Here is a 104,634-nt window from a genome sequence, read left to right as displayed (position 1 = left end):
GGAAGTTGGCGTCGTAGTAGGCCGACGACTCCACCTGCGCCGCAGTGACGCCGATCCGCTCCCACGTCACGCCGTGGGTAGGGTTTTGCGTCGACACGGGGGCAGTAGGCCACCAGTCGAAGAAATGCACGGCGCTGACCGGGCGCGGCGGCCGCAGGTCGGCCCGATGCGGCACCGCGGCGTGGGCTGGGATCAGCCCCGTGGCTTCCAGCAACTCAAGGATCGAAATCCGCCGCGGCGCGGCATCCGTTTCGGGGTCGTAGACCCACGCCGCCCGCTGCGTCCGCAGGGCGTAGCCCGCGTCCGTGCGCGCCACGGCCATCGGCAGTCCATACAGCGCCAGCGCCGCGCCGTCGCTTCCCAGAGGTTTCGCCGCGGTGCGATACGCCGTCCGCAGCGCCACTCGCCACGGCTCCGCCCCCTCCAGCAGCGCCAAATGCCGATTGCGAATCTCATGCCAGCTCTGCCCCGCGTCGGCCGACCAATCGGCCGACGCCGGAATCCCAAAGTCCTCCAGCAATCGGGCGTCATGTCCCTGCGCGGACAGGAAGTCCAACACGTTCACGATGGACGCGCCACGCGTGGGGTCCGAGCGCAACAGCCCCCGTTCGAACACCTGGCGTACCCAGCCGTCGAGCAGGAAGCGACGGGAAACCGGCGCCCCAAGGGTGTCCTCGCCGCCCAGGTTCAGCCAACCCGACCAGAGGCGTACGCCCCGGTCGTCAGTGACCGAAAACCCAAGCTCGGACCCGGTCGACGCAAAAAAAGCGCCTTCGCCCGCCGACGCTGTCGGATCGTGCGCTCGAGCGTCCCCGGACCCCATCAGCACCGCGGCCGTGACTGCCGCGACGCACGCGAGACGCGCAGCGCCGCGGGCAGTCCTCGCCAGCTGCGGCCGTTGCCGCCGCGGCCTCATGCCCCTGGCGACGCTGGCAGTCGCAGCGTCCCGCCGCGTCGGCACCGACGCGGCCACGGAATCTTCAAGCCGCGGCCGCCGCGTCGGCTGGCACGTCCCGCGGCGGAACCGGTTCGAAATCCGGGATGGCCAGCGGTTCATGCAGAAACACCGCCGGGGCGCTGAAGGTGTTCCGCACCACTCGACCGTCAGGATAGATTTCAAGTCGCTGTGTGCGTCCGCCGAGCGCGAAGGTGATGGCGGGCTCAAGCTCGCGGCCATACACCGTCTCGAAGATCGCGGCCAGAGCGGCGTCGGTGGGGTTGTAGACATTGATCCAGTGGTCGTTGTCGGCCCGCACGACCAGCGCGTAGGGCTGGCCGTCCTCGTCGAAGGTCAGGTCCACGCTGGCGCCGGCCGCCGGCGTGATGCGCCAGATGTCGCCCTTGGCCAAGACCGAGTCGCTAATCGGCTGGCCGTCGCGGTCCAGAATTTCGTACCGCCCCTGCGGCCGGTCCGCTTCCACCGACTGCACAAACCGTTGCCCGAATTCGGTCGTGAAATCCGTGGCGTTCCAATAGACGATCTGGACCGATTCGGGAAGATCGGCCAGCAGCGTATCGACGTCCCGATCTGTGGTGATGCTCACCACCAGGTCGTAGCCGGCCAGGGTGACGTCAGTGGCCTGTTCGGGGGTGATGAAGTCCGCCTGAGGCACGTAGCGCCGGAGGAAGTGCCGCAGCAGCAGGCGCTGGCTCTCGAACAGGTCGTTCGTGCCCGCCGGGTACGCGTCGGCCGGGTCCCCGATGATGACCGCGCTCGGCAGATCGTCGACTCGCGTCTCGGCGAGCTTGGCGAGCTGCGCCTGCGCCAGCTCGTAACGGCGCCATTCATAGGTGTCGTCCGGGAATAGGTGTGATCCCTCCCAGAACTCGTTCCAGCTATAGATGAACACGAGGCTCGGGTTGGTGTGCGCGGCCAGCCAGGCGGTTTCCTGCAGATAGCGGTTGTCGTCGCGGACCAGGCGTGGGGTCCCATCGCGCGCGGCGACGCCGCGGTTGTCAAAGATATAGTTCCAGGTCACCACGTGATGCCCGAATTGCCACTGGGGCACGTCCACCACGAAGTTGAACGGCGCGTAGTCGTCCGGCCAGCGCTCGAACGCCAGGGCATGGACCCGGGACGAGGCTGACCAATCGAAGATCACGTCGACATCCAGGGCCTCCTCGACGCGCCGGGCGATCTCGGTGAAGAACCAGGTCCACCCGTCCACGTCATCGAGAATGTCGGGAAAGCCGTAGGCGTAAACGACCACGGGAAGCCGTCCGTGCGCGTCGTAGAGCCACAGGTCCGTCGGAATTCCCTGGTAGAAGGCGACGACTTCGTCCGCCATCTTGCTAACGCTGGCCTCGTCGGCCGCGATGTAGGCGCGATCACTCAGCACAGCCCGAGCGCCGCTGTGCAGCACCTCCCAGTCATAGAACAGCCCGATCTTGAGGTCGTGCCGTCGCAGGGAGTCGAGCACAACGGAGGACGGTTCCAGGAGGTTAGCGCCCGTCAGATACCACTCCCAGACGATGCCATCGACGCCCAGATCGCGGATCAGCTCAAAGTTCACGTCGTAGTACGCCGCCGATCCCACCTCCTCCCGTGTGAGACCGACCCGCTCCCAACTCAGCCCGTGGGTGAAGTACTCCGTCGGCAGGAAGTCAGGGCTCCACCAGTCGAAGAAATGCACGGCGCTCACCGGGCGCGGCGGCTGCAGGTGCGGCCGCTGGTCGGCGCGATGCGGCACCGTGGCATGGGCTGGGATCAGCCTCGTGGCCTGTAGCAGGTCAAGCACCGCCACCTGCCGTGGCGCGGCATCCGTTGCGGGGTCGTAGACCCACGCCGCCCGCTGGGTCCGCAACGCATAGCCCGCGTCCGTCCGCGCCACCGCCATCGGCAACCCGTACAGCGCCAGCGCCGCGTCGTTGTTCGCCAGCGGTCCGTCGGCCGTGCGATAGGCCCTCCGCAGCGCCACGCGCCACGGCTCCGCCCCCTCCAGCAGCGCCAGATGCCGGTTGAGAATCTCATCCCAGCTCTGCCCCTCGTCGGCCGACCAATCGGCCGACGCCGGGATCCCGAAGTCCTCCAGCAATTGGGCGTCGTGTCCCAATGCGGACAGGAAGTCCAGCACGTTCACGATGGACGCGCCCTGTGCAGGGTCCGAGCGCAACAGACCCCGCTCGAACACCTGCCGCACCCAGCCGCCAAGCAAGAAGCGGCGCGAGACGGGCGCCCCGAGCGTGTCTTCGCCGCCCAGGTTCATCCAGCCCGACCAGAGGCGCATACCCCGGTCGTCGGTGACCGAGAATCCGAGCGCCGATTCGTCCACCGTGTCCGACGCGAAGAAGGCGCCGAAACCCCCTGGCACTGCAGTGTCCTGCGCCTGCGCGGCGCGAGGAACGGCGACAAGAACGGCCAGGAGCACCACCAGGCACACGAAACGCGTGCGGGCGTGTCCGCCACTCGCCCAGCGGGTCCTCCGAGCCAGCATTTTCCTAGGCAACGCTCGGCCGAGCGTTGCTCGGTGTCCCGCGCGGCGGCGCGGACGATCGGCACGGCTTCCTCACGCTGGAACCGCCACGTCAGCCGGGACATCCCGCGGCGGAACCGGCTCGAAGTCCGGGATGGCGAGGGGTTCGTGCAGGAACACGGCGGGCGCGCTGAAGGTGTTCTGCACGACGCGGCCATCGGGATAGACCTCCAGCCGCTGGATGCGGTGGCCGAGCGCGAAGGTGATGGCGAGCTCAAGCTCCCGCCCGTAGACCGTCTCGAAGGCTGCGACCATGGCGGCCTCGGTAGGCCCGTAGACGTTGATCCAATGGTCGTTGTCCGCCCGCACCACGAGCGGATACGACTTACCCTCGAACTCAAAGGCCAAGGCGATCTCGGTCCCAACCGCAGGTGTGGCCAGCCAGACGTCGCCACCCAGATTGATCGTGTCGTCGGTCGTTGCGCCGTCATCGTCCAGGAGATGGAACTCTCCGGCGGGGCGCTCCGTCGCGGCCGCCTGCGCGAAGCGTTGGGCCAGGTCCGTGCTCAGGTCGGTGGCGTTCCAGTAGACAATCTGGACCGATTCGGGAAGCTCGACCAGCACTGAATCGACTGTCCGGTCAGTGGTCAGGCTCACGATCAAGTCATAGCCGGCCAATGCGTCCTGGGATACCTGCGCCGGCGTCATGAAGTCGGCCTGGGGCACGTAGCGCCGCAGCAAGTGACGCAGCAGCAGGCGCTGGCTCTCGAACAGGCCGTTGGTCCCCTGTGGGTACGCATCCGCCGCGTCGCCAATGATGACCGCGCGGGGCAGGTCGTCGGCCCGCGTCTCGGCCAGCTTTGCCAGCTGCGCCCGCGCCAGCTCGTAGCGCCGCCACTCATAGGTATCGTCCGGGAAGAGATGCGAGCCTTCCCAGAACTCGTTCCAACTGTAGATGAAGATCAGGCTGGGATTCGTGTGCGCGGCCAGCCAGGCGGTCTCCTGGAGGTAGCGGTTGTCGTCGCGGATCACGCGCAGCCGCGTGCCGCGCGCGCCGCCGCGATTGTCGAAGATGTAATTCCAGGTCACGACGTGATGCCCGAATTGCCACTGCGGCGCGTCAACCACGAAATTGAACGACGCGTAGTCGTCCGGCCAGCGCTCGAACGCCAGGGCCTGGACCCGCGTCTCGGCCGTCCAATCGAAGATCACATCGACCTCCAGCGCCGTCTCGACCCTGCCCGCAAGCTCGGTGAAGAACCAGGTCCACCCGTCCACGTCTTCGAGCACTTCGGGAAAGCCGAAGGCGTAGACGATCACCGGGAGCCGTCCGTCCGCGTCGTACAGCCACAGGTCCCGCGGGATTTCCTGATAAAAGGCGATCACTTCGTCCGCGATCTTGCTGACGCTGGCCTCGTCGGCGGCGATGTAGTCCTGCTCGCTGAGCGCCGGCTGGCTGCCGGCGTGCAGCAACTCCCAGTCGTAGAACAGACCGATCTTCAAGCCGTGGCGTCGCAAGGAGTCGAGCACGACAGGCGTGGGCGTGAGATCCACACCCTCGTACCACTCCCACACGACACCGTCGACACCCAGATCGCGGATCAGCCTGAAGTTCACGTCGTAGTAGGCCGACGACCCGATCTCCTCACGCGTCAGGCCAATCCGCTCCCAACTCAGCCCGTGGGTGAAGTAGTCCGTCGGCAGGTAGTCGGGCCTCCACCAGTCGAAGAAGTGCACGGCGCTCACCGGGCGCGGCGGCTGCAGGTGGGGCCGCTGGTCGGCCCGATGCGGCACGGTGGCGTGGGCCGGGATCAGCTCCGCGGCCCGCAGCATCTCGAGCACTGAGATCCGACGCGGCGCCGCGTCAGTATCCGGGTCGTAGACCCACGCCGCCCGTTGGGTCCGCAACGCGTAGCCCATGTCGGTCTGCGCCAGGGCCATCGGCAACCCATACAGCGCAAGCGCCGCATCGTTGTTCGCCAGCGGCTCACGCGCCGTACGAAACGCCGCCCGCAGCGCCACGCGCCACGGCTCCGCCCCCTCCAGCAGCGCCAGGTGGCGCTGCCGTATGTCAGTCCAGCTCTGCCCCTCGTCCGCCGACCAATCGGCTGACGCCGGGATGCCAAAGTCCTTCAGCAATTGGGCGTCGTGCCCGCGCGCGGATAGGAAGTCCAGCACGTTCACAATCGACGCGCCCCGCGCGGGATCCGCGCGCAAGAGGCCCCGCTCGAACACCTGCCGCACCCAGCCGTCGAGCAGGAAGCGGCGCGAGACCGGCGCCCCAAGGGCGTTCTCTCCGCCGAGGTCCCGCCACCCGGACCAGAGGCGCATGCCCCGGTCGTCGGTGACCGAAAACCCGAGCGCGGATTCGTCTGCCGTGACCGACGCGAAGAAGGCGCCGGCATTGATCGACGTGCCCGGCTCGACGGCGCGAGCTGCGGGCGCGCCGACGCCCAATGCCGCCGCGAGCATCGCCACGCCCGCCAGCCACCCGGCGGCGCGCCCGCAGTCCGCACCGCGCCGGGTCCTGATCACCAGTCTGGGTCGCAAGGCGTTGACCATCGTCCCCGCGTTGATAACGCTCCCCTGCTCTGTTCACGCAGCGTCGGCCGAGCATGGGTACTATCGCACCCTATCCGCGCAAGCGAACGCTGTCATCCGGTCGCCGTGGGGAACGGGCGGCGCAACAACGCCCCGGATCGCGAATGCCTGGAATCTGCCCCAGCCCCACTAGAAAATCGTGCGTCGCGCCGGATATCATCTGTAGAGGGTTGTCGACGCGCCGGAATCCGAGGCTTATCCAGCCAAGGCGCGGAGTCGGCCCGCCAATTGAGATTCGGAACTCGCTCGGGAGGCACTAGTTCCACCAGACCCGGCGGCGGCCGGCGAGCGTGCCGATCGTCACTGAGGTCTAGCGCCGGCGCGCGTCATGCCGCGCCGGCAAGGAGTGCCTCGTGGCCAAAACGCGCCGGGCAGCGGCTCCCGCGCCCCGTGCAGTCCGAATGGAACGCTGGGACGTGCTCGGGCTTGTCGGAATCGTTCTCAGCGCGCTTGGCCTGACCGCATTCATCGGTCTCTTCAGCCGTGATGGATTTGTCGTCGCCGCAAGCGGCGCGGCCTACATCGAGGGCTTCGGCCGCGCGGCGCCGATCGCCGCGATTGCGTGCATCCTGGTGGGCCCCGCGCTGCTGCTGAGCGGAGTGCGGAAGCGACCGATCATCGGACCGGGGCACGTCGCCGCGGCGGTGGTGTTCGTGCTAGGGCTTGCCGCGCTGGTCGGTCTGGCGGCCCCGGAAGACGCGCTGGCGGCCGACAGCGGCGGCTGGGTTGGCCGGTTTATCGGCCACGGGCTCGCGGCGAGCGTGGGCGGGGCTCCGGCTTATGCGCTGCTGGCCATTGCAACGGTGGCCGCCGTCGGCTACGCCCTGCTGGCATCGGCGCGCGGCGCGGCGACGACGCGGTTCACGGGGCGGCTGCTCATCGATGGCGCCGTGCACCTGGCGCGGATCGCCGCCGCGACGGCCTCCGCCGCCAAACGTCGCCTTGTTCCGATCTTCCGGCCGCAATCCGGGGATCGATCGCGCAAGGCGTCGGAATCGCCCGCGCCGGCGGATGCCGCCCCCGAAGAGGTCAATGGCTCGTCGACACCCGAAGACTGGCAGCAGGGGCCGCTGATCCGCACCGCGCCCACCGTGGCGACGGCGCCCGCCGCCGAGGACGATGACGAAGGGCCGTGGACGCTGCCGCCGATGGAACTGATGCAACCGACGCCTCCCGCGACGGACGTACCCGACGCCGAGATTCGGGCCAAGGCCCAGGTAATCGTGGATACGCTGGGCTCATTCAACATCGAGGCCAGCGTGCCGGAGGCGATTCCGGGGCCGGTGGTCACCCAGTACCTGGTGCGGCCGGGCACCGGAGTCAAGGTGGCGCGGATTACGGCGCTGGCCAACGACCTGGCCCTGAAGCTGGCCGCGCGCAGTCTGCGCATCGAGGCGCCGGTGCCGGGGCGTCCTTATCTGGGTATCGAGCTCCCCAATGACGAGCCGCTGGTCGTCAGCGTGCGCGAGGTCATGGAGGCCGAGGCGTGGGTGACGTCACGCGCCAACCTCAAGCTGGCGCTGGGCAAGGACGTGGCCGGCATGGTGCGGGTGGTCGATTTGACCGCGATGCCGCACCTGCTGATTGCAGGGTCCACCGGCGCCGGGAAGTCCGTATGCCTCACGTCGTTGATCACAGGCTTGCTCTGCCAGACCACGCCGGACGAGCTGCACTTGGTGCTGATCGACCCCAAGATGGTTGAGCTGGTGACCTTCGACGGCGTGCCCCACCTGCGCATGCCCGTCGTGACGGACATCGACGACGCGGTGCCGGTGCTCACGTGGGTCAGCCGCGAGATGGCCCGGCGCTACCGCATCTTCAACAAGGCCGGCGTGCGCAACATCACCTCCTACAACGCGAACCCGACCGAGGCCACCGACGGCAAGCCCTTGCCCTACCTGGTCACGGTGATCGATGAGCTGGCGGACCTGATGATGACGGCGCCGGGCGACGTCGAACGCCTGCTGGCTCGACTGGCCCAGCTGGCGCGCGCCACGGGCATCCACCTGGTGGTCTCGACGCAGCGGCCCTCGGTGGACGTTGTGACGGGCCTGATCAAGGCGAATTTCCCGACGCGCATCTCCTTCATGGTCAGCAGCCAGGCCGACTCGCGCACGATCCTGGACGGGGCTGGGGCCGAGCGGCTGATCGGCCGGGGCGACATGCTGTTCGCGCCACCGGAGGGCGGTAAGCCGATCCGCGTGCAGGGCGTGTACACCGACGACGCGGAGATCAACGGGGTGGTCGATCACTGGCGCGAGCAGGGCGAGCCGCAGACGCTGACGACCGAAGATCTGCACGACGCCATCGAGCAGGGCGACTCCGAGGAAGACGAGCTGTACGTGTCCGCGACGGAGCTGGTGATGCGGCACGAGAGCATCACGCCCGACCTGCTGAGCCGCGAGCTCCAGGTCGGCCGATCCAAGGCGCAAAAGCTGGCCATGCAGCTGGAGGCCGAGGGATTCGTCGGGCCGCCGGAGCCGCAGTCGGCGCGGCGCCAGGTGTTGCAGCGCAGCGAGACGGGCTAACGCCCGTCCAGGGCTACCGCCGGCCAGCCACGAGGGCTACCCCGACACCGACATGTTCCCTGTAGGGGCGCCCCTCGTGGGCGCCCTCCTTCGATCTCCGCTTCGGGCGGCCACAAGAGCTGCCCCTACACGATCGTCCCGCCTTCTCGGAGGATGGCTGATGCGCCCGGCGCATTGACGCTGACGCCCGGCCCGGCTATAAGCGACGAAAGCGCCGGGCGTGCGCGACATACCGCGTCGCCGCAAGCGGGTGGAGGCTCTGCCGATGACGCGTGACGAAATCCGGGATCTGATTCAAGGGCCGATTGCGACGGTCCCCACGCCGTTCGACGACGACTTCGAGGTCGATCACGGCTGCATGCACGCGATCACCCAATGGTGGGTGGAGCAGGGCCTGGTGAAAGGCGCCGCCGTCATCAAGGTGGCGGCGGCCATGGGCGAGGGCCCGATGCTGAGCGACGAGGAGTGGCCCGCGCTCCTGCGCACGGTGGTGCAGGCGGCCGACGACCGCGCGGCAATCGTCTGCGGGCTCCACTACAAGGACACCAAGCGCACGATCGAGGACGCCAAGCGCGCCCAGGACCTGGGCGCCATGGCGTTGCAGGTGTGTCCGCCGGTCTTCAACCTGCCGAGCCAAGGCGACGCGATTGACTATTTCAGCGACCTGTCCGACGCCATCGACATCGGCGTGATGGTCTATCACACCCACTGGCTGCCGGGTGGTCGGATGGAGGTGGAGACCCTGGACACCATCGCGGACATCGACCAGGTGGTGAGCATCAAGTGGGCGGCGCCGGCGGACGTCGACTACGACGAGATGGCCCGCTTTACGGACCGGGTGAGCGTGATTGACAACGGCGGCGGGCCGATCCGCTGTCACCAACTCGGCGGGCGCGGCTACATCAACCTCACCTCGGATATCCATCCGGCGCATGACCTGCGCGTGTGGGAGCTGATGGAGTCGAAGCAGTACGACGAGGCGGAGACGTTGTTCGAGTCCGTGAACGAGCCGCTGCGTCTGTTCGCCGAGCGCATGGACCAGCGATCCGGCGGGCAAGGACGGGTGAAGAAGGGGTTGACGGCGGTGATGGGCCGCCCGATGGGGGCCTCGCGGCCGCCGTCGAAGCCCCTCAACGACCAGGAGCTCGATGAGCTCCGCGAGATCGTGCGCGGATTCGGATGGCCGGTGGCCGATCGCTAGTGGCGCGTGGTGTCCGGTCCCTTCTCCCCTCGTGGGAGAAGGCTAGGATGAGGGGGTGCCCGCGATCGCGTCGCGAGGGGGACATGCGACATTGCCCGCACCCTCACCCCCGTATCAAGTACGGGGCAGGCTCTAACCCTCTCCCGTCAAGGGAGAGGGAATCGGATGGCGGCCGAAGCGCGGTAGACCCGTGATTGCTGCGCACCGGGCCCCACGGCTCCACCGCCATTGGCAACGGGAGGTAGGCCCATGCTGACCATCGACGAGGCGAAGGCACGGCTGCAAGGCGTGGTCGTGCCGATCGCGACGATCTTCACCGACGACGGCGCGGTCGATCTCAACGGCCTGGCGTCAAACGTGCAGTGGCTGATCGACCAGGGCGCACGGCAAGGGAACACGGTGCTGCTGGCCGCGGGGTCGGGCGGCGATTTCACGGTGTTGAGCACGGCAGAGCGGCGCCAGGTGATCCGGACCATCGTGGAGGTGAGCGGCGGACAGGTTCCGGTGATGGCCGGGGTGCAGAGCACTGACATCCGCGTCGTGATCGAGCTGTGCCAATTTTGCGAGGACCTGGGCGTGGATGCGGCGCAGATCAGCGCGGCGTACTACTACACGGTGACGCCCGAGGACGCCGTGGCCTGGCACGAGGAAGTGGCGCGGCACACCAACGTGGGCTTCGCGGCCTACAGCCATTGGTACAGCGGGTCGAAATACGACGTGCCGGTGGACCTGATGGCGCGACTGGTCGAGTTGCCCAACACGATCGCCGTGAAGTGGGGCTCGCCGGACATGGGCAGCCACCTCGACGGGCTGCGGCGGTTCCTACCGCTGGCGGCGGTGGTGGACAACTCGCCGCTGGTGGTCTTGGGACACATCCTCGGCTGCCGCGCCTGGATCAGCCACGTGCCCAACTTCCTGCCGCAGCACTCCTGGCGCGTGTGCGACCTGATGCAGGCCCGCCGCTACGAGGAGGCGCAGCGCGTCTTCGACGACTTCATGGTTCCATACGGCGAGATCATCGGCCGCATCGGCGCGCAGACGGCGGGCGAGGGCGTGTTCGTGAAGCCGTGGATGGAGGCGATGGGCCTGCAGGCCGGAGGGTCGCGGCTGCCGTCGCGGGATGCCGCGGCAACGCCCGAAACGCACGCGGAGATTCGCGAAATCCTGGCGCGGCAGCGCGAGGCGGTGCCGGCGTAGGGTTGTCCGGTGGCCCGCGCTGCCTGCAGCGTGATCCAGCGGGTGCGGCGTCCGCCTATCATCAGTCCCATAGCGGCCCTGCACGGAAAGCCACCGCCATGCGCATCACGGACATCCGCACGATTCCGGTCTTCGCCGAGCACCGGAACATCAACTACCTGATCACCAAGGTTGAGACCGACCGCGGGATCTATGGCCTCGGCGAGTCCGCGATCGCCGGCAAGGAACGCGCGGTTGCGGGAGTCATCGAGCACTTCCGCCCGCTGCTGATCGGCGAGGACCCGCGGCGCATCGACCATCTGTGGCAGCGCATGTTTCGCGGCAGCTTCTTCAAGGCCGGGCCCATCCTGGGCGCGGCGATCTCGGCCATCGACATCGCCCTCTGGGACATCAAGGGCAAGGCGCTGGGCGTTCCGGTGTGGGAGCTGCTCGGCGGCAAGTGCCGCGACGGCGTGGTCGCCTACCCGCACGTCACCGGCAAGACCCTGGACGCGTTGCTGGCCGACGCCGACCGCGCGCTGGCGCAGAGCTACCGCTTCGTGCGCTACGGCTTTCCGGGCGTCGAGCCGCAGGGCGGGGTGCTGGAGCCCCGGCGCGCCGTGCCGGTCGCCATCGAGACCGCCGAGGCCATGCGCCGGCACGTGGGGCCGGACATCGAGATTTGCATCGACTTTCACACCCGCCTCGACCCGAACGAGGCCGTGCGGCTGTGCAAGGGCCTCGAGCCGCTGGACATATTCTTCGCCGAAGACCCCGTGCGCTCCGAGCGGCCCGAGGCCTACGCCTACGTGCGCCGTCACACCCACGTCCCCATTGCCGGCGGCGAGGAGCTGGCCTCCAAATGGGAGTTTCAGCCGCTCATCGAGGGCGACCTGATCGACTACGTGCGGACCGACCTGTGCATCGTCGGTGGATTCACCGAGGCGCGGAAGATCGCCGGCTGGGCCGAGTCGCACCACCAATACCTCGCGCCGCACAGCCCCATGGGACCGATCTCGCTGGCCGCGTGCGTGCACCTGGACATCGCCAGCCCCCTTGTCGGGGTGCAGGAGCTGCCGGAGGTGCCCGGCGCGCTGGCGGATGTGTTCCCGCAGCAGATGACCTTCGAGGACGGCCACCTGATCGCGCCGACCGCGCCCGGCATCGGCGTGGACATCGACGAAGAGGCCGCGGCCAACCATCCGTTCCAGATGCGACCGGTCCACGAGCTCCGCCGCCACGACGGCTCGGTCACGAACTGGTAGCCCAATAGTAGGAACACGGGATCTGTAGGGGCGCCCCTAGTGGGCGCCCGTGACTGCTTGCCAGTCGACGCCTGGCGATCAGGGCAGCCACAAGGGCTGCCCCTACGCGGACTCGGATCCAGGGCGCCGCGAATCCGCTGCTCGATCAGGGCAGCCACGAGGGCTGCCCCTACGCGGACTCGGATTCAGGGCGCCGCGAGTCCGCCGCTCAGGCCGTGTCGCCGTCGCCCTCGTTTGCCTTGAGCTTCTTCGCGCGCTCGATCTGGCTGTGCACGTGCAGCACGCGCTGGGCGGCGGTGAGCTGGGTGGCGATGGCGAGAAACCACATGGCCCCGCTCAGCACCCCGAACGGCGTCAGCAGCGCGATGCCCAGCACGATCAGCCGCTCCGGTCGTTGGAAGAAGCCGACCTTGCACTCCACGCCCAGGCCCTCGGCGCGGGCGCGGGTGTAGCTGATCAGCATGGACCCGATCAGCGTCAGCAGAGCGAGCACCGTCTCCGCCCGCGCGCCGACGTCGACGAAATACCAGGTGAGCCCGGCGAATATGACGCCCTCGCCCCAGCGGTCCAGGGTGGAGTCCAGGAACGCGCCGAAGTCCGACCGCCGGTTGCTGACGCGGGCCACGGCGCCGTCGAACATGTCGAATCCGGCGCTGAAGAGCAGCATCACGCCGCCGGCGACCTGCCAGCCCAGCGCGATGACCACGGCCGTCGGAAACGACAGCACGAGCCCGGTGATCGTCAGCACATTGGGGTCGATGCCGGTGCGCGCCAACGGCGCCACCACGCGCTCGGCCAGGCGGCGCGATCGGGCCTGCATCCGTTGGTTGATCATCAGCGCGTCCCCGCCTCGGCGGCCTTGGGCGAGAAGGCCCAATAGCGACCGCCGATCTCGCGTTCGTTGAGCAACTCTTCGTAGTAGTCCGCCACCCGGGCCGCGATCTTCGGCCAGGCAAACGCCTGGGCGCGCTGCTCGCCGAACGCGGACATTTGCGCGCGCTTGGTCTCGTTGCGCATCAGGCGGAGCAGCGTGCGCGCCAGCGCCGCGTCATCCTTGGGCGGCACCAGCAGGGCGCCCTCGCCGTCCAGCAGCAGCGCGCGGTAGCCGGGAATGTCGCTGGCCACCACCGGCAGGCCGGCGGCCATGGCCTCAAGCAGCACCACCCCCTGGCTCTCCCCACCCAGCGCCGGCGAGCAGAAGACGTGCGAACTCTTGAGGTAGCGCTGCTTGTCCTCCTGGCTCACGTAGCCCGCGAAGACCACGTTGCGCAGGCCAAGCTGGTCGACCTGTCGCTGGTAGATGCGGCGTTGGCGGGGACGGTAGGCCCCCACGAGCACCAGCCGGGTGCGGGGTTGCATCTGCTGGACCAACTGCATCGCCCGCAGCAGCACCGAGAGGCCCTTGCGCTTGTCGAAGCGTCCCACGAACAGGATGTTGAAGAACCCGTCGTTCAACTGCGGCAAGGGCTCGGCTTTTCGACCGTAGAAGTCGACGTCGATGCCGTTGGGAATGATGCGGTACTCGCCGCGGTAGGAGCGGTACACCAGGTCCCGCGCCGCCTGTGACACGGCGATCTTGCCGTCGAGCTTGCGTTGCAGCCGGCGAATGAGCGGCCGCGTGGTGTGATAGACGAACGCCGACTTGCGCGCCGCGTGGAACGTTCCGACATTCAGCGCCTTGGAGTGGCGCAGCACGGTGAGCGGCAAGGCCGGCACGAGCGGTTCCTGCAGATGGACCACGTCGAACTGGCGCTCGTCCAGGAAGCGGCGCACCCGCGGCAGCAGCGCGGGCGACAGCGTGAGCCGGGCCGTCGACTGATTCACCGGCAGCGGCACGATGCGGCGCCCGACCCGGTAAAAGTTGGGATTCTCCACCTCGGGCGTCTCGGCCGACGACGGCGCCATGATTGCGACCTCATGCCCCAGTGCCCGGAACTCGCGGTCCAGGGCCAGCACGTGCTCCGTCACCCCGCCCGGGTACGGGAAGTCGTAGGGCGAAACCTGAAGAATGCGCACTAGCCGGCGGCCTCCCACATGGACCGGAACATATACCACTGCTCCGGCGCCTTGCGGATGAGCGCTTCGAGATCCCACATCACCTGCTGCATGCCCTGCTGCACGGCCTCGTCGCGCGGCATGTTCCGGTCCCAGAAGATGGGCGGCATCGCGTGTGCGGTGTAGGTGCCGTCGCCGTTGCGCGTCATGCCGCCCACCAGCAGCGGACTGCCGGCGCGCTGCGCCAGGGCGGCGGACCCCGGCGGTACCCACGCCTCGCGCCCGAAGAATTCCACCTTAACGCCTCGTCCCGGGGTGGGCCGGTCGGCCAGCAGAGCGACATATTCACCCCGGCGCAGCGCCCGCAAGATCTCCCGCGCGGCGTTCCCGAGTTGAATGCTCTGGAGGTCGAGCTTGGCCCGCACGTGGTCCAGCATGCCGGTCACCGCACGGCTGCGCATGGTCTCCGCCACCACGTGCGTCGGATGGTCCAGCGAGACCAGCCCGCCGCACCACTCCCAGTTCCCGAAATGGGCCGTGATCATGATGCCGCCCTTGCGCTGCTCGTGGAGCGCCTTGAAGTGCTCAAAGCCCTCGATGCGCACCGTTCGCCGGATCAAGTCCGCCTGCGACAGCCGGAAGCTGCGCAGGAAGTCGATCACGTGGTCGACGAACGCCACAACCGACCGCCGGGCGAGGTCTTGCGCGCGCGGGTCGGACGGCGGCAGGTCCAGCACCACCGACATATTGGCGATCGTGTTGCGGCGCACCCGCGGCACGAGCAGGAAGATCAACGTGCCCAGCACGCGCGCGACCGCCGTCGAGATCGGTCGCGGTATCCAGCCGACCAGATGCGAGCCGAGCTCGAACAGCGCGATCATCTACGCGGGATCGGCCGCCGATCCGGCCGCCGCCACCGTGGCCGACGCAATGAACTCCTCCATCATGTCGTGGGCTTCGGCATCGGTGTATTGAATGGGCGGGGACTTCATGAGGTAGGCCGACGGGCCTTCCAGCGCCCCGGACACCCCACGCGTCATCGCGATCTTGCAGCAGCGCACGGCGTCGATCACGATGCCCGCCGAGTTGGGCGAGTCCCAGACCTCGAGCTTCAGCTCCAGGTTAAGCGGCTGCCCGCCGAAGGACTGACCCTCCAGGCGGATGAACGCCCACTTGCGGTCGCCGAGCCACTCGACATAGTCGCTGGGCCCGATGTGGACGTTGCCCGGCCCGATGTCGTACTCCAGCTGGCTCGTCACGGCGTTGGTCTTGGAGACCTTCTTGGACTCCAGCCGCTCGCGCTCCAGCATGTTCTTGAAGTCGGAGTTGCCGCCCACGTTCAGCTGATAGGTGCGCTCAAGGTTCACGCCGCGATCCCGAAACAGCCGGGTCAGGACCCGGTGCACGATCGTGGCCCCGACCTGTGACTTGATGTCGTCGCCGATGATGGGCACCTGCGCTCGTTCGAACCGCTGCTGCCAGTAGTCCTCGCGCGCGATGAACACCGGCATGCAGTTCACCATGGCGCAGCCGGCCTGCAGCACCTGCTCCACGTACCACTTGGTGGCTTCCTCGCTGCCCACCGGCAGGTAGTTGATCACCACGTCGGTGTGGGTGTCCTGCAGCAGCTCGACGATGTCGTCGGTGGAGCCGTCGGCCTTGACGACCGTGTCCGCCATGTAGCGGCCAATGCCGTCGTGGGTCATGCCGCGCGCCACCGCGACGTCCTGGTGCGGGACATCGGAGAACTTCACCGTGTTGTTCGGCTCAGCGTAGATCGCCTCGCTCAGGTCGGTCCCGACCTTGTTGCGGTCGACGTCGATGGCCGCCGAGAACTCGATGTCGCCAACGTGATAGGGGCCCAGCACGGTGTGCATGAGCCCGGGGATGAACTCATCGGCAGGGGCGTTGCGATAGTGCGCAACCCCTTGCACCAACGACGAGGCGCAGTTGCCGACGCCAATGATCCCAACGCGAACCGTGGACATGGTGACTCCCTTACGAACGTGCGGCGCCCGAATCCGGGCGATCCGCGGTGTGTGCCTTTTGCACGGTGACCAAGTGCTCCAAATAGGTCGTCAGTTCTTGATGCAGGGCCTCCAGGTGATCCGCGACCAGCGAGTACTTCACCAGGCGCCCCTCACGACGTGCCCGCACCAGGCCGACCTGGCGCAGCCGTCGCACGTGCCACGACACGAGCGGTGGGCTGTGGCCGACGACCTCGGACAGCTCGGCCACCCCCTGGTCGGGGTTCTCGGACAGCCGCTGCAGGATCCGCAGGCGGGTGCCCGACCCGAGCGCCCGGGCATACGAGCGCATGCCCAGGATGTCCCAGTCGTCCGGCGGAGTTGTTGTTGGAGGCACAATACATAAAGAAAAGTTTTTCTTTCGTTAGACTCTAGCGCGGCGGCGGATGCGCTGTCAACGCGTGTCGGAAGGCAGGTGCGAGTCCCTTCGCCCGGTCATTCCCGCGAAGGCAAACCTTTGCAAAGTCCAGTAGGGGCAGGTCTCAGACCCGCCCGACGCCAGGAATCCGGCCCGCCTCCACATTTGACCGGACTGGATTCCGGCCTCCGCCGGAATGACGGAGGGTTACGCAAGGGTCTCCGAAGGCGGGAATCCAGCCCCAATGCGCCTGCGGGCCAATCGCCCGTCGCTACGCGCCGCGCCGCACTCTCAGGTCCGTTCCGACACCTTCCCCCTGCAAGGGGGAAGGTTGGGATGGGGGTCAAGCTCCTGCCTCGCCACGCCACCGAGTCGCCGCAATCGCGCGGGTCGCGAACGCCCCACGAGCGCGCGTTCCCAGGCTGCCCGCAGCCTGGGCCACCGGGCCGCGCCCATCCGTCGCTCCCGCTGAGGCGGGAATCCAGCGCCGCTACTTGGCGTACTCGACCGAGCGCGTTTCCCGAATTGCCGTGATCTTGATTTGCCCGGGGTACTCCAGGTCCTCCTGCACGCGGTCGGCGATCTCCCGCGTCAGGCGGTGGACGCCCAACTCGTCGATCGAGCTGGGCTGCACCATGACTCGCAACTCGCGCCCGGCCTGGATGGCATAGCAGGACTTCACGCCGTCGAAGGAGCTGGCGATCTCCTCCAGCTTCTCCAGGCGTTGCAGATAGCGCGTCACCGTCTCGCGGCGCGCCCCCGGACGCGAGCCCGAGATTGCGTCAGCCGCCGCCACGGCGAAGGCCTCGAAGCTGCGTAGCTCCACCTCGAAGTGGTGGGCCTCCGCGGCGTGCGCCACGTCCTCACTCACCCCGTGGCGGCGCAGCAGCTCGCCGCCGATCAGCGCGTGGGGGCCGTCCACCTCGTGGTCGATGCCCTTGCCGATGTCGTGCACGAATCCGGCCGTGCGCGCCAGCTCGACGTCGCCGCCAACCTCGCTCGTCATGGTCGCCGCCAGCAGCGCGACCTCCACCGAGTGGCTGAGCACGTTCTGTCCGTAGCTGTGGCGGAAGCGCAGGCGCCCCATGTAGCGCAGGATCTCGGGCGGCAGCCCAGTGATCTTGGCGTCGAATGCGGCCCGTTCGCCTTCCTGGGCGATGATTTCCGTGACCTCGGATTGAGCCTTGGCCACGGCCTCCTCGATGCGCGCCGGATGGATGCGGCCGTCCTCGGTCAGGCGCCGCAAGGCCACCCGCGCCACCTCGCGCCGCACCGGATCGAAGGCGGAGAGCACCACGGTTTCGGGCGTGTCGTCGATGATGACGTCGACCCCGGTGGCCGCTTCCAGGGCGCGAATGTTGCGGCCCTCGCGTCCGATGATCCGGCCCTTCATGTCGTCGTTCTTGAGGTCCACGACCGAGGTCGTCACCTCGGTGGTGTGGGACGCGGCGACGCGCTGCAGGGCCAGGCCCACGAGCCACCGCGCGCGGGCTTCCGCCCGCTCCTTGGCGTCGGCCTCGACCTGGCGCACCATCTGCTCGGCGTCGGCGGACACCTCTTGCTCGATGCTGCGCACCAGCTCCGTGCGCGCCTCATCGCGCGTCAGGCTGGCCGCGCGCTCCAACGCCGCCAGATGCTCCTGGCGCGCTGCTTCCTGCGCCTGCGCGTCGGCCTCGAGCTGGCGGCGCGCGGCGTCATGCTCGGCCTCGCGGGCCAACGACGCGCGCTCGCGCTCCTCAAGCGCCCCGGCGCGCGCCTCCAGTCGCTCGTCCCGCTGCTGCGCGCGCTGCTCTTGGCGCTGCATCTCGCGGCGACGTTCGGCCAGTTCGCGCTCGCCCGCTTCCCAGGCTTGGCGCGCATTTCGCGTGGTCGTCTCGATCAGGGCTCGTTGCTGGGCTTCGGCGGCCTTCAGCTCCTCCTCGACCCGCTGCGCGAGGCTGCGCATGCGCGATCCGGATAGCCAAACTTGATAGAAGTAGCCCGCCACGAGCCCCAGGGCGAGCATCGCCACGCCGGCGATGATCGCTATCAGCGGGGCAGCCATGGCTAGCCTCCGATAGGTTGATGGTGGGGTATGGCGTCAAAGGGTTCGTGCCTGCAAGCGCCCCGCGGCATTGCGCGGAGCTACCCGATGCTAACGGGCATTTGACTTACGCGCCACCGTGCGCCGGAGCGCCGCGGCCTCCCACCTATACTGGCCACGGCAAGGCGTGGGCGGGCGGCAGACCGGGAGTGCCAAATGACTGCGACCGACAGCGCAGCGACGATGACGGGCCGCGAACGCTATGTGAACGCGCTGCTCGGCAAGCCCACCGACGCCATCGCCGTGGGAAGCCCGACGTCCCTGGCCACCTACGAGCAGATGCGGCTGCTCGGCATCGAGTGGCCCGACGCCCACTATTCCGCCGAAGCCGTGGCGATGCTCGCCGAACGCAGCTACACCGATCTCGGCTTCGACACCATCGCTCCCTATTTCTGCATCATCATGGGCGCGGCCGCCCTCGGCGCGACGATCGACTGGGGCTCGGACCCCTGGGAGTTCGACAAGTCCAGCGGCAAAATCATCACCGGCCCCCGCATGCCGGCGGTGAAACCGCCCCCGCCGTGGGTCACCCCCGACGACATCGAGATTCCCGATGACTTTCTGGAGCGCCGCGAGTCGCGCGCCATCATCGACGCGATCAAGATTCTGCGCGCCGACCACCCCGACGCCGGCATCGTGGGCAAGGTCATGGGCCCGTGGACGCTGGCCTATCACATGTTCGGGCCGCAGGAATTCCTCATCAACGTGATCCTCGACCCCGACTACGTGCACCAGGTGCTCGACCGGCTGCGGCATGTGTCGGTGATGTTCGCCAACGCCCAGCTCGAAGCCGGCGCCGACGTGATCACGCTCGCCGACCACTCCACCGGCGACCTGGTGCGCGCCGAGACCTACCGCGACTACCTGCTGCCGGTGCACCAGAAGATCACGCCCTTGATCGAGGGGCCGGTGATTCTCCACTGCTGCGGCAAGACGATTGACCGCATGCCCTACATCACCGAGGCTGGGTTCGAGGCCTTCCACTTCGCCACCGAGAACAATCCCCACGAAGCCAAGAAGACCGTCGGCGAATACAAGCTGGTGGGCAATGCCAGCAACTTCATCACCCTGCTGACGGGCCGTCCCGAAGATGTGGCGGTGGAGATCGAAGACCTGCTGGCCGCCGGGGTTGACATCATCGCGCCCGAGTGCGCCGTGCCGCCCCAGGTGCCCGACGCCAACTTGCGCGCGGTCGTCGCGGCCGCGCGCGGCCAATTCGAGCCCGACCCCGCGGTGACCGACGCCACGAACATGGCTGACGACTACCGCGCGCAGGTCGCCGCGCAGAGTGGCGCGCTGCCGAGCTAGGCGCACGCCCAGCGGCGCTGCCGCCGTGCTCGCTCGCGGCCTCGCAGGCTGACTCGTGACCGACGATCGCGACGACGCCCAAGCCCACGTCGAGCGCTGGCGCGGACTGAGCGGCATTCCCGTCGAGGCGGCCTTCTTGCACGCCTATCGGAGCGCCGGCGCCGCCCGCGAGCTCGGCTATCCCCTGACGCCGGGTGTGTTTCTCGACGACAGTCTTCTCCAATATTTCACCCACGGCCGCCTGGAATCGCCTGGGCGGTCGAGGCCATGGCCCGTGGGCGTGCCGCGGCGCACGAACCTCGGCGAACACATGGCCCGCGCGCTGGCCGGCGCGGAGGCCGCGCCCGAGTCATTGGGAGTCTTCGAGGCCGCGCTGGAGACGCCTGAACTCCGCGCCGGCGCCGGCGCCAGCGTGGGCGCGCCGATCACCTGGCGCGGCGCGCCGACCCGGCTGTTTCAGCGCGAGATCGTGCGCCTCATGCCGGTGTCGCCCGGAACCCGGCGACCGGTGCGCGGCAATCTTGGCGAGCTATTCGTTGGACTCACCGTCGACGAGCGCGCCCGTGGCGAAGGCGGACCGTCGCCCATTGACCGACCGGTCATTCCAGCGCCCGAGCCGGTGGTCGCGCCCGTGCTCACCTATCACCACACGCGCGGCGCGGACGCCTTCCGAGAGCACCTCACCGCCCTGCTCAATGAGGGACTGGAGCCGATCTCCTTCGACCACCTGGTAGCGGCCATCGAGGGTTGGGCCTCGCTGCCGCCGCGCGCGTTCGCCCTGACCTTCGACGACGGGTGGGTGGGTCAATACCACGACGCGCTGCCCGTCCTGATCGAGCTGCGCGTTCCCGCCACGTTCTTCGTCCTGCCGGGATTCGACCGCCATGGGCAAGGCCACATGACCATCGACCAGATGCGCGAGGTGCGCGCCGCCGGCATGACCGTGGGCTCGCACACGCTCAACCACGCCCGGTTGCCGTCTCTCATCAGGCAAAACCTGGGCGCGGCGCAGGCGGAGGTGGTGCTGTCGCGGGCCGATCTCGAGCGGGACGTCGACGGCGTCGACTACTTCGCCTATCCGAATGGACTCTACGACGACGACGTGATCCAGCTCGTGCGCGATTCCGGCTATCGCGCGGCGGTCACGACCGTGGCCGGCATGGTGCATTCGCTGGACCGCCGATTCGAGCTGCGCCGCGTGGCCGCGGATGCGTGGGGGTCGCTGGCGGTGACGCGCCGCGCCATCCGCCAGGCGGCCGCCATCGAGGGGGTCGAGTCCCCGATCTGATTTGCGTCAAGGGTGGACAATCGCCCATCCGATGCTCCACGGCGTAGGTTGCCGCTCCCCCGTCTCATGCATGTCGTCACGCTGAATCTGCTCAACTTTCGCAACTACGCGCGGCTTGATCTCGAGTTGCCGGTCGGCCCGCTCGTGGTTCAAGGGGGCAATGCCCAGGGCAAGAGCAATCTGCTGGACGCGGTGCACATCCTGGCGACCGGCCGCAGCATGCGCGGTGGGCCCGAGGCCGCCTGGATCAACGTCGATGCGCCGGACGAGGCGCATTTCGCGCGCATCCGGGCGCAGGTCCAGGGGGCGTCCGGGGAGGAGCGCTTGGAGCTCGTGGTCGCTCGAACGAGCGCCGGCGGCGGCGTGCGACGCCGGGTGCGCATCGGCGGGGCCGCTCGACGCCTGGCCGATCTGCCGGGCCGCCTGCAGGCCGTCAGCTTTGCGCCGGCGGACTTGACGCTGCTCACCGGACCGCCGCGGGAGCGGCGGCGGTGGCTGGACATGGCGCTGGCGCAACTCGATCGCGACTACGTATCGACGCTCGCCGACTACGAAGTGGTGCTCACGCGGCGAAACGCGTTGCTCCGCCGTATCCGCGCCGGGCACGGACGGCCGCCGGAGCTGGACTTCTGGGACGCGCGCCTCGCCCCGCTCGCGGTACAGGTCGTTCGGCGGCGGGAGGACTTCGTGAAGGCCATGCAACCGCTGCTCGCGGCGGAGTATGCGCAGATCACCGACGATCCATCCCTTGCCGTCAGCTACGCCGCCACGGCGACGGCCGCGGATCCCTCGGAGCACGTGGAGGCCCTGCGTCAGGCGCGAACCGGCGACGTCGAGCGCGGGGTGACCAGCCTGGGGCCGCATCGCGACGACCTCGCGCTCCACCTCGGCACGCACCTGCTGGCCAGTTTCGGCTCGCGCGGCCAGCTACGCTTGGCGGGGGTGGCACTCAAGTTGGCCCAATTCGAGCTTGCCCAGCGACGAACCGGTGAACGCCCGGTGCTGCTGCTCGACGACGTGGCCGCTGAGCTGGACCCGCACCACCGGCGTCTGCTGCTGGAACGCCTGACACCGTCGGCGCAGACCATCGTCACCACTGCCGATCCGGCCGGGCTGGACGCGGCGCTGCTCGACCGCGCGGCACATCTGGTGGTCGAACGCGGCTGCATTCGGGCCACGCATGGCCCGGCGTAGATCGGGCCAGGCCCGGCCGCTCGCCGATCTGCTGGCCGAGCTCGGCGAGCGCTCCGACATGCGCTACGGCCGCCGTCGGCTCGACACCACCGAAGCGATCGAAGGCGCCCTGCAGGCGGTCTTGGGCGACGACGCGGCCGCTCGCTGCCAGCCGGCCGGCTACGTGGGGACGACCGCGATTCTGGCCTGCCGATCGAACGCGTCCGCCCAGATCGTGGCCATGTACCTGCCCCAGATCATGGACGACGTACGCCGCCGCGTGGCCCACGCCGACGTGCAAGAGCTGCGTTTGACCGTGGCGCCCGAGTACTGGGCAGCGGTCTAGGCGACCGACCGGCGCCGAGTATCCTAGGCGCGCGCCCGTCCGTGCGGGCGAACGGGGACTGGCTTGCATGCACAACATCGCACTGATTCCGGGTGACGGCACTGGACCGGAGGTCACCGCCGAGGCGCTGAAGGTGCTCGAGGCCGCCGCCCAGGTTGGCGGCTTCACCTACGACACCACCACCCTCGATTTCGGCGGCGAGCGCTATCTGCGCACCGGCGAAACCTTGCCGGACGGCGCCATCGACGACCTGCGCCAATTCGACGCCATCTTCCTCGGGGCCATCGGCCATCCGGACGTGCTGCCCGGCATTCTCGAGAAGAACATCCTGCTGCGGATTCGGTTCGAGCTCGACCAATACATCAACCTGCGCCCGGTGAAGCTCTACCCCAACGTGGAAACGCCGCTGGCGGGCAAGGGCCCCGAGGACATCGACTTCATCATCGTGCGTGAGAACACCGAGGGCATTTACACCGGCATGGGCGGCGTGCAGTACGCCGGCACGCCCAACGAGGTTTCCACGCAGATTCATTGCACCACCTATCACGGCGCGTCGCGCTGCGTCCGCTACGCCTTCGAACTCACCCGCGCCCGCGCGCGAACCAACCAGCTGCACCTGGTGGCGAAGACCAACGTGCTGACCTACGTGCACGGCACGTGGTGGCGCGCCTTCAACGAGATCGGCGACGCCGACTTCCCGGACATCACCCGCGACTACGCGCACGTCGACGCCGCCACCATGTGGATGGTCAAGAACCCCGAGTGGTTCGACGTCGTGGTCACCGAGAATCTGTTCGGCGACATCATCACGGACCTCGGCGCAATGATTCAGGGCGGCATGGGCATCGCCGCCGGCGGCAACGTCAACCCCGAAGGCGTCTCCATGTTCGAGCCAATCGGCGGCTCCGCGCCCAAGTACACAGGGCAGGGCGTCATCAACCCGCTGGCGGCGATCAACGCGATGCAGATGCTGCTCGACGACATCGGCGAGCATGCGGCCGCCCAGCGCGTCGAGTCCGCCGTCGTCGAGGCGCTGGAGAGCGGGCGCTTCGAGTCCATGAGCGCCGGCCGGATGGGTATGTCGACGTCCGAAGCGGGCGACTACGTCGCGAGCCTCGTCTAGCCGATTCAACGTCCGCCGCACGGCAACACCTCGCGGCGATTTAGGGCGCCGCCGCGGACCGAGCAGGGTCCGGGGCGTCAATCTTTCCGGGATGCAACGGCGGGCCGCCGCGCGGATGGCCGGTGATATACTGCGGCGCCTTCGGCAGCGGGCGCATTCACCCGCTCAATCATCCGAGGACGCCCTCATCGCTTCGTCCAACGGTTCGCTAGCCGGCCTCAGTCAAGAGCGCCTGTTGTGGATGTATCGCACCATGCGCCGCATCCGTCGCTTCGAGGAAGCCGCCGAGGTCGCCTACCGCGCGGCCAAGATGCGCGGCGCGCTGCACTTCTACATCGGTGAGGAAGCCACGGCCACCGGCGTCTGCGCCGCGCTGAACGAGGGCGACTTCATCACCAGCACCCACCGCGGCCACGGCCACTGCATCGCCAAGGGCGCGCGCCTGGACAAGATGATGGCCGAGCTTTACGGCCGCACCACCGGCTACTGCGGCGGCAAGGGCGGCTCGATGCACATCGCCGACGTCGCCAGCGGCAATCTGGGCGCCAACGGCATCGTCGGCGCGGGAGTGCCCATCGCCGTGGGCGCCGCGCTGGGATCCAAGCTGCGCAACGACGGCAAGGTCACCGTCTGCTTCTTCGGCGACGCCGCCGGACCCACCGGCGCCTTCCATGAGGGCGTGAACATGGGCTCGGTGCTCAACGTGCCGGTGGTGTTTGTCTGCGAGAACAACCAATACGGCATGGCGACCCACACCGAGTACGCCAACGCCGCGCCCGTGGGCGACCGCGGCCCGGCCTACGGCATGCCCAGCGAGCGCATCGACGGCAACGACGTGTTTCAGGTCTACGAGCGGGCCAAGGTCGCCATCGACCGCGCCCGCGACGGCGAGGGCCCGACGCTGATCGAGGCCGTCACCTACCGCCAGAAAGGCCACACGATCCACGACTCGAAGGGCTACCGCGACGAGGAAGAAATCGCCAAGTGGATCGCGCAGGATCCCATCGAGCGCTTCAAGCGGGCGGTCCTCGAGGCCAAGGCCCTGACCGAGGACGAGATGCAAGCGATCGACGGCGAGGTCGAGGAAGCGATCACGCAGGCCGAGGAGTTCGCCGAGGCCAGCCCCTGGCCCACGCTGGACGCCATCGAGCAGGACGTGTACGTCTAGCCATGGCTGTCACAAGCGCACCCGACGCCCCGGCCGGAGCCGCCACCCGCCAGATTTTCATGAGCCAGGCGCTGCACGAGGCCCTGGACGAAGAGATGGCCCGCGACCCCAACGTCTTCGTCATGGGCGAGGAAGTGGGTATCTGGGGCGGGGCCTACAACGTGACCGCCGGCCTGCTCGAGAAGTGGGGCGAGGCGCGAATCATCGACACGCCCATTTCCGAGGCGGCCATCGGCGGGGCGGCGGTCGGCGCCGCCGTGACCGGCTGCCGGCCCGTGGCCGAGTTTATGTACTCGGACTTCATGGGCATCGCCATGGACCAGATCGTCAACCAGGCCGCCAAGAACCGCTATATGTTCGGCGGCGCCGCCAAGCTGCCCATCACCTACCGCGCGCCCTTCGGCGCCGGCACCGGCAACGCGGCGCAGCACACCCAGAGCCTCGAAGCCTGGTTCGCGCACGTGCCCGGGCTCAAGGTGGTCACCTGCTCGTCGCCCCACGACGCCAAGGGCCTGCTGAAGTCGTCCATCCGCGAGGACAACGTGGTCATATTCTTCGAGCACAAGGCCATCTACTCCATGCGCGGCCCCGTGCCCGAGGATGAATACACCATTCCGCTGGGTATGGCCGACGTGAAACGCGAGGGCAGCGACGTCAGCGTCGTGACCTACGCCCGCCAGGTGCACTACGCGCTGGAGGCCGCCGAGCAGCTGGCCGGCGAAGGCATCGATGTCGAAGTCGTCGACGTCCGCACGCTCTATCCCCTCGACGTGGACACCATCCTGGCCTCCGTCCACAAGACGAATCACGCCGTCGTGGTCTACGAGGCGGCGCGCTTCGGCGGCTTTGGCGCCGAGATCGCTTCCCAGATCCAGGAGCACGGGTTCGACGACCTGGACGCGCCCGTGCTGCGCGTGGCCGGGTCGCACTCGCCCATTCCGTTCTCGGAGCCGCTCGAAAAGGGCGCCATCCCCGACCCGGAGCGGATCGCCGCGGCCGTTCGAGAGTCGCTGCAAGGCTCCCGCTAGCCCCAGCCTCAACGAAAGGACCCAGCCGTGGCCACCCCGGTCCTCATGCCCCTGATGGGCATGACGATGGAAGAAGGCATCGTCAGCAGTTGGCTCGTGGAGGACGGGGCCACGGTGACCAAGGGTCAGCCGATCCTCGAGTTCGAGACCGACAAGATCAACGCCACCGTCGAGGCGCCGGAGGACGGCGTGCTCGGCGGGATTGCCGCGCAGCCCGGCGACGCCGTGCCGGTGCAGGGAACCCTGGCCTACATCCTGGAGCCCGGCGAGGAGCCGCCCGCGGCCGAGGCGGCACCGCCGGCCGCCGCGACTGAGCCCGCGCCGGCGCCCGTTCCAGCCCCAGCGCCCGCCGCGCCGCCTCCCGCTCCCGCGGCTCCACCGCCCGCCCCGGCCCCCGCGCCGGCGCCCGTGGTGGCGGCAGCGCCCGCCCCGGCGGCTGCCGACGGACGCGTGAAGTCCTCACCCCTGGCCCGGCGCATTGCTCGTGAACTAGGCGTGGCCCTGGCCGGTCTCGTCGGCAGCGGACCCGGCGGACGCGTCATCGAACGCGACGTGCGCGAGGCCGCGGCCGCCGCGCCGGTGGCGGCTCCCGCCGTCGCGGTGGCGCCCGCCATTGCCCCGGCGGCGCCGATGCCCGCCGTGGCCGCCGCGACCGGAGAGCCCGCCGCCGGCTCGACCATCCCGGTCACCGGCGTGCGCAAGGTCATCGCCGAGCGCATGCTGCAGAGCCTCCAGCAGACCGCGCAGGTCACGCTGGTCACCGAGGCCGACGGACGCCGCTTCCACGAGCTGCGCACCGAGCTGGCCGCCCGCCACGAGCCGACCCTGGGCTTCAAGATCAGCTACAACGACCTGCTCATCCGCGTCTGCGCCCACGCTTTACGCGAGCACACCCGCGCCAACGCCAGCCTCGAGGGCGACGCCATCCGGCTGCACGACTCGGTGAACGTGGGTCTCGCCATCGAGGCCGGCGGCGACCTGGTGGTGGCCAACGTCAAGCAGGCCGACCGCAAGTCGCTGGTCGAGATCGCCTCCGACGTGCGCGGCGTGGTCGACCGCGCCCGCGCCAACCAGCTCGCGCTGGACGACATCACCGGCGGCACCTTCACGATCAGCAACCTGGGGCTCTACGGCATCGACGCCTTCACGCCGGTGCTCAATCCGCCGGAGTCCGCCATCCTGGGCGTCGGCGCGCTGCGCGAAAAGGCCGTGGCCCGCGACGGCGAGGTCGTCGCGCAGCTGTCGGTCACCCTCAGCCTCACCTTCGACCACCGCGTCATCGACGGCGCCCCCGCCGCCCGCTTCCTCGCCCGCATCCGGGAGCTCATCGAGCAGCCGTACCTGCTGTTGTAGCCACGGGCAGAGCCGCAAGGCAGGGGTCTCGAGATTCCCCCGAAGGGGGATCATTGCAGACTCCGGTAGGGGCGGGTCTCGGACCCGCCCGACGCCGAGCATTCGACGCGCCGCCAAATTAGACCGGACTGGATTCCGGCCTCCGCCGGAATGACGGAGGGATTTCCCGGAAGTTTCCGAAGGCGCGAACCTAGGCCCATCAAGCTTGCTTCGGTGGCTCACACTCCGTGCAGTGTGGGAAGCGCACGGATCCTCAGTGCGAGCGGACTAGCCCCGTCGTTCCCGGCCCTCGCGAACTAGGTCGACGATCTCGCCGATTGTCAGGTCTATGTCAGTGCTTTCAACATCGAGCGGGGAGCGTGTGGCGGGGTCGGGATCGGTTCGGTGGCCCACGCTGCGTGCAGCGTGGGATTGGCGTGCCCCGGGCTGCGCGGGACTTTGGGGCGGTTGTTTGGGTTGATTCGGAAGTTCGGTCATGGCTTTCCCAGGCTGCGCGCAGCCTGGGCCACCGGCTATGGGATCTGTCTCCATCGTATACGGCTCGTGCCGGTTCATCGGCTCTCGCCTGGCATTATGCGGCGATGGCGCTAAGGAGCCTGGCTATGGACCTCGTTGAGTCACACGTCCACGTCTGGACCGTTCGCGATCCGCGCTTTCCGAAGCACCCGGACTCCAACTTCGACACGGAGCAGGAGGCGTCGCCGGCGGACCTATTCGCGGCGCAGGACGAGGTGGGCGGCGTGGCCTGGACGGTGCTCATTCAGCCGCGCCTCTACCTGTGGGACAACGCTTACCTGGCGCAGGCCGCCGAGACGCATCCGGATCGCTTCGTCGTCGCCGGGCGCGTGAATCCGATGGACGGCGAAGCGCCCCGGCAGCTGCGGGAGCTCATGCAGCGGCCCGGCTATCGGGGCATTCGCCTGGCGGCGACCGAGGATCCCACGACACGCTGGCTCGACGACCGCTCGCAGGACCCGCTGTGGGAAGCCGCCGCGGATACCAGTGCCACCATCGGGCTGCTGATCCAGTGGCGTCAGCTTCCCCAGGCCGCGGTCATGGCGACCCGGCATCCCGACGTCACCGTCGTCATCGATCACCTGGGCTTTCCGGACTACGACGATCCCGACTCGCTGGGGAACCTGCTGGACCTCGCCCGTTTGCCCAACGTCTACGTCAAGCTTTCGGGCTATCCCCACAACACCGGCGACGCCTATCCCTACCTGCGCGCCCGGCCGTTCATTGAGCGCATGCTCGACGCCTTCGGGTCCTCGCGCGTCATGTGGGGCAGCGACTGGCCGGTCTGTCTGGCCCACGCGACCTACAGCCAGGCCTTCACGTCGGCCTGGGAGCTGCCGTGGCTGACCGACGGCGACCGTGGGTGGATCTTCAGCCGCACCGCTCGCGCCGCGTGGCGCATCCCGGACCGCCGGGCCTGAGTTAAAGAAATCCGGGTGCAAGGCCGGGCGGAGGCCTTGCACCCGGATGAAGTCCGGGAAGGCGCCTAGGCGGGCTGGAGGTGACCCTCCAGCTGCGCCCGCAGGCGACTTTCCGGCAGAACGCCTACGACTCGATCAACTTCCTGGCCGTTTCGGAAGACGATCAGCGTCGGAATGCCGCGAACGCCGTGCTTGTTCGGCGCGTCGGGGCTTGCGTCTACGTCCACCTTCACGAACTTCAAGCGCCCGGCGAACTCGCCGGCCAGCTTCTCGAATATCGGCGCGAGCATACGACACGGCGCGCACCACTCGGCCCAGAAGTCGACGATCACGAGGCCGTCCGCCTCGAGGACTTCCTGCTGGAAGTCGGCGTCGGTTGCGTGCGTCAGGGTGTCGGCCGTGTCGGCCACCATTGCTCGCCCCTGAGGGGAGGTGAGATATCCAAGCACCCCAACCTTAGGCCGGGCCGGCGGCCGCGTCGGTTGGAATCGTCACAAAAGCCGACGGCATTCAGGCGATTTCACAGCAGGCAGCGGTCCCGGCCCGCCGGCCGGCGTTCGGCGGGACGGCGCCGAGCTACTCGATCTTGATCTGCTCGGCGGAAGAGGCCTGACGCTCTGACGGATCGAGCGTGTGGATGCCGGCGTCCAGCACTTCACGCAGGCTCAGCAGCACCTCGCGGACGGCGCCGCGCATGTGGCCGCTCGCCTTGCCCAGCCCCACCTGCGGCCGGTCGATTTCGATCGTGATGCGAAGGGGCGCAGTGTGCCGCTCGGCCCCGTTCGTCGCACCTTCGGTCATGGTCGCGTGCCCCCTCGTTCGCGTGCGTCCCGTTTCGCAGTATATGACTCGCCCGCGGTCCGGCGGCCATGGTTGGACGACTGGGACTACGCCTGTGTCGCCGGCACGGCGCTGGCCACCGGCTCGCCGCAGTAGGCGCAAAAGCGCGAGTCGGCGCGAATGATGCGGCCGCAAGTCTCGCAGACCGCCTCCAGCGGCAGGCGCTCGCCGCAGTTCACGCAAAACCGGGCGTCCCAGGGATTGGACGCGCCGCACATGCCGCAGCCGCGGTCGACGGTCCCACTGGCCGCCGGCGAGGCGCCCGCCCCGCGCGGGGCGGACTGGGCACGGGCCCGGCGGAGCATCGCCACTTCCAGGCCAAGAATCTCCGCCACCGCGTCCAGATCGTTGTCGGGCACGTGCAAGATCTTGCCCGTCTCCACGTCGCTCACCCACGGGCGGTCGCGGTCGATGCGGCTGGCCAGCTCAGCCTGCGTCAGGTGCTTGCGCTTGCGGGCGCTGAACAGCATCGCGCCCAGGGCGCCACGGTCGATATCGCGAAACGCCCGCTTTTGCAGCTTGCGCCGCACCACGCACCTCGCTGACGTCCCGCCGTTCGCGGGGGCGGAATGCTAGCACGCCCCAGATTCACCGTCTATGGGATTTGGGAACAAAATCGCCGCGGTCCTTCTGCGGCGTCCCACATTGCCCGATATTGTTCCTACAACCGGTCGTCCCCATGGGAAACGTATCGGGCCGCCGCCAGCGCCCCAAGGACCATCAGCGCACCGATCAGCAGGAAGACGCGATCCAGCCCCAGCCACTCGCCCAGCACGCCCGCGCTCACGGGGCCGAGAAACATGCCCAGCGCGTAGACGCCCTGAAACACGCCCATCGCCGTGGCGCGTTCGGCGGGAGCCGCGCGCTCGATGCTGTGCGCCATCAGCGCCGGGAACACGAGCCCGCGACCGAACCCCCCGATTCCCTGCACCAGGGTGAGCACCGCCAGGTTCGGCAGAATCGGAATCAGAAGGCTCGAAATCGCCGTCAGGACAAACCCGAACACGGCGGCCAGGCGGCCGTTCAGCCGCGCCCCGGCCACCACCAGGACCAGCGCGCCGAGGCCGTTGGCGGTGACGGCGACGGTCCCGAGCAGCCCCAGGTCGAAGTTGCTCGCGCCGAGCGAATCCGCCCAAAGCGGCACGAAGGCAAACGTGAGGCCAAACTGCGCGTATTGCAGCAGGGCGGCGAGCGTCGCGGCCACCAGGGTGCTGCGCTGCGTGCCCGCGCGCGCCAGCGCCTGGACCCGCGGCGGCCGTTCCTGCGGAGCGCGGGCGTGATCCGGCAGGGGCAGCAGCACGACTACCCCGGCCAAGCCGAGCCCGACGGCGACCCAAAACGTCGTGGCAACCGTGCCGGCCTCGGCCACCGCGCCGCCGATCAGCATGATCACCACCTGGCTGGCCGCACTCAGCCCGACCGCGATGCCGGTCGCCCGGGCCACCGTCCGGCTGGGAAAAAACTCGGCCAGGTGCACCGAGGCGATCACGAACGTCGATGCGCCCACGCCGGTCACCGCCCGCCCGACGACCAGCAGCCAGGCCACGGGCGACAGCGCCAGCGCCGCCGCCCCCGCCGCGTTGGCCAGCATGCCGCCAATCAGAAACGGCTTGCGACGCGCGACGCGGTCCGACCACACGCCGATCGGAATGCGCAAGAGCAGTTGTGTCAGGCCGTAGGCGCCCACGATCAGCCCGACCATCCCCAGCGAAGCCCCCAGGTCGCGGGCATACGTCGGTAGCACGGGCACGTAGACGTAGAGCGACATCCAGAACAGCACGTGGGCGGCGATGGCGAGGGCGCGGTGCGTGTGAGCCGGTGCGCGCATCACTCGGTGGGCGCGGTGCGCGGGCTATTCCGACGGAATGGTGAGCTGCTGACCGATCTGCAGGCTGTCCGGGTCTACCAGGCGGTTGGCTTCCACGAGTTCATCCACCGTCAATCCGAATCGCCCGGCGATGCCGGACAGCGTGTCGCCGGCCTGCACCGTGTAGACGAATGGCGTGGGGGTCGGCGTGGGGCGCGCCACCGGCGTCGCCGTCGGGGTGGGGTTGGGCGTCGGCGTCGCGATGACCTCTTCGTACGCCCGGTTGACATCGTCGATGATCGCCGTCGGGCTCACCACCGGCGACTGCGTCGGCACGGGCTCGGCCGTGCTGGGATCTTCCGGACGCAGCAGCAGGAACCACAGCAGGAACACCAGAAACGCCACCACCAGCATGCCGACGAAGAGTTCGCTGCCGCGTCCTACCGTTCGGTCCGAGTCCTGCATGCGCCGCCCCGCCTAGTGGGCCGCCGCGAGGGGCGGAGTTGGGCGCGTGGCTGGCAGCCGCGGCCGTCGCCGCATCGCCGCCTACGCGCCGGTGGCCACGGAGGCCATCGTCTCTTGGGTCGACGCACGCGGCGAGCGGCCCATGGCGTAGTAGGCGAACCCAAGCTGGGCCATGCGTGCGGGGTCGTGCATGTTGCGTCCGTCAACCAGCACATTGCCCCGCATCGCGGCCCGCATCGCGGCCCAGTCGAGCTCCCGGAACTCGTTCCACTCCGTGGTAATCAGCACTGCGTCGGCGCCCTGCGCCGCCTCGAGCGGTGACGTCGTCAGCGTCATCCGGTCGCCCAGCTCCTCCTGCGCGCGCGGTCCGGCCACCGGGTCGTAGGCGCGCACTTCGGCCCCTTCGCCCGTGAGCAGGTGGATGATGTCCACCGCCGGGGCGTCGCGCACGTCGTCGGTGTTCGGCTTGAACGAAAGGCCGAGCACGGCGACCGTGCGGCCGCGCAGATCGCCCAGCCCATCTCGAATTTTGCGCACCGCCGAATGCCGCGCGTCCCGGTTGATCTCCATCACCGCGCGCAGGAGCTGCGGGTGGCAGCCGTGCACCAGGGCCATGTGTTCGAGCGCGCGCACGTCCTTCGGGAAGCAGCTTCCGCCCCAGCCGATGCCGGCGTTCAGATAGCCCCGCCCCACCCGACGATCGAGCTCCATGCCGTGCCCGACGACCTCGACGTCGGCGCCCAGGGCCTCGCAGATGGCGCCCATTTCATTGATGAAGGAGATGCGCGTGGCCAGGAATGCGTTCGAGGCGTATTTGATCATCTCGGCGGTGCGCAGGTCCGTGATGATGATGGGGCAGTCGAACGTCCGGTACAGCTCGGCCACGCGCCGCGCGGCGGCTTCGTCGCCCGAGCCGATCACGACCCGGTCCGGCTTGAGAAAGTCCTGAATTGCCGACCCCTCGCGCTGAAACTCCGGGTTCGACACCACCGGAAAGTCGTCGGCTCCGTGCTCGCGCAGGATGCGCGAGATCAGGTCGCCCGTGCCGAGGGGCACGGTGCTCTTGGTGACGACCGTCGCGCCCTCCGTCATGCGGGGCGCGAGAGACGAAACAGCGGCGTCGACGCCCACCAGGCTGGCCTCGCCCGCCGCGCCGGTCGGCGTATCGACGGCGATGAAGATGAACTCGCGACCGGGGATCGCCTCGTCGTAGTCGGTGGAGAATCGCAGCCGGCCCGCGCGCACGGCGCGATCGATCAGCGTCTCCAGGCCCGGCTCGTAGATCGGCACGTGTCCCGCGCGCAGCGACTCGATCTTCGCCTCGTCGATGTCCAGGCAGGTCACCTCGTGGCCGAGGTCCGCGAAACACGCGCCAACGGTCAGCCCCACGTAGCCTGTGCCCACGACCGATAGCGTGCTCAGGGGTAATGCTCCTCACGCCGGCCAGCGCCGGCACGTCGCGTCGCGCACCCCAAGTTTAGTAGGCCCGCGGCGACGTGAACCGAAGTCGCTCCCGATCGGGGTCATGGTGGTGCGATACGCTCGCGGCCTGCTGGGAGCAACTCACCTCGAAACCGGTGTCGAGCAGTCCGCACATGCATGACTACCTGGAGATGCTGGCGTGCAGCGCCTGCGACCGCGAGCACGACGCGCAGCAGATTCAAACGGTCTGCCGGGAATGCGGACACTCGCTCCTCGCGCGCTACGACCTGCGCCGGGTCGCGCGCGCCGTTACGCCGGACGAGGCGGCCCCGCGTCCGCGCGGCATCTGGCGCTTTCGTGAGCTCCTGCCGCCCGTGGCCGGGGGCGATGCCACGGACCTCGGCGCGGGTGACACGCCCCTGCTGCCGTTGCGGCGGCTTGGCGAGCGGCTCGGCATGCCCCACCTCTGGCTGAAAGACGAGGGCGCGAATCCGACGGGAACCTTCAAAGCCCGCGGGGCCGCCGTCGGGGTCGCCGCCGCCGCGGCCCTGGGTGTGCGCGAGCTGGCCATTCCCACGGCGGGCAACGCGGGCAGCGCTTGGGCGTCCTATAGCGCCGCCGTCGGCCTGCCGATCCACGTGGTGATGCCGGTTGACACGCCAACGCCCATCAAGGCGGAGTGCATCGCCTACGGCGCCGACGTCACCGAGGTCGATGGTCTTATCAGCGACGCGGCGCGGATCGTGGGCGAGCGCGCCGCGCGCTCCGGCTGGTTCGACGCCTCCACCATGCGCGAGCCCTACCGCGTGGAGGGCAAGAAAACCATGGGGCTCGAGATCGCCGAAGCGTTCGGCTGGAGGCCGCCGGACGCCGTGCTCTACCCCACCGGCGGCGGCGTGGGGCTCATCGGCATCTGGAAGGCCATGCGCGAGCTTGACGAGATGGGCTGGCTCAAGGGTCCGCCGCCGCGGCTGATCGCCGTCCAGGCCGCCGGCTGCGCCTCCATCGTGAACGCATGGGAAGCGGGCGCCGCGACGGCCGAGCGGGTGGCCGATGCGCACACGGTCGCGCCGGGGCTCCGGGTGCCGCTGCCCTACGCGCACGCCCTGGTGCTGCGGGCGATCCGCGAGACCGGCGGAACGGCGGTGGCGGTCGGCGACGACGAGCTCGTCGCGGCCATGTCGGAGCTGGCCGAGAGCGAGGGCGTCTTCGCCTGTCCCGAGGGCGCCGCGCTGCTGCCGGCGCTGCGGCGGCTGCTCGAGCGCGGCGACCTGACGCGAGATGCGACCGTCGTGCTGCTCAACACCGGCAACGCCTTGAAGTACACGGACTTCATGCATGCACCCGGCGGGTCGCCCGCATGACCGGCGCCGGCCGCCCGACGGTGATGGTGACCGAGTCCATCGACCCTGCCGGAATCGACTACTTGCGAAAGTTCGCCCAGGTCGTCACCCCCGCCGCCCCCGACGAGGCCGCCATCATGGACGACGCGGGGTGCGTTGACGCGATGTTGGTGCGGGTGGCGCCGATCACGGCGCGGGTCATCGACGCCGCGCCGCGACTGCGCCATATCCAGAAACACGGAGTGGGCGTGGACGCGATCGACGTGGACCACGCGACGGCGCGCGGCATTCCGGTCAGCTTCACGCCGGAGGCCAACGCCACGGCGGTGGCGGAGCACGCGGTGACGGCGGCGCTGGCGGCGTTCAAGCGGCTGGCGGTCCAGGACGCCATCGTGAGCGCGGGCAAGTGGCGGCCGGCGATGATCCTCCCGGTGCACGAGCTGGACGGACGCACGGCGGGCGTCGTGGGCGGTGGGCGAATCGGGCGCAAGGTGATTCACGCGCTGGTGCACGGGTTCGGCATGCGGGGGCTGATCTTCGATCCCTACCTCACGCCGGCGGACGTAGCCGACGAGGGGATCGAGCTGACGGCCACGCTGCCCGAGCTGCTGCGTCAGTCCGACCTGGTGTCGCTGCACGTGCCGCTGACGCCGGCCACGCGGCACCTCATCGATGCCGACGCGCTGTCCGAGATGCGACCGACCGCCGTGCTGGTCAACACCTGCCGCGGACCGGTGGTCGACGAGGCCGCGCTGGCAGAGGCGCTCTGGGACGAAGGCATCGCTGGGGCGGCCATCGACGTCTTCGCCGACGAGCCGCCGGTTTCGAGTCCACTGCTCGAAGCGCCCAACGTTTTGCTGACGCCCCACTTTGCCGGGCTCACCGTGGAGTCCAACCGGCGCATGGCCGTGCACGCGGCGTCGGAGATTCAGCGCGTCCTGGCGGGCGAGCCGCCGCGCTGGTGCATCAACCCCACGGTGCCGGGGGCGTCGGCCTAGGAAAGAATCGACCGGGCAGTCGGAGGAGACACGCCATGGCGACCGCACGCCGCATCGACCGTTTGCGGTCCGTGGCGGCTTCCCGGCAGGACGGTCTGACGGTCGTGCTGGAAGACATCCACGATCCGCACAATGCGGAGGCCGTGTTTCGCAGCTGCGACGCATTCGGCGTGCAGCAAGTCCACCTCGTGTTCGAGCACGAGGCGCCCTTCAAGCCGCGCCGGGTCGGCAAGGCCTCGTCCGCCTCGGCCAACAAGTGGCTGAGCTTCACGGTGCACCGCTCGACCGCCGAGTGCCTGAGCGCGCTGCGCGCGTCGGGTCACGTGCTGGCCGCCGCCGCCCCGCCGCCGCAGGGGGGCGACCTCGCCGCAGCCGATCTCACGGCGCCGCGGCTGGCGCTGCTGTTTGGCAATGAGCATCGCGGGCTCTCGAAAGAGGCGCTGGCCGCCGCCGACTTGGTCATGAGCATCGCGATTGTCGGCATGGTGCGCAGCCTCAACCTCTCCGTGGCTGCGGCCATTTGTCTTCATGAGGCCACGCGGCAGCGCGCCGCGACGGGCCGCGATTACCGGCTGTCCGCCGACGAGCAGTCCCTGCTTGTGGACGAATGGCTCGACCGTAGCTAGCACCTTGAGTGGAGCGCGACGCACGCCCGGTCTATGCTCAATGCGCGCCACGAGCAGGAGTCAACGCTCATGACCGGGGATGTCTTCTACCGCGAGGTCAAGCCGGCGCGCTCTCCCCGGGGCTCCATTGTCCCGCCGGGGTGCCACGTCGAGACGGTGGATGGTCGCCAGGAGCTCCGCATTCCGGCGGACGTCACGCACGTCGAGACGCCAATCGTTTTTCCCGGATTCACCGTCGTCATCGAGGGCGACGAGCTGACCGTCGATGGGCCGACTATCGTGGATGCGGCGCTCGCCGCCGAGGGTCTTGAAGCCCCCAATACGACGCTGACCACGCCCAAGGAGGTCGAGGTCATCGGTCTCCTGCGCGTCAAGTCGGTGCAGGCGCGCATCGTTCGCGGCGCCCGCATCGAATCCGAGGCGATCGACGCCGGCGTGTCCACGCGGGCCGAGGAGGCCATCGTCGCCCGCAGCGTGACCGTGCGCGACGGCGCCATTCGTGCGCCGCAGCTCGTCGCCGCGAACGTCAGCGGCGAGAACGCCGCCGAGTCGCATGTCGCCTGGGACGACGCCCTGGCGCAGGACCTCGTGCCGGAGTGGCTGCGCGACAGCTGACCCCGGCGATGGAGACGGATGCCGCGTCCGATACCGACGGATACTCCCTGTTTGCGTCCGTCTACGACCAGTGGCAGCGGACCTACGGGGCCGAGTACGCGCATCTCGTCGCGCCGCGGGTGGACCAGCGACTGGCGGATCTGCTGGGTGGGCCGCCCCGGACCCTGATTGACCTGGCCTGCGGCACGGGCACGCACGCGTTGCTGCAGGCGTCGCGCGGCGTCGCCGTCACCGGCCTCGACCTGTCGGAAGCCATGCTCGCCGCCGCGCGGGCCAAGGCCGAGGCTTCCGGGTATCCCGTGGCCTTCGTCCATGACGACATGCGCTCGTTCGACCTGCCCAAGCCCGTCGATGCCGTGACCTGCCTCTACGCCTCCCTCAACCACCTGGCAGGTCCCGCAGATCTCACGCGCACGTTCCAGCGCGTCGCCGCGCACCTGCGTCCCGGCGGAGCATTCGTCTTTGACCTCAACACGCGCGCTGGATTCGAGGCGCTGTGGCGCCAGCCGGGCACGGACCGTGGCCCTGGGCTAGCGATCGAACGGCGCTACGTCTGGGACGACGACGAACCTTGGGTCGCCATGCATCTGACCATCGAGCGCCGATCCGGTGAAATCGTCGAGCGAGGCCGTTCGGTTCTGCGGGCGCGGTGGTTCGAGGATGCGGAGGTGCGGACGGCGCTGACGCAGGCGGGCCTGGTGCTCGCCGACTGCACGCCGTTCAACCCCTTCCCGGAGGTCGACCGTCCCGGCATCAAGCAGCTCTGGTCGGCCACCTGCCCCGGCGGCGACGGCTAAAGCGGACCGAGCCGCGCGTAGCTGGTCGGGTCGTCCACACCGGCGTCGATGAACCCGCGGCGGCGTTCGCCGCATTTGCCGCACACGCCGCAGTGGCCGCCGTCCACCGGATCGGCGCATGACAGCGCGTGCTGGACCGGCAGGTGGGCGCCGGCGCGAATCACGTCCGCTTTGTGCATGCCGGCCAGCGGCGTGAGGATGTACACCGGCGCGTCCAGCGCCAGGCCCGCCGACTGCTCCAGGCTGCGAAAGAACTCGGGTCGGGCGTCCGGAAACGGATTGCTGGCGAGACTGCCGATGGCGACGTGTTCGATTCCGTGGATCGCGCCGTAGGTCGCCGCCGTGCTCAGCAGGAGCAAGTTTCGGCCCGGCAGATACCACTCCTCATCCGGTCGGCTGGCGTCGGGCACGTTCTCGCCGCCGGTGCTCCAGTGCCGGCCGTAGAGCGAGCGCGCGCCAAGATCGAGCTCCACGATCGGCTGCACTGAGGGGTTGCCCAGGGCCTCGAAGTACCGCTCCAGGGCGTTCCGCTCGGCGTCTTCCCACTTGAGCCCGGCCCGCACGAAAATCGGCGCCACCCGGTCGAACTCCCGCGCCAGCAAGCCCGCCATGATCGCGCTGTCGAGTCCGCTCACCAGCGCGGCGACGGTGCGCGGCTGCGGCATTCGGTGTGCTCCCGGCGTGTGCGGGAACGACCACCGCCCCGCGCGGAACCCATGCTAGGTTAGAGACGACCGCACTGCCTCTTTGCGCGACCACGGCGGTTGCGCACCAACGAGTCGTCCATGGATCTTCAAGGCGCCACAGTCGTCGTCACCGGCGGCGCGATCCGCGTGGGCCGTCACGTCGCCGGGCGCCTGGCCGAGCGCGGCGCAAACATCGTGGTGAACTACCGCACGTCGGCGCGCGAAGCCGAGGCGGCAGTCGCGGAGTTTCAGGGGCGGGGCGTGGGCAGCCTGGCCGTCCAGGCGGACGTTTCGACCCGCGACGGCGTGCAGGCCATCCTCGACGCGGCGGTTGACCAGTTCGGTTCGGTCGAGGTGCTCCTCAACAACGCATCCATCTACGACCCGACGCCATTCGCCGACCTGGACGAGGCGGACTTCGACCGAAACATCGCCGTCAATCTCAAGGGGCCCTACCTCGGGTGCTGGCTGTTCGGGCGGCACATGCAGGCGCAGGGGCGGGGAAAGATCGTCAACGTCGCCGACTGGGCGGTCGAGCGTCCCTACGTCAACTACGCGCCCTATTTCGTTGCTAAGGGCGGCGTCGTGGCGCTCACCCGCGTCATGGCCAAGGAGCTTGCGCCCGCCGTCCAGGTGAACGCCGTGGCCCCGGGGCCTATCCTGATGCCGGCAGACTTCGACGAGGAGACGATTCGCGCGGTGGAGCAAGCCACGCCCCTGGGACGCATCGGCCACCCGGAAGACATCGCCCAGACGATCCTTTATCTCGTCGAGGGCACCGACTTCGTGACGGGCGCCGTGGTACCGGTCGATGGCGGCCGCACCGTCTCGTGAGCTAACGGAGGCCGGTTATGTATGAGATCGTCAAGCACATTGATTTCTGCTTCGGCCACCGCTTGCTGGACTATGACGGCAAGTGCAACCAACCCCACGGCCACAACGGTCGCGCGGAGATACGTCTCCAGGCCGAATCGTTGGACGACCTGGGGATGGTCGCCGACTTCCGTGATGTGCGGCGCACCGTTGAGTCGTGGATCAGCGCCAATCTCGACCATCGCATGATCCTGCGGAGTGGCGATCCGTTGATCGATGCCATCGAGGGTCTTGGTCAACGCGCCTACGTGATGGACGACAATCCGACCACTGAGAATATGGCCCGCATGCTGTTCCAGCAGGTGCGGGAGCTCGGCTTGCCAGTAGTGGCGGTGACGCTCTGGGAGACGCCGGATTCCTACGCCACGTATGCGCCCGAGCCGGCGCGCGCGGCGCGACCCAACGGCGCGGCACGCGCCGCGGTGACGTCCACCTAGCTCGCCGGGGGCGCATGGCCGTGCGGGCGCGCAACGGAGCCCATCGGCCGGTCCCGCGGCGGTCGGGTGGCACGCGTCCGGGCATGACCGGCTGGCGCGCGGCCCTGTGCGCGTCGGGTCTGCTTGCCCTCCTTGCGCTGGGCGGCTGCGAGCCGACGCCCGATGACGCGGCTCCAACCGCCGCGCCATCGCCCGCCGCGATCGCGTCAACACCCGCGGCGACACCGACCCCACCCCCAGCGCCCGAGCCGACGCCGCCGGCCGCCGCTACCCCGACTCCACGACCCCTGGCTGACTTTGGCGACGCGCCCGACGGCGTTTCCGCCGGCTATCCGAATCCGCGGGTGATCGGGCGATTTCCCACCCGGCTGTCGTCGCTCACGGCCGAAGGCCCGGGCGCCCACGTCCGCCGACCTGGGCTCGACCGGCTCGGTTCCAGCGTGACGGCCGAGTCGGACGCCGACGATCCGGCCGATGCCGACGGCGTGCCCAACCTGGTCAACCAGGACGCGGGGGACGACGGCGTACTTGGCCTCTCGGTGAGCCTCGCGCCGCCGCGGGCGCTGGCTCAACTCACCGTCGCGGTCACCCTGGGCCCTGCCGCGCCCGCCGGTCCGCGCCGCATCAATGTCTTGATCGATATCGATCGCGACGGCCGCTGGACGAGCCCGGCGGAATGGGTGCTGCAGGACTGGGAAGTGGACCTCGAGCCGGGGGCGTCCGAAACCTTCGTCAGCCCGGGCTTCTCCATGCTGGACGGACAGGTGTTGCCCGAAGGGGCGTGGATGCGCGTGGTGCTCACTCGTGAAAGCCTCGCCGGTGAGCCGTGGGACGGCAGCGGGAGCTGGGAGTTCGGCGAGGTTGAGGACTACCAGCTGGCGCTGCCGGAGATTTCGCGCCCGGACGGCACCCGTCCGGCACTCGCGGTCGTGGAGTGTCCCAGCCAACTCGAGTGGGTCGAGGCGGTGGTCGTGCTGGAGGCCGCCTGCGCGGTCACCAATGTCGGCGAGGAGGGCGACTTCACGGCACGCGTCGTGCGCAGTTCGGGCTCGGTCACGCTCATTCCCGACACGGTGACCGGCGAGACCCTGCACGCCGGCGCCACGCGGACCGCCACGTTCGTGCTTGTGCGTACTGATACGGAAACCCTCTGGCGAGTGCGCCCAATCACGGTATCGCTGGCCGGGCAGGTCGATGCGGGCGTCGTGGTGCTGGGCATTACCCCTCACCGAACCGCCCTCAGCACCCGCCCGGCCGATCCAGCGGTGCGCACGTTTGACCGCGACGCGCAGGAGGACTACTTCGACATCACCAACCTATCCCCGACGGAAGGATTCGGATTTGCCGACATCCAGCGTGTGGCCCTGGGCGCGGCCGCCATCGACAGCGTCGGGCTCGACATTCTGCGCCGGGCATATTTCACCGTGGGTGGATTGGGCGGAGCGGTGGCCGGCGACTATGTGGCCGCCATCATCGACATGGTCGACCCGATCCCGCTGACCGATTCCGCGATGGGCTGGCGCGTGTCGCTGGCGCTTGAAGCCAATGACGACCCGGCGGACAACTGGCGGCCCCGCGTGCGGGACTTCGACATCTATCAAGGCACCGATCACTGGTATGAGCTCATCTATCTGCCGACCCTCGATCCCGTGTGGCGCATCCAGCGCCGCGTCGCGCTGGCGCCCTCGCAGGCGCTCCCCTCGAACGCCATCGCCTTCATCGACGGACGGCGCGTGCTGCTGCTGATCCCGGAGTCCGAGCTGGAGCGCGCGAACGCCGACGTGCGCTTCCGCGTGATGACTTTCGTGCACGAGCCCGACGATCCGAACGGCACGCTCAAGCCCTCGATGGCCGATGTCTTCCCGCCGCTCGATCAGCCGCTGCAAACATTCGGCCCTCGAACCGACCCGCTCGGGTAGACCGCTCCCGATCCCGACTGCCGGCCTCGTGCTGCCTGACGAGATGCCAAGGTGCCGGCGCGCCGCGCGTGGCGTAAGGTTCGCTGGCAGCGCTCCGGGGGAGGCACGCCGCTGATCCGTCGCCCTATCGGCCGGCGTCGCGTTCTGGCGCTGGGCGCCGCCTCCGCGCTGCTCCCCGTGCTCGCGGGGGCTGCAACAACCGTGCCGGCGGCCGCGGACACCACGGCCACCGCGCCGGACCACGACTTTCCCATCGAAAACGGCCGCCACTACCCCCAAGCCAGCGACGAGTCGGGCCGCGGGTACGAAGTTCGCAATGTCGGCGACGCCACCTGGTGGGATAGCTCCCGGGGCCTCGGCGGTCTGCCGGTGCTGGGTCCGCCGCGCAGCGCGACGTTCGCGGCCGGCGCGTTTGAGTATCAGGCCCTGCGCTATGGCCTGCTGCAGTGGAAAGCGGGCGAACGTCGCGTCGTGCTGGCGAACGCGCTGGAGATCATGGACCGCGCGGGACACACCGATTGGCTCTACGCCGCGCGTCAGGTGCCCCGCCCCATCGAGGATGACGGCTCGACGTCATTCCAGCACGCCGTTGAGATTCGCACCGGCTGGCTCACCGACGACGCGATCCGCGGGGTGTTTGAGTCCAACCCCGACCCCATCGGTCGCCTCGTCTGGACCGCCGACCACTCCCGCGATCGGTGGGGGTTGCCGATGTCCCGCCCCGAGCGCCTCGGCCCGTTCGTGGCGCAGCGATTCCAGCGCGGCGTCTTGCAGCACTGGATCGACGAGGTGGAAGGACTCCCGGCGCCCGGCAGCGTGACGGCGGTGCTGCTAGATGAGGTGCTGCGAGAGGTTGGCGTGATGCCGGAGGCGGCGCTCGCGTCGGTCGACTCGGCGGCGGCGGCGACCCAGGCGGCTGGGAATACCGTCGGCGACCAATTGGAAACCGCCATCAACGCCCGCCTGGCCGGCGAGCCGGGCAACTGGTCGGTCTACGCGGCCCCCTCCGGCTCGGACGCCGAGGTTGCCATCAACGCCGACGACATTGTCCGGGCGGCGAGCTTGTGGAAGCTGCCCGTGCTCGTCGAGGCCTATCGGCAGCGCGCGGTCATCGGTCTTGACTTCAGCTCCATGCTCGAGATGAACCAGAGCGTGCTCGAACGGGTCGCCCCCCCGGCGACGCTCGCGCCCGGCCAGCGCCTCACGATCGAACGCGCGTTGGAGCGGACCATGACTTTCAGCGACAACTCGGCGGCCGTATTGCTCGCCGATCACATCGGCTACCCCAACATGCAGTGGACGCTGGGTCAGCTGGGCCTCGCCGCCACCGACGTGTTCACCACGCAGCCGGTGACGACCGCGCGCGAGGCCGCCAAGCTCCTGGAGGTCGCGCTGGGCATGCGGCCGGCGCACTGGTCGCGGACGCTGGCCGACGTGCAGGGCATGCGCACCCTGCTGCTCGGCGAGACGCGCAACAACCGCATCCCCGCCCAGCTGCCCGCGGGCACCGCCGTGGCCCACAAGACCGGCGACCTCGCCGGCATCTCCAACGACGCCGGGGTCGTCTACCTCTCGACCGGCCCCGTAACCATCGTGATCCTGGCGCACGACGTTCCCGGGCACGGGCGCGCCGAGGCGACGGCGGCCGAAATCGCTGCCATGGTCGTTGCCGCGTATGACCCTCAGACCGTGGCAAGTTCTTCGCCGGCCGGCTGAAAGCACAGGCGAACGTTCAGTTCGGTCGCATTTTCGTGGCAGCGCAGAGTGAACCACTCCCCGGTTTACGGTCGGCGGGTCGATCCGCGAAAAAAGAGCAATCACCCCGGTTGTCTTCGACGGCCGGGAGGGGCCGCCTCCGGTCGGCCCCTTATTTTTGGGGCTTATATGCGTGGTTACCCCGACTCGCCGTCGCCGTTGTTGAGCAATTCGGTATAGCCGCTGTCGGCGAGGTCGCGCGCAATCGCCTCTTTCTCCGCCAGCGCCTCGCGCAGCGACTGGAGGTCGGCTAGGACTGGCTCGATTTCGATGGTGGCGACGCGGTCACGGAACGTGTCAGACGCGATGTCATAGAGCGGGTTGGTATAGCGTTTGGGCTCGCGCCCTTCGAGAACCGTCGCCACCACGTCAATCGTGCTGCCGACGCGTCGCAGGCGTGAGCGGAGACAGGCGACCCGCCGCTTCGCATCGAGATATGCCTTAATCGTGAGGGCAATCTCGGTCTGGACTTCGTCGCCGTTCACCCCGCCATTTTGCTCCGTTGCCCTTGACACCTTGCCGCGCTTGGGGTAAGCTTGTCCCATAAATCGAAGGGGGCAAGCGATGGCACGACGGGCACCGGGCAAGCACTACCGAAAAGGTCTCACCATTATAGACGCCGTTGGCCTCTTTGCCGACGACGCAGCCGCCGAGGCCTGGTTTGTCGAGCAGCGCTGGCCGGACGGCGTCCACTGCCCCGCCTGCAACGCCACGGACATTCAGACGCGCCGCACCCGCAAGCCGCAGCCCTACCGCTGCAACGCCTGCCGCAAGGACTTCTCCGTCAAGACCGGCTCGATCATGCACGGCTCCAAGCTCCCGCTCAAGACGTGGGGCATGGCCATGTACCTGCTGGCGACGGGCCTCAAGGGCACGTCCAGCCTCAAGCTCCACCGCGACCTCGGGATTACCCAGAAGTCCGCGTGGCACCTGGCGCACCGCATCCGCAAGACGTGGGAAGCCGACGCCAGCCCGTTTGAGGGGCCGGTCGAGGCCGACGAAAGTCACTTCGGCGGCCTGGAGCAGAACAAGCCGGAGCACCGCAAGTTGCACGCCGGACGGGGCACCGTCGGCAAAACCGCCGTGGCTGGCGTCAAGGACCGGACCACGAACCGCATCAGCGCGGCCGTGGTGCCGGACACGACGGGCGCCACGCTCAAGGGCTTTGTCCGCGAGCGCACGCAGCCCGACGCGATGGTGTACACCGACGACGCCACGGCCTATCAGGGCCTCCCCCACCACGCCAGCGTGACGCACCGTGTGGGCCAGTGGGTCGATGGCCTCGCGCACACCAACGGCCTCGAATCCTTCTGGTCAATGATGAAGCGCGGCTACCACGGCACCTACCACAAGATGAGCCCCAAGCACCTCGACCGCTACGTCGGCGAGTTCGAGGGCCGCCACAATCAGCGGCCCGCCGACACGCTGGACCAAATGCGGCGAATGGTGCGGGGCATGGACGGCAAGCGGCTCACCTACGGAGCGCTCACGCAGGCCAACGGGCTGCCCAGTGGCGCACGGCGCGTATGAGCGCCAATTGGGCGAACCAAACCATGTGGACGGGCGACAATCTGCCGATCCTCCGGGGCATGAACTCGGACTCGGTGGATCTGATCTACGCCGATCCCCCCTTCAACTCCAAGGCCAACTACGCGGCGCCCATCGGTTCGAAAGCGGCGGGCGCGGCGTTCAAGGACACGTGGGGCCTCTCCGACGTGGACGCCGAATGGATCAACCTGATCGAGGCGAAGCATCCGCGCGTCTACCGCGTGCTGCTGGCGGCCATGACGGACGGCGATAAGTCGTATCTGGCCTACATGGCCGCGCGGCTGCTGGAATGCCAGCGCGTGCTGAAGCCGACCGGCTCGATCTATCTGCATTGCGACCCCACCATGAGCCACTACCTGAAGCTGCTCATGGACGCCGTGTTTGGCAAGGGGAATTTTCGAAACGAGATTACGTGGAAGCGGCGGCACGGATTTTCGAGCGCTGTCCACAAGTCGAATCGGTTCGGCGTCTGCACCGACACTGTGCTGTTTTTCGCGGCAAGCAGTGCCGCGCCGTTTCGTCCGCAGTACAACCGGGATCATCCGGCATATCAGGCCTACGTCGAAAAGAGCTTCCGGCTCGTGGACAACGATGGACGCCGCTATCAAGCGACAAGCCTGACGAATCCCGCCTATCGGCCCAATCTGATCTACGACTACAAGGGGTATCCGGCTCCCCGTAATGGCTGGATGATCACCCGCGAAAAAATGGAGCAATGGGACCGTGAGGGCCGCATCCACTTTCCGGCGAACCCCACCGGCCGGTTGCGCCGAAAAAGCTTTGCGGACGAACTCAAGGGGCTGCCCATTCAGAATATTTGGGACGACATTCAGCAAATCGGCTCCCACAGCAGCGAGCGCATCGGCTACCCGACACAGAAGCCGCTCGCGCTCTTGGAACGCGTCATCCAGGCATCCTCAACCGAGGGTGACGTGGTGCTCGATCCCTTCTGCGGCTGTGCGACCGCTTGCGTCGCGGCCGAGAAACTCGGCCGCCAGTGGGCGGGCATCGACATATCGCCCAAAGCCGCCGAACTGGTCGAGCGCCGCATGCGCGACGAGCTGGGCCTGTTCTATCAAGGGGCGCACCGCACCGACATTCCCAAGCGCACCGACTTGGGGAAGCTGCCCGCCCCCCACACGCACCGGAACGCGCTGTACGGCGAGCAGGGGGGCGATTGCGCAGGCTGCGGCGAGCACTTCCGCATCCAGAATCTCGAAGTGGACCACATCATCGCCCGCGCGAATGGCGGGACGGATCACGTGGGCAACCTGCAACTGCTGTGTGGCAACTGCAACCGCGTCAAAGGCGACCGCGGCATGGCCTATTCTGCGCGTCAAGCTGGCGCTCTAGAGGAGGGACGGCATGAGCACCGACACACCGGCCAAGCGCAAGCGGGGCCGCCCCACCACGCGGATTATCGAGCCGATTCCCGACACGCTGGAAAACCTCGCGCAAGCGATGGTGCGCCCCCGCTCCAAAGCCGAACGGGCGCGGATCATCGAGGCCGCCCGCCAGGCGGCGGGGTAACCACGTATATAATCCCCTTATTTTTTGTGGCATGCGCGCCAACTTCTACATCGACGGCGTCAACTTGTACTACGGCGCCTTGAAGAGCACGCCGTACCGCTGGCTCGACCTGCGTGAGATTTGCAGACGCAGCATTCGTACGGGTGAAGATCTGTATCGCATTCGCTACTTCACGGCAGATATCCGAGGCGATCAGTCGAAGGTGATTCGACAGCAGCTGTACCAACGAGCCCTTGGCACTATCGACAATCTCACAATCCATAAGGGTCGATTCTCGCGGCATCCGCGTTGGATGCCACTGGTCAACCCACCGGCTAGAGGCTCACGGCACGCCTACGTGTCTCGGACTGAAGAGAAGGGCTCCGATGTCAATCTGGCGGTCCATCTGGTCCTCGACGCCGCCCGCCGCGACTTTCAGAGCGCCTACGTTCTATCCGGTGACACCGACTTGGTCGAGGCCATCCGTGTTGTTACCCAGGAATTTAGACGCCCGGTTCACGTGATCAACCCGCACGGCGGCAAGGGGCGCCGGTTGCAGCAGGCCGCGACTTCGTACGCCCCCCTTGATCACGAGCTTTAGCCGGAGTGTCAGTTCCCGCAAGAGCTTTCAGACCATCGCGGCACATTTCACAGGCCTCCGGATTGGGGATGAGGGTCTGTTGCGGGTCATGAACCATTGCCAGCGGATGGCGCGCGAGCATGAGATGACTGCGACGCTAGGGTTGGGCGCCAGTTCGATTGGACTTCGGGGTGCGTTCCATGCTCCCAACTCCAGAAGGGGCGCCGGCCATCAAGGCGGACCGCTAGCCGAACCCCGGCCGGCTGAGACCTCGCACGCCTCCGGCAGGCTTGTGTGCGTGATACCACGCACCACCGGACGACTTGAACAGTACCATCGGGTAACAGATACGCGTTGCTCATGGAGCGGACCATGTTCGACCGGCTCTTTGGCTCCCGCGCCGCCGTGGCGCCGGACACGCCCGACGTCAGCCCGCGCCCGCCCGAGTTGCGCGAGCCGCGCCTTCCACCCGGCCAGACGCTCACCTCCAAATGGCCCGTGCTGCACTACCAGGAGCCTGCCGCCTACGACATGAACCTGTGGGACTTCCGCGTGACCGGTCTGGTGGAGGAAGAGGCGCGTTGGAGCTGGGACGAGTTCACCTCGCTGCCGCGCACCGAGATCACCTCGGATATCCACTGCGTCACTCACTGGAGCCGCTACGACAACCTGTGGGAAGGCGTGCACGTGCGCGAGGTGCTCAAGCGCATCAAGCCGCTTCCCGGCGCGGACTACGTGATGATCCACGCCGATCCCGGCTACACCACCAACGTCACCCTGGCCGAGTTGGACCAGGACGACGTGCTGTTTGCCATCAACCACGACGGCGGCCCGCTGCCGCAACAGCACGGCGGACCCCTGCGACTGGTGCTGCCGAGCCTGTACTTCTGGAAGAGCGCCAAGTGGGTGCGCGGCCTGGAGTTCATGGACCACGAGGAGGCCGGCTTCTGGGAGAAGGGCGGCTATCACGTCCGCGGCGATCCCTGGCTCAATGAGCGTTTCGGCGGCCGCGTGCGCATGACCATGCAGGAGGCTCGGTCCAAAGCCCTCCGCGAAGGCCGCCGGGTCGTCGAATAGCCGGCGGCGTTCGTCGCGCTCGCTAAGCCGCCGTACGCTTATGCCGCTGATCTCAAGGATTCCCTGATGTCCCTCGACCGGACCTACGCCGACCTTGCGCTCGACCGCTCCGTGGCCGACGTCGACCCGCTGGTGGGCGACCTCATCGAGCGGGAGCATGCGCGCCAGCGCGACAAGCTCATCCTGATCCCGTCCGAAAGCCTCACGCCCAAGCCGGTGCGGGACGCGCTGGCGTCGCCCTTCACCAGCATCTACGCCGAGGGCTATGCGGCGGCCGCAATGATCCGCGACCAGGAGGAAGCGCTGGCGGACCTCGACCGGCAGCTCGCCCGCACCCGGCGCTACGGCGATCGCCGCTACTACCAAGGCAATGAGTTCAGCAACCTGGTGGAGGCGCTGGCGCAGCGCCGCTGTGCCGACCGCTTTGCCAACGACCGTGTGTCCGCGGACCGGCTGTGGGTCAACGTGCAGCCGCTCTCGGGCGCGGCGGCCAACAACGCCGTCGAGGAAGCCCTGCTCGACCCCGAAGACACCATCATGGGTCTGGCCCTGGCCCACGGCGGGCACCTGAGCCACGGAGCGTCCGTCAACCGCTCGGGACGGCGGTTCAAGTCGACCAGCTATCGCATTTCGGGGCCCGACGCGCAGCTCGACTACGACGACATCGCCGCGCGGGCAAAGGCCGCCCGCCCCCGGCTGATCATCGCCGGATATACCTCGTACCCATGGGCGCCCGACTGGGAGCGCTTCCGCGCCATCGCCGACGACGTGGGCGCGCTGCTGATGGCGGACATCTCGCATCCGGCCGGGCTCGTCGTCGCGGGCGCCTATCCCTCGCCGGTGGGCATTGCCGACGTCGTGACCTTCACGACGCACAAGACGCTGTTCGGCCCCCGCGGCGCGGTGATCCTGTCGCATCGACGCGACCTGATGCGCGCCATCGATCGCTCGGTGTTTCCCGGCGAGCAGGGCGGCCCGCACCTCAACAAGATCGCGGCCATGGCGGTGATGTTCAAAATGGCGGCCACCGAGGCCTTCCACCGCACCCAGCACAAGATCATCGCCAACGCCAGGGCGCTCGTCGACGCCCTGGAAGCCGAGGGCGTCGGCGTGGCCTACGGCGGCACCGACACGCACCTGTTCGTGGTGAATCTGCGCCGGGTCGGGGCCCAAGGCGATCTGCGCGGCGAGCCGGCCGTGCGCATGCTGGAAGCCCTCGGCATAGTGGCCAATCGCAACTCGGTGCCCGGCGACCGGGGCTTCGCCGCGCCCACCGGCATTCGCATGGGCACGCCCTGGCTGACCCAGCGCGGCTACGGCCCCGACGACATGAAGACGCTGGCCGGCATCCTGGCGCGCGCATTTCGCGCCATGCACGGCGTGACCTACACGGGCCGCAGGACCCCGCGCTTCCGCGGGCGCATGGCCTACGACGCCATGCGGTCGTTGCGCGCCGAGGTGCTCGACTTTGCCCGCCGTGGGCACGCCGAGGGTGCGCCGCCCAGCGATCCGCCGGCCAGCAGGTCAGGTCTGCTGCTCGTTCGCGGCGCCCGCGCGCTGTCGTTTCTGGACGAGATCGCCAACCGGCGCCTGCGCGATCTCGAGCCGGGGCAGACGCGTCATGTGGCCCTCGCGGGTCCGCCCGGCAGCGATGCAGTCAACGCGATCGTGGCCCGACCCGCGGAGGCTGCCGAAACTTCCGCCCTGATCGCCGTCGATCCCGACCACGCCGATGCGCTCGCCGACTGGCTCCAGGCGGCGTCCGACGGCTACGTGATCGTCGATCCCAATGAGCCGAGCCGGAAGCTCAGCGGCCCGGTCACGGTGACCGTGGCCGACGGTGATGCACCGGCGCTGACCGACGCTGTGGCGAACCCTGGCGTGACTGGCCCGCCGCCGGACGCGCCTCCCGACGACGCGTCCCGCCCCTGGTTCGTGGGCCGGCGCCCGGTCGCCGCCGGCAGCGACGGGCCGCAGCCGTTCGACTGGCGCGAGCCCGAGTCCGAGGAGCTGCACCACACGCCCCTGCACCCGTTCCACGCCGAGCAGGCGAAGAAGCTAATCCCCTTCGCCGGCTGGGACATGCCCGTCTGGTACACGAGCATCGCGGCGGAGCACGAGGCCGTGCGCAAGTCGGGCGGGCTGTTCGACGTGGGGCACATGGGCGTCTTCGCCGTCTCAGGGCCGAATGCCGCGGAGTTTCTGGACCTCGTCGTCACCGGCAGCGCCAGCCGCCTTCGCGTGGGCCGCGCGGCCTACACCTACCTGCTCGACGCCAACGGAGATTGCCTGGACGACCTCATCATCTACCGTCTGGCCCGCGACCGCTTCATGGCGGTGGTCAACGCGGCCAACGCGCCGAAGGCTTGGGCCTGGCTGACGGGTGTGAACGACGGCGCCTACCAGGTCGTCGCGGGCGACGGCGCGGCGCGATTGCCGGTGCGCGCCGAGCTCTTGGACCTCAAGAGCCCGGCCGCGGGAGACGCGGCGCGGCTGGACCTGGCGTTCCAGGGACCGAAATCGCGTCAAGTCCTCCAGCGAATCGTCGCCACGGACGAGGAGCGGCGCGCGCTGGACGCCATGCGCATGAACCACGTCCGCGCCTTTACGCTCGCTGGCGCCGATGTCGAGATCTCCCACACCGGCTACACGGGCGAGGCGACCGGCTTCGAAATCTTCGTGCACCCGGACGCGGCGCGGAGCGTGTGGGACGCGATCCTCGAGGCAGGGGCGGACGACGGCGTCGTGCCGGTTGGCCTCGGAGCGCGCGACTCCACGCGCACCGAGGCCGGATTCCCGCTCTACGGACACGAGCTTGCCGGGCCGCTGGACCTCACGCCGGGCGACGCGGGGTTCGGCCGCTTCGTCAAGGCCTACAAGCCGTTTTTCGTCGGGCGCGATCCCTACGTGCGGCGCGAGGCCGAGCGCAAGTCGTCCATCGTGCGCTTCTCGATCGCCGACGAGCGCACCCCCATGGCGCGGCAGGGCGATCCCGTCACCGATCCACGCGGCGCCTGGATCGGCACCGTCACCAGCGCCACGCGCGCGTCCAGCGGTCGCCAGATCGGCATGGCCCACGTCGCTTCCAGGCACACGCGACGGCGCACCGAGCTGCGCATCTTCGCCGGCGTATCGGCCCGCCGCGCCGGCCGCCCTCAATCGCCCGCTGACCTGGGCCCCGGCGGCCGCTACGCCCTCCCCGCCGCCGCCACCGTCATCACGCGGTTCCGCGGCTAGGAGAACCAGGCCTACCCCGTCATTCCGGCGAAAGCCGGAATCCAGTCCGGTCGACCCTGGCGGCGCGCTGAATGCCTGGCGTAGGGGCGGGTCTCAGACCCGCCCGTCCCCAAGCATCCAGGGGTGGGCCGTGGGGCCAATCGCGTATGGGACGCCTTCTATCCAGGTCCCGGGCCGATCAACAGCGCATACACCCTCGGCAGCGCACTGAGCGTCTGTTGCCAGCTGCGCCCGCCGTCTTCCGAGCCATAGAGCGCCCCGTCGGGACCGGCGAAGGCCGCGTAGGGGCCGTCGGCCACCAGGTTATGGGTGTCGATGTTGCCGTCGAATTGGTCAGGCAACCCGTCCTGGCAGCGCACGAAGGGCTCGCCGCCGTCGAGCGATCGCCGATACACGGCCGCATTCTGGCCGCCGGGTCCACGCGCGACCGAGAGCAGGATGGTGGACTCGCTGAGGGCCACGGCCCGGGCGTAGGTCGCGTGCAGACCGCCGACGTCTAGCTCCCACGAGTCGCCCCGGTCGCGCGAAACGGCCAGCCCGCGCGCGGTGGCGGCCAGCAGCAGGCCGTCGTGGCCCGCGGGCGCGATGATCTGGTGCGCGTCGGCGCGGATATCCAGAGCCGTCGCCTGCCAGGACTCGCCGTCGTCGATCGACCGCAGCACCCCGCCCACGTGCACGTTGGCGTAGAGCGCGTCCTGTTCGTCGATGGCCAATGAGCGAGTCGCCGGCGGACCGCCCCACGGCGTGAACCAGTGTTCGCGGCCCTCGGCCTGGTCGAAGCCTGCTACCGGCGCGAGCGCCTCGTTGCCAAGCCGCGTCGAGCCATCAAACCGTCGGAGAAACGCGCCTTCCGTTCCAACGAGAACACTTGTGGACGTGGGTAAAACACACGTCAGCGCGGGATCGCCCAGCGCCCCCGCGGATGCCGCAACTGACATCCGACCGCCCTTGAGTCGCCAGACCTCGCGCCCGTCGACGACCAGCCACGCGTCGTCGGGGCGTCCGGCCAGCGCGCGGATGGCACGTCCGCCAAGACCCAGCGGCGCACCGTCGGCGTCTCGCAGGCCCTCGCGGGTCCCAATGAGCAGCCTCATGGCCAGCGCCTCCGGATCAGCTGCCACCGGACGCCTTGTAGCAGTAGGGGTGGTGCGGCACGGGAATCAGGCCGGTGGCTTCCAGGAAGCCGCGCGCCACGCCCGGCCCCATGAAGGCGAAGGTCTTTCGCAGCACCTTGATCTTGTCCTCGGCGTCGTCGGGCAGCTGCCGCAGAAACGACGCCAGGTCGCCGTGCTCGGCCTGGAGCTCGAGCACCGTGCGCGCGTTGGCGATGGCCGCGTCGATCTTCTTCGCGCTGCGGACCACGGTGGGGTCGTTCATCAGGCGCGTCACCTCGGCGGGTCCGTAGGAAGCGACCGCGTCGATCTCGAAGGCGTCATACGCCCGGTGCAGGCTCTCGCGCTTGTTCCAGATCAGCGTCCAGCTCAATCCGGCGTGGAAGACTTCCAGCATCATGCGCTCGAAGTATTCGCGGTCGTCAGCCGGCGGCTCGCCCCAGAAGTCGTCGTGGTAGATCGTCAAGTCCGGGTTGCGCTGGGCCCACTCGCAGCGCATCGTCTGCCCGGCCGCGCGGCGCAGTCCCGCGTCGGCCATGTCCTCCGGGGTGGCGGACTTGCGCAGCTTCACGCGGCGCGGCGGCACTACCTCGTCCGGCTGGCGTCGGGATGCCATACAGCCTCCTCAGCGGTCGTTTGCTTCAGCTTCGAGGGTAGCGGCCTGCGGCGATTCCCGGCCACCTACGGTTCCACGGCGACGCGGTGATACCGCTTCCGTCCGGCGCGCAGCAGCAGGCCGTCGTCGGGCACCTGCGAGCGGTCCACGACGGCCTCCGGGTCCGAGGCGCGCGATTCCCCGATGTACGCCCCGCCCTGCGCGATCAACCGGCGTGCGGCGCCCCGCGACGGCGCCAGGCCGGTGCGCACCAGCAGGTCGACGATCGGAATGCCCGCCTCCAGTTCGGCCGCGGTCACCAGGGTCGTGGGCACGGCCTCGGCGTCGCCCGCCGCGTCGGCAAACAGCGACCGGGCCGTTTCGCGCGCGGCGTCCGCCGCCTCGCGACCGTGCACGGTGGCCGTCACGTTGTGAGCCAGCGCCTGCTTGGCCCGCCGGATATCCGGTCCGCGCAGGTCGCGCAGCGCGGCAACCTCCGACATGGGCAATGTTGTCAGCATGCCCAGCGCCTGCGGCACCAGGGCGTCGGCCAGGTTGATCCAGTGTTGGTAGAACTCGAACGGCGGCGTGCGGTCGGGGTCCAGCCACACCGCGCCCGCCGCGGTCTTCCCCATCTTCTCGCCTTCCGCCGTCGTCAGCAGCGGGGCCACCAGCCCGAAGGCCTGCGTGCGCTCCACGCGGCGAATAAGGTCGACGCCGGCCAGGATGTTGGACCATTGATCGCTGCCGGCGATTTGCAGCGTGCAGCCGTATTCGCGGTAGAGATGCAGGAAGTCGTAGGCCTGCAGCAGGCGGTAGTTCAGCTCGATGAAGTTCAGGTTTTCGCCGGCCTCCAGGCGGTTGCGATAGGTGTCGGTGGCCAGCATTTCGTTCACGCTGAAGTGGCGCCCGATGTCCCGCAGGAACTCCAGGTAGCCCAGCCCGGCCAGCCAATCGGCGTTGTTGAGCACCAGGGCGTCGCCCTCACTGAGATCGACGAACCGCTCCAATTGACCGCGGATCGCCGCCACGTTCGCCGCCACGTCCTCTTGCGTGAGCAGCGCCCGTGTGTCCAGCCGGTCCGAAGGGTCGCCGATCATTCCCGTGCCGCCGCCCGCAATCAGGATGGGACGGTGGCCTGCCTGTTCCAGGTGGTGCGCCATCATCAGCGTCACCAGGTGGCCGGCCGTCAGGCTTGTCGCGGTGGGATCGAACCCCACGTAGAAGGTCAGGGGCCCGTCGAGGGCGCGGCGCAGCGCGGCGGCGTCGCTGGCGGCCGAGATCAGGCCGCGCGCGTCAAGAACGTCAAAGGCATTGGCAGGCATGGATGAAACTCGTTGAGGAAGGCGCCTGGCGTTGGCGCCGGCATGCGTCGGATGGCGTGCCACCGACGTGGTCACGCGAAGCCGGCGGCGTTTCGCTAGGCGTCCACCGCCGGCCGCCTATACGCCCAACGCATGCGGGGCTCCGGGGCGTTCCTAGCAGCCATGGACGATGCTAGGCGGCGGCGGCCCGCACCGTCAATGCTCAGTGGTGCTGGGAGCACTGCTCGGACCACTCATCCTCAACCAACGCGCGCACGGTCTCGCTGCCCGCCTGCACGGCCTGCAGCCGGGAATTCTCCATCCGTTCCAGGGGCGATTGCGGGTCTTCCGCCCCGGCGGCGCCCATCAGTGAGCTCCAGGCGCTCGCTTCCGCAATCACGGCGCGGATTTCCGCCTCGAGACATGCAGCGTCCGACGGGACGTACCGCTCATCGTGGAAATCCGCCAGATGCTGCAACTCGTGCGCCAGCACCGCCGCCACGGCCTCGAGTCGCTCGTGCTGGAGGTCGCGGTTGACGGCAATTCGCGACGGTGGATTGAACGTCGCGTAGACGTCGATTGGGAGTGACCGATAGCGGATCGGGGCGGAGACCTCTGCGGCGGCCACGAGGCCCGGCGTAGCCGACGGCACCCCCTCCAACAGGCGCAGCGCCTCGGCGAGCGCGTCGTCGATGACGTTGTAGTTCCGCTGCGTCGTCCAGGCGAGAATCGCGTCCACGTAGACCTCCGCCCCGTCGCGCAGATCCAGCATGCGCGTGTCGTCATGCGCATGGGGCGTCGTGACCGCCGAATCCCCGAGCACCAGGTCCTTGTAGTGGTCGCCGCTATTGACCAGCACCACCGTGCCAACCGGCTGGCCCCCATCGACCGCTTCCACCCAGTGCTGCAGCGCCGTCCGCTGGAAGCGCTGTACCACGAATGGCCCGAACGTCTCCGGACGTGACATGGGCAAACCGTGGAGCTCGATGGCGGCATCCACGCTGTCGGCCTCGATGGGATTGGCCAGGAACGCCTGCGTGATCGCTGAGTCGGTCATCCAGCCCATCCGCACGGCCCGCGCGTCGGCCAGCGTCGTGGACTCGTCGGGCTCGGTGCGGGGGATCGAGCGCGCAAAGAGCGCCTCGTCGTGTCCGGCCTCGCGCAGGATCTCGTAGACGTTTGCCAGCTGGACCTTGCCATCGTCCGGCGACCATTGCATCAGGGCGCGCTGGGTGAGCTGGTAGATGAACCCGCCCGGACCGATCCACGGGCGCGACGTCGGATATCCCATCACGTCGAGCCCGCCATAGCGCGTGAAGGCGTCGAAGAACCGCGGCCCATCGGCAAAGTTGCGCACGCCGAATCCGGTGCCGTCCTCACCGAGTCCCGGATAGAACCATCCCGAGGACACGGCGATCGCCACCGGCGAGTCGCGCTTGGCCGCGTCGACATCGGGCTCTCGGGCGGCGGCGCCCGATGCCGACACCGCGGCGATCAGCCCCATGCCGAGCGCGACCGCCCGCACCCGCCGCAGGCAGCGGCGACCCGCCGATGTCCTAAGTGTCTGCGGCACGGCCTGCTTCATCTGGAGCCCTGCGGCGCCTCCCGCGTACTGTAGATTGCCAGAGTGACTCTGAATGTGACGCGACCGAAGCTCACGCGGTATTCGCCCGGCGCCGGCTGAGCCTGCAAGCTCAGCCCGACCGAGCTGGCGCACGTGATGCGCCACATGCCGCAAATGGCGCACGTCGACCTGCTGGTGGACGCCGCCACGATGGACGACGCCGCCGTCTATCGGGTGCGCGACGACCTTGCCATCGTGGCGACCATCGACGTGTTCACACCCATCGTCGACGACCCGTACGACTTCGGCGCCATCGCGGCGGCCAACGCGCTCAGCGATGTCTACGCCATGGCCGCCACGCCGCTGCTTGCGCTCAACCTCGCCGGGTTTCCGCGCGACACGCTGTCACTCGACGTGCTCGCGGAGATCCAGCGCGGCGGCGCCGACACGGTGCTCGAGGCCGGCGCGGTGGTCGCGGGTGGGCACTCCGTGGACGATCCGGTGCCCAAGTTCGGCATGGCGGTGATCGGCACGGCGCATCCGAATGCGCTCATCACCAACGCGGGGGCGCGTCCCGACGATCTGCTGGTGCTCACCAAACCCATCGGGACGGGCGTCATCAGCACAGCGCTCAAGCACGACGCCGCGCCTCCCGAGGCTTTGGACGCCGCCGTCGCCAGCATGCGGACGCTGAATCGAGCGGCGGCGGAGGTGGCCAGCACGTTCGGCGCCCACGCCATGACGGATGTCACGGGCTACGGGCTCTTGGGGCATCTGCGCGAAATGATGCAGGCCAGCGGCTGCTCGGCCACGGTGTTCGCCGACCACGTGCCCGTATTCCCCGGGGTGCGCGAGCTCATCGCCGCGGACGAGGTGCCGGGCGGCACCGAGCGCAACCTGGCCGCGCTCGATGGCCAGGTGGAGTGGCTAGCTGAGCTTCCCGCCGCTGAGCGGCTGCTCCTCGCCGACGCCCAAACGAGCGGCGGGTTGCTCATCGCCATTCCGCCGGAGGATGAGCACGCATTTCGGGAAGCGCTCGCGGCGGCGGGCGTCTTGACCGCGGCCACCGTCGGGCGGGTGGTCGCCGCGCGCGGAGCGCCGCTGCACGTCAGTCTCTCGCACCTGGAGCCCGACCTTGCCACCCGCTAGCGACGCCCGCGTCATCCTCTACACCGGCAAGGGCGGGGTCGGGAAGACCAGCGTCGCCGCCGCGACCGCCTTGCGCTGTGCGGAGCGCGGGGCGCGAACCATTGTCCTCAGCACCGACGCCGCACATAGCCTCGGCGACTCCCTGGACCAGCCGCTCGGCCCCGAGCCCATAAAGGTGGCCGATCGACTGTGGGCGCAGGAGTGCGACATCTACTACAACCTCGAAACCTATTGGGGCACGGTCCAGTCCTGGTTCGAGGCGCTGCTGACCTGGCGGGGCGTCAACGACCTCCTGGCCGAAGAGATCGCCGTGCTGCCGGGCATGGAAGAGCTCGCCAACTTGCTTTGGATCACCCGTCACGTCGAGTCGGGTGACTTCGACGTGGTGATCGTGGACTGCGCCCCCACCGGTGAGACGCTGCGCCTGCTGGCGTTTCCCGAGGTCGGGCGCTGGTGGATGGACAAGCTGCTGCCGATCAATCGCCAGCTCGCGCGCATGGTTCGCCCGATGGCGCGGCGGGTCACCGATTTGCCGCTGCCCGAGGATTCCGTCTTCGTCGCCATGGGCGAGCTGGTCGAAGAGCTGGAGAAACTGCGGGAGTTGCTCACCCGTCCGGGCCAATCGACCGTCCGAATCGTGGTGAATCCGGAAAAGATGGTCATTCGCGAGGCCCAGCGCAGCTTCACCTACCTGACGCTGTACGACCACATCACCGACGCGCTGGTGGTGAACCGTCTGGTCCCCGCGGAGGCCACGGGAGACTTTGCCGCCAGCTGGCGCCGCATGCAGCAGCGCTATATGCGTGAAATCCACTCCATGTTCGATCCCGTGCCCGTCCTGCAGATCCCACAGTTTCCGGAGGAAGTCGTCGGGCTCGACCGGCTGCGGGCCATGGGGGAGTTGATGCACGGCGATGATGACCCGGCCGCCGTCCTGGTGCGCGAGCGCCCGTATCACATTGCCCAAATCGACGGCGAGTTTGAGTTTCAGATCCCGGCCCCCTTCATCGACCGCCGCAACGCGGCGCTGATCCGCCGCGGGGACGAGCTGGTCGTGCGCATGGGCGCGGCGCGGCGCAACATCGTCCTGCCGCGCGCCCTGGCCCGCATGGAGCATCAGCGGGCGCGGCTCGAGGAGGGCCAGCTGCGGATCAGGTTCGTGCCGCGCTCCTCGGCGGAGTCGCCGCCGGACGCCGCGTCGCCGCCGACGACGAGCTAGGCGCCCAGGCGGGTGACCGCCTGGACGCCTGGGGTTGCCCGTCTGGCAGCCTGCCGGACGGGCGTGGGCTACGTGCCCGAGGGGTAGTAGCCCAGAAGCTGCTGGAGCTTCGAGAGGCTCAAAATTGAGATCAGCCGCTTGCGCCCTTGCGCGGGCGCCAGGGCGCCCGCCCGCCGCAGCGTGCTGATGGCGAGACTCACGCTCTCCCGCACCGTGCCGAGACGCTGCGCCAGCTCCTCGTGCGTCACTTCCAGGTCCGTGGTGCCCTCGCGTTCGGCCATTTGCAGCAGGGCCAGCGCCACCGAGTCGGCCACGCTGGCCAAGGCGGTGTGGCTCGCCCGCGTCTCGACCGCGGCCAGGCGCCGAATCTGCGATCGGACGAGCTCGACGCTGAAGCTTGGGTACTTACGCAGCAGACGCTGAAACGCGGCCCCTTCGAGCCAGGCCACGTGCGCCGGCGCATCGGCCTCGATGAAGGTGCGCTCGTAGGTCTCGCTGGGGAAGAGGTTCTCGAACCAATCCCCCTGCCGCAGCGAGGCCGTCGCGAGCTGTTTGCCCTTCGGGCTCAGCCGCCAGACGGTGATTGCCCCGTCGCACACGATGCCGACCCGCGGACGGTCCACTGCCGGGTCCATCACGAGGTCGCCGGCGCGATATGTCGCCGGGTGCGCGCCTTCCGCGCGCAGATTAGCCATGAGCTTGGCGCCCACGGTCCGGTCTCCGTCAGTGTTCGACGTCATTGTCGACCACTCCTCCGTTTAGCACGGGCGACGTCCGCCGCGTCACTCGGAGCATAGGCCGACAGCCGGACCGAATCATGAAAATCAGGTGAAAACATTTCGCCGGCCCAAGCGGGCCGGTGGATCAGATGTGATACCTCAGGTTCGCGCGGTCTTCCGCCGGGACGGCGTGACCGTTCGCGGGGAGACGCACCTCGAAAACCGCGCCGCCAAGCTCGCTGCGTCCCGCCTCCACGCTGCCGCCATGCGCTTCCGCCACGCGCTTGACGATCGTGAGTCCCAGCCCGGTGCCGCCGGTCGCACGCGACCGCGAGGGATCCACCCGATAGAACCGGTCGAAGATGTGGGGCACGTGCTCGGGGTCGATCCCGCGGCCGTCGTCCGCCACCACCAGCCGCGCCATGCCGTTGTGCCGTCGCACGTCAACCTCAATCCGGCCCGCGGGTTCGGTCGCCGCGATGGCGTTCTGCACCAGGTTGCGCACCACGCGTTCGAGCCTATCGACGTCCCCAGAGATCAGCACCTCGCCGTCCCCCTGCACCCACAGCTCGCGGCTCCCCGCCAGCGGTTCGAGGTCATGGACGGCTCGCTCGGCCAGCGCGCGCACCTCCACCGGCTCGAAGCGCATTTCCGTCGCCGCGTCCAGCTCGGCAATGGCCAAGAGGTCGTCCACGATTCGCTGCATGCGCGTGGCTTCGCGCAGGATCGCGTCCGCGGCCTCATCGTCCGCGCCGGATGCCGCGCCGCGGCACAGGATTTCGGCATTGCCGCGGATCACCGTCAGCGGCGTTTTCAGTTCGTGCGACGCGTCGGCCAGAAAGCGGTGCTGCGAGGTCACCAGTTGCTCGATCGAGTCGAGCATCCGATTGAACGTCCGGCCCAGCGTCTTGATCTCGTCCCCGCCCTTCCCAACCTCGATCCGGCGGCTAAGGTCCCCGACCTGATAGATCGCCTCCGCGGTGCGGGTCAGGTCCTTGACCGGGTTCATGGACTTGCGCGTGAGGTACAAGCCGCTCACCAGGGCCACGGCAACCACGCCGGCCATCCCGCCGAGCAGATAGCCATGGAACGGCAGAATGGCGCCCTCGGCGACGTCGACCGAGCTTGCGACCTGCAGCACCCCCTCGATCTGGCCCTGCCAGACGATCGGCGCAATCAGGACGCGCATGCGGGTGCCGTCCTGCAAGCGCACGTCCTCGAACTGCTCTTCACCCGTGCGCAGCGCCTCGTACACCCCCGGAGTCACAGGGAGCTGCCGTCCGCGCAGATTCGCCGAGGTCATTTCGGGGATGCCGGACGGGTTTACGAATTGGTGGTAGATGTCGGGCTGCGCCAGTTGCGACGCGATCGAGTCCGGCAGGAGACGCAGCGTCGGTTGCACGCCCGCGACCGGCTGGCCGGCCTCACCGAGTTCCAGCACGTGACCCGCGCGGCCCTGCAGCGCCACGTCCACTTCGCTCCGCACCCGCGCCGCAAGGAGAAAATGCAGCAGCAACCCAAACCCGAGCACCGTGGCCACCACAAAGCCCACGTACCACAGCGCCAGCTTGAGCCGGATGCTCACGCGGTCTCCTTTCGCAGCACGTAGCCGACGCCCCGCACGGTGTGAATCAGGCGCGGGTGGTCATCCGTTTCGAGCTTGCGTCTGAGGTAGCCGACGTACACGTCCACCACGTTCGACACGGCTCGCGGTTGGTAGCCCCACATCCGATCGAGCAACTCCGACCGCGTGAGAACGCGGCCCGGCTGCTCCAGCAGCGCGCGCAAGAGTTCGAACTCGGTCTGCGTCAGGCTCAGGGGTTCGCCCATCGCGGTGACCTGCCGCGCCCCGAGGTCCATCTGCACGCCGTCGAAGGACAGCACCCGGCGCTCGGCCGGCCCGTGCCGGCGCAGCAGCGCTCGCACGCGGGCCACCAACTCGCCAAAGGCGAAGGGCTTCGGCAGGTAGTCGTCGGCCCCGGCGTCGAGGCCGCGGATTCGGTCCGCCACGCGATCCCGCGCCGTCAGGAAAAGGACGGGAACGTCGTTCTTCGCCCGGACCTGGCTGAGCACGTCGAAGCCGTCGAGTCCCGGCATCATCACGTCCAGGATCACCACGTCGGCTGCTCCGGCGTTGATGACCTCGAGCGCTTGCGCGCCATCGGAGGCCACGCGCACGTCGAACCCCTCGATGCCCAGGCCGCGTCGCAGCATGTCCAGGATCGCCGGATCGTCATCAACGGCCAAGATCCGGGGAGTGGGATCGACGTCGGCGCGCGCCACGGGTCGCCCGCCTATCGCGACGGAGGCACGGCAGGGCCGGAGCGCCGCCCGACGTCACCGTGCCTCGGCCTTGGCGCCATGCCACTCTGCATCTGACTGCCTCGCTTCAGTGTAGTGATCCGGTCCTCACCCGCGCACGAGATCCGTTTCCACCACGCGCCGCAGGATGCTCACCGCGTCGAGCAGCTCAGCCGTGTCATCGATCCGCGCGATCTGGATGACCATCCCCGCGACGCCGTCGCGGACGGCAACGGCCAGGCGAGCCTCATAGATGTCGCCGCCGCTAGCCACGCGCGTCCGTGCGGCGCCCGAAGCGGCGCCTATGCCCGGCGACGGGAGCGGCTCGAGCTCGGTGACTTCCGCCGCCCGCGCTGCCGCCTGGAGCCCTTCCACCAGGCCGAGCGCCAGGCTCTCCAGAAACGTATCCGGTCGCTCGATGATGCCGTTGACCACTTGCACGTCCACGGGCTCGACCGCGCGCCCCGCCAGCACAAGCGCAAGCAGGAACGGTTCGCCGCGCCGCACGACCAACGGGTCGAGAAACTGGTCGGCCAGCCCCACTGCATCGGCGGTGATTTCGCCGTCTCCGGGCTGGAACACCGTCAACGCGGGGTCGTCCGGCAGGTCGCCCGGACCCGGGAGCAGCGCCAGCAGCTCGGCATCGGTGGGCGGCACCGGACCCGTCGGCGTTGGCGGAATAGTCGGCGACGCGGCGGCATCTGGGGACGCCTCAGGCGTCGACGTGGCGCCCGGCGTCACTGGCGGAGCCGGAGCGGGGGACGGCGTGGCGGTTACGGACGGCGTAGGGGTCGGCGTGGCGGTGGCAAACGGTATTGGCGTCCAGGTGGGAGTCGGATCCGGCGTGACCGTGGCCGGCGGGCGGGCCGTCGTGGCTGGCACGCCCGGCACGTCACAGGCTCCGAGCAGTGCGCCGAGGATCGCCATGACCGCCACGGCTCGAATCGAGATGCGCGCAACCGGTGCGGCGGAGTCGTGTGGCGTGACTGGCGGCCCTCTCATGGCAGGCCCGCGATTCTAGTGGCGTTGCTGGAAGCCGTGTGCTCAGCCGGCGGGCGACACCCGCTGCCCGTCCCGCACGATCATGCGGCCGTCGACGTGAATGGTCGGACGCGCGATCACGCCGTCCTGATGAAACGGCACGTCGACGGTGCCGCCAATGTGAAGGCTCGCTCCCAACGCCACGTGCGCCGTGCCCGCCACTTTCTCGGCTTCCAGCACGTTTCCGCTGAGTTGCGCATTGGGGTTTGTGCCGATGCCCAGTTCCGCAATGTTGCGCGCCCCATCGCCCACCTCCGCGAACACTGTTTCAAGCTGGGCGGCGCCGGCGCCTTCCACTCCCACGGCCAGACCGTCCTGAATTCGGATTCGCATCGGCGGGTCCGGCAGTACGTCCTCGATCATCGAAGCCGCGTCGATGACGATGGTTCCGGTCGCGGTGCCCTCCACCGGCGCGATGAACGCCTCCCCCGCCGGCAGGTTCCCCATGTCGCCCGGCGTCGTGAAGTGTCCCGTGTCAGCCAGCCCGTCCCGCCCCACGGCGCTGAACGTCAGGTCGCAGCCGCCGGGTGAGGTGAGCGTGACCTCCGCGCCGGCGCTCAAGATGGCCGCGAGCTCTTCCGACTCGCGCGCAATGGCCGAGTAGTCAGCCGCCAGCGTCCGCATGGCCATCTCATAGGTGATCGAGGGCATGCTCGCCACCCGGGCGCCGGCGTCCGTCGCCGCCGTGCGCGCGCGGGTGTGCGTCAGCGACTTCGACGTGGGCAGCACGCAAACCGTCGCGGCGCGCATGGCGTCGGCGACTTCCGGCGGCGGCTCGCTGCCGTGGCGCTCGGCCACCGGCATCACCAGCAGCGTCACGTCGCCCGCGTGCCGCAGCGCGCCGGCATGGAACAGCTCGCCGATGGCCCGCTTCGGGGGATCGCTCACGATCAACACGCGGTCGTCGGCAGCCACCGCCAGGCACTGGCGCATCACGTTGTCGACCATCGCCAGTTCGTCCGCGGTCAACCTACGCGGTGGGTGCGAGTCCGGTCGGACTGATGAATCGTGACTCATTCGGTGTCTTCGAATTGGCAATCCGGGAAATGATATCCGCGGCGTTGCCGCTGGCGCCTTTCCGTCCCGACCCTTAGCCGCGCACGAGAAACCGTGCAGCGCGCCGAACGATTGCGGCGTCGTGTCCAATGACCACCAGCACCGAATCCGCCAAGAGCCGAGCGTGCGCCGTGCGCCGGTCACCGCGCCAGACCGCCGTCGTGGCATCCACTTCCGACGTGCCCGGTCCCAGGCCGCCGCCGACAAGATGGTCCACCATGGCCATCCAGAATTCGTCCAGGTCGCGTTCGGTATCCCAGCGAAACTTCATGACCAACAGCCCCTGGCCATCCTCGTGCTGATACAGGGCATAGGCGTCCCCGCCCCAGCCCGCAGCCGCTACTGCCGCCGTCGGGACGGCCGGTGTTCCTCCCAGCCACACGTTCACCATGAACTCGCCAAAGACATCACGCCGCACTTCACTCCAGCCCGCGGGCAGCGAGTCGATCAGCGTTGGCAGATCAACCTCCAGCGGCGCCTCGTTGGCGGCATACTTCGCCGGATGCAGCACCTGCTCGGTTGACGCCGGCAATCGGGCATAGGCGGCGTCAACCGCACGCCAACCGCCATCCAGCAATGCCGTCACAAAGGCGTGGCCTGACAGATAGGGAAAGAGCAGCACGGCCTGCAGCGCCGGCGGCGACCGGGAGAACGAATTGTCCGGCGGCTGCGCGGACGATCCCAACTCGGCGAGTTGCTCGCGGCTCAGTTGCCGCATGGCGTACCGCAACTCGGCTACCGTCGCGTCGCCTTCGATAAGCGCCAAGAGCGCGGCCAAGGCATCTTGATTGCCTTCCACGCTGTCTTCCAGCGCATCCAGGTCGAATGCGCGGTCTTGGAGCGCATGCACGTATTCGTGCGCCAGCGTCACGATGATCATCGGGGCCGCCGCATCGTGGTCGCCGATGATGACGATTTCCTCTGTCTCTGAGTCGTAGAAGCCCGCAACTTGCTCGGTATAGAGCGCCAGTTGCAGCTCGTAGAGGTTCTGGTCGGGGCGAATCAGACCGAGCAGCTCCCACTCCAGCTGATCGGCCGCCGCCTCGTCCGCCGGATACTCCTCGTCGATCTGGGCGGGCAGCCACACCGCAAACTCTTCGGGCGTCATCAGCGACGCCGGAACGTCCCACGGCTCGAGGCCACGCCAAGCCGCAAGCCTTGGGCCCATGGCCGCCAGCAGCGCCGCGAGCTCGGGCGTTACGGGGCGCGCCGGCTGTGGCTCGACCGTAGGGGCCGGCGTGGCCGACGGCGTGGGCGTGACCACCCTGGGCGTCGGCGCTGGGACAGGTGACGGCGTTGGCGGAGGCGTCGACGTGGCGGCTACCGGTTCAGCCGCGGCGGTGGGTGAAACCTCCGCGCGAACGGTGGTGGGGACTGCCGTCGCCGGCGCCGGCTGGGTTCTGGTCGGCGCCGGGGGCGGCGTCCCGACAAGCGCCGCCACCGTCGCGGGCGCTTCGACTTCCGGTCTCGCGTCGTCGGACGGGGCGCAGGCCCATGTCAGCGTCAGCACGAGCGCCAGCGCCGCCGTCCACGCCAGGCGTCGACGCAGTGGCCGCAACTTCAGCAGTGTCCCGCGCGCATTGGCGCACAACGCGCGGGGCTCAGCGTGATCCATTCGTCCTATCGCCGCCCGCCTGGAAACCCTTGCGTATTCGCTCCCCCGGTGCCTGGAGCGCAGGTCCGGCCCCCTCTCCCCTGGAGGGAGAGGGTTGGGGTGAGGGGGATCCGAGGTTCGGGCGTGGGATGTCGCGCATGTATGCAAGGTTCTCCTCTGGGGGAGCGTGGACCCGAGCCACGTGACGGCAAGCCTCCCGAGGCGTCTTGCGCGAGGATATCCCTCCGGCTCGCGGCGCGGTGTGCCGGCTCCTACACTCGCCTCCGCGTGGCCGAAAGACCCTATGGAGCCGCCGCCATGTCACCCGACGATCTGGCCTACGCGCGCGCCGTTGACATTTCGCGCTGGATTCGCGGCGGCGAGCTGACCTCGCGCGAGGCGGTGACGGCCAGCCTGGACCGGATCGAAGCCGCCGACGCACGCCTGCACGCGTTTGTGGACCTGGCGCCCGAGCAAGCGCTGGCCGCGGCCGCCGAGGCGGACGCCGCCGTGGACCGCGGCGATTTCCTCGGACCGCTGCACGGCGTGCCGGTGGCCGTCAAGGTGCAGGTGCAGGTGCGGGGGATGGCGTTCCACCGAGGCTCACGACTGTTCGGGGATGACGTGGGCGAGCGCGACGCCCCAGCGGTCGAGCGCCTCAAACAGGCCGGCGCCATCATCGTTGGCATGACGGCAATGCCCGAGTTCGGGCACCTGGCCTTCGCCCACAACCCCATGGGCCCGACCACGCGCAATCCCTGGAGCCACGCCCATACCTGCGGCGGGTCGAGCAGCGGCTCTGCCGTTGCGCTCGCCGCCGGCTACGTGCCGCTGGTGCTCGGCTCCGACGGCGGCGGGTCCATTCGCATCCCCGCCAGCTGTTGCGGCGTGTTCGGCCACAAGCCCTCCCTGGGCCGGGTGCCGTATGTGCCCATCGTCGGCGGCCGCGACGCGGTTTCGCACTTGGGTCCCATGGCGCGCTCGGCGGTGGACATGGCCCTTGGGCTGGCGATCATTGCCGGTCCGCACGAGGACGACCTGATCACGCTGCCGCCCGACGAGGCCGACTACCGCGAGGCGGCGGTCGCCGGGGCCGACGGCGCCCGGGTGGCGTGGGCGCCGCAGCTGGCCGCCGATGTGGTCGACACCGAGGTGGTGGACATCTGCACGGCCGCGCTCGATGCCTTTCGCGCGGCCGGGTGTGAGCTTGCCACCGTTCCGCCGATGCTCAGCGACGCGACCCGCGAATGGGCCACCCTGTTCACCACCCTCCTCGCCGCCCAGGTGGGGCACCGGATGGACGAGGTGCGGGCCGTCAGCGAGCCCAGCCTGCTGGCGGCGGCTGAAGCCGGGCTGGCGGCGTCCGGCATGGAGATGATGGCGGCCGGCTCGGCGCGGCGCCGTCTCTGGGCCGAGATGGCCGACCTCTTCGCGCAGCACGACGTATTGGTGACGCCCACGCTCCTGATGCCGCCGCTCCCGATCGACGAACCGGACGGCAGGCCCGCCGACCCCAACGTCTGGGCCCAACGCTGGTTCCGCCACGTCTACCCCTTCAACATGACCGGCCAGCCGGCGGCCACCGTTCCCGCCGGCGTCACGCGCGCCGGACTCCCGGTCGGGCTTCAGATCGTCGGCGCCCGCCATGCCGACGCCGACGTGCTGCGCTTCGCGGCGGCCTTTGACGCCCACTGGCCCGCGGCGCGCATGCAGCCGCCGGGCGGGGAGGCGTAGCGCGCCATCGGCTACCATGACTCGGAAAAATGACGTAGCCGGGCTGGCCCCGCCTTCCGTGTCCTCCGCATTGGCGGGTGGCGGCGCGCCGGGCGCGCTCGGCTCATGAAGGACAGGCGATGACCAGTCGCTCCGGTGGCCTCGAAGGGGTCGTGGCCGGTACCTCGGCGATCAGTTCGATCGACGGTCTGGCCGGCAAGCTCACCTATCGCGGGATCGATATCTTCGATCTGGCCAGTGACGCCACGTTTGAAGAAGTGGCGCACCTGCTTTGGCACGACGAGTTGCCGACGCAGAGCCAGCTCGACGGGCTGCTCAACGAGCTGTCCGCGGCCTATGCCCTGCCGCCGCCGGTCGTCGACGCCTTGCGCCTCGTCCCGCAGTCAACGCCGCCGATGGACGCCTTGCGCAGCGGAGTCTCCATGTTGGGCGCGTTTGATCCCGACCTTGGCGACAACTCCCTCGAGGCCAACGCTCGCAAGTCGGTGCGCCTTCTCGCGCAGGTGTCGGCCGTCGTGGCCACCTTCGCCCGGCTCGCGGCCGGCAATGAGCCGATCACCTCGGCGGAAGGCCCGGTCGCCGACGCGTTCCTCCAGATGTACACCGGGGAGCGCCCCGACGAAACCGCGGCCCGCGCCCTCGACGTGCTGCTGGTCTTGCAGGCCGACCACGAGCTCAACGCCAGCACCTTCGCCGGGCGGGTGATCGCCGCCACGCTTTCCGACATGCACTCGGCCGTGACCGGCGCCATCGGCGCGCTCCGAGGCCCCCTGCACGGCGGCGCCAACCAGGGCGTGATGGAGATGCTGATCGAAATAGGCTCGCCCGACGTGGCCGAGGACTGGGTGCGCGAGCGCCTGGCCCGCCGCGAGCTGATCATGGGCTTTGGGCACCGGGTCTACAAGACCGCCGACCCGCGCGCCACGATCCTTCGCGGCATGTCCCGGGAGCTCAGCCGCACCTCCGGCCACCCCGAGTGGTTCGAGATTTCCCAGGTGATCGAGCGCGTGATGATGGATGAGAAGGGCATCGACTCCAACGTGGACTTCTTCTCCGCCACGGTCTACGCCGCGCTGGGGCTGCCGGTGAATCTGTTCACGCCGATCTTCGCCATGAGCCGCACCAGCGGGTGGACCGCCCACGTGCTGGAACAGCTTGGCGACAACCGGCTGATTCGACCCCGCGCCGAGTACATCGGGCACACGGATCGGGCCTACACCCCCATGGCGGAGCGCGGCTAGCCGCCAGCGCCGGCCCAGTCCCTTCGCTCCGTCGCGGTCCGGCTCCCAAGGCGACACTCGCCAGTAGGCGTAGGGGCGGGTTTCAAACCCGCCCGTCGAGTGTCGCAAGCCCATCGGATCGTCCGGGCGGAAACACCGCGCCGGGAAGGGTCGAAAGCGCCGGCGGTGCTACACTTCACGCCTGCGGCATGTCTTGTCGCCGCGCATTTCCCCTCCGATGAAACGCACGTACCAGCCCAAGGTTCGCAAACGCAAGCGTGAGCACGGCTTTCGTGCCCGCATGTCTAGCCGGTCCGGGCGCGCGATTCTTCGCCGCCGGCGGCGTAAGGGTCGCAAGCGGCTCGCGGTCTAGGCTCCTGGCGCTCGGGATGGACAGCGGCTCCGTCGCTGCCGGCATGCCGTGAGCAAACGCCATCGGCTGCGAAGCGCCGCCGACATCTCGCGCGTGCGGCGCCGCGGAACGCGCGTGGCCTGCCCCTACTTCGTGCTGTTTGTCGCGCCCGGCGGCGCGGAGACGACCCGCCTGGCCATCACGGCGCCGCGCCGGCTCGGCACCGCGGTCGTCCGGAACCGCATGCGTCGCCGCTTGCGGGCGGCGTTTCGGCCGCACCTGGCAACGCCGCAACCGATCGTCGACATGGTGGCGCAGGCGCGCCGACCCGTGGCTGACGCGCCATGGGGCTGCCTGACGGGGGCTGTGGCCCAATCCCTGGCACAGGCGCGCGCCGCACACGTCCCGAGTCTGGCGTGAAACGTACGGTGCTCGTGGTGATTCGCGGCTACCAGCGGTGGCTGTCCGGCGGACTTGGCGCGCACTGCATCTACGAGCCGACGTGTTCCGAATTCGCCGCCGTCGCCGTCGAGCGCTACGGCGTGGTTCGGGGGCTCTGGCTCGCGCTGCGACGCATCGCGCGGTGCCATCCCTTCGCCGCCGGCGGCTTCGACCCGGTGCCGTAGCCGCGGGTCTGAGCCATGGAACTCTTCTCAAGCATCGGCGAAACCTGGCAGACGTGGGCCGTCAACCCACTCAGCGAGGTTCTCAATCTCATCCGCGACGGGGTCGGCAGCTACGCCATCGCGATCATCCTGTTCACGATCGCGATTCGGACGCTGATGATCCCGCTCACGGTGAAGCAGATCCGCTCACAACGGCGCATGCAGGTCCTGCAGCCCGAAATGGCGGAGATCCGCCGCAAGTTCAGGAACGACCGGCAGGCGCAGTCGCAAGCCACCATGAAGCTCTACAAGGAGCAGGGCGTCAGCCCGCTCTCGGGTTGCCTGCCCATCTTCGTGCAGCTGCCGATCCTGCTGGCGCTCTACGGGGGCATTCTCACGCTGAGCGGCCAGGGGCTGCTCAACGAGCAATTCCTCTGGTTCAACCTGGCGCGCGAGGATTCCACGATCCCGGTTCTTGGCGAATCCAGTCCCACGGCCCCCACCGACGTGCACCTGGCGACGACGTTTCCGATCACGCCGCTGGAGTCGCAGGTCGCGGCGGAATTTGCCGGCCAAAACGCCAATTTCCGCTTCACCATCGATACCGTCGACCCCGCCAATTCGGCGGCCGCGGTCACCAGTGGACGCGCGAGCGCGGCGTTTGTCGAAGAGCGACAGGCGCTCGCCGACTATCCGCCGGGCACCACGGAAGCTCGGCTCGTGCAGGCGGCCGCGTTCGTGGTGGAGCGCGATCGGCCGCTCACGCGGCTCACCAAGATCGAAGCCGCCCAGATTCTGCGAGGCGAGATCACCGATTGGTCGCAGCTCGGCCTGCCCGCCGGCCCAATCAATGTCTTTGGCCTCGGAAACGATGTTGGAACCCGAAACCTGCTCTCGGAGATGCTCCTCGACGGCGAGCCCATCCCGCCGCGGATCATCCAGCTGCGGGCGACGGTCGAAGACTACATCGCGGAACTTATCGCCGATCCCGGATCGCTCGGCATCTCCGGGCCGGTCGTGCATGACAACGTGCGCATGGTCAACGTCGAGGCCGAAGGCGCCGACCGCGCGTTTTCCGCGAACGTGGCGGCGCTGCGTGACGAGAACTACTTCCTCGCCCGCGACGCCTACGTCTACTGGGCGCCAGGTGAATCCGACGGCGAGAAGTTCGTGCAGAAGTGGTGGGACAGCCGACAGGGGCAGACCGCCGCCGGCAACGCCGGATTCACGCGCATCCCCATCCAGCAAGACGTGTTCGGCACGGGAGGGTTCTATATCTCGCTGCTGGCGCTGCTGGCTGGCGCCTTCCAGTTCGTGCAGGCCCGGATGATGGCCTCGAAGACCGCCGAGGGACAGCAGGCGACGGTGAATCGGGTGATGCAATTCATGCCCATCATCGTGGTCATCTTCGCCTGGTCATTCCAGGCGGGCTTGGTGCTCTATTGGGTGATTTCCAGCATCATTGCCATCGTGCAGCAGTACTTCACCACCGGAACCGGCGCGCTGATTCCCGCGCACTGGCCCATCGCCCGCGACATGACGGCCCGCCCGGACGCCCCGACCCCGGCCAAGACATTGGAAGACACAGCAACCAGCGAAGCCGCGAGCCAACGCTCTGGTGAGGGCGTGGCGACGACCCCGCGGCGGCGGCGACGCCGAAGGAGGCGCAGTGGCTGACCATTCAACCGACTCTCCCGACGCTCCCGAGAGCGTGGAGGCCACCGGCGTCTCCGTCGAGGACGCGCTGCGCCAGGCCCTGCGGCAGCTCGATGCCACCATCGACGACGTTGACGTCGAGATTCTTTCCAGCGGCGGCTCGCGCCTGCTGCGTCGCGACGCCGAAGCCCGCGTGCGCGTGGTGCGCCGCGAACGGCCCTTTTCGGCCACCATCGACGAGACGGAGCACGAGCCCCCGGCCGAGCCCGAGCCCCCGGCCGAGCCCGAGCCGGAGCCCCCGGCACGCGCCGCCGAGCCATCCGAGGCGCAGGTGGAACCTTCTCCGCCTGCTCCGCCGGCGCCCGAACCCGTCCAGGAGCCCGTCGCGGAGCAACCCGCGCCCCGCGCCCGCCCGTCTCGCTCGCTGGTTGAGAGCGGCGAAGAGCTGCAGGACATCGTCGAAGACCTGCTGGTCGGCATGCTCGATCGCATGGGGTTCATCGCCGAGATCGAGCTCGTCGATGAGGACCCGCTGGCATACAACGTCGTCGGCGACGACGATTTCTCCAAGCTGATCGGCCGCCATGGGTCCACGCTGCGGTCGTTTGGCTACCTCATCAACCTCATGGCCGGACGGCAGCTGGGCCAGCCGTGCCGCGTGCTCATCGACGTCAACAGCTATCGGGCGCGCCGCGCGGATCACCTGCGCGAGCTGGCCGAGACCCTCGCCGATGAGGTCACCGAGACCCAAGAGCCCGTCACGCTGGAATCCATGCCCGCCAACGAGCGCCGGCTGATTCACGTGGCCCTGGCCGACGACGAAAACGTCCGCACCTACAGCATCGGCGAGGGCGACGAACGCCGGGTCGTGATCAGCCCGAAGGCTTAGCCGACCTCTTACCAGGTCCCTTCCCCCTGGAAGGGGGAAGGCTAGGATGGGGGTCAGTGCCCGAGGACCCACCTTGGGCTGGGCGGCCTCCCGCCCGTCAGCCGTGACTCACACTTCCGTGGTCAGCACACCGAGCCCGACCTACCTGACGGTCGGACACGTCACCCGCGATCTCCACCCGACGCGCTGGGAGTTCGGGGGGACGGCGTACTACAGCAGCCTCGCGGCGCAGCGCCTCGGAATGCGCGTCACGGCGCTCACACGGGCCGCCGCGGCGGACGCGCACGCGCTGGCCTCGACGCGCTCCGGCATTCGGTGGATCGCTCGCGCCGCTTCGGCGACGACCGCGATGCGCAACACCTATGGATTGCGAGGCCGAACCCAGCACGCGCCAGAAGTCGCCGCGCCCTTTGATGTCGCCGACCTGAAGGATCTGCCGCATGAGTTTTCGGTCGTGCACCTGGCGCCCGTTGTCGCGGAGATCGGCCCCGAACTGCTCGGCCACCTGCCGCGCGCCGATGTCACGGGCCTCACGGCGCAGGGCTTGCTCCGCCGCGTGGCCCCAAATGGCGCCGTGCACGGCCGAGACTGGACTGACGCCGTCGAATTCCTCGACGCCATTGACGTGCTCGTGCTGAGCAGCGAAGACATCGCATTCGACCCAACGTCCGGGATCGAACGTCTCCGGCGGGCCGCGGTCGGCGTGCTCACCCGGGGTCCGCTGCCGGTTCAGGTCTTCGCCGACGGCGGCTCTTCGGAGATACCCGTCCGCCAGGTCGCCGACGCCAGTCCAACCGGCGCCGGCGACGTGTTTGCGGCGGCGCTGTTCGTCGGCCTGCAGCGCTCGGGCAGGCTCGGGGAGGCCGTGCAGACCGCCGCCAGGGTTGCCACGGGCTGGGTCGAGCGCCGGTGGGAGGCCTTGCCTCCGACCCCGCCCGACCCGGAGATCCCGGCCCCCGACCAGCGATGAACTTCGACGTCCTCACACTGGCGGCGGTGCGGCGGGAAATCGAGGAACGGGCCGTCGGCGGGCGCATCCAGCGCGTCGTGTCGCCCGAGCCCAACCAGATCGGGCTTGAGATCTACGCCAAGCGCCGCGCCAATCACCTGCTGATCCAGGCCGGCCCGGTGAGTTCGCGGGTGCACTTCGTCCGCGGCCGCCTCCATGCCGGCAAGGCTCCGGCGAGTCCGTTGCTGCTGCTGCTGCGCAAGTGGGTGCGCGGCGGCCGTCTGGTCGCGGCGACGCAACTGCCCCTCGAACGAGTCTTGGAATTGCATGTGCGCGCGCGCCCCGATCCGAACGGGCCCGTGTCTGAGCACCGTCTGATCGTGGAGATCATCGGCCGTCAGGCCAACGTCATGCTGGTGGACGACCAAGGGCTGATCCGCGATGCGCTGCGGCGGGTCCCGGGCGACGGCGCGCGACGCCGCATCATGCCGCGGGCGCCGTATGAGCCACCCGCCCGACTGTCCCTGCCCGCCCCAAGCGTGGCCTCGCCCGCCGACGTGTCGGCGCGGACGGCTCCCGGCGTGCCGGCCTGGCGCGCCCTGCTGCAGGCCGTCGCGGGCGTGAGCCCCACGCTCGCTCGCGAGGCACTGGCGCGCGCGAATGTCGACCCCACAACGCCAAGTCTCGACGTTGCCGCGTGGCCCGACGTGCTCGGGGCGCTGCGCAAAATCGTTGCGGACCTCGATGCCGGCGCGACGCAGCCCTGCCTGGTGCCGATCGACGGCGGCTGGCAGGCCTTCGCCGCCTACCCGCTCACCCACCTGGACCGCCGCTGCCAACCGGCGGGTTCGATGAGCGAGGCGCTGGAGACCTTCTACGAGGCCGACGAGCCGGCGGCGTCCGTCGACACGGTGAAGTCGCGCGTGGTGGAGCCGCTCGATGCGGCCATTGCCCGCGTCGAGCGTCGGATCGCGTCGCTGCGCACGGCGGCCCCGACGGGCGCTGAGATCAGCGCCGCGCGAGCCGCCGGTTCGGCCCTGCTGGAGCACGCTCACCTGATTCCGCCCGGCACCGCGCACTTCGAGGTGAATGGACGGCAGCTCGAACTCGACCCGGCCAAATCGGTTGGCGTCAACGCCCAAACCTACTTCGCGCGCTATCGGGACTTGAAGCGCGCCGCGCGTTTGGTTCCGCGCAGGCTCCGACGGGCGGAGTTGGAGCTGGCCTATCTGCGGCAAGCGGCGGACGACCTGCGGCGCTCGGATTCACCGGCCGTATCGCGTCAGATCGAAGCCCTCCTGGCCGAGGCGGGCCACCTGCGCCGGCCGCGCCGCAGGCGGAGGGACCAACCGGCGGCGCCGAGAGAACGCCGCATCCGCGGACATCGTGTGCTGGCCGGCCGCACCGCGGACGAAAACCACCGCCTCACGTTCAAGGAATCCGCCCCCGACGACTTGTGGTTTCACGCCCGCAACATGCCGGGGGCGCACGTCCTGCTGCGCGATCCGGGCGACGACCCGGCGCCCGAGTTGGTGCACGCCGTGGCCCGCCTGGCCGCGCACCTGAGCGCCGGCCACGCTGCGACCGCCGTCGACGTGGATGTCACCCGCCGCCGCCACGTGCGCGCCATTCGCCGGGCCGGACCGGGTCAGGTCACCTACCGCCGCCACCGCACCCTCCGCGTCGCCCCGCTCGCGGACGACGGCTAAAGACCTGAGGAACGACTGGCCGGGTCCCCTTTTCCTGGATGGGGGAAGGCCAGGATGGGGGTCAGCGTCTGACGAGCCGGGTGGGGGTGGGTCTCAGACCGGCCCGTTCGCGGTCTTCCGAGCGCCGCAAGTGCCGCAGGCTCGCCTAACCCCGCAGGCGCTGGCACCGGGGGCAAATGTGCGTCCCCCGCTGCCCGATCACCAGCCGCTCTATGGCGCGGCCGCAGCGTGGACAGGGCTCGCCGGTGCGCTGAAAGACGTTCAGCCGCTCCTGGTACCGGCCGCGCTCGCCGCGGCTCCCAACGTGCGTGCGAAAGCTGGTGCCGCCGTGCTCGATGCCCGCCTGCAGCGTGGTCACGATCGCCTGCGCCAGGTTGTTCAGGCGGCGGCGGCTCAGCGACCCCGCCGGCGTGTCCGGGTGGATGCGCGCCAGCCACAGCGCCTCGTCCGCGTAAATGTTCCCCACGCCGGCCACGATCCGCTGATCCAGCAGCGTGGGCTTGATGGCCCGACGACGATTGCGCACCGCGGCCTGCAGCGTGCGCCCGTCGAATCCCCGTTCGAGCGGCTCCGGTCCCAGATCGGCCAACAGCGCCTCGATGCCCGGCGGCGGCAGCAGCCAGGCCCTGCCGAAGCGCCGCATGTCCACGAAATGCAGCGCCGGCCCCTCGTCGAACGCAACCACCAGTCGCGTATGACCCACCGGATCGTCCGCCGGCCGCAAGAAGATGCGACCGCTCATCATCAGGTGCAGCACCAACGCGCCCTCTTCCAGGTGCAGCAGCAGGTACTTCCCGCGGCGGTCGATCAGTTGCACGGCTTTCCCGCGAAGGCCGCGGCCGAAGCCCTCGACCGACGGCGCGTGGACTAGGCTTGCGTCGCGAACCTCCGCCCGCATCACGCGGCGACCCACGATGGTGGCGGCAAGATCACGTCGAATCGTCTCGACTTCAGGCAACTCGGGCATGACCGCCTTGAGCGATACCGATGACGGCTGAGGATACGAACCCCGCCTCGCCGCCGGCGGGCGCCGGGGCGGCGACTCCCGCCGAATCCACGCCCCGCCTGCCCAGCCGGCGGTTGCTGTGGCTGCAAATCGTGCTGCTGGTCGTCGCCATGGGGGGCAGCATCGCCGCCATCCCGTTCGCCGGCGAAATCCGCGCGGTCGGGGTGGCCGGATTCCTCCTGCTGTTCATCCTGTCGGTGCAATCCGGGGCGCTGTTCATGCTTCCTGGATTCGGATTCGCCAGCATCGGCGCCTTCACCATTGTGTTCGGCGACCCGTGGCTGCCGGCGCTGGTGGGAACCACGGGTCAGGTCATCGGCGAGATGGTGTCGTATCTCCTGGGAGCCACGGGATCGCCCTGGATCAGGCGACAACGGGCCTACCAGCGGGTCGAGGATTGGATCAAGCGTTGGGGCCTGCTGGTGGTATTCGTCATCGCCGCCACGCCGAACCCGGTGTTCGACATCGCGGGCGCGGTAGCCGGCGCCGCCGGCCTCGGCTGGAAGCGCTTCTTCGTCGCTTCATGGGCGGGACGCCTCATCAAGAACGTCCTCATCGCTTTCCTCGCCCTCGGCGGCGCGGCCCTCTTCGAGCGGTGGTTGAGCTAGGAAAGTCCTGATCAAGTCCGCTCCCCCTCTAAGGGGCCCTTGTGTAGTCCCTTCCATGGAGCCTGGAGCGCAGGTCCGGCCCCCTCTCCCCTGGAGGGATAGGGTTGCGGTGAGGGGATCCCAGGCTCGGGCATGGGACGCCACGCCGCACCCAATGGCGACGTGAGCCATCAGCCCTGTGATTATGCACTGATGCGAAAATAGTATGCTCTGCATAATGCGAACCACCATTTCGCTCGACGACCAACTGGCCCGACGCGTAGGCCGGGAAGCCGCCGCGCGGGGCTTGAGCGTGAGCGCCTTCATCGCGCAGACCCTGGACGATGCGCTCAAGCGCCGCGAACCAACCCCCGCGCCGCCGTTTCAACTCGTGACCGTTCGCGGCAGTCGACCGCGTCGCGGCGTGAATCTCGATCGGCCACGCTCGCTTGACGCCCGTGACGATCAAGATCAGTACAGCCCCCGGGGCGCCTGACCGCGAATGCTGCTGCCGGACGTCAACGTCCTGATCTACGCGCACGTCGAGGATTCGAGTCCCGATCACCCCACCAGACTTGACGGTAGACAGTACCGGGCCGTGGAGTGCGACTTCCTCAGCTCTCGCGCCTCGTATGGGGCTAGCTTCCGCCATCGGGATGGTGTATCGAAGGAGAGCATTGCCCGGCCTCACGATGATCTCCTTGACGAAGCTCTGGATGAAGGCACGCCGCTCAGTCAGCTCGCTCTCGTTCAGGATCGAGCTCAGGTCCTGGGCGTAGGCGGTGATGGTCTCCACGTCGTCCAGGACGACGCGCCGCTCTGCGAGCATGGCCCGGCCCTCTGCCGCCGTCGCCTCCAGCTTCGCCTGCCGATCTCGGTGGCTCCTGATGCGGGGCTTGAAGTCGTCGATGTCCAAGTCGGTGGTTTCCGCCAGGTCATAGAGCCGGTCCAGCCGGCGCTTCACGTCCACGAGCTCCGCGTCGATGGTCGTCAGCCGCTGGCGCTGCTCCCGAGCCACCCCGTCCATCTCCTCGTCCACCAGCCGTACCAACTCCCTGATGTTGCGCTCGGTCAGGATGTGCTCCCGAATCTCTCCCACGACCATCGCCTCGAAACGCCGGGCGTTGAGCCTGGGGGCGTCGCAGGCCCCGCGGCCGCGCTTCATCAACGACTGGCAGACGTAGTAGGCAAACCGACCGCTCTTGGAGTCTTGGCCGGAGAGGGCGCGGTCGCAGCGCTGGCACTTGACCAAGCCGCTGAGCAGATAGGAGCTGCTCACCCGGCGGGGGTGCGTCCTCCTGGGCGCCCGTGCGCGCAGCGTCCGATTCACCCGGCGGAACTGGGTCGTGGAGATGATGGCGGGGAATGCCTGCTCCACCCGCACGGGCTCGGCATGGTCCTTCGCATTCGTGCCCCAGACCAGCGTGCCGGTGTACGCCTCGTTGCGAAGGATGTTGTGGACGCCGGTCTTGGACCAGAGCCGGCCGGTGGGGTTGGCGATGCCCTCGGCGTTGAGGGTCTTGGTGATGTCGAGCACGCTTCGGCCCGACTCCGTCATGGCGAAGATGCGCCGGACCACCGGAGACGTTGCCGCATTGGGTTGCAGCTTCGGGCGCTTCTTGGCCCCATCCGGTACCGGGATCTTGTCGTAGCCATAGGGCACCCGGCTGGCCACCCAGAAGCCGCGGGACGCAGCCTCGCGCATGCCGCGGATGACCTCCTGCGCCAGGTTCTCGCTATAGAACTCGTCCACGCTTTCGATGATGGCTTCCATCAGTTTGCCGGTCGGGGAGTCGTCGGCGGGCTCGGTAATGGAGATCACCCGGATGCCCTTGCGTCGCAGCATGGATTTGAAGGCCACGGCATGCTCCCGTTTGCGGGTGAAGCGGGAGAACTTCCAGACCAGGATCTCTTGGAAGGGCGCGTTGGGCCGGCTGGCGGCCTCCAACATCCGGCGAAACTGGGGACGGTCAGCAACGCGGCCGCTCTCCGCCTCGTCCACGTACTCGCGGGCGACGACGTAGCCGTGCTGCGCGGCATGGGTGCGCAGCGCCCGCAGCTGGGCGGCCACGGATAGGTCTACGTCCTGGCGGTCGCTAGAGACTCGCGCGTACAGGGCCACCGGTCGGTCTTCAGGTTGTCGCGTCATGGGCATGTCTCCCTCGTCCTTCGCATCTCGCTCGCCATCTGTCGGCCGGTGGCTGTTCACTCGGCGCCTACGCCTCGTCCATCTCGCCCGTCGCCGCCGCACGCAGACCTTCCGCCTATTGTGCGACACGGGGCGGCTGACATGGCCGCGTCCCGCGGGGCCCGAGCGGCCCCGCCCGTGAGTCTGACGACCCGCCCGCCTCTATGTCATGGCCTGTGAGGGGGCCTGCGCACAGGCCCCTCTCACAAGGTCTACACGTTGGCGGACGCCGCGTGATGTCATGGGGGTGTACAGATAATCAAGGAAAGTTGCACAAGTGCACGGGCGTCGTGGATCAGGTGTAGCCGGGGGCTATGCGAGCGGCGGGCTACACCCCAGCAAGTACCCCAGCATAAGGCTCGGTTGCACCGCGAATTGCAGAAGTGCATGGGCCTTTTCCAGGCGGACGTGGCGCTGGCCAGCGGCTGGCAGTGGCCAACGCTGCGGACGACAGGGGACGGGATGACCGGTCCGCTCCCGCCGGAGGCGCGCGGCCGCCGCGAGGCGGACGCGCAGCTCCTGGCCCTATTGGACGACCTGGTGCACGCCGAGGGCCGACTCAAGGCGGCGCAGGCGCTGGGGGTCAACTACCGCACGTTGGTCAAGGTCGTTGAGTCGGGCCGGCTGTCGCGGCGCATGCGCGACGCCCTGGAGCGGCGGCAACTGGCCGACCGCGAGGCCACCGCGACCCAGCAGCGGGACGAGATTCAGGCCTTGGCGCGGCGGCTGGCGGAGCTGGAGGCGCGGGTGACGGCGGTGGAGCGCGCGCGACGCGGCTCGGACGACGGCGGGGATGAGCGACGGGCGGTGGCCGTGCCGGCCCGCCGGGTGGCGCGGCTGGAGCGGAGTCAGGGCACGCGGACGGCCGTCAGGGCCGAGGCCCCGACGCCTGAGCAGCCATGGGCGGTTGACGACCCCAGCCGGATCGGCGTGGTCACCGACGACCCGCGCCCAGGCGAGGAAGTTTCCTACGGTCGGGGCATGGCGGCGGTGGTGGAGTGGCGGCGGTTGAACCGACGGCGCGAGGTTGGGACGAAGCTCGACCAGGTGACGACCCGCGAGCGGATCATGGCGTTGGAGATCGCCCTGATCGGGGAGTACGAGTTGACCCTGCCGCCGGACACGTATGCCATCCATCCGTCCGAGCGCGAGGGCTATCTGCGCTGGCGTCGGCGGGCGCTGGCGGACCTCCAGACGGAGCGGGCCCGGCGCGAACTGCTGCGCTGGGTCCGCCGGGTCCTCACCCTGGGGCTGTGGTGGCGGTAGATCGACGCGGCGTGCGTCTGGGGTAGGTCCCTGGGGGTGCGCCGGTGATGTTGCACTGGCGCAACTACGTGGGGCTGGGAGGTGCTGATCGCCTTCCAGCCCCCATCCGGTCGGCCATCCTCAAGGCGCTGTCAGGCTCTTGCCAGCGTTTCCTGCCCGAGAAACCTGGGGGCCCGTCCCCGCGCCCGGGACAGACCGCGGCGGATCGAGCCTCGCGCTCCGCGCGGTCGTCCATGAGAGATGAGCCGCAGCGGTCGTCGGCTCCGCGTTCCCGTACAGCTAAGCCACCGAGAATTGCATTCATGACCGGGCTGCCGAGCGCGATCACGGCGGCGTATACGCCTCGCCGCAGGTCTATCCCCGCGCCTGCGGGGGAACCGTCGTCGATGGGCTTGTCCACGCACGCCTTCTGGGTCTATCCCCGCGCCTGCGGGGGAACCACGTGGAAAGAGGGCAGCGCCGACGTGGTGGACGGTCTATCCCCGCGCCTGCGGGGGAACCGGCCGATCGTCGCCCGCCGGATCGCTTTCTTTGGGTCTATCCCCGCGCCTGCGGGGGAACCGTACGAACAAGCTCACTAATTTGCGATTTGCGAGGTCTATCCCCGCGCCTGCGGGGGAACCCCAGACGACGCGCGGCAACGCTGCTACGTCGCAGGTCTATCCCCGCGCCTGCGGGGGAACCCGACGCAGCTCTCGAGGTCGGAACGCTGCATCAGGTCTATCCCCGCGCCTGCGGGGGAACCTCGGTCGTATTACCGACTCTACGCCTAAATCACGGTCTATCCCCGCGCCTGCGGGGGAACCCCTTCGCTGATCGTGTCGCAGCCCGTGGTCGGGTGGTCTATCCCCGCGCCTGCGGGGGAACCTAATCAACCATTCGGCCATACCGAGACGCCATGGGTCTATCCCCGCGCCTGCGGGGGAACCGCGTGGCGACGGCGGGGACCGATGGGGCGACGGGGTCTATCCCCGCGCCTGCGGGGGAACCTATCTCGCCCCGTATGTAGGGGGTTGTGCCTACGGTCTATCCCCGCGCCTGCGGGGGAACCGATATCCGCCCGTGGCGCAACGACCGCAAGGACGGTCTATCCCCGCGCCTGCGGGGGAACCACCGTGACCGACGCCGATGGCGATACCGCGACGGGTCTATCCCCGCGCCTGCGGGGGAACCGATGGTGACCGCCAACACGCCGGTCGCCCGCTGGGTCTATCCCCGCGCCTGCGGGGGAACCACCCGATTCCACGTCCCGCGCACCAGCTTGACGGGTCTATCCCCGCGCCTGCGGGGGAACCGTGTAGGAGCCAGGAGACCCATGCCGGCTGAGGGGTCTATCCCCGCGCCTGCGGGGGAACCTTGAACTGCAGGCCCGCCTCGATGTACTGATGAGGTCTATCCCCGCGCCTGCGGGGGAACCTGCACGGTTGGGATTTTCACGTCGGCGGAGCGGGGTCTATCCCCGCGCCTGCGGGGGAACCGCAATCACGATTCGGCGACCTGCTTCATGGTGAGGTCTATCCCCGCGCCTGCGGGGGAACCCCAGACGATTGGGCCTGGGCCGGGTACCGGTGAGGTCTATCCCCGCGCCTGCGGGGGAACCACCCGCCATGCGTGGCCTCACCCCGCAGGATGGGGTCTATCCCCGCGCCTGCGGGGGAACCCACCTGGTGCTGCGCACGCGGGCTTATGACAAGGGTCTATCCCCGCGCCTGCGGGGGAACCCTGTTGTCAATGACCAGCTTCAAGACCGTATTCGGTCTATCCCCGCGCCTGCGGGGGAACCGTAGCGCTCAGATTGACGGCTTGATACCGGCTAGGTCTATCCCCGCGCCTGCGGGGGAACCTCTTGATACTTGTGAGTCCGGCGTTATCCATAAGGTCTATCCCCGCGCCTGCGGGGGAACCATCTGGACGGCGTCCTGCGCCTCGTAGTCATCGGGTCTATCCCCGCGCCTGCGGGGGAACCATTATGTAAATATCCGCGTCCATTGCCAGCGCCGGTCTATCCCCGCGCCTGCGGGGGAACCCCGCGGATCGTCCACCCGTTCGACCACTCGATGGGTCTATCCCCGCGCCTGCGGGGGAACCCTCCGGTGGCGGCACCGCGGTGGAGACTAGTGCGGTCTATCCCCGCGCCTGCGGGGGAACCCTCCACGCGCACTCCCAAGCGCAGGGCCGCGAGGGTCTATCCCCGCGCCTGCGGGGGAACCCCTTTCACGAATTGTGTACGGAGGATTGGGGCGCGTCAACTCGATCGACGATGACGGCACATATGGGACTAGGTCCCGTGCACAGCTCCGAAGGGCCCGCCCGGCTCAGTTGAGCCACACGTCATCTGCACACACCTCAAAGTGGAGCTTCGCGACCTAGAAGCCACTGCGAGGGATGGCGGAGCAGGTGTAGCGTCTCTGGGTCGGCAGCTGGCACTACCACCCCAAAAGACCCAAACAATGGTAATCAGGCGACGATGGGTACCTGCAACTAGCGTTCCACATGCTCCCAGAACCGTCGCCCAATGTGGCATTGAAGATGGCCCTATTGGTGCTTCACGAGGTAAACGCCGTCAGCATCGACAACGGTCTTGGGCGGGACGCCGAGAGTCAAGATTCGCTGCCTGGCCGGCACCCTGGGATCGCGCCACGTCATCACAATCGAGCCTTGGCCGAGCGTTGAGTGCCAGTCGGCAAGAACGTTCCAGATGCGGCCACGAATGCCGCTGGTCATGCGAGGAGATGTATAGACGCCGGGAGCGATCTCAAGCATCGTTGAGGCGAGGAATCCACGATACCGAGCTTGGACGTTTAATGTAACGACGACGGTCATGCTGGCGTGTCTGATGTACCAACAAGGTCAAACGACCCGAGGTCTGGCGCCTCGGTGTCGGCGAGAAGGACTTTGACCCTCTCGATCATTTTGGGAATTACGCGTTGGTTTTGGAGCATCGTGCCCGTAGTCCGTCTGGTATAGCGTTCGATGTCGACGGCTGGATTCGCCAGAGCGACCTTCGCGGCAGCGAAGGCGGAGGTAAGGAGGACCGTATCCCGAAAGAGATCGGCAATGTCTAGGACGAAGGCCGCGCCACTGTGTTCATGGATGAATCCGAGTTGCGGGATAGCGCCGACCGAGGCGACTGCGATCATGGCTGCTGAGGTCACGGCGGCGGAGGCGTGATTGATGGCTTGGTTGGGTAAGTCACCGAGGTTGGGGTTGGCTCGGTCGTACCTGCGACCCCTCCACGGAATGCCGTGGCGCTTGGCGAGATTCCGGTAAGTGCGCCTCATCCGTGCACCTTCGATGCCGCGGAGAGCGTCGAGGGATTGGTCGGGAAGCACTTCGCCGAGGCGCAGAGCGTACATCCGCCGGGCGATCGTGCGCCGATGTTGGGGATCAGCCCAGGCGAGGGCCTGCCTGCGCGCGATGTCCGAGGTGTCCGGCATCAGCGGTGGAGCAGAGTAGCACCGGACACCATCCTCGCCGATCGCGACGAGACCTGTTCCATGTCGGGCCATCAGCCGGAGTGCGTCATGGCTAACGGTCGAGCCCGGGCCGAGGAGGATCATCGAAAGGGCTTGGAAGGGAATGTCGTATTGTCCGAGTTTGAGAGGGCTCTCCGGATCGGGCGGACTCTTCCGTTCGAACCGAAGCGTGCCGTTGCGCACCGTGAGCGCACCACGAGAGAGCCAGAGCAATCCTTGGCGATCGGCGTGGGGGATGCGCGAGGCTTCAAGGCCGAGTCTGCCTGCCAGCATGATGGTTCTCCAAGTCAGGAGGTCAAGGCTCAGATCTGATGGTAAGCCTAGGCCCGATTCCGCATAGCCCTTGAGTAACCGAAGTCTGGCCCGCCACACGGCCTCAACGCGAATGCTGCCTCCGTGCCGGAGGGCGCAGGAGGAACATGCCATAGCCATAGGCGCGGTGGCGGCCGATTCCACGGGCGAGTAGCCCTCTGAAGCCATCTGGGTCGGTGATGGTGAGGGTGCCATGCAATACGGCGGTGGGGCCCTCGGTGGGATGTCGACCCGGCCGACGAATCACGCGGGTGCGCTGAAAGGACGCCAGGGAAGTGTCCTCGAGGCGCGCGCCCCCATGCCGCTGGAGCTGTGTCTCCATCCATTCCACGTAAACGGCCTCGCGGCTGCGGCTCATCGTCCCCGGGGGATGTTGGACCGCTTCGAGTTGAAACACGTCTCGTTCCGTGGGTCGACCGGTGGTGGAGCGTCGAGGGCGACGGATGGGCCGGACGCGGATGTCGAAGCCGAGCCGCTGACCAACCTTCCAGCCGGTGGGCATGGGCTTGCTATCAATGCGGTCAGGCGGAAGCGCGCGGAGTTGCCAGGGATCCGCGTAGTGGCTCGCGGCAGCGCGCAAGCCGTCAGCGTTTACTGGGGCGTAGCCATAAAGGACTCAATACCGAAGTCCGCGCCGACGGGCGCTGATGAGTCGAAACGGCTTGGGCGCAAGATCGCCGAAGCTTTCGATGAGCAAGTGGTGTAGCGCGTACCCGTCATCGAAGACCGGATGACGCATCAACCGCCGCGTGCCGGCCCAACGATGGAAGACCCACAGGTCGATGCTGGCCTGGATCATGTGCAACGGGGGGCTGATGGGATTGAGGGAAGCGCCTGACGAGGGCACGGTGGTGAACTCCTTCTCTAGGCGTCAGGTGTGCCGGTGCTAGGGCCAAACCAATTGCAGGGAAGCTCACTCTCGCACACAACGCGGCCGCCGCCGTGCAGGCCGGAAGCCCAATTGCGCTGATCCGTGAGGAAGTGCCTTCGGCTTGCGGAAACGCCTGCGGACCCGTCGCCGTCGGGCCAAAGAACTCGAACCGTTGGTTGGTCAGGATCAGGATTGACGGGGATAGCACGCAGCGCGGCCAACGCGGAGTCGGCATCACAGAATCCAGTGAAGAGTTGAGTGGAGGGCAGGCACGGTTTCCGCCCAATAAACAACGGGCGCGCCGGGCGTTGTAGGGCATGGGCCACGTTGTCAAGAGCGGGCGACTCGGCCTCGGGTTCAAAACGCAAGGCAACCGTTACGCGCATGTCCGCAAGGTAGTCGCGGTAACGCAGGTGAGGCGCGTCGTAGGTGCGCGCGCCGCCAGCTCGTCCCTCCGGCCGGCCGTGGCTCGTCCATGCGCGGTCCTTCGCGCCTAACTGAGCGGTCTGAAAGTCGCGCAGGATTCCGCCCTCTGCCAGCCCGCGGTCAATGCGGGCGGCGAAGATCAAGCGGTCCTGCAGGGCTTGATGTCGTTCGTGCTCGATACGGCGCCAGCCCAAGGCGTTGGCGAGCAGGCCCGCGAGCATGGAGGCGGCGGGGAACCAACGCGTGACGCCGTAGTTGTCCACGGTCTCCCCGCCAAAGGCCATCAAGGGAGCCTCAAGGGTGAGGATGAGGTGACGCATGCCTCAGTGAGCCGTGCCATCGCGGATGACTTGCGCGGCCCACCTGCCGAGATCGTCAAGCGCGAGGCGCTCAGCGTCGGGGAATTCGAAAGGGTCTAGGCACATCACGCGACGGGATTCGTGGCTACCGTACGCTGCATCCAGCTTGGTGAGATGGGCGGCCACTGTTGCAGCCGCGTCCGCCCGCGCCGAGACCGCGCTTCGGAAGGCGCCGGCGAGGCTGCGCGGCTGGCGCGATCCGGCCTCGACAAGCATCAAGTCGGCGTAGGCGTATGGCGCGGTGGATCCAAGCTTGGCACCAGGTGAAACCGTGGCAATCAAGTGGATGAGGTGCTCGACGATGGTGCAGGCGAGCGTCCGGTCGGAGTGCTGCCATTCCTCGGATTTGCAGCCGGTTAGGTTAGAAACGAGGCCGGGCACATCGACAACGACATAGCCGTAGAACAGGCCGGCCGTGAGCTCCATGTCGCCGATATGCGCAGCCCCCGGCTCGTCATCGGAGGGCTGGAGATCGTCCACGACCGAGAAGTAGTCGCTTTCGCTCTCTTCGGGGTGGACCGTGAAGGCGTGGGCGACATGAACCGCGGCGTCAATATTGGCGGCGGGGTCAGACGTGACCATGCGACCGAACAATGCCCCAACGATTCCGCCCGGCAGACTGGTCGTCTCGCGAAAGGCGCGGAAGTTCTCACGCTGATCGTTGGTTCGCTTGTTGCTGAAGACGTTCGCCGCCGCTTCTCTGGCGGTCTCGGGATCATGCGGGTACCCTGTACAAATGGCGGCGGCCCGGTCGCGAAGAAACTCGACCTCGGGCAGGCCGAGCAACAGCGGCTGCCGACCGGACCGTGAGGTGCCGCTCTCGCCGTACACGCCCTTCTGAAACTCCTCTTCGACGGCGGTGAGGACGGCATCGGAAACCCTGCCAGTCTCGCGTAGCGGCTGAATTACGCGGCTCGTGACGATTTCCCGTGAGCGGAGGGCGTGCCGTGTGGCATCGATGCGGCGCAGTGAATAGATGTCGTCCGCCATCCGCCAGTGACGCTTTAGGCACTGTGACGAGATCCGCGTGCGCACCGTGCCGCCGTAGGTCAGGCGCTTGGCGAGGCCGCTGTCGTCGCGGTTGAGCAGCGCGGCTGGGTAGGAGTGCAGGGTGTGAATCTGCAGGAAACGGTGGAGGGGCATATGCGGATCTCCTTGTGTGAGCGTGAGGTCAGGACGACGAATCGCTGGCTTGGCGACGCTGAGCTTGGTGTTCGGCCGAGTAGTAGGCGCGGGCGATACGCCGCCGAGCATCCTCGAAGCCCGCCGCGTTGTTTCCGTCGTTGAGGATGAGGCAGGCCATCTCACGCCAATCAATGCGTTGGCCAGCGGACCCTAGCATGCGAAATGTGCGGGCAAGGAGTGCGCGGCGCACGGAGCCGCGGGCAGTCAACAGCCGGTTGAGACGGGATTCGCTATAGAACGGTCGGATTCGCTCGGGCTCCCCGCCCTGAAATAGCGCCTTGCCTACTGGTACATTGCGGTCGTGCGCCGTCCGACTGCTTGGTTCGGCGCCTGCCGTGCGGGTCATCAAGGCAATGCCATGCAGGATGAGGGCCCACCTGCGCTCGACATCTGGACTTCCCAGCAGATTATGCCGGGACATGAGACGCCAAAAAACGGCGGCGTCGGGACCGTCGGGGTTGATTCGGCGGAGCGCCGCCAAGTCTCCGCGAGCAAATCCGTCAGTAGCCACATATCCAGCCAAGCTGCTGGCGATCTTGGCCCACGACGCGGCTCGCGGCCCGGGGACATCAGCCACAGACACTGGTTCAGTCATTCTTGCTCCGCCTCCCTGAGGTCGAACAGGTCTGGAAACCCGGTGTTTCCTCGAATACGTCCTTCAAATACGCGATCCGAACGCACGCGCGCCCGGTAGCGATGGATGGCCGGACATGGGAGCGTATCTTGAGCTTGGCGAAGGAGATTGCGGGCATCGCTGATGACGCGGCGCTGCCAATTCCGACGAATCTGGTCACGAGCGTCGTTACTGTCCGCCTCAAACTCCTCCTGGAGGTCGTCGAAGAATGTGACGTCCACATGATGGTCAAGCCTATTGGCCCAAGGATTGGCCAAGGCGCGCGTCTCGTCGCCTACGCGCTCCGTCTTGCCCCCGGCGGCGAAAGTCCAGACGCCATGTCGCAGGATGCGCTGGACTCGACGAACGTCATCGATTCGCCCATTGGCGATATCGCCGAGATCACCGTGGTCGCGAGCTTGCCCAATGGCGCGCACCGTCTTGGGCTTCAGTGGGACGATCCGCTCGTAGTAGCCTTCGGTCTTGCCTTGGCCGCGGACCATGGCGCGGGCGACGAGCCGCATCCCCTCCGAGGATTGCTCCTCGGCTCGCGTGGGCTTGAGTAAGGGCGGCGCTTCCCAGTCTGCCTCCAGCAAGTAGTCGGCGGTGCGCTTGTAGGTGAATCCACCGGCTGCCAGGGTTAGGCATTTGCTGTCCGTCTTGCTGACCGGTGTCCACGGATCGCCGGTGACCCCCTTCAGTGCTTTTGCCTCGATGCGGGCCGCCTTCGATGTAGCGCGGACGGCGCTCAATTTTCCATCCGAATCGGCTCGTAGCCGGACACGGCGGCAGATTTCGATATAGAAGGGATCGAGGTCGCTGAGGAGCAAGGCCTCGGCCCTTGTCCCGTCCCAGGGCTTTGTCCACAATAGTTGGACGCCCCCGTCGCGTGTCAGACTGAGATCGAGAGTTCCTTCGCGTTTTTCCAGCAGCGCCCCGATGTCTCGACGGACATGGGTGCCCGGTCGCTCGGATGGCGTGAGCGTGAACGCAGGTCGGCATCCCAGCCCACCGTTCATCCGGGAAATCCCGTAGTTACCGGCCCCTGAGAAGCCCTCCATGGTTTGCAGCGTGATTAGCGCAAAGATCCAGTGGCTGACTTCGGCCGCCGACGCGACTGCCGACTTGAGGTCGTGGTTTTTCGACGTGACCAGCATGTCCAATCCGTCGGGCGTTTCAACCACGTTCTTGTAGTCGGCGATTTTGCCGGCGGCGGAGGCGGGCGGCTGCAAAAAGGCCGACACGGTAATGTCCTCGATGACTAGCTGCCACGGTTCGGCGTGGGGACACTCAGGCGTGAGGCGGCGAATGAGGTCCCGCCACTCATCGGCGGCGTCAGGTGGTGCGATGCGGCCGGCACGGAGCAGCGCCATGGCGCCAAGCTGGACCAGGAAGGCGTGCCAGGCGTGGCGCTGGTGCGGCCGGAGGGCCGGGAACGCGACGACTTTGTCCGCTATCAGTGCGGCGTAGACCTCCGGCAGGGTGGCTGTTTCCGTCTGGCTGTCAATGGCGATCGTGATGAGCCGATCATCGAGCAGGTTGAACATACGTCCTAGACTCCGTTGTAGGGCGTCCTTACCAGTAACCCAGGTACCCCCGAGATCCCGGCAGCTCTCGCCGAGGCGAGTTCTTGGGCGCGTGGGCAGTCTCAATCGGGACCTCGCAGGCCGCACGCGGAGTGCTCAACGAGATGGCCGATCGGCCATCCGGCAGCCAAACGTCCAGTTGCGAACCGTCAGCCAACTGGACGCGCACGTAGTGTGGCGGCACGTTCGAGAACACCGATCCCCTTTCACGCTAGTCACTGACGCTCGCTGCTCCCCCGCACACGCGGGGAGGTGAGCGCCTTGGCTGCGGTGGCTAGAGGCGACGCAGGCCCCAGCGATCGTATCGGAAGCGTCGCTCGCCGATGGCGAACTCGAATCCGTCAGCGGAGGGCGTTGGCGCTGACTGCTCAGGAACTCCCTTAGACGGCAGCCAGCGTAGCGGCAACGCCAGCGTGGCGATCATGCGCGACCCGTCGAACGAACTGGTCTGTGGTGGATCAAGGGCTACCTCTATCCGATCATCGCCGAGGCGCGTGCGCATCCGCTCCTCATTGCCTGGGAAAGCGATGTTATCGAGGAAGGTCAGGTCCCGGCTGACGACGGCGCCGCGGCCAGTGGCCCTGTCCGCGAGTTGCGCGCCGTCGACCTCATTCGCGTGCGCCATCCAATCGTCACCCATTTCCTGCGTGATTTGGTCCAAGGCTTGCCGATGCGTTGCCCGCTCCACCAGCCGCCGGTTCATCTCGGGAATGCGCCACTGCGGGTATTCGTCAATCAGCCGCCGCGTAGCCTCCAAGATCCTCAAGTCCTCGTATACACGGCCATGCGTTCCCAAGCCGTTCGCGGTTGGCGTGTTCTCCAGCAAGGAGGATAGATCGTTATCCGGCGGCGTCAGGACGCGGCAGGCCGGCGTACCGTAGCCGTTGGGCCGGTGCGTGTCATTGCGCCGGTGGCGGTGCAGCCGACCGATGCGCTGGAGCAGCACGTCGACCGGGCACAGGTCGGTCACGAGCAGGTCCGCGTCGATGTCCAGCGACTGCTCCAGCGTTTGCGTGCCGATGACGACTTGCCCTCCAGGCTGTCGGCCTTTGCCAAGCAGATCATCGACCCGCTCATCGAGCAATGCCCGGTCGCCGGGGGCGAAGCGACCATGATGCAGCGTTGGCACGTCGCGGACGGCGAAAAGTAGCTTGGCGTCATCGGGGCCAGCCAACTGCTCAATCGCCTGCTGCGTCTTGATGGCGTAGTCAACGGTGTTGCGAACCACCAGCACCTTGGCGCCAGCGCGGGCGGCCGTCAACGCGTGGTGGGCGGTGCCGTCGAAGTCATGCATTCGCGGCATGGCCGCGACACGGACGCGCTTCTCTTGGTTGTTCTCGCCGGCTCGGACGACCACTTCTTCTTTGGAGTTTCCCGTGGTGGTGACGGCCGGGTAGTCGGTCTCAATCGCGTCATGCAGCGAGAGGCGTGGGAGTTCGCTGTCGCGGCACCGCCGGAAGAGCCAGCGCAAGCGGGCTGCGGAGCCGAGCGTAGCGGACATCAGCAGTGCGTAGCCGCCGGCACCAACATGGGCGTCGAGCAGCGCTCGGAGTATGGCGCTCATGTAGGTGTCGGAGGCGTGGACCTCGTCTATGACCAAGAGATTGCGCGCCAGGCACGCGGCTCGCATATGGGCGTTCTTGACCGGAAGCACACTCAGCATCGCCTGGTCCACCGTGCCAACGGCGACTTGGGCGGCGAGGAACCGCTTGGGGTGCTCGGCGGCCCACGGTCTGTCGTCATCGCGCTCGCCGGCCGCCGAGAAGTCGTAGTCCGGCAGGCGCACGCCATTCTCATCCGGGGCGGCTTCGTACCCTGGCACGGCGAGTACCACGGACGGTCGGTAATGCGACAGTAGTTTGCCGATGAAGCGCTTGACACGCCGGTGGATCTGCACCGCGGCCGTGCGCGTGGGCAGGGCGAAGTAGAGGCCGTCCACCAGACGTTGTTCGTACAGGTGTGCGAAACGCCACAGCGCGGCCTCCGTCTTGCCGGAGCCGGTCTCGGACTCGATGATGACCAGTCGCTGATCCGTCGGCATGCGCTGCGCGGTCTCTTGGATTGCGTTAGGCCCAGGCGATCCGGGTATGTCAAACAGCTCCCCGAATTCGGGCATTCCGACAAAGCCCCTACGCTGGCCGAGTAACTCCAGCCCTATCGCATTGATGGCATTCTTGGCTTGTCGCCGGGCATCCTCGATATAGCTGTCCCGGGGTTCGTCAAGAAAAGGGAACCAGCGCTTGTTTGAGCCAATCCAGTCGGCCCAATTGCAGAGACCGAGAAAGTGATGCTGAAAGGCGGGAGAGGATGGCAGCGGCGATCCGGTGTCAGTGAACGCCGCGGGAAACCAATCCTTGACTAAGGCGCCAATCCGTTCGGCGCATCTGCGGGGGTTGAGTCGGCCGTAGACCTCCAAATCCGCGGGTTCCTCTGCGGAGGGTTATAGAGATCGAGTGGCTTGCCGTGGTGTGATAGCGCCGCTACAAACAGTGCGGAGGCTGTACGCCCATCATCCGCGTCCCAGTGCGCCATGTGGGCATTCCATCCGATCGCGTCGCAGAACCACTCCGACGTACTGTGATCGTCACGAAGAAGTACCGGAACCAAGTCGGATGTGTGTCCCGCCCTCGTCGGGCGGTAGCCATCCTGGAGTTCCCTGTCACACCAGATTTGGGTCTGGAAGCCCGTGTTGACCTTTCCAACGTCGTGTAGGGCGGCGAAGACCGCCAGCCGAGACACGGTGGTTCGGTCGAGATCGTCGCAATTGGCGGTATGCGCGAGCCGTCGTCTGATGGTCGGCTGGGCAACCAGCGCTTCAAAGCATGCACCGACATCGGCAAGGTGGTGCTCGAGCAGGTGGATAGGCGCTGCGCCGTTTTGGTTGGCCTTAGCCCAGTGGCACCAAGTATAGACCGGCGACTGCCCTTCTTCCGACAAACCGTTTCCTTAGGCCAAAAAGGCGTCCAATTCACTTGGACTCGGGCAGCTAGTGTAAAGCAGGCGTTGTTTATGCTTCAATTCTCACCCGGCCCGCAGGCCGAATGCGCCACCCGTCCCAATTCTACGCCCGCTGACCGGCGACTCCACCAAGCGGGCCGAACGTTACTGCGGTTACCTGGCGTGCCTTGCACGACCTGCGCGCTAAGGAAGTCCGCGAAGGCCAAGGAGCCGGAGTCTAGCCGATGGGGGATCGGGGGCCAGCCGCGACCCAAGGCGCGTGCTGAACGTCTGGAGCTACAGCGCCACGCAGAATCTCAGGGCGAAAGCCCTCAATTTCGTCTAGCCTGGTGGGGACGTTGGAGGACACAGGTTGGAGACGCTCCACAGACGTCGGCACGGCAGCGGACGTGCGTCGATGGCTCGATACATGGACAAGCCTTGCACACAATAATATTGTTGTGCATATGATTCCCCAGTTGGACGCCGATGGACTCCTTCCGGCCGGCGTGCACTGGGCCGGCTGGGACGAGTTGCAGGATAGGTTCGGGAACACTCCTTGGAGGCAGCACCTCATGACAGGTCTCAAGGCCGCGCTGGAGGATTTAAAGGGCGCGGGCTGCCGGACCGTCTATGTCGATGGGAGCTTCGTGACGAGCACGACGAGGCCCAACGACTACGACGCCTGCTGGGACGAGGCTGGCGTCGATCCGGCAGCCCTCGATCCCGTGCTCCTGACCTTCGATCCAGGGCGAGCCACCCAGAAGGCCAAATACCGGGGCGAGCTTTTCCCAGCCTCGGTCATCGCAGACTCCGACGGCCTGTCGTTTCTGGAGTTCTTCCAGACAGACAAAGAGACCGGGAAGCCCAAAGGGATCGTCGCTATAGACCTGAGAGGCCTCGCATGATCAAGAACGAACAGCAGTACCGGATCACCAAGAATCAGGCGGAGCGGTTCTCGCAGACCCTCGCCAGCTTGAGGCAGCGCTCCGGGGAAACCGACGGGGCGCATCCCCTTATCGCCAAAGCGCGGGAGGACGCCGTGAGAAGCCAGCTGGCAGACCTTGAGGAGCAATTGCGCGAGTATGAATCCCTCAAGGCTGGCAACTTCGAGATCGAGGACCTGAACGTGGTCGCCGAATTGCCGGCCACTCTGATTAAGGCTCGCATCTCGCAAGGCTTGAGCCAGAGAGACTTGGCGGAGCGGCTCAGCCTGAAGGAGCAGCAGATACAGCGGTACGAGGCGACCGACTACGCGTCCGCAAGCCTGACGCGGATCAAACAGGTCGTGAGCGCCTTGGGTGTGGAGGCGAACACTTCGGCTCCAACCATGGGACCCCGCTGATCACGGTTCCAGGAATCCTCAGCGGCGGTGCAATCGACAATGGCGGTTAGGCGGCACAACTCCGAATCTATTCGCGAGGAAGGCGTCAACGTCCTTCTTGCGGAGTCCCTGCGCGGCTACGGCCTATCAGCCAGAGCGGAGCGCCGCAGCCGGAGGGGCGCGCCTGACATCAGCGTCCAGTTGCGAACCGGCGATCCGGTGATTCTTGAATGCAAGTGGGACGGCGCTCGCCATCTCCTTGAAGATCAACTCGACGCTCGCTTGAACGACATTCCCGAAGCTCTGGGAGCGTTTGGCGTCCTCTATCCCGACCATCTTCGGCACGTGGAAAACACCAAGGCCGGCCTTGAGGATGCGGAGCTCCAGTGGTGGCTCCACGGTGCCCGAGGTACCCCGCATGAGCCGAGGACAGTCAGACGCGGGTCGGTGGCCGAACTGGCCGACCAGCTACGCGTCTTACCGCTGGACCTGGAGGGCGTCGACCGCGTGGCAGCCGCTGCCGGCGTGGTCGGTCACGCGCTCGAACAGGCCGCCGGTCACGTCGCTCGGCACCAGCGCATATCCCGCCGCATCGCCGACATCATCGCCCGGACCGACCAGGAAAAAGACCGCGCCGCCGCCCTGCGCATCGGCTGCCTCGTCCTCTTCAACGCCCTCGCCTTTCAGGATCGCCTCGCCACCGCGAATGACGACGTTCCCACCGTCAGGGAGACCCTCCACCAGGGCATTTCCGGCCTTCGCGACGCCTGGCACTACGTCTGTGAACAGATCGACTACGTGCCCGTCTTCGAACTCGCCATCGACATTCTCGATGTGCTACTGGACGGCCCGGACGACACTCAGCTGCCAGTCATCCAACCCCTGCTCGACGCCGTCCAGCGCACCCGCAGGGTCGAAGGTCACGACCTCTCCGGCCGCCTCTTCCACACCCTGCTCACCGACGCCAAGTTCACCGGCGCCTACTACACCTCCGTCCCCGCCGCCACCTTGCTCACGCGGCTCGTCTTTCACGACTGGCCACAGGTGGACTGGCGCGACCACGAGTTCCCCGCCTCGCTCACCGTGGCCGACCTCGCCTGCGGCACCGGCACCCTCCTCATGGCCGTCGCCACCGAAGCCGAACGCCGTCACCGTGAGGCCGGGGGTAGCCGCTCCGCCGATCTCCACAAGGCCATGGTCGAGGAGGCCTTGCACGGCTACGACGTCCAACTCTCCGCCGTCCACTTCGCCGCCACCAGCCTCGCCATGCTCAATCCCGAGATTCAATTCGACCGCATGAACCTGTACGTCATGTCCCTGGGGGCGGAAGGTTCCGAGATTTCGCTCGGCTCCCTGGATTTCCTGCAATCGGACTCGGTAGCCGTCCAGCACGCGCTGTCTCCCGCCGATATGGGCATCGCCACGCTGGACCGCGCCAGGGTCTCCGGTCGCGGTCCTCGTGGCGCGGCGGAAGGGCAGGACGTCACCCTGCCGAACCTCGACCTCGCCATCATGAACCCGCCGTTCACCCGCTCCGTGGGCGGCAACCTGCTGTTTGGAAGCCTGCCCGCGCGTGACCGACGCAGACTTCAGAACGAACTCTCGCGCCGTCTCACGTCCAGGCAGGCATCTGCCACCGCTGGCCTCGGCGCGGCCTTCGTTGCCGCGGCCTCACCCAAGCTGCGGCCCGGCGAGGGCCGCCTGGCCTTGGTGCTCCCCGCCACCGTCTGCACCGGACCTTCCTGGCGGCAGACCCGCGACCTGATCCAGCGCGACTTTGCCCTGGACATGGTCATCACCTCCCACGACCCGAGTCGCTGGAACTTCTCCGACAGCACCGACCTCTCCGAGGCCCTGCTCATCGCGACCCGTCGTCCCGAGAATGGCGCAATCGCCGACCACCGCACCACCTTCGTCAACCTCTGGCAAAACCCGGAGGGCGTGCTGGACGCCCACCGGCTGGCCAGCGCCGTTACCGCTACAACGTCAGCCAGACTCGAAGACTCGGGAACGGCCCTGCTGGAGGTTGACGGACAGCACGTCGGTGAGGTTGCCTCCCTCCCGGAATCGAAGCTCGTCGGCACCCAGTGGACCGGCATCCAGTTCGCTCGCGCCGACCTGTTGCGCAGCGCGCTCAGGCTCCTCGACGATGGCGAAGTCTGGGTTCCAGGCGAGACTCACGCTGCCCGCGTTCCGCTCTGCCGGGTCGACGAACTCGGTCAGGTCGGGCCCGACCGACGGGACGTGTGGGACGGCTTTGAACTCACAGCCACCGCAACCGCCTATCCCATCGTGATGAACCACGACACCGAGCAACAAAAACGCCTGACGGCCCCACCTGACAAATACCTGGCGCCACTGGTCGAACCCCGACCAGGCCGTCGTCTCAAACCCCTCAATCAGTTGTGGAGCAAGGCGGGCCGGCTGCTCGTATCCGAGAGACTGCGCCTCAACACAGCCCGAATTGTTGCCATGCGCTCACAGACGAATGTGCTCTCAAACGTCTGGTGGCCCATCCGCGTCGACGACGCGTCGATCGAAAAAGCCCTCGCCTTCTGGCTCAACTCCAGCCTGGGCCTCTTGACCATCGTCGCCCAGCGCACCAGCACTGAAGGCGGCTGGGTCGCCCTCAAGAAAGCCGACCTGCAACAACTGCCCGTCCTCGACACCCGCCGTCTCAAACCCACTCAGCGGCAGAGCCTCGCCCACCTCTTCGACCAAATGACCGACGCCGAATTCCAACGCCTCCCCGCCATGTCCCACTGTCTCGCTCGCCGCGCCATAGACGAAGGGCTGTCCAAAGTCTTGGCGCTACCGGACCTGAACACGCTTCGCGGCCTCCTGGCTTCAGAGCCCGTCGTCTCTAACCAACGTCTATGAAGCGACCGCTTGGGGCCATTCGTCTTGTCGCCGACAGAGCATTGGTAATGACGCGGTGCCTACGTCTGTCTGCTTCAAGACGATTGCGCGAAGAACCCTGTGACGCTCACAGGACCAGCCGCAATTCAAAGACGGTACTGTCTACCGTCAACTCAGGCCCGCCTACGCCGACTGGGTCACCCGCCTGGCGACCGGACCGGAACCCTTCGCCTTGTCAGTGCTGGTGCTCGCTGGATTCGTCCGCATCGCCACCAACCCACAGATTTTCGATCCGCCATCGACCACTGGCACGGCGATTGCCTTCGTCGCGTCGCTCGTGGAACGGCCGACGGCGCGCATCGTGGGCCCCGGGCCCGACCACCTCGCGATCTTCGAGGACCTGTGCCGAAATTCCGCGGCAACCGGGAAGCTGGTGGCGGACGCCCAACACGCGGCGGTGGCCATCGAGCACGGGTGCACGATCGTGTCCACCGACGCCGACTTCAGCCGATTCCCGGGGCTCCGCTGGCGCCATCCGCTCCGGCGATCGGCGCCATAGGGCGGCAGCGGGAATCCAGTCCACCACCTCCGTTCCCCCATTCGTCATTCCCGCCAGAAGAAGGCTGCGGGAATCTCCGCGTGCCGTCCGTTTGTCCGGTCCAGGCCGGATAATATGGGGCTTGACGGTTTGAGTTCCGATCCGCAACGGAGCGTGGCGTCATGGCTGACTACCAGAACCTGAAGAGCCGTATCGACCAGGGTGAGGTGATCCTCCTGGACGGGGCCATCGGAACCGAATTGCAGGCCATGGGCGTGCCCATGGACCCCGCCGCTTGGTGCGGCCCCGGCAACTACACGCACGCGGCGACCGTGCGACAGATGCACGAGCGCTACATCCGGGCGGGGGCCGACATCATCACCACCAATACCTTCAACACCCTGCGCCCGGCGCTGGAGGCTTCCGGCTACAGCGAGCTGGTCAGGGAAGTCAATGTGCGCGCCGTGGACGCGGCTCTCGAAGCCATCGATCGGGCCGCCGGCGACAGGGACGTGTACATCGCCGGTTCCATTTCGTGCCGAATCCCCATCCGCGACCGGAGGACCGGGACGCTGTTGGGCGGCACGGGCTACGGCTATGGCGCCAGCCTTTCGGCGGAGGAATTGAGCGCTCACGCCAAAGAGCAGGCGAACATCCTGGCGGAGTCCGGCGTGGACTTCTTTCTGATCGAGAATCTGTGGGCCGACAACGAGTCCAGGGCGATAGCCGCGGAAGCGGCGAAGGCCACGGGCCTGCCCGTGTGGGTGGCCTTCACGGCCTCCGTGTCATCTGACGATCATGCGGTCCGGATGAGTTTCGGCGAGGACCGTGCCTACAGCACCGGCCTAGGAATGCCCATGTGGACGTCGAGTTGGCGGACGGTCGACGACAACATGAGCCTGGCCGAGGGCATCGACGAGATCGCGGCGCTGGGTCCCGACGTCCTTGGAATCTTTCACAGCCGGATTGATGAAACCGCGGCGGCCCTTCAGGTCATGCTCGATCATTGGTCTGGGCCCGTCGTCGTCTATCCCGACGCCGGCCGGGAAGACTATCTCGAGACCTGGCAGGACAGCAGCGTTGCCAACGAACAGACAGTCGCGGAGTTGACGCGAGAAGCGGCCACCTGGGTCGAAATGGGCGCCCAGATCATTGGCACCTGCTGCGGATTCGGCGCCGACTACACCAAGGCTCTGCGGGGCGCCCTGCCGGACCGGATCGCATCGCCGCGAAACGGCGCGTAAGCCACCGACGTACACGCACATTCGACCTAGGAAACCACTGATTCAATCCCTTCCCCCTGGAAGGGGGAAGGTTAGGATGGGGGTCAGCGGCTGGCGTCCCAGATGGTGCCGTTCGGTCACCCATCGGAGATGGCCGCCGACGGGGCCATGACGCGGAGTTGTTCGGACCCTCCCTAGAACAGACCTCCGGATCGACGGGAGGGACTTCAGGTGGAATCGAAACCGCTGGTGGTCGTCGGGGCGGGGGTGGCGGGCACTTCCGCCGCCATCGGGGCGGCCCGAGCCGGCGTGCGAGTCACGCTCGTCGACGAGAACCCCATTGGCGCTTCCATGATGGCGCTGGACGTCCCCCAGTTCTTCGGCCAACGGGCCATGGACCCGCTCCCCGCCAGGGACGTGCTGCTGGAGCGAGTGGCCGCGGCCAACCATGCGCTGGCGGAAGCCAAGGAAGCCGGCGTCGAGGTTCAGTTGGGGACCTGCGCCTGGGGCGCCTTTCGCAATTCCGCAACCAGCCGGGTGCTCGACGGCCCCCAGCTCGGGTTGGCCGACGACGAGCGATCGTGGATGGTCAAGTTCGACCGGCTCATCGTGGCCGCCGGCGCCCGGGACCTGGCGATGTCCTTTCCCGGGTCGGGAATGGCGGGCGTCATGGGCGCCCACGGCGCCCACGCCCTGATGCGTCGCTACCGGGCGTTGGCCTCGCGGCGGATGGTGGTCCTGGGATCCGGCGACCTGGGCCTCAACACCGCCCGGATGGCGCAAGACTCGGGTGTCGAGGTAGCCGCCGTCGTGGACGTCTGTGCGGCTGTGCGCGGCGACAAGGCCCTCGTGTCGCGATTGCGGGACACGGGCGTGGAGCTCTACTCGTCCCACACCGTCAAGGAAGCCGTCGGCACGGCCGGTGACATCGAGTCCGTCGTGCTGGTCGAGATCGACGACGATTGCCAGCCTGTTTCCGGCACTGAGAAGGTCATTTCCGCCGACACCGTCTGCCTCGCCATCGGCCTGGTTCCCAACGTGGAGCTTCTCGGTCTCCTGGGGTGCGACCTCGCCTTCGCGTCCGAGCGCGGCGGGTGGGCGCCGGCCCACGACAACCGGATGCAGACGAGCGTCGAGTCCGTGTTCGTCGCGGGGGATGTCGCCGGCTTCCACGACGGCATGGTCCCGGACGCCGAGATCGCACGAAACCAAGGCCGCCTGGCCGGACTCGCCGCCGCCGAGTCGCTCGGCGCCATCGACGAGGACGAAGCGCTCGCCCTGAGACAAGACCTTCAGCCGGTTGCGCTCGACGCCACGCCCGCCGACGCGCACGCCGGTTGGCAGCGATGGCATCGATCGCTCGTCAAGGCCGGTGGGCTAGATGTCTTTGCGTGCCAATGCGAGGAGGTCACGCGGGCCGAGATCATCGGCTTGCAGCCGCCGCGCTTTCTGGGGCGGGGCTCGGAGCAGGCGAGCCGTCGCAGCCTGCGGAGCCAGGCGCGGGCAAACCCGGTCAATGCCGACCAGGTCAAGCGCCTGACACGGGCCGGCATGGGCCACTGCCAGGGCCGGCTGTGCCGTGAGCAGGTGTCGCTGCTGCTGGCCGAGGAGTCCGGCGCCGACATCGCGGACATACCGGTCATGTCCTACCGGCCGCCGGTGCGGCCGCTCCCGCTGCGTGTCATGTGGCCCCACGACGAGCCGGAGCAGGTGCGCCGCGAGTGGCCCAAGTGGTTCAGCCCGACGAGTCGGGTGCTGGGATAGACGGCGGCACATGGACAGTGCGGACGTAGTCGTCATCGGGGCCGGCGTTTCGGGCCTCAGCTCGGCCTATCGCCTGGCCAAGGCGGGCCGGGACGTCGTCGTCGTCGACAAGGGGATCGTCGGGGGCGAGGCCTCCGGGCGAAACGGCGGGATGATCAGCGAGCGGGTCGACGAGCCGGAGCTGATTCCGCTGGCCGTGGAGGCCACCAAGACTTGGGAGACCCTGGCCGATGAGCTGGGCTATCCCACCGAATTCGTCCAGCAGGGCCGGCTCCAGGTCGCCGTGACGGAGGAGGAGATGGGCGCCCTGCACGCCGAACGTGACAACGCCCTGCGCCACGGCCTGCATGCGGAAATGGTGAGTCCCTCGGAGATTCGGGACATGATTCCCGGAATCACCGGGAGGACGCTCGGCGGGCTGTTCTTCGCCAAGGGCGGACACGCCAACACCCAGCTGGCGGTCCAGGCATTCGCCTGGGCGTTTCAAGACCTGGGCGGCCGGCTCCTGCAGAACACCGCCGTCACCGGTTTCAAGGTCGTTGCCGACAGGGTGACGTCGGTGGAGACGACCGCCGGCCCAATCGCCGCCGACATGGTCGTCGCCGCCGCCGGACCTCAGACCGGGCTGATGGCGGGGCTTGTCGGTGCTCACATCCCCGTGGCCCCGGCACGGGTGGAGATCCTGGCGACCGCCCCCATCGAGCCGCTCACCAGCATCGCCCTGGTGGGGAACGGGCTCTACGGACACCAGGCCGTGCGGGGAAACCTGATCTTTGGCGGCGGCGCCCACGAATGGGCCGACGTAGACCTCACCACCACGCCCGGCAAGCCCAACACGCCGCTCATCCGGAATATCGCCAGGCGGCTTGCGGAGCTGCTGCCGGAAGTGGCAGACGTGCCGGTGATTCGCAGCTGGGCCGGCGTGGTGGAACAGGCGCCGGACTACATGCCGATCATCGACATCCTGGACTCTCCCAGCAACTACGTCGTCGTTACTGCCTCGGCCCACGGCTTCGGCATCTCCCCAGCCACGGGCAAGGTCGTCGGCGACCTGGTCCTCTATGGCGAAACAAACATCGACATCGGCGGCCTAGGCCTGAGACGCTTCGCCAACGTCAATCCCAACTGGCGCCACCAGCGCGGCTGGATTCCGGCTCCCATCCGATCCTGACTACTGAGCCCGCCACGACCCGGTGCCGGACGCCCGAGACTGGTGGGCCTGATCAGACTGAGTTGCGAAGTCTTCTCTGGGAGGTCTTGCTACACGGGCTGGTCGACGAGCCTCTGGTGAGGCTTCACGATCCCCCAATACTCAATGTTTGGTGGCTCAGACAGTTCAAGGCAATCTCAGTGCTCGCCCGATTGGCTCACCTCTGTCCCAAAGTCGGATCTCGTTTCCGAGCTTGGCCGCCATACGGTGGGGCCGAAGAACACGAGGCGCCACACCGCAGAATCGGAGCCGTATCCGAAGCTTCCGTCCGCCTCCTCCACGGTCCAGCGGCACTCGAAGGTTCCTGGCAAGTCGTTCACGTTGGCCTCGCCCCTCGATAGCCAGATTGCTGGTGCGGTGTTTTCCAACTCGGTCACGCGAAACTCCGAGAGAACGAAGCCCTCAAAGGCCTCACGCAGTTGCCCGGCCAACTGCCCTACCGGTGTGTCCTGTAAGCCGAACTGCCTGCTCGGAAAGCGTGTAAGGGCACCAAAGTTGCGCTCCCGCCAGCGAGATAGGAATTCGACGGTTAGTATGTGTATCTCGTGGTTTTGGAAGCCGATATCAGAAGACAAGTGACGAATTGGCTTCCATGCTTCCGCTCTCCTCTTGACTTTCGCGGTCTTGGCCATCTGTCGAACGATTTCGGAGAAAGACTGCTCAGGCTTTTGCGGCTCGCGGGCTTTCCTTGTTGCCGCCGCCCAGTCAACAAGCGCAAACAGCATGTTCCAAGCCTTGGTGGCGACGATCACATTGTCGAACCTCGTGATCGTGCCGTGGATAATCCCGTGCCGGTGTAGCTCGTAGACCTCCTCGTCGACCCGCTTCTTGACTGTCTTGAGGAATCCCTTGAGCGCGTTCGTTAACCCCAAGTGGTGTCCAACGACGCTGTCCCAGGCAGTCATCGCATCCGGGTCTCTGGAAGCAAGGCCGCGTCTAACGCCCGGTTCGAAGTCATTGACGAAACCGTCCATCACAGCGATCAGATGGAGGGTGGCGCTGTCAAACTGTTCGGCGCAATAGTGCTCGCGAGCTCGCTCAATCTGGCAGGCACGCTCTCGGAGGCCGTCGACACTGGACAGCCGGCGAGCCCAGAACGCCAGATTGTCCTCGTTGCGATAGATCTCAACGAGTCTCTGCTCAGTCTCCTCGCAGGTGGCCGACTGGTCGAGAATCGCCTCTACTGCTGCGACGTTAAGTGACTCGTGGAAAACCCAGTTGCGGGGACCGAGCCGGTCGTAGAAGCGGTCGACAACATCCACCAGGTGATTCAGCTGGTGTTCTACTTCGAGAAGTCCAGAGCGGTGCTTCCGCGCAATCAAACGGGTCAACAGTTTGCCGCCCTGAATCTGACTGGCCATCTCCTGGTAAGACGGCAGGTCGCGCGCCGATCCGTAGGGTGACTGACTCGAGTCGCTTACTGTCGGCACTAGACGACCCTAAGGGAGGCGGAAGTCCCAGGACACGCGTTGACTATGCGGATGGCATCCAAACATTGAGCGCCTGAGGGAAGTCTTGGGCGTCCGCCAGGAGCGGCGAACTGTTTGCCGGAGCCTAAGTATGGTGGACTCGAAACACCGGGATTCAGTCCATGGAGTCCCAGCGACATATTCAAAGAGGCGGTGGACCGAGTCGGACTCTCACTGACGACCTCCTCAATGCCATTGAGGCGCACTTTCGGCGGAACAATGGGCCGCGGGGCCGACATTTTGCCGCGCGGGTGCTTAGGTTGAGCAGGGCTTGGAAAAGCAAATGCCTCGTGCGCATGGGCTGACAAACGGACGGCCCCATCTCATTCGGAGAGCCAGTAGCCAAGCCGAAGCGCAAAAGACGTATACGCCGTTCTATTGATTGAGCCCCAGATCGATGCCAAATGCCTAGCTCTCGCCCTGCGCCCCAGTTTCTTGCATTCTTTCCAGAACATCCTCTAGGAATGGGCCGAACGCGGTACGGAATCTAGTGAGGTGATCAATCATCCAAGTCCTGATCTGGCTTAGTTCGTCCTCGGAAGCGTCTATATGCCCAGGTCGGGATACCACCACTCTGCTCATCTTCGCGTCATCCAGACGCTCCCAAATCACCGGCCCGAGTGATTCCTCAATCTGGCCCCTTGATTCCTGTAGCAAGTCGAATGCAGCTTTGTTCCACGACTTTTCTGGACTCTTGATGACCAGTTCAACTCTGGCTTCGTCCTCCCAAGTGAACCGCATGGTGCGGCCGAATGCGCCAGAGTTTATGCCGGCGCCAGCGTTGTAGGACGATCCCTTGTTTCGTGTCCCAATATTCCATCCGTGGGACTGTCGCAAGTCTTCTAGCAGCGGGCGCCAGAAGTGGATGTACTTCTCTTGCCTTGGGGTCACCTCGGCCTGACTCTCCTGGACGTCCTTCGACCATGTGTTGGGAGCTGCCGCCAATCGAAACAGCGGTGCAGGCAGTGAATTGCCGATTCGCACCGCATCAATCTCAATGCCGAAGAAGCTCAGCGAGTCTTTGGTTCCTTCGTTGAGCCAATCCAGTGCAGCCCTGTGCTCGTCTCGGAATTCGGTAGCTATCCACACCACGACGCTGGCATTCTTGCCGGCTGAATACGTCAGCAACTGGCCCAGATGCGTATGGTCCGTGTTTGCAATCTGGTTTTCGATGGCCACGACGGCTTCACTGTTGGCATCTCTGGCAAGTATGTCGAGGGAGAAGTTTCCAACCGGGACCTCGACCCCCTCCAGTTCCAGATCCATGCCGAGCTCATTGCCAAGCAGCGGCAGATTCTCTGCCAACCACGGGGTAAAGTCGTTGGCCTCGTGTGGCCAGACGCTCGCAATGGGGACTCTCTCAATACTCCCGATGCCTGTCTGAGTCATTCTTGTAGGTCCTCCATCAGGTAAAGAGATTGTGGCGGACCCAGTCGGGCTCGCGCCGACGACTTCCTCAATTCCACTGAGGTGCTCTTCCAGCTGAGCTCGGGGCCCGGGGGCCGATATTATGCCCCGCTGGCAGGCGCGGTCATGACGCCGCTCGCTGTCGCTTGGTCATGGCCTCATTGACGGCAAGCGCGGGGCGCGTCAACTCACCGGGCGGACACGTCCGCGCAGACCACCATGTGGGAGCCGTCGGCGTTGGTGTGCACCGCGTGGGACGTGCCCGCCAGGTCGAACACGAGCTTGTAGCCGGGAGTAATGACCTGCGCGTAGCCGAAGCCTTCTTTCGGGCAACCGAGGCTGGCGTCCGACCAGTCCATGGCCTCGGAACTGACGAGCGTGTAGCTTCCCTCGCCCACCTCTTCGGCCAAGAGCCGACGGGCCGCGGCCTCGATCTCGCTCGGTGTTTCTCCAGTTGGTGTCTCGTCGGCAGCCGGCGTGGGCGAATCAGGTGAGGGAGTGGGCGCGTCAGGCGCAGTGGTCGGTGCGACCGGTGCTGTCTCCATCTGTTCTTCAGCACCGTCACAAGCCCCCGCGACCATGAGCGCAGCCGCCGTCGCCAGCACCAGCAACAAACGGACGGTCGTCAGTCTCAAGAGTCTCACCAGGCCCATTCGGAGGCCGAGGCGGCGGATTGAGGCTTGCGGCGCACCGTTCCAGGCAACACCGCCACATTGCATCTCAAAGGGAAGGCACTTGGCTTCATCCAGATTGGTGGACCCAGTCGGACTCGAACCGACGACCTCCTCAATGCCATTGAGGCGCTCTTCCAACTGAGCTGGAGGCCTTCTGGCACTTCACTCCACGGAACGCCCGTGCGCATCAGCAGGACGGCAGGCCAAGCACGTCGAAGTCGTTCTCATCCACATCCCCTAATGTGCCCGGTACGCACCCGCTAAGCTCGTTGCCAGAGAGGTATAGGCCCGTCAAAAGGGAGAGTTGCCCCAGTTCGGCGGGAATCTCCCCGCTCAAGTCGTTGTCGCTGAGATCCATGTAGTCCAGGTTGGCGAGCTGGCCCAGTTCAGCCGGTATCGCTCCGGTCAAGTTGTTGCCAAAGAGGGTCAGATGCTCCAGGTTTGAGAGTCGGCCCAGTTCGGCAGGTATCTCCCCGCTCAACTGGTTGTTATCGAGAACCAGTCCCTCCAAGTAGGAGAGCCGGCCAAGTTCGGGCGGGATGTTTCCGCTCAGCCGGTTGACGGAGAGGTCCAGCCAGAACAGGTCCGAGAGTTGCCCCAATTCGGCCGGGATCTCTCCGCTCAAGTCGTTGCCGTAGAGAAGCAGGATGAACAGGTAGGAGAGCCGGCCAATCTCAGGCGGGATACTTCCGCTCAGTTGGTTGAGGTCAAGTTCCAGGAATTCCAGGTCGGAGAGTTGCCCCAGCACGGGCGGGATGTCGCCATTCAACCCGTTATCCGAAAGCGCAAGGCCGATTAGGCGCCCATTCTCGATTTCCACCCCGTACCACTGGCCAAGGGGCCTGTCGCTCAGCCAATTGTCGTTGTTCGTCCAGTTGGGTCCGTCCGTGGCGTTGTACAGGGCGATCAGGGCTTCCCGTTCCGTTTCGGCGGAGGTCGCGTCCGGCGCGGGAGCCTCGGCCGCCCCGGGCGGCGTGGCTTGGCCCAGGTAGTTGCTACCCCAGCAGGCGACCGAGCCGTCGGTCTTCACGCCGCACGTGTGGGAAATCCCTGCGCTGACGGATGCGAACCGCCCGGTCGGGGGGTCGGACTGGCCGAGGTAGTTCCCATCCCCATCTTCATTCAATCCCCAGCATTCAACCGAGCCGTCGGTCCTCACCCCGCACGTGTGGCCCACTCCAG

Annotated in this window: 86 protein-coding genes, 1 tRNA gene, 2 pseudogenes and 1 CRISPR repeat array; of the genes and pseudogenes, 47 read left to right on the top strand and 42 right to left on the bottom strand. The window is 67.8% G+C overall.

Translation table 11 applies throughout. From position 1 onward, the window contains the following. The 3 genes from OXG33_07490 to OXG33_07480 form a co-directional block, all read right to left on the bottom strand. Positions 1–823: hypothetical protein (locus tag OXG33_07490; protein ID MCY4113762.1), on the bottom strand; the 823-nt coding region annotated here is incomplete at its 3' end. A gap of 157 nt (positions 824–980) precedes the next feature. Beyond that, complete coding sequence (locus tag OXG33_07485; protein ID MCY4113761.1) at positions 981–3,311, bottom strand: hypothetical protein; 2,331 nt, start codon at positions 3,309–3,311, stop codon at positions 981–983. Positions 3,312–3,506: 195 nt separating this feature from the next. Beyond that, entirely contained in the window at positions 3,507–5,975 is a 2,469-nt protein-coding gene (locus OXG33_07480; protein ID MCY4113760.1) for a hypothetical protein, read from the bottom strand. Between the two features lie 440 nt (positions 5,976–6,415). Here OXG33_07480 and OXG33_07475 point away from each other — a divergent pair, with 440 nt between their 5' ends. From OXG33_07475 to dgoD, 4 genes are all read left to right on the top strand, one after another. Further along, positions 6,416–8,542 (top strand): DNA translocase FtsK, encoded by a 2,127-nt coding sequence (locus tag OXG33_07475; GenBank protein ID MCY4113759.1) that lies wholly within the window; start codon positions 6,416–6,418, stop codon positions 8,540–8,542. 265 nt (positions 8,543–8,807) lie between these two features. Beyond that, complete coding sequence (locus OXG33_07470) at positions 8,808–9,743, top strand: dihydrodipicolinate synthase family protein (protein ID MCY4113758.1); 936 nt, start codon at positions 8,808–8,810, stop codon at positions 9,741–9,743. 249 nt (positions 9,744–9,992) lie between these two features. After that, positions 9,993–10,940: a dihydrodipicolinate synthase family protein gene (locus OXG33_07465; protein MCY4113757.1), complete on the top strand. Its 948-nt coding sequence runs from the start codon at positions 9,993–9,995 to the stop codon at positions 10,938–10,940. A 98-nt stretch (positions 10,941–11,038) separates the two neighbouring features. Further along, entirely contained in the window at positions 11,039–12,184 is a 1,146-nt protein-coding gene (gene dgoD / locus OXG33_07460) for a galactonate dehydratase (protein MCY4113756.1), read from the top strand. Between the two features lie 208 nt (positions 12,185–12,392). Here the strand turns inward: dgoD and OXG33_07455 are convergent, their stop codons facing one another. The 6 genes from OXG33_07455 to rny all read right to left on the bottom strand — a co-directional run bounded on the left by OXG33_07455 (position 12,393) and on the right by rny (position 18,608). Then, a complete protein-coding gene (locus tag OXG33_07455; GenBank protein ID MCY4113755.1) occupies positions 12,393–13,019 on the bottom strand; it encodes a CDP-alcohol phosphatidyltransferase family protein in 627 nt (208 codons plus the stop codon). Then, a complete protein-coding gene (locus OXG33_07450) occupies positions 13,019–14,200 on the bottom strand; it encodes a glycosyltransferase family 4 protein (protein ID MCY4113754.1) in 1,182 nt (393 codons plus the stop codon). Before OXG33_07450 ends, OXG33_07455 begins: the two co-directional genes overlap by 1 nt. Further along, the gene (locus tag OXG33_07445) at positions 14,200–15,060 is read right to left on the bottom strand and encodes a lysophospholipid acyltransferase family protein (protein MCY4113753.1); all 861 of its coding nucleotides are present in this window, start codon (positions 15,058–15,060) and stop codon (positions 14,200–14,202) included. The genes OXG33_07450 and OXG33_07445 overlap by 1 nt, the downstream gene beginning before the upstream one ends. After that, positions 15,061–16,167, bottom strand: a complete 1,107-nt coding sequence (locus OXG33_07440; GenBank protein ID MCY4113752.1) for an inositol-3-phosphate synthase — start codon at positions 16,165–16,167, stop codon at positions 15,061–15,063. Between the two features lie 10 nt (positions 16,168–16,177). After that, positions 16,178–16,498: a metalloregulator ArsR/SmtB family transcription factor gene (locus tag OXG33_07435; protein ID MCY4113751.1), complete on the bottom strand. Its 321-nt coding sequence runs from the start codon at positions 16,496–16,498 to the stop codon at positions 16,178–16,180. Positions 16,499–17,054: 556 nt separating this feature from the next. Then, a complete protein-coding gene (gene rny, locus OXG33_07430) occupies positions 17,055–18,608 on the bottom strand; it encodes a ribonuclease Y (GenBank protein MCY4113750.1) in 1,554 nt (517 codons plus the stop codon). A 195-nt stretch (positions 18,609–18,803) separates the two neighbouring features. On the opposite strand from rny, the gene OXG33_07425 reads away from it, so the two are divergent. The 9 genes from OXG33_07425 to OXG33_07385 all read left to right on the top strand — a co-directional run bounded on the left by OXG33_07425 (position 18,804) and on the right by OXG33_07385 (position 28,870). After that, the gene (locus OXG33_07425) at positions 18,804–19,955 is read left to right on the top strand and encodes an MtaA/CmuA family methyltransferase (protein MCY4113749.1); all 1,152 of its coding nucleotides are present in this window, start codon (positions 18,804–18,806) and stop codon (positions 19,953–19,955) included. A gap of 55 nt (positions 19,956–20,010) precedes the next feature. Next, complete coding sequence (locus OXG33_07420) at positions 20,011–21,243, top strand: polysaccharide deacetylase family protein (protein MCY4113748.1); 1,233 nt, start codon at positions 20,011–20,013, stop codon at positions 21,241–21,243. Positions 21,244–21,309: 66 nt separating this feature from the next. Beyond that, on the top strand, positions 21,310–22,437 hold the full coding sequence (locus tag OXG33_07415; GenBank protein ID MCY4113747.1) for a DNA replication/repair protein RecF: 1,128 nt from the start codon (positions 21,310–21,312) through the stop codon (positions 22,435–22,437). Then, a complete protein-coding gene (locus OXG33_07410) occupies positions 22,424–22,762 on the top strand; it encodes a DciA family protein (protein ID MCY4113746.1) in 339 nt (112 codons plus the stop codon). The genes OXG33_07415 and OXG33_07410 overlap by 14 nt, the downstream gene beginning before the upstream one ends. Positions 22,763–22,829: 67 nt before the next feature. Continuing rightward, positions 22,830–23,885: a 3-isopropylmalate dehydrogenase gene (locus tag OXG33_07405; protein ID MCY4113745.1), complete on the top strand. Its 1,056-nt coding sequence runs from the start codon at positions 22,830–22,832 to the stop codon at positions 23,883–23,885. 253 nt (positions 23,886–24,138) lie between these two features. Beyond that, positions 24,139–25,053, top strand: a complete 915-nt coding sequence (locus OXG33_07400; GenBank protein MCY4113744.1) for a thiamine pyrophosphate-dependent dehydrogenase E1 component subunit alpha — start codon at positions 24,139–24,141, stop codon at positions 25,051–25,053. A 2-nt stretch (positions 25,054–25,055) separates the two neighbouring features. Continuing rightward, complete coding sequence (locus tag OXG33_07395) at positions 25,056–26,081, top strand: alpha-ketoacid dehydrogenase subunit beta (protein MCY4113743.1); 1,026 nt, start codon at positions 25,056–25,058, stop codon at positions 26,079–26,081. Positions 26,082–26,108: 27 nt separating this feature from the next. Continuing rightward, positions 26,109–27,434, top strand: coding sequence for a dihydrolipoamide acetyltransferase family protein (locus OXG33_07390; protein ID MCY4113742.1), 1,326 nt, complete (start codon positions 26,109–26,111; stop codon positions 27,432–27,434). A 602-nt stretch (positions 27,435–28,036) separates the two neighbouring features. Next, entirely contained in the window at positions 28,037–28,870 is an 834-nt protein-coding gene (locus tag OXG33_07385) for an amidohydrolase family protein (GenBank protein MCY4113741.1), read from the top strand. Between the two features lie 65 nt (positions 28,871–28,935). On the opposite strand, the gene trxA is transcribed toward OXG33_07385, so the two are convergent. The 6 genes from trxA to OXG33_07355 all read right to left on the bottom strand — a co-directional run bounded on the left by trxA (position 28,936) and on the right by OXG33_07355 (position 33,404). Then, on the bottom strand, positions 28,936–29,280 hold the full coding sequence (gene trxA / locus OXG33_07380) for a thioredoxin (GenBank protein MCY4113740.1): 345 nt from the start codon (positions 29,278–29,280) through the stop codon (positions 28,936–28,938). A gap of 166 nt (positions 29,281–29,446) precedes the next feature. Beyond that, positions 29,447–29,671 (bottom strand): hypothetical protein, encoded by a 225-nt coding sequence (locus tag OXG33_07375; protein MCY4113739.1) that lies wholly within the window; start codon positions 29,669–29,671, stop codon positions 29,447–29,449. 86 nt (positions 29,672–29,757) lie between these two features. After that, positions 29,758–30,240, bottom strand: a complete 483-nt coding sequence (locus OXG33_07370; protein MCY4113738.1) for a helix-turn-helix domain-containing protein — start codon at positions 30,238–30,240, stop codon at positions 29,758–29,760. Positions 30,241–30,371: 131 nt separating this feature from the next. After that, entirely contained in the window at positions 30,372–31,538 is a 1,167-nt protein-coding gene (locus OXG33_07365) for an MFS transporter (GenBank protein MCY4113737.1), read from the bottom strand. Positions 31,539–31,562: 24 nt separating this feature from the next. Next, complete coding sequence (locus tag OXG33_07360; GenBank protein ID MCY4113736.1) at positions 31,563–31,982, bottom strand: LysM domain-containing protein; 420 nt, start codon at positions 31,980–31,982, stop codon at positions 31,563–31,565. Positions 31,983–32,063: 81 nt separating this feature from the next. Continuing rightward, positions 32,064–33,404, bottom strand: coding sequence for a UDP-glucose/GDP-mannose dehydrogenase family protein (locus OXG33_07355; GenBank protein MCY4113735.1), 1,341 nt, complete (start codon positions 33,402–33,404; stop codon positions 32,064–32,066). Between the two features lie 173 nt (positions 33,405–33,577). Here OXG33_07355 and OXG33_07350 point away from each other — a divergent pair, with 173 nt between their 5' ends. From OXG33_07350 to OXG33_07330, 5 genes are all read left to right on the top strand, one after another. Further along, positions 33,578–34,768 (top strand): threonine synthase, encoded by a 1,191-nt coding sequence (locus OXG33_07350; protein MCY4113734.1) that lies wholly within the window; start codon positions 33,578–33,580, stop codon positions 34,766–34,768. Continuing rightward, complete coding sequence (locus OXG33_07345) at positions 34,765–35,745, top strand: hydroxyacid dehydrogenase (protein ID MCY4113733.1); 981 nt, start codon at positions 34,765–34,767, stop codon at positions 35,743–35,745. The genes OXG33_07350 and OXG33_07345 overlap by 4 nt, the downstream gene beginning before the upstream one ends. A 35-nt stretch (positions 35,746–35,780) precedes the next feature. Next, positions 35,781–36,371, top strand: coding sequence for an RNA methyltransferase (locus tag OXG33_07340; GenBank protein MCY4113732.1), 591 nt, complete (start codon positions 35,781–35,783; stop codon positions 36,369–36,371). A 69-nt stretch (positions 36,372–36,440) separates the two neighbouring features. Then, positions 36,441–36,986, top strand: coding sequence for a hypothetical protein (locus tag OXG33_07335; protein MCY4113731.1), 546 nt, complete (start codon positions 36,441–36,443; stop codon positions 36,984–36,986). After that, positions 36,968–37,783: a class I SAM-dependent methyltransferase gene (locus OXG33_07330; protein MCY4113730.1), complete on the top strand. Its 816-nt coding sequence runs from the start codon at positions 36,968–36,970 to the stop codon at positions 37,781–37,783. Before OXG33_07335 ends, OXG33_07330 begins: the two co-directional genes overlap by 19 nt. Here the strand turns inward: OXG33_07330 and OXG33_07325 are convergent. Beyond that, positions 37,780–38,448: a 7-cyano-7-deazaguanine synthase gene (locus OXG33_07325; GenBank protein ID MCY4113729.1), complete on the bottom strand. Its 669-nt coding sequence runs from the start codon at positions 38,446–38,448 to the stop codon at positions 37,780–37,782. The genes OXG33_07330 and OXG33_07325 overlap by 4 nt on opposite strands. A gap of 120 nt (positions 38,449–38,568) precedes the next feature. Between OXG33_07325 and OXG33_07320 the strand changes: the two genes are divergently transcribed. From OXG33_07320 to OXG33_07305, 4 genes are all read left to right on the top strand, one after another. Further along, the gene (locus OXG33_07320) at positions 38,569–39,303 is read left to right on the top strand and encodes an SDR family oxidoreductase (GenBank protein MCY4113728.1); all 735 of its coding nucleotides are present in this window, start codon (positions 38,569–38,571) and stop codon (positions 39,301–39,303) included. 17 nt (positions 39,304–39,320) lie between these two features. Beyond that, positions 39,321–39,779: a 6-carboxytetrahydropterin synthase gene (locus tag OXG33_07315; GenBank protein MCY4113727.1), complete on the top strand. Its 459-nt coding sequence runs from the start codon at positions 39,321–39,323 to the stop codon at positions 39,777–39,779. Between the two features lie 83 nt (positions 39,780–39,862). Then, the gene (locus OXG33_07310) at positions 39,863–41,698 is read left to right on the top strand and encodes a GEVED domain-containing protein (protein MCY4113726.1); all 1,836 of its coding nucleotides are present in this window, start codon (positions 39,863–39,865) and stop codon (positions 41,696–41,698) included. A gap of 51 nt (positions 41,699–41,749) precedes the next feature. After that, positions 41,750–43,414 (top strand): class A beta-lactamase-related serine hydrolase, encoded by a 1,665-nt coding sequence (locus tag OXG33_07305; GenBank protein ID MCY4113725.1) that lies wholly within the window; start codon positions 41,750–41,752, stop codon positions 43,412–43,414. A gap of 176 nt (positions 43,415–43,590) precedes the next feature. On the opposite strand, the gene OXG33_07300 is transcribed toward OXG33_07305, so the two are convergent. Then, entirely contained in the window at positions 43,591–43,938 is a 348-nt protein-coding gene (locus tag OXG33_07300; protein MCY4113724.1) for a hypothetical protein, read from the bottom strand. Positions 43,939–44,017: 79 nt separating this feature from the next. On the opposite strand from OXG33_07300, the gene OXG33_07295 reads away from it, so the two are divergent. The 5 genes from OXG33_07295 to OXG33_07275 all read left to right on the top strand — a co-directional run bounded on the left by OXG33_07295 (position 44,018) and on the right by OXG33_07275 (position 51,404). After that, complete coding sequence (locus tag OXG33_07295; GenBank protein MCY4113723.1) at positions 44,018–44,983, top strand: IS1595 family transposase; 966 nt, start codon at positions 44,018–44,020, stop codon at positions 44,981–44,983. Continuing rightward, complete coding sequence (locus OXG33_07290; protein ID MCY4113722.1) at positions 44,980–46,614, top strand: DNA methyltransferase; 1,635 nt, start codon at positions 44,980–44,982, stop codon at positions 46,612–46,614. Before OXG33_07295 ends, OXG33_07290 begins: the two co-directional genes overlap by 4 nt. After that, positions 46,563–47,111, top strand: coding sequence for an NYN domain-containing protein (locus OXG33_07285; protein MCY4113721.1), 549 nt, complete (start codon positions 46,563–46,565; stop codon positions 47,109–47,111). The genes OXG33_07290 and OXG33_07285 overlap by 52 nt, the downstream gene beginning before the upstream one ends. 351 nt (positions 47,112–47,462) lie before the next feature. Further along, entirely contained in the window at positions 47,463–48,167 is a 705-nt protein-coding gene (locus OXG33_07280; protein MCY4113720.1) for a sulfite oxidase-like oxidoreductase, read from the top strand. Between the two features lie 66 nt (positions 48,168–48,233). Further along, complete coding sequence (locus tag OXG33_07275) at positions 48,234–51,404, top strand: serine hydroxymethyltransferase (GenBank protein ID MCY4113719.1); 3,171 nt, start codon at positions 48,234–48,236, stop codon at positions 51,402–51,404. 158 nt (positions 51,405–51,562) lie between these two features. On the opposite strand, the gene OXG33_07270 is transcribed toward OXG33_07275, so the two are convergent. The 4 genes from OXG33_07270 to OXG33_07255 form a co-directional block, all read right to left on the bottom strand. Beyond that, entirely contained in the window at positions 51,563–52,498 is a 936-nt protein-coding gene (locus OXG33_07270; protein ID MCY4113718.1) for a hypothetical protein, read from the bottom strand. A gap of 16 nt (positions 52,499–52,514) precedes the next feature. Beyond that, the gene (locus OXG33_07265; protein ID MCY4113717.1) at positions 52,515–53,132 is read right to left on the bottom strand and encodes a DNA-3-methyladenine glycosylase I; all 618 of its coding nucleotides are present in this window, start codon (positions 53,130–53,132) and stop codon (positions 52,515–52,517) included. A 65-nt stretch (positions 53,133–53,197) separates the two neighbouring features. Next, positions 53,198–54,436: a tyrosine--tRNA ligase gene (gene tyrS / locus OXG33_07260; protein ID MCY4113716.1), complete on the bottom strand. Its 1,239-nt coding sequence runs from the start codon at positions 54,434–54,436 to the stop codon at positions 53,198–53,200. Positions 54,437–54,638: 202 nt separating this feature from the next. Beyond that, positions 54,639–56,000, bottom strand: coding sequence for a hypothetical protein (locus OXG33_07255; GenBank protein ID MCY4113715.1), 1,362 nt, complete (start codon positions 55,998–56,000; stop codon positions 54,639–54,641). A 114-nt stretch (positions 56,001–56,114) separates the two neighbouring features. On the opposite strand from OXG33_07255, the pseudogene selD reads away from it, so the two are divergent. Then, positions 56,115–57,128 (top strand): annotated as a pseudogene (gene selD / locus OXG33_07250) (selenide, water dikinase SelD). Beyond that, complete coding sequence (locus OXG33_07245) at positions 57,115–58,347, top strand: ArsA family ATPase (GenBank protein MCY4113714.1); 1,233 nt, start codon at positions 57,115–57,117, stop codon at positions 58,345–58,347. Before selD ends, OXG33_07245 begins: the two are co-directional and overlap by 14 nt. A gap of 68 nt (positions 58,348–58,415) precedes the next feature. Here the strand turns inward: OXG33_07245 and OXG33_07240 are convergent, their stop codons facing one another. The 6 genes from OXG33_07240 to OXG33_07215 all read right to left on the bottom strand — a co-directional run bounded on the left by OXG33_07240 (position 58,416) and on the right by OXG33_07215 (position 65,079). After that, positions 58,416–59,087, bottom strand: coding sequence for a Crp/Fnr family transcriptional regulator (locus tag OXG33_07240; protein ID MCY4113713.1), 672 nt, complete (start codon positions 59,085–59,087; stop codon positions 58,416–58,418). A 124-nt stretch (positions 59,088–59,211) separates the two neighbouring features. Then, positions 59,212–60,651, bottom strand: a complete 1,440-nt coding sequence (locus OXG33_07235; protein MCY4113712.1) for a HAMP domain-containing sensor histidine kinase — start codon at positions 60,649–60,651, stop codon at positions 59,212–59,214. Beyond that, a complete protein-coding gene (locus OXG33_07230; GenBank protein MCY4113711.1) occupies positions 60,648–61,349 on the bottom strand; it encodes a response regulator transcription factor in 702 nt (233 codons plus the stop codon). The genes OXG33_07235 and OXG33_07230 overlap by 4 nt, the downstream gene beginning before the upstream one ends. 126 nt (positions 61,350–61,475) lie before the next feature. After that, positions 61,476–62,369 carry a hypothetical protein gene (locus tag OXG33_07225; GenBank protein ID MCY4113710.1) on the bottom strand — a complete coding sequence of 298 codons (894 nt, stop codon included), beginning with the start codon at positions 62,367–62,369 and terminating at the stop codon, positions 61,476–61,478. 42 nt (positions 62,370–62,411) lie between these two features. Continuing rightward, positions 62,412–63,377, bottom strand: a complete 966-nt coding sequence (locus OXG33_07220; GenBank protein MCY4113709.1) for an aminopeptidase — start codon at positions 63,375–63,377, stop codon at positions 62,412–62,414. Positions 63,378–63,498: 121 nt separating this feature from the next. Beyond that, positions 63,499–65,079, bottom strand: a complete 1,581-nt coding sequence (locus OXG33_07215) for a hypothetical protein (protein MCY4113708.1) — start codon at positions 65,077–65,079, stop codon at positions 63,499–63,501. 297 nt (positions 65,080–65,376) lie between these two features. Here OXG33_07215 and OXG33_07210 point away from each other — a divergent pair, with 297 nt between their 5' ends. The 9 genes from OXG33_07210 (at position 65,377) to OXG33_07170 (ending at position 74,172) form a co-directional block, all read left to right on the top strand. Beyond that, the gene (locus OXG33_07210; GenBank protein MCY4113707.1) at positions 65,377–66,792 is read left to right on the top strand and encodes an amidase; all 1,416 of its coding nucleotides are present in this window, start codon (positions 65,377–65,379) and stop codon (positions 66,790–66,792) included. 119 nt (positions 66,793–66,911) lie between these two features. Further along, positions 66,912–68,033, top strand: a complete 1,122-nt coding sequence (locus OXG33_07205; GenBank protein MCY4113706.1) for a citrate synthase — start codon at positions 66,912–66,914, stop codon at positions 68,031–68,033. Positions 68,034–68,250: 217 nt separating this feature from the next. Then, entirely contained in the window at positions 68,251–68,385 is a 135-nt protein-coding gene (gene rpmH / locus OXG33_07200) for a 50S ribosomal protein L34 (protein ID MCY4113705.1), read from the top strand. A gap of 48 nt (positions 68,386–68,433) precedes the next feature. Beyond that, the gene (rnpA, locus tag OXG33_07195) at positions 68,434–68,784 is read left to right on the top strand and encodes a ribonuclease P protein component (GenBank protein MCY4113704.1); all 351 of its coding nucleotides are present in this window, start codon (positions 68,434–68,436) and stop codon (positions 68,782–68,784) included. Beyond that, the gene (yidD, locus tag OXG33_07190; protein MCY4113703.1) at positions 68,781–68,990 is read left to right on the top strand and encodes a membrane protein insertion efficiency factor YidD; all 210 of its coding nucleotides are present in this window, start codon (positions 68,781–68,783) and stop codon (positions 68,988–68,990) included. Before rnpA ends, yidD begins: the two co-directional genes overlap by 4 nt. A gap of 15 nt (positions 68,991–69,005) precedes the next feature. Next, on the top strand, positions 69,006–70,646 hold the full coding sequence (gene yidC, locus OXG33_07185; protein ID MCY4113702.1) for a membrane protein insertase YidC: 1,641 nt from the start codon (positions 69,006–69,008) through the stop codon (positions 70,644–70,646). Continuing rightward, the gene (locus OXG33_07180) at positions 70,639–71,514 is read left to right on the top strand and encodes a Jag N-terminal domain-containing protein (GenBank protein MCY4113701.1); all 876 of its coding nucleotides are present in this window, start codon (positions 70,639–70,641) and stop codon (positions 71,512–71,514) included. The genes yidC and OXG33_07180 overlap by 8 nt, the downstream gene beginning before the upstream one ends. Positions 71,515–71,617: 103 nt before the next feature. Further along, on the top strand, positions 71,618–72,484 hold the full coding sequence (locus tag OXG33_07175; GenBank protein MCY4113700.1) for a PfkB family carbohydrate kinase: 867 nt from the start codon (positions 71,618–71,620) through the stop codon (positions 72,482–72,484). Then, a complete protein-coding gene (locus OXG33_07170; GenBank protein ID MCY4113699.1) occupies positions 72,481–74,172 on the top strand; it encodes an NFACT RNA binding domain-containing protein in 1,692 nt (563 codons plus the stop codon). Before OXG33_07175 ends, OXG33_07170 begins: the two co-directional genes overlap by 4 nt. Before the next feature lie 145 nt (positions 74,173–74,317). Here the strand turns inward: OXG33_07170 and mutM are convergent, their stop codons facing one another. Then, entirely contained in the window at positions 74,318–75,139 is an 822-nt protein-coding gene (gene mutM / locus OXG33_07165; GenBank protein MCY4113698.1) for a bifunctional DNA-formamidopyrimidine glycosylase/DNA-(apurinic or apyrimidinic site) lyase, read from the bottom strand. A gap of 20 nt (positions 75,140–75,159) precedes the next feature. Between mutM and OXG33_07160 the strand changes: the two genes are divergently transcribed. Next, complete coding sequence (locus tag OXG33_07160; protein MCY4113697.1) at positions 75,160–75,786, top strand: VTT domain-containing protein; 627 nt, start codon at positions 75,160–75,162, stop codon at positions 75,784–75,786. A gap of 28 nt (positions 75,787–75,814) precedes the next feature. On the opposite strand, the gene OXG33_07155 is transcribed toward OXG33_07160, so the two are convergent. Continuing rightward, on the bottom strand, positions 75,815–77,914 hold the full coding sequence (locus tag OXG33_07155) for a recombinase family protein (GenBank protein MCY4113696.1): 2,100 nt from the start codon (positions 77,912–77,914) through the stop codon (positions 75,815–75,817). A 426-nt stretch (positions 77,915–78,340) separates the two neighbouring features. On the opposite strand from OXG33_07155, the gene OXG33_07150 reads away from it, so the two are divergent. Further along, the gene (locus OXG33_07150; GenBank protein MCY4113695.1) at positions 78,341–79,219 is read left to right on the top strand and encodes a hypothetical protein; all 879 of its coding nucleotides are present in this window, start codon (positions 78,341–78,343) and stop codon (positions 79,217–79,219) included. 351 nt (positions 79,220–79,570) lie between these two features. Beyond that, a CRISPR array of direct repeats spans positions 79,571–81,429; the repeat unit is 28 nt; unit sequence GGTCTATCCCCGCGCCTGCGGGGGAACC. Between the two features lie 325 nt (positions 81,430–81,754). Here OXG33_07150 and cas2e read toward each other — a convergent pair. The 8 genes from cas2e to cas3 all read right to left on the bottom strand — a co-directional run bounded on the left by cas2e (position 81,755) and on the right by cas3 (position 90,163). Then, entirely contained in the window at positions 81,755–82,042 is a 288-nt protein-coding gene (cas2e, locus tag OXG33_07145; GenBank protein ID MCY4113694.1) for a type I-E CRISPR-associated endoribonuclease Cas2e, read from the bottom strand. Then, positions 82,039–82,968 (bottom strand): type I-E CRISPR-associated endonuclease Cas1e, encoded by a 930-nt coding sequence (gene cas1e / locus OXG33_07140; GenBank protein ID MCY4113693.1) that lies wholly within the window; start codon positions 82,966–82,968, stop codon positions 82,039–82,041. The genes cas2e and cas1e overlap by 4 nt, the downstream gene beginning before the upstream one ends. A 655-nt stretch (positions 82,969–83,623) precedes the next feature. Beyond that, positions 83,624–83,854, bottom strand: coding sequence for a hypothetical protein (locus tag OXG33_07135; GenBank protein ID MCY4113692.1), 231 nt, complete (start codon positions 83,852–83,854; stop codon positions 83,624–83,626). 17 nt (positions 83,855–83,871) lie between these two features. Then, positions 83,872–84,624, bottom strand: a complete 753-nt coding sequence (gene cas5e, locus OXG33_07130) for a type I-E CRISPR-associated protein Cas5/CasD (protein ID MCY4113691.1) — start codon at positions 84,622–84,624, stop codon at positions 83,872–83,874. 3 nt (positions 84,625–84,627) lie between these two features. Beyond that, positions 84,628–85,806 carry a type I-E CRISPR-associated protein Cas7/Cse4/CasC gene (gene cas7e, locus OXG33_07125; GenBank protein MCY4113690.1) on the bottom strand — a complete coding sequence of 393 codons (1,179 nt, stop codon included), beginning with the start codon at positions 85,804–85,806 and terminating at the stop codon, positions 84,628–84,630. Positions 85,807–85,834: 28 nt separating this feature from the next. Continuing rightward, positions 85,835–86,329 carry a hypothetical protein gene (locus tag OXG33_07120; protein MCY4113689.1) on the bottom strand — a complete coding sequence of 165 codons (495 nt, stop codon included), beginning with the start codon at positions 86,327–86,329 and terminating at the stop codon, positions 85,835–85,837. A gap of 110 nt (positions 86,330–86,439) precedes the next feature. After that, positions 86,440–88,008 (bottom strand): type I-E CRISPR-associated protein Cse1/CasA, encoded by a 1,569-nt coding sequence (locus tag OXG33_07115; protein MCY4113688.1) that lies wholly within the window; start codon positions 88,006–88,008, stop codon positions 86,440–86,442. A 313-nt stretch (positions 88,009–88,321) separates the two neighbouring features. Beyond that, positions 88,322–90,163 carry a CRISPR-associated helicase Cas3' gene (cas3, locus tag OXG33_07110; protein MCY4113687.1) on the bottom strand — a complete coding sequence of 614 codons (1,842 nt, stop codon included), beginning with the start codon at positions 90,161–90,163 and terminating at the stop codon, positions 88,322–88,324. 1,300 nt (positions 90,164–91,463) lie between these two features. On the opposite strand from cas3, the gene OXG33_07105 reads away from it, so the two are divergent. From OXG33_07105 to OXG33_07075, 7 genes and pseudogenes are all read left to right on the top strand, one after another. Beyond that, positions 91,464–91,892: a hypothetical protein gene (locus tag OXG33_07105; protein MCY4113686.1), complete on the top strand. Its 429-nt coding sequence runs from the start codon at positions 91,464–91,466 to the stop codon at positions 91,890–91,892. Further along, entirely contained in the window at positions 91,889–92,329 is a 441-nt protein-coding gene (locus tag OXG33_07100) for a helix-turn-helix transcriptional regulator (protein MCY4113685.1), read from the top strand. The genes OXG33_07105 and OXG33_07100 overlap by 4 nt, the downstream gene beginning before the upstream one ends. A gap of 39 nt (positions 92,330–92,368) precedes the next feature. After that, positions 92,369–95,188: a hypothetical protein gene (locus tag OXG33_07095; protein ID MCY4113684.1), complete on the top strand. Its 2,820-nt coding sequence runs from the start codon at positions 92,369–92,371 to the stop codon at positions 95,186–95,188. A 172-nt stretch (positions 95,189–95,360) separates the two neighbouring features. Then, positions 95,361–95,726: pseudogene (locus OXG33_07090) on the top strand (PIN domain-containing protein). A 161-nt stretch (positions 95,727–95,887) separates the two neighbouring features. Beyond that, on the top strand, positions 95,888–96,949 hold the full coding sequence (locus OXG33_07085; GenBank protein ID MCY4113683.1) for a homocysteine S-methyltransferase family protein: 1,062 nt from the start codon (positions 95,888–95,890) through the stop codon (positions 96,947–96,949). A gap of 210 nt (positions 96,950–97,159) precedes the next feature. Continuing rightward, the gene (locus OXG33_07080; protein ID MCY4113682.1) at positions 97,160–98,692 is read left to right on the top strand and encodes an FAD-dependent oxidoreductase; all 1,533 of its coding nucleotides are present in this window, start codon (positions 97,160–97,162) and stop codon (positions 98,690–98,692) included. A gap of 10 nt (positions 98,693–98,702) precedes the next feature. Next, a complete protein-coding gene (locus OXG33_07075) occupies positions 98,703–99,863 on the top strand; it encodes an FAD-dependent oxidoreductase (protein MCY4113681.1) in 1,161 nt (386 codons plus the stop codon). 176 nt (positions 99,864–100,039) lie between these two features. Here the strand turns inward: OXG33_07075 and OXG33_07070 are convergent, their stop codons facing one another. From OXG33_07070 to OXG33_07050, 5 genes are all read right to left on the bottom strand, one after another. Beyond that, the gene (locus OXG33_07070) at positions 100,040–101,332 is read right to left on the bottom strand and encodes a hypothetical protein (GenBank protein ID MCY4113680.1); all 1,293 of its coding nucleotides are present in this window, start codon (positions 101,330–101,332) and stop codon (positions 100,040–100,042) included. A 447-nt stretch (positions 101,333–101,779) separates the two neighbouring features. Beyond that, positions 101,780–102,637, bottom strand: a complete 858-nt coding sequence (locus OXG33_07065; GenBank protein MCY4113679.1) for a DUF4268 domain-containing protein — start codon at positions 102,635–102,637, stop codon at positions 101,780–101,782. Between the two features lie 155 nt (positions 102,638–102,792). Continuing rightward, positions 102,793–102,868 (bottom strand) — tRNA-Ser (locus OXG33_07060). 98 nt (positions 102,869–102,966) lie between these two features. Beyond that, positions 102,967–103,413 carry a hypothetical protein gene (locus tag OXG33_07055; protein ID MCY4113678.1) on the bottom strand — a complete coding sequence of 149 codons (447 nt, stop codon included), beginning with the start codon at positions 103,411–103,413 and terminating at the stop codon, positions 102,967–102,969. A gap of 226 nt (positions 103,414–103,639) precedes the next feature. After that, positions 103,640–104,634, bottom strand: a 995-nt coding sequence (locus tag OXG33_07050) for a hypothetical protein (GenBank protein MCY4113677.1), incomplete at its 5' end; no start/stop codon positions are given.

The sequence above is a fragment of the Chloroflexota bacterium genome, assembly GCA_026708035.1.
Classification (GTDB): Bacteria; Chloroflexota; UBA11872; order UBA11872; family UBA11872; genus JAJECS01.
The sequence above is the reverse complement of the archived record's forward strand: the minus strand, read 5'-3'. Positions and strand labels throughout refer to the sequence as shown.

Bases quoted from the DNA above. Each gene is read 5' to 3' on its own strand.
- OXG33_07335 (MCY4113731.1), top strand. From the start codon at position 36,441: ATGACCGGGGATGTCTTCTACCGCGAGGTCAAGCCGGCGCGCTCTCCC.
- OXG33_07415 (MCY4113747.1), top strand. From the start codon at position 21,310: ATGCATGTCGTCACGCTGAATCTGCTCAACTTTCGCAACTACGCGCGG.
- mutM (MCY4113698.1), bottom strand. From the start codon at position 75,139: ATGCCCGAGTTGCCTGAAGTCGAGACGATTCGACGTGATCTTGCCGCC.
- OXG33_07480 (MCY4113760.1), bottom strand. From the start codon at position 5,975: ATGGTCAACGCCTTGCGACCCAGACTGGTGATCAGGACCCGGCGCGGT.
- dgoD (MCY4113756.1), top strand. From the start codon at position 11,039: ATGCGCATCACGGACATCCGCACGATTCCGGTCTTCGCCGAGCACCGG.
- OXG33_07155 (MCY4113696.1), bottom strand. From the start codon at position 77,914: ATGACGCGACAACCTGAAGACCGACCGGTGGCCCTGTACGCGCGAGTC.
- OXG33_07095 (MCY4113684.1), top strand. From the start codon at position 92,369: ATGGCGGTTAGGCGGCACAACTCCGAATCTATTCGCGAGGAAGGCGTC.
- OXG33_07340 (MCY4113732.1), top strand. From the start codon at position 35,781: ATGGCGACCGCACGCCGCATCGACCGTTTGCGGTCCGTGGCGGCTTCC.
- OXG33_07160 (MCY4113697.1), top strand. From the start codon at position 75,160: ATGACGGCTGAGGATACGAACCCCGCCTCGCCGCCGGCGGGCGCCGGG.
- OXG33_07295 (MCY4113723.1), top strand. From the start codon at position 44,018: ATGGCACGACGGGCACCGGGCAAGCACTACCGAAAAGGTCTCACCATT.
- OXG33_07275 (MCY4113719.1), top strand. From the start codon at position 48,234: ATGTCCCTCGACCGGACCTACGCCGACCTTGCGCTCGACCGCTCCGTG.
- OXG33_07225 (MCY4113710.1), bottom strand. From the start codon at position 62,369: ATGAGAGGGCCGCCAGTCACGCCACACGACTCCGCCGCACCGGTTGCG.
- OXG33_07435 (MCY4113751.1), bottom strand. From the start codon at position 16,498: ATGCGCTCGTATGCCCGGGCGCTCGGGTCGGGCACCCGCCTGCGGATC.
- cas2e (MCY4113694.1), bottom strand. From the start codon at position 82,042: ATGACCGTCGTCGTTACATTAAACGTCCAAGCTCGGTATCGTGGATTC.
- OXG33_07290 (MCY4113722.1), top strand. From the start codon at position 44,980: ATGAGCGCCAATTGGGCGAACCAAACCATGTGGACGGGCGACAATCTG.
- OXG33_07375 (MCY4113739.1), bottom strand. From the start codon at position 29,671: ATGACCGAAGGTGCGACGAACGGGGCCGAGCGGCACACTGCGCCCCTT.
- OXG33_07470 (MCY4113758.1), top strand. From the start codon at position 8,808: ATGACGCGTGACGAAATCCGGGATCTGATTCAAGGGCCGATTGCGACG.
- OXG33_07270 (MCY4113718.1), bottom strand. From the start codon at position 52,498: ATGAGGCTGCTCATTGGGACCCGCGAGGGCCTGCGAGACGCCGACGGT.
- OXG33_07065 (MCY4113679.1), bottom strand. From the start codon at position 102,637: ATGGATCTGGAACTGGAGGGGGTCGAGGTCCCGGTTGGAAACTTCTCC.
- OXG33_07205 (MCY4113706.1), top strand. From the start codon at position 66,912: ATGACCAGTCGCTCCGGTGGCCTCGAAGGGGTCGTGGCCGGTACCTCG.
- OXG33_07385 (MCY4113741.1), top strand. From the start codon at position 28,037: ATGGACCTCGTTGAGTCACACGTCCACGTCTGGACCGTTCGCGATCCG.
- OXG33_07440 (MCY4113752.1), bottom strand. From the start codon at position 16,167: ATGTCCACGGTTCGCGTTGGGATCATTGGCGTCGGCAACTGCGCCTCG.
- OXG33_07150 (MCY4113695.1), top strand. From the start codon at position 78,341: ATGGGCCTTTTCCAGGCGGACGTGGCGCTGGCCAGCGGCTGGCAGTGG.
- OXG33_07425 (MCY4113749.1), top strand. From the start codon at position 18,804: ATGACTGCGACCGACAGCGCAGCGACGATGACGGGCCGCGAACGCTAT.
- cas7e (MCY4113690.1), bottom strand. From the start codon at position 85,806: ATGCCCCTCCACCGTTTCCTGCAGATTCACACCCTGCACTCCTACCCA.
- OXG33_07350 (MCY4113734.1), top strand. From the start codon at position 33,578: ATGCATGACTACCTGGAGATGCTGGCGTGCAGCGCCTGCGACCGCGAG.
- yidC (MCY4113702.1), top strand. From the start codon at position 69,006: ATGGAACTCTTCTCAAGCATCGGCGAAACCTGGCAGACGTGGGCCGTC.
- cas3 (MCY4113687.1), bottom strand. From the start codon at position 90,163: ATGCCCGAATTCGGGGAGCTGTTTGACATACCCGGATCGCCTGGGCCT.
- OXG33_07265 (MCY4113717.1), bottom strand. From the start codon at position 53,132: ATGGCATCCCGACGCCAGCCGGACGAGGTAGTGCCGCCGCGCCGCGTG.
- OXG33_07100 (MCY4113685.1), top strand. From the start codon at position 91,889: ATGATCAAGAACGAACAGCAGTACCGGATCACCAAGAATCAGGCGGAG.
- OXG33_07075 (MCY4113681.1), top strand. From the start codon at position 98,703: ATGGACAGTGCGGACGTAGTCGTCATCGGGGCCGGCGTTTCGGGCCTC.
- OXG33_07280 (MCY4113720.1), top strand. From the start codon at position 47,463: ATGTTCGACCGGCTCTTTGGCTCCCGCGCCGCCGTGGCGCCGGACACG.
- OXG33_07240 (MCY4113713.1), bottom strand. From the start codon at position 59,087: ATGACGTCGAACACTGACGGAGACCGGACCGTGGGCGCCAAGCTCATG.
- rpmH (MCY4113705.1), top strand. From the start codon at position 68,251: ATGAAACGCACGTACCAGCCCAAGGTTCGCAAACGCAAGCGTGAGCAC.
- OXG33_07320 (MCY4113728.1), top strand. From the start codon at position 38,569: ATGGATCTTCAAGGCGCCACAGTCGTCGTCACCGGCGGCGCGATCCGC.
- OXG33_07395 (MCY4113743.1), top strand. From the start codon at position 25,056: ATGGCTGTCACAAGCGCACCCGACGCCCCGGCCGGAGCCGCCACCCGC.
- OXG33_07410 (MCY4113746.1), top strand. From the start codon at position 22,424: ATGGCCCGGCGTAGATCGGGCCAGGCCCGGCCGCTCGCCGATCTGCTG.
- OXG33_07325 (MCY4113729.1), bottom strand. From the start codon at position 38,448: ATGCCGCAGCCGCGCACCGTCGCCGCGCTGGTGAGCGGACTCGACAGC.
- OXG33_07085 (MCY4113683.1), top strand. From the start codon at position 95,888: ATGGCTGACTACCAGAACCTGAAGAGCCGTATCGACCAGGGTGAGGTG.
- rny (MCY4113750.1), bottom strand. From the start codon at position 18,608: ATGGCTGCCCCGCTGATAGCGATCATCGCCGGCGTGGCGATGCTCGCC.
- OXG33_07405 (MCY4113745.1), top strand. From the start codon at position 22,830: ATGCACAACATCGCACTGATTCCGGGTGACGGCACTGGACCGGAGGTC.
- OXG33_07285 (MCY4113721.1), top strand. From the start codon at position 46,563: ATGCGCGCCAACTTCTACATCGACGGCGTCAACTTGTACTACGGCGCC.
- OXG33_07365 (MCY4113737.1), bottom strand. From the start codon at position 31,538: ATGCGCGCACCGGCTCACACGCACCGCGCCCTCGCCATCGCCGCCCAC.
- cas1e (MCY4113693.1), bottom strand. From the start codon at position 82,968: ATGCTGGCAGGCAGACTCGGCCTTGAAGCCTCGCGCATCCCCCACGCC.
- OXG33_07360 (MCY4113736.1), bottom strand. From the start codon at position 31,982: ATGCAGGACTCGGACCGAACGGTAGGACGCGGCAGCGAACTCTTCGTC.
- OXG33_07445 (MCY4113753.1), bottom strand. From the start codon at position 15,060: ATGATCGCGCTGTTCGAGCTCGGCTCGCATCTGGTCGGCTGGATACCG.
- OXG33_07475 (MCY4113759.1), top strand. From the start codon at position 6,416: ATGGAACGCTGGGACGTGCTCGGGCTTGTCGGAATCGTTCTCAGCGCG.
- OXG33_07310 (MCY4113726.1), top strand. From the start codon at position 39,863: ATGACCGGCTGGCGCGCGGCCCTGTGCGCGTCGGGTCTGCTTGCCCTC.
- OXG33_07255 (MCY4113715.1), bottom strand. From the start codon at position 56,000: ATGAAGCAGGCCGTGCCGCAGACACTTAGGACATCGGCGGGTCGCCGC.
- OXG33_07400 (MCY4113744.1), top strand. From the start codon at position 24,139: ATGCGCCGCATCCGTCGCTTCGAGGAAGCCGCCGAGGTCGCCTACCGC.
- tyrS (MCY4113716.1), bottom strand. From the start codon at position 54,436: ATGCCTGCCAATGCCTTTGACGTTCTTGACGCGCGCGGCCTGATCTCG.
- OXG33_07210 (MCY4113707.1), top strand. From the start codon at position 65,377: ATGTCACCCGACGATCTGGCCTACGCGCGCGCCGTTGACATTTCGCGC.
- OXG33_07345 (MCY4113733.1), top strand. From the start codon at position 34,765: ATGACCGGCGCCGGCCGCCCGACGGTGATGGTGACCGAGTCCATCGAC.
- OXG33_07465 (MCY4113757.1), top strand. From the start codon at position 9,993: ATGCTGACCATCGACGAGGCGAAGGCACGGCTGCAAGGCGTGGTCGTG.
- OXG33_07215 (MCY4113708.1), bottom strand. From the start codon at position 65,079: ATGGATCACGCTGAGCCCCGCGCGTTGTGCGCCAATGCGCGCGGGACA.
- OXG33_07115 (MCY4113688.1), bottom strand. From the start codon at position 88,008: ATGTTCAACCTGCTCGATGATCGGCTCATCACGATCGCCATTGACAGC.
- OXG33_07315 (MCY4113727.1), top strand. From the start codon at position 39,321: ATGTATGAGATCGTCAAGCACATTGATTTCTGCTTCGGCCACCGCTTG.
- OXG33_07170 (MCY4113699.1), top strand. From the start codon at position 72,481: ATGAACTTCGACGTCCTCACACTGGCGGCGGTGCGGCGGGAAATCGAG.
- cas5e (MCY4113691.1), bottom strand. From the start codon at position 84,624: ATGCGTCACCTCATCCTCACCCTTGAGGCTCCCTTGATGGCCTTTGGC.
- OXG33_07455 (MCY4113755.1), bottom strand. From the start codon at position 13,019: ATGATCAACCAACGGATGCAGGCCCGATCGCGCCGCCTGGCCGAGCGC.